This window comes from Leminorella grimontii ATCC 33999 = DSM 5078, from assembly GCF_000439085.1.
Taxonomy (GTDB): Bacteria; Pseudomonadota; Gammaproteobacteria; order Enterobacterales; family Enterobacteriaceae; genus Leminorella; species Leminorella grimontii.
On record NZ_AUUA01000005.1, the window covers coordinates 1 to 115,343 of the forward strand.

Sequence of the window (115,343 nt, forward strand, 5' to 3'; positions counted from 1 at the left end):
TCTTACAAACCTTGGTTTGGGAGACGCGGTCGGATACGTCGGCAGATTCCTAAATGTACAATTTTTTGATACGTCCGGTATGTATACACCAACTGCAGGGACGAAAAGAATTATCGTTGAAGCCATAGGCGGCGGTGGGGCATCAGGTGGAGTTGGTGCAACTACAACAGCTAGAGTCTCAATGTCTGGCTGTGGAACAAATGGAGCTTATGCAAAAGTGTTAATCGACACCCCATCTGCCGCACCTGTCATTATCGGCGCGGGCGGGGCGGGCGTTGTTAATGCAGCCGGAAACAATGGAGGTACTACGTCATTTGGTTCATATTTTTCATGCCCCGGCGGTATAGGTGCTGGTCGGGGACAATCAGATATGGATCCCTCCAACATATATCAGGCAGCAACAAATGCGCGCGAGGCACCTCAACCAGTAATTAGTAGCGGCATAGTGATAAAAACCATGACTCCCTCGCCAACAATGTCCACGACAGTCTCATTAGGATATGGGTCGGCACTATTATCCTATCCCCCGTTTACCCACATGGGGGGAAACTACGGAGCCGGTGGGAATTCTGCATATACAACTCAAAATCAGCCAGCCAAGGCCGGGTTTTCTGGCGGGCCTGGACGGGTTATTGTGTGGGAGTATGCATAATGAAATACGCAATCGTAAATGGACAAGGCATCGTTGAAAACGTTGTTATTGCGGATGATACCAGCGCGTTTGATATCACGGGCTTATATGTTGTAGAAGTCGACGCCGCCGGGCCGGGCTGGATATATCAAGACGGGAAATTTTCGCCACCGCCAGAGCCTGAGTTAACGGGTGCTGAGCTACATGTAGCAGCTGAGGGCGAGAAGCTAGCGCGGCTACAGGCCGCAAACGTGATTATCGCGATGTTGGCCGATGCTGTCGAATTCAGCATGGCCACTCCCGCCGAGCACCAGCGTTACGATGAATGGCGGCGATATCGTGTACTGTTAACTCGCGTCGATACCGCCGCCGTTCCTGTTAACTGGCCGTTATCTCCAGCTGAGTAGGCCATTCAATAATTTAGGCCGTAGACATTACGGCCTAAGTTCGGGAAGGACTAGAAACTTGGATTTAAATTCCAATAGACGCGGGTCGTCATCGTCGATTGTACCTAGATTTTCGTAAATAGTAGGGTCTTGCGGCGAACCGAAAACATTGATTATTTAGGTTTCTGTTTCATCAGAAAATTGAACATAAGTAATCATATATCACCCATTTAACATATTTAAATTGTATATCCGCTAACACCAATTGTGGCGTTTGATACTCCCGGCGTGGACCATGAGAAATCGTAATAAATGGTTTGAGGTTGCGACATCAGAATCTCAAACTGTATGTCCCCCCCCATCGGCCCTGAATTCCCAGCATACGCCTGAAAAAAACCCACACCGTTAGCATCGGCGGCTATCCTGAGCGTCGCACTTCCGCCTCCGTCTCCTGAGTTACAAAACGCATAGCCCGTAACCGAAATCGCATTTTTTGGGGCTTGTGCAGACATACCTACCCACGTGTACCCGCCCGGATTAGCTGTCGTAACGAGCACATGCGATGGTGGCGTCGAAAATCGGCGCCCCCTTTGATATCCATTCCTAAATTGACCTGTGCTAGTAGTTCGCCATACCGACACAAGGGCGCTCGCGGTGTACCCGGCGGGCAAGTTTACCCCGGCGTAAATAGTTGGCGCGATAACTGAGGTTGTATCCGTGGCGAGTAAAGCAGAGTTGCCAGTTGACGGGTTAAAAATCAAATAGAGAGCCACCCAGCCGTTTTTCGGCGCAATTCCGGTATCAATGCCGCCAGCGCCAACCGTTAAAAGATTGAGCGTTTTATTAACGGCAGAAATCCGGTATTGCCGCCCCGCGAGAGGCTCGCCAACGATGACTATGTCGGCTGTCAACGTAGCTATTGCCGAGGCATTGGCGATGCTGATTTGCAAATTGCGAGAATCTCCAGCGCATCCAGTGAATCTGGATTCCATTAAACCAAGGTTTGTAAGAATGCCTTCCCCACCCACATTTGCCACAATAAGCCTCTTCAATCCAAAAACAGGACGCTGAAAATGGCAATCATCGGCTACGTTCGGGTTTCAACTAATGAACAAAACACCGAACTACAGCGAAAGGCGCTTGAGTGCTTAAACTGTGAGCATATTTTCGAAGATAAAATGAGCGGTAAAAAGGCCGACAGGCCTGGGCTAAAAAAGGCGCTGAGGCAGTTGAATTCGGGCGATACTCTTGTCGTGTGGAAGCTTGACAGGCTTGGGCGGTCAATGCGTAATTTGGTGTTGCTGATTGATGAACTGCACCTGCGGGGCGTGCACTTTCGCAGCGTCACGGACAGCATTGATACCTCTTCGTCCATGGGGCGGTTCTTTTTCCACGTGATGGGCGCGCTGGCGGAGATGGAGCGCGAGCTTATCGTTGAGCGAACGAATGCGGGGCTGGCCGCCGCTCGGGAGCAGGGGAGGATTGGAGGACGAAGGCCAAAGCTAACGGCAGAACAGTGGGAGCAAATAGGCCGCTTAATTGAAAAAGGCCACTCTCGCGCAGAGATTTCCCGTATTTATGACATATCCGAAAAAACAATCTATAAATACCATCCGGCAAAAAACTTCCCGCCAATAAAATAAACAAAACCGCCGCCGAAAATAATGTATTTCTTATTTCCGGCGGCGAATCTATTCCACTTCTATAGCTTATTTAATCCCCTCAAACCCCCGGCAGATCAAACGCCAGCACCTCGCTGTCACCGTAGGAAGTCACGCTAAGCGTCTCTTCATCCCACAGAGCGACGCCGTCGCTGGTGGAGGCCTGCACGCCGTTGACTTCAACCTGTCCCTTCACCACCTGAATCCAAACGCGTCGGCCTTTAGTGATGGGATATTCAGCCTTTTCTCCATGACTTAGCCCCCAGCGCCACAGCTCCATATCCTGATAGACTTTCAATGAACCGTCGCGCGCGTCCGGCGACAGCACCAGCTGGCGTGCGTGCTTTTCCGTAAATGATTTCTGCTCGTAGCGCGGTGCGATGTCCTGCTCGTTGGGAATAATCCAGATTTGATAGAAGTGCAGCGGGTCGGCTGCGCTCGGGTTGTACTCCGAGTGGCGAACGCCCGTTCCTGCGCTCATTATCTGGAAGTCACCGGCCGGAACCCGCTCTTTGTTTCCCATGCTGTCCTGATGCTCAATGGCGCCTTCCAGCACGTAAGAGAGGATCTCCATATTTTTGTGAGGGTGGGTCGGGAACCCCTGACCGGGCGTTACCCTGTCCTCGTTAATCACGCGCAAAACGGAGAATCCCATAAAGTTCTCATCGTAATAGTCGGCAAATGAGAAGGTGTGCCAGCTGTCCAACCAGCCGTGATTGGCGTGGCCGCGCACGTCGGCTTTACGTAGATAAATCATAATGAAACCTCCTTAACGTTTGAGTTAAGTGTAGTCCATTGAGTCCGCCAAGAAAGCGGAATTAAGTCACGAAGAGGGTCAAAATAATTGAATAAAGAGTGATGAACCAAGCAAAAACGGCGTTCTTTATCGGAACGCCGTTTTTACTGAAGGTAAAAAAGGGCTACTGTGCGATGGCGTCCAGCAGGTTTACGCCGCTGTGTTTAGACATCGCCTTACGATAGGCGTCCACCTTGGCCGGATAGCGGACGTCCTTAACGATAGACATGCCGCGCAGAGAGGGGAACAGGTGGATATCGTCGACCGACAGTTCGCCGTTGCAGGCTTCAGGCGACTGGATCAGCGCATCAAGCCTTTGCAGATCCTCTTCCAGGCGCGCCTTCAGCACGGGCGTGTTCTCAAGGTGCTGGGCGAAGCTGCCAATAGCGGCCTCTTTCTTTTTCGTGAAGTAGGCGCGGGCGGACGGCGTACAGAATTCGGCAAACTCGGCCTTGGCGTAGCGCGGGATCAGCAGTTGATTAAGATAGGCGGAGACGTCTCTTAGCCAGTCAGCGATAGCGGGATTAGTTTTCCCCGTCAGCACCGGTTTATCGAAGCTTTCGTCAACGTAGTGCACGATGTCCATACTTTCCGGCATGCAGTTGCCGTTGTCCTTTTCCAGAATGGGCGCCATCTTTTGGCCAATCATGCTGATGGGCGTTTCTTCGTCGTCGTTAAGCAGGGTTATCATCTCAAACGGAATGTTCTTTAGGCCGAATATCATGCGCGCCTTCACGCAGTAGGGGCAGTGATCGTAAACATAAAGTTTCATAACGGAGTCCTCAATTTAGGCCAACGGAACGGCCCGTAATTTGTGGCGTTAACCCAGAGCGCGGGTGGATATTACGATTATCTCACCGTTGCTGTCGCGGTGAAAGGCGCTTTCGAGCCATATGCAAGGTTAGTCGATGGAGCTGCACAGTTCGATTAAGATCCCCGATGGAGAGCGCACGTAAGAGACCGTCTGCCCCCAGGGCATGGTTTGTGGCGCCTTGAGCTCAGTTGAGCCATAGAGCAGGGCGGAGGCGTGGGCTTTCACGACGTCGTCGGTCACCAGTGCGATTTCCATACCCAGCGGCTTTTCGCTGTCGCCGCAGTGAACGTAGCCGTCGGGAAAGTGGCTGTCGCCCAGCAGCCTGTCGGCGAAGGCCAGTACGGTTTCTCCGGTATCCAGCTCGCCGTAGGTTCCACTCTCATGCAGGAAGCGAGTGGGCAAATCGAAGGCCTGATTGAAAAAGTGGAGCGTTTTTTCCACGTGGTCAACGTAGACGATCGTGTAGCCGAATTTCACCATGATGATTTATCCCGTGGGTTCGTCACTGTTTAAATTATGAACGAACCCGCAGGAAAGTGCACGTTAGGCTTAACGCAGATGGGCCGGGCGGCCGTGGCTTGGACGGTAACCGTTTGAACGATATCCGGGGCGGTAGCCGTTGTAGTACGGGCGAGAGGTAGCTTTATAGCCGTTGCGATAGCCGTGATTGTTATAACGGTGGTTGTAACGATTGCTGTAGCTATTATTGTAACGACTGTTGTAGTAGCGCTTGTAGTTGTTGTGGCTGGGACCGCGGTAGTGCTTGTTATGGTATGACGAACTGCTATGGCGCTGCTGATGGCCATGGTTGCTATTACCGTGGCGATTATGTGACGCTGCGTTTGCCGAAGCGCAGAATGAAACGGCCAGTATGGCGACGAGCAATATTTTCTTTAGCATTTCCGTATACCCCTTATTAGAGAACTTATCTCTATCATTGCAGCTGAAAAAAAATGTTCAACGCGACCGAAGGCGTTTTACGCTTTTTTTACGCTTGCCTGACGGAAAAGGAGCGAGGCACAAAAGAAAGGCGCCGAAAAGGCGCCCTGAATAGAGAAACTGAAAGGAGATACGGCCTAAATATCCAGACGTTTTGCCTGCCACCTGCGGGATTTCCAGCGCCAGGTATTGGCGATGCCGCGCAGCCATTCGTCGCACATAAAGCCGATCCAAATCCCCATAATGCCCATTCCCATCTTGATGCCCAGAAAGTAGCCGATGGGGATTGAGACGCACCACATGAAAAACAGCGCGGTCTTGACCGGGAACCAGGCGTCGCCGGAGGCGCGCAGGGCGTTGACCATCACGATGTTGAAGGTTCTCCCCGGCTCAAGGAAGACAGACAGGATAAACAGCGGCAGCAGCATGTTGATCATATCCTGATCTTTCGCCAGCAGGCCCATGATGTTCTTGTCAAACAGCCAGAACAGCACGACCACAACGATGGTGGCGATAATGCCGAACCTCAGGCTCTTGAACGTCCGCCGATAGGCGTCTTCAAAGCGCTTGGCGCCGACCAGATGGCCGACGAAGATCTCGTTACCGATGCTGACGGCGATGCCGAACATCATGACGAACAGCGCGATCTGGAAATAGAGCGTTTGGGCGGCCAGTGCGGTTTCCCCCATCAGGCCGATAAATGCGTTAGCCGTCATGTAGTGCAGCATCCACAGCAGGTTCTCACCGGCGGCGGGCAGGCCGATGTAGAGAATTTTCCCCAGCAGGTCTTTGGACCAGTGAAAGAATTGGCGAAACTCCAGGCGAATGCGCAGGCCGTAGTTAAGCAGGCAGGCCAGCAGGATAATGCAGATCACCCGCCCGAACACCGTCGACCACGCGACGCCCACCAGCCCCGCATCGAACACGTAGAGCGCAAAAATGTTGCCGACAATGGTGATGGCGTTGACGATAAGCGTCACGTACATCGCCACCTTGGACTTGCCGTACACCCGCAGGCAGGCGGCCAGAATCAGCGACACCGCTTCCGGGATCAGGCAGATGCCGATAATGTGCAAATAGTTGAAGCCGTCCTTCATCAGGTGCGGCGGCATGTTCATGGCTTCCAGCGCGAAGTTGCCGAAAAAGAACAGCATGGCGGCGCAGAAAAGGCCGATAACGAAGTTGAAGGCGATAGAGACGTGAATGGCCTTTTTGGCCACTTCCGGCTGGCGCGCGCCCAGATACTGCGCGATAACCACGCTGCAGCCCACGCTGATAAAGCTGAAGATAGTGATGCACAGGTCAAACACCAGGTTGCCCGGCCCCATCGCGGCCAGATAGGAGGTGGAAACCTGGCTGACCATGTAGGTATTAATCAGCAGAGTAGAAAAGTGCAGCAGGAGATCGATAAAAATCGGCCAGCTCAGCGAAAACAGCGATCGCTCAGTAACATCGTTATGATGCATTTAAAAACCTTAATGACTTTACTTAAAGGCGTTCAAGGAACCGGTCCAAGAGCCCGTCTGGAGAGGGGAAAAATCCGACGCGTAGTGTATCATCGTTTAACAATTAGTCTCCAACAATAAACGCGCCTTTTATTCGTTTTTCAGCCGCAAACGTATCGCTTTTTAAGCTAACCCCGCTTTAAGTCATTGCTCTTTCCTGAAATTTTATAAAAAACCGCTGGGGGATCGCTTTTTTCCGATGTTATGCTAGGCGACGTAGTTTGTTTTTGTGTCGTCGCCGCGGCTGGCGGCGAAATAAGAGCGGCTTCGGATAGGTATAAAACTATAACGATGAATAGGGAAAGAACGTGGTTAAGAAAATCAGAGCAGCGGTTGTCGGCTATGGCAACATCGGAAAATATGCGATAGAAGCCCTGAATGCGGCTGATGACTTTGAGATTGCGGGCGTAGTGCGTCGCAGTGCTGGCGATAAACCCGCGGAGCTGGCGGCTTATCCGGTGGTAGATTCCATCGATAAGTTGGACAACGTTGACGTCGCCATTCTGTGCTCTCCGACGCGCGCGGTAAAAGAAGTGGCGCTTCAGATTTTGGCTAAGGGAATCAATACCGTCGACAGCTTTGACGTCCATTCGCAGATCGTCGACCTGAAACATTCGCTGGATCCGGTCGCCAAGGCCAACGGCGCGGTATCGGTCGTTGCCGCAGGTTGGGATCCGGGCTCTGACTCTATCATCCGCGCACTGATGCTGGCGATGGCGCCCAAAGGGATCACCTATACCAACTTCGGGCCGGGGATGAGCATGGGGCACTCCGTTGCCGCCAAGTCTATCAAAGGCGTTAAGGACGCGCTGTCCGTGACCGTTCCGCTAGGCACCGGCGTTCATCGCCGCCTGGTCTACGTTGAGCTGGAAAGCGGCGCAGATTTCGACACCGTTGCCCGTACGCTCAAGGCGGACGACTACTTTGCTTCTGACGAAACCCACGTCAAGCAGGTCGACTGCGTAGACAGCCTGAAAGACATGGGCCACGGCGTACACCTGACCCATAAGGGCGTTTCCGGCGCGACGCAAAACCAACTGTTTGAATATTCAATGCGGATCAACAACCCGGCGCTGACCTCTCAGTTTCTGGTATCCGCCGCTCGGGCGACCATGAAGATCCCCGTAGGAGCCTACACGGTGATTGAAGTGGCGCCAATCCACTACCTGCCGGGCGATACCGATAAGCTTATTGAGCGCTTGGTATAACCTGTTGATATAGCACATCGGTAAAACAGGCGCGGCCCCGTTTCCAAACTGGATACGGGGCCGCATTTTTTTGTGGTTAACGCGGTACGCGAAGCCCTCCTTCAACGCCTTTGGGGCTTAGCAGAACCTGCCAAAGCTGAATATCTCTGGCCCTGAAAGCGCCGGCGCAGGCGTTAAGGTAGTAGCTGAACATGCGTTTAAAGCGCTCGTCGTAGCGTGCGGAAAGCTTATCCCAGCTTTGGATAAACCGCTGGTGCCACGCCATCAGTGTCGGATCGTAATCTGCGCCAAAGTTGTGTAAATCCTCAATGACAAAGCGTTTTTCACAGGCGTGCGCCAGATTGGCTACTGACGGCAGGCAGCCGTTGGGGAAAATATAGCGGTTTATCCAGGGATCGACGTTGTCCTTGGTTTCTTTAGAGCCGATAGTGTGCAGTAAAAACAGCCCGTTAGGCTTAAGGTTGCGAGAAGCAACGTCAAAGTAGGTGACATAGTTTTTCGGGCCGACGTGCTCGAACATGCCGACAGAAACGATGCGGTCGTAGCGGTTATTGAGCGAGCGATAGTCTTGAAGCAGGATATCTACGTCCAGCTCGCGGCAGCGCTCCTGCGCCAGCTTCTGCTGTTCTTTGGAGATGGTCACGCCCTGCACGCTGACGCCATAGTTTTTCGCCGCAAAGGCGGCTAACCCGCCCCAGCCGCAGCCGATGTCCAGAAGCGTCATGCCCGGGCGCAGCTGGAGCTTCTCGCAAATCATTTTCAGCTTGTCCTGCTGGGCCTGTTCAAGCGTCGTCGCCGTTTTCCAATAGCCGCAGGAGTACTGCATATAAGGGTCGAGGATTTCATTGAACAGATCGTTGCCGAGATCGTAATGGCGTTCTCCCACCATCCAGGCTCGCCGCTTTGACTGTAGGTTGAACAGGCGTGAACCGGCGATACGCATCAGATCGCCGATGCGCTTGGGTATGCTGTTTTCAAGGCCGGCGCGCAGAACGCGATGAAAAAACATGTCCAGACGCGCGCAGTCCCACCATCCGTCCATGTAGCTTTCTCCCAGCCCCATAGAACCCTGCTGCAAAACGCGTTTAAAGAAGTGGGGGTTATGAACCTGAATGTCGAACGGGCGCGAGCCGTTAATCGTAATGTCTGCTTTTTGCAGTAGTTCCACGGTCATTCGATACCAGGAATTGGCCTGAATGCCGATATCTTCAATATAAGATGAGCTCATAGTTTCTCCGTCACTTTGTCGTAACGCTCGCCGCCTCAGAGGTATTTGAGGTAAAGGGAGGCCGAGCCTGGCCTGGAGCCGCAGCGCGTCACGCGAATGCTGTCAGTTACAAAATAAAGAGAAAAACCCAAAGGAATGTCGGTCGGGTTAGCCAGTCCGTTGGCCAATGGCGGTATGGTCCACTACCGTCAAGAGATGATAAAACGCAGTACGTATTTTTAGTTATCAATTTGTTAAGTATAAAACCAGAAAATAGGATGTTCAAAGTCTAGTCTGGCCTAGAATGCGGGTGTTTTTATTCCATATCATTATTAACGCACGGTGAGCCGTAAAGCCAAGAGAAAGGCGTAAGGTCCTATCATTTTATTGTCGAAGGCGGATAACGCGGTTATGTTACGTCATGTCCGCTTAGCCAAAGAATAAAAACCAGGAGCCTCTGATGACCGTCATTCCCTGCACTCAGCTTATTTACGCTATGTCGGCGGATAACCCGCCGGCGTGCCGCGCAGCGCCCAATACGGACCTGCTGTTTCAAACCTGCGACTGCTTTGAAGACCAGATTACTTCCGTCGACACGCCGTTTGACCGCCTCGACTGGCAGCGCATCAATCCGGCGACCGGGCCGGTTTGGATTGAGGGCGCGGAACCGGGCGACAGCCTGAAAATAGCCATCAAGCGCATTACCATCACGTCTTCGCAGGCGGTGATGGTCACGCTACCGCAGCTCGGCGTGCTGGGCGATGAGCTGACAGAAGCGAAGGTGAATATGGTTGAATTGTCTGATGGCGTAGCTTACCTGCCCGGCGGCGTCTGTGCACCCGTTCGCCCCATGATTGGCGTTATTGGCGTGACGCCGGAAGGCGAAGCCGTCTCCTGCGGTACGCCGGACGATCACGGCGGCAATATGGACAGCAAAATTATCCGCGAGGGTACGACGCTGTGGCTGCCGGTCAACGTGCCGGGCGCTTTGCTGGCGTTGGGCGACCTGCATGCGGGAATGGGGGACGGCGAAGTGTCTGGCTGCGGTCTGGAAGTCGCCGGCGAGGTGCTGCTGTCGGTCGAGGTCGTTAAGGGGAGCCCCTATCCGCTGCCGATGGTGACGGATGACGACAGGGTTTATACTTTGGCTTCCGCCACCATGCTGGACGACGCGTCGACGCGGGCGACGAAAAATATGGCTCGGCTGCTGGTGGAGCGGGCAGGACTTAGCCCAGAGGATGCCATCAGCCTGATGAGCATCACCGGCGATCTGCAGGTGTGTCAGGTGGTTGACCCGAAGAAGACCTGCCGTTTCGCGATGCCGATGGCAGTGCTTAATCAGTTAGGCGTCTGCCTGTGATTTAGGAAAGCTGATGGCGCTTTGTGACGGTAAATATAAGGAGATGTATATGTCCCAGCTTGGGAAGTGGCTCGCGTTTGCCGCATTTGTGATAGTGGGCGGTTTTTCCCTGTCGGTTCAGGCAGGCGATCCCGGCCCTTATCGGCTCGCGTTTGTTGATATTTCTGAGCCTTCCTATCAGGACGGACAGGCGCTTGCGATAGAGCTGCGAAAAATGGACCGGCTTTCGGAAGTGCAGAAAGAGTACTGTTTCTTATGCAACGGAGCGAAAGACAACTACTTTATCGACGTGATTTATCTGTACACGCTGCCGGTCGGGCTGGATATTGACGATCTGCGCGCCGCCGTCGGCGGTGACGATGAGGCAAAACGCCGCATGCAGACGGTCATTAACCGCTTTGTCGACTACGACGGCGCAGGGATTGACGGCCTGCTTATCTATCTGCATCAGGAAGGTAAAGTCAGCGTTTTTACCATGGACAGGAAGATTGGCTCAAAGCTGCTGGAAGAGAGCAAACCGGTTAAAAACCGCCTTCTGCCCTCAAGCCTGGATACGCTGCTGGAAAAGGCGGCAGCGAAGCTGGAGCGGCCCGTTTAGAGAAATTAAGGCATAAAAAAACCCGATTTAATCATCGGGTTTTTACATTCCGGGACTGAGTTGGTCGCTCTGGCCACAGTGAGACTCTCTTTAACTAACGTCTTAATATTATGCCTTCATCAACGTAAACGCAATGCCTGAACTAGATGTCTATTCACAGCGCATTCAGAACGCGCGTATACTCAGTAAGTTAGTTATAAAAAGCGTTTTTCTACTTCTGCCCACCTCACGCGCGGGTTTGAAAGTCCTGGCTGAAGCTACGGGTGGTGCCGGTTTCAGTGCTCTGGCAGGAGTGAGACTCTCTTTAACTAACATTAGAGTAAGCCGTGGTGACAGGCTGTGTAAGAGTAAGCCGCGGCGTTCTCGCTCCCTTTATAGGGAAAACGGATGATTGAAAAAGCGATCGTCGTTCTGGGGGCGTTAATCGCGCTTCTTGAGCTGATCCGCTGCCTTCTCCAGTTAATGGGCTGATAGCGGAAACGTAACTAAGGCCGAAGGCTAACCTCCTTCGGCCTTTAATATGCAGGCAAAACGTCAGACCGGTTTTAATCACCTGTAAAGCGATTATTTTCTATAGCAAAATTTTCTGTGCCAAGCTAGGTATTTTGCTGTTCTAGAAGGGAATTCTCCAACATTACAAGGGGATAATCCTAATTGATGAAGTACCTCTTTTTTAAGCTGAGGGCTTATCATCATATCCCCGTTATCTTTAAAGCTAATCCAGCCATGATCGAATAAATGATCGACGTGTGGTGCAAGCATGAGGCCATTATAAGGGTCTACTTTTTCGATATTATCCGAATGGCGCCAAGGCTTAATATGACTGGCTTTCAGAAAATCGGTATCAGCAATTTTTGTTACTCGACAGTACGGTTCAAGATCGATGACATCTTTTCTAAACTTCCCTTGAGCTATCCTAGCCGTTATAAATCGCTGTTTTTCCGTTTCAGGAATATCCGTATCTGATAGCACGTATTCTTCAAATTGCTCAATATCTTGTTGTTCTAAAGAGATATCGTGGCAGATACCTAATTCTGCAAAGCTAGAAACCTCTGTTAAAGAAAGGAGCAAGATACTTAGATCTTGACTAATCTCAGCAAGATAACAACTTTGCATTCCATTCCCCGTTTGCGGGTGGATAGGGAAATGTTTAGCGCTAAGCAGTGGGGATATTTGTGTAATATAGTCAGACGGCTTGATTTTGTTTTTTACTTCGTGAAATTCAACGTCAACTCTCCAGCCATCAGAATTCCAACTCTCTCCCGTTTTGCCAAACTCTTCAGGCCTACTACTTGAATAAGCTGCTGTTTTTGCTATGCCGTAGGCTCGAAGGGTTGATGAATAGGAAAAGATAATGTCTCCAGGATTAACTCTCAGGAGGTTATCGTAAGTTACGTTAGTAGCACCGTTTTTCTTTCTTTTAGGGGCCCAAATGTAACCTCCTTCCCGCTCTTGTTTGCCCGTTTGTTTATGGTTTACCCAGAAAAAGCGCTTGCCCATAAGGAACTCTCTAACCTAATACCGAATGTTAATAGTTTATCTTACTCATAAGGATAACTTAAGGAAAAATACGGCATTCTCTCTTTAGTTAAGAAAGATAAGGATAGAAGCAGATGGAACAAAAAGTTGTATGCTATTTCCCATTTTCGTATTAGCGAGCAGGATCAGTAGTCATCCGTTAATTTATTGATTTTTAATTATAATTTATGTCGTTATTTTTCTTTGCTTTGTTCAACGCTAAATTCAGCTTCCTAAATATAGCGCCTTCTCACGACTGGGTTTAGAGAAAGAGAAATTATTTTTAGTGATGAAAATGTTCATAGCGCATTGCTAAGTATTTAAATAGATGTATTCATCTAAATGGGGCTATTCGTGGTGTGTTTTTATCAAATGACACAGTTTGACAAAAGCGTTTCAAATGTTTTCGATATAATCATTTGTGTTTGTGAAAGGTGTTGTTATAATAACGCGTCTCATTACGTTTTTTTGTTGTTGAAACAAGGAGTGTTTAAATGATGCTTTCAACAGCGCGACCTATCGGTGAAGGCCGTCATCGGAAATGCTTTGTCCACCCTGATAATCCCACCCAGTGTATAAAGATACTGTTTAATAAAGAGAGCGGTGGTGAAAAAGAGGTCAAGCGAGAGCTTGCGTATTACCGCCGTCTTCAGGCTCGCAACATTGATTGGAGCGGGCTTCCTAAGTATTTTGGCGCCATCGAGACCGACCTTGGCGTGGGGCACGTTTTTGAATTTGTTTGCGATGCCGACGGTTCGCCGTCAAAAGCGCTTTCTCACTACCTTGAAGATGAAACCGACAGATTGAGCAGCTCTCAGCTGGTTGCTTTGCTCAAGGCTTTAAAAGAGTACCTGTTTCGTAACCAGATCGTGACGATGACCATCAAGCCGCAAAACATCCTGCTGCGTAAAGAGGCCACGGGAAAAGGGCGCTTAACGATCGTGGACAATATTGGTGAAGGTACGCTTATTCCTCTGGCAACCCTTAGTCAATTTTTCTATGAAAAGAAAATGGAGCGCGTGTGGAAGCGCTTTATTGAAAAGCTGATTGAGAGTGGGCAGTCGAAGAAATTAGAAATTCTTATACCGGGTCAGAATTCGTTAGATCTTAGCGCCAAGCAGGTCTAGGCGCACCGCCGTAGAGGTGTGCCTAGAATAAAACGATTGGGTAGCCGGTCTGCCCCTATTTTCTTTGCCCCTTCGACAGCATCCACTGCCACTTTTGCTCCTGGTTTAGTTCGGAAGGGGGAACGCGTATGCCTTGTTCCAGGCGTTCGTCCGAGTCGCTTTCGCCCTCAGCATTCACGGCGTTCTTAATGCGGCTTGAAATCAAATCGTCAATGCTGTCTACCTGAATCAGCCGCTGGCATTGACATCCGCGGCCCTCCAACTGATTGGGAACGCTTTTGGTTTTACAGACGATTTCGCTAACTTCGGAAAGAATATAGGAAACGGTGTTTATCGCTTTGCAGGTGGTCAGATTGAAGTGCTCTGCAATTTCCGTTGCGCTCACCCAACGCTTTTGCTGCATGACCCAGCGGGCAACGGAGAGATATAAAGGCTCTTGAACATACTCTCTATACATATTCTCACCTATTTAACCAATACTTTAATTAACTAATACCCTACTTGATTGCGCTACACTATTTATCTATTTCGGATTGACGATAAGGTGCTTTACGCATGCTCTTTTATTTTCAACGCTCGCCGTTGGTCTATCTGAATATACCTAATTGCCAAGATAATAACCATGAATTTTATGTGATTTTTTTATTAATTATACTATTTTCTATTGATGTTAATTTATTGTTTTAATAACGTATAAATAGCGTAATTAAAAATGACATTATCGCGTAGCTGTGTGATTGTTTTTACTATTTACGTACTGAGTAAAAACGCTTGTTATTTTTATAATCATGTCTGGTATAAGTTTTTCTTATACTTTCGTGGCTTTTGTTTTATTAATGAATTCATGATGTTGTCTTGTTTTGTGGTGTGGGTCGCAAATCTGATATGGGCAAGGGGTAAAATAATAAAGTATCTGTCAGGAGGAATGAATGAAACCAGAAAATAAGGTCAATGTTCTTAGTAATATTTCAGAAGAAATGCGTAGCGTACTGCAATTCCAATTAGACAATCCTCAACCTTTACCGGCGGACTCTCATTATGAAACGCTTAGGCTCTGTTATAACCAAGAGCGAAAGTATTGGAATGAGCAAGGGCCGGAAATGATGAAAGTACAGGAGGTTAAGATTGCGACTAAATATGGTGAAATAGGAACAAGAGTTTATTATCCCAAAATGAGCGGTGAGGCAACGCTGTTCTATTTACACGGCGGAGGTTTTATTCTCGGCAATTTAAATACACACGATCGCATTATGCGCCTGCTGGCCCACTATACCGGCTGTGCGGTGATAGGCATAGACTATACGCTATCACCGGAGGCCCGCTTTCCCCAGGCCATTGAAGAAACCGTTGCCGCCTGTCAATTTTTTCACACTCATTCGGCGGATTATAGTCTAAACGCCAGGCGCATCGGCTTTGCCGGCGACTCGGCCGGAGCAATGCTGGCGATGGCAACGACGCTATGGCTGCGCGATCGCGATATCAACTGCGGTGACGTCATGGCTGTTTTGCTCTACTACGGCCTGTTCGGCCTGCGGGATTCGGTAACCCGTCGTCTTTACGGTGGCCCTTGGGATGGGCTGACTCAACAAGACCTTCAGGACTATGAGAATGCCTATCTGGCCGATGAACGGGATCGTGAATCACCTTATTACTGCCTGTTTAACAACGATCTGACCCGCAACGTTCCCCCCTGTTTTATTGCCGGAGCCGAGTTCGATCCGTTGATTGACGACAGTCGCGCCCTATACCAAACCCTGAGTGAACACCGCCAACCTTGCCGCTACCAAACCTATTCGGGAACCCTACACGCCTTTTTGCACTACTCCCGCATGATGAAGACGGCAGACCAAGCGCTTCGCGACGGCGCGGACTATTTTAAGCAGAATCTAAAGTAGCAGGACGACGAACGGGCGCGGCCTGCGCCCGTTTGTCACTCAGCACAGCTTGATTTTACTGGTTTGCTCCAAAGACATGCCGCGCGTTTCCGGCGCGAGGATAATAGATATCACCATGCCAAAGAGCGAGATCCCCGCGCCGACCAGCATCGTGGCGGAAATGCCGTGCTGCTGCATAAACAGCGGCAGTGCATAGGTAGAAATCACGGTGCCTATTCGACTTAAGGACATGGCCGCGCCGACCGCAGAGGCCCGAATCGCGGTAGGAAAAAGTTCATTGGGGTACAGCCACTGCAAAATGCCGGGGCCGCCGGAGAAAAAGGCGTACAGGGCAAAGGCGCCAACGATGAGGAAAATGCCCGGTTCAGGGATAAACCCTAACAGCGCCAGCGCCGCGGTCATCATGGCGAAACTGCCGATAAGCAGCGGCCGGCGGCCGACGCTGTTTAGCCAGTACATGGCGGGCAGGCAGCCAATCATGAAGAAGAAGCTTATCACCACGTTGCCTAAAACGGCCTCTCTGCCCTCGTTGAGCCCTAGCAGCGAGATAATCTGAGGCCCAAAGGTGTAAATAGCGAACATTGGGATCACCTGACAGGTCCAAATCGCGGCGACGAACAGAATTGAGGTAAAGTGGCGGCGCGTAAAAATCTGGCTATAGCGCGTTTCCTGCACCTCCTCTTCATCGAACGTGACGGGCTGGCCGAACAGCTTGATCATCAGTTCCTGGCATTCTTTAATCCGACCTTTGCGGATTAGCCATCGGGGGGATTCCGGCAGGTCAAATCGGCCGAGAAGGATGACGACGCAAGGGATCACGGCGCTGCCGAGCATCCACCGCCAGCCGTTTTCAACGTCATAGAGCATATAGCCCACCAGATCGGCCGCGGTAGCCCCGATGTACCACATGGCGGCGATAAAGCCCATAGTGAAGGCTCGCTGGCTGGTGCTGGAAAACTCGGCGATCATCGAAGTAGCGATAGGGTAGTCGGCGCCGATAACGATGCCGATAAGAAATCGCAAAAGCACCAGCTCCAGCGGAGAAGAGACAAACATGGTGGCGGCAGAAATCACGCCGATGGCAACGATGTCTACCAGAAACATCAGGCGGCGGCCAACCAGGTCGGCAACGTAGCCGAACAGGGAGGTGCCGATAAACAGCCCCACCAGCGTGGCGGCGCCGACCAGGCCAATCCAGTTTGCGTCAAGCTTCAGGGCCGGGGTCAGCTGTTCCAGAGCGATGCCGATGATGACGAGAACGTAGCCATCAAGAAAGGGGCCACCGCTGCCCCAAAGCATTATCTTACGGTGAACCGGCGAAAAGCTGATGTCATCGAATTTTTTATTCTGTTCCATAGGTAGTAGGCCATTTTGCGATGCCTCCCCGTCTATACGGGTAATCGGAGGGCTATTATTGTTGTACTCGTTACCCTTCAAGCCGTAGCGTTAATACATATGTCTCCTGATGAAATAGCGTGGTTAAAAAGGGTAAAAGCGGATGCGCCCCGCCTTTACCGCAGGGCGTTAACCGTAGCGATACTCTACGCCGAAGGTTCCACGCGGGTAGGTCCACTCTTCTAATACCGAGTTACGGCACAGAATGCGGCAGGTACCGCATTCCAGACAGCCGGCGTAGTCGAAGCGGATAGTTCCGTCCTCCAGCTGCTTGTAGAGGCCGGCGGGGCAGGCCAGCGTCAACAGGCGAAACGCAGCCATATCCGGATGCTCGCCGATAATGATGTGCGGATGGCCTTCGTCCACGTGAAACTTGTTGACGCCCAGCTTGACGTCAACGTTGACTGGCTCACTCATAGTGCGGTTGCTCCTTTTATGCCGTCCTTAAGCAGGTTCATATAGCCGACCTCTTTGCAGTGGCGCATGATCTTTTTACGCAGCGGCTGCGGCGGCTGCCCGTCGACGGTAAACAGGTCCGCCATGATGCCAGCCACCATCTGTGGATAGAGCGTAAACATGCGCGGGTTGTCCATCATCGCCGGAACCTTGCGATAGTGGCGCAGGTCTTTCATTACCGACAGGCTTTCTAACTGCTGCAGATAGCCGCCGAGCCCTTGGGCGCTGAAGTCATTTTTCTCTTTTGCTTCCAGTACCGCGCGCGCCGCGGCTTCGCCAGAGGCGATAGCCAGATCCATGCCGCGAATGGTAAACCCGAGGTTCAGGCACATGCCCGCCGCGTCGCCGGCGATAAGCACGCCGTCGCCAACCAGCTTGGGCTGCATGTTGATGCCGGCTTCAGGCACCACGTGCGCTGCGTATTCGATGGTTTTCCCACCTGCAATAAGCGGCCGCACCGCCGGATGTTGCTTAAAATCTTCCAGCATCTGGGGGACTGACTTTTTCGCGTGTTCGATGTGGTGCAGCCCGTACACCAAGCCGAGAGACAGGGTATCGCCGTTGGTATACAGAAAGCCGCCGCCCATCTGACCGTCGGACGGCGAGCCGGCGAACAGCCAGGCCGCGCCTTCGTCGCCTTCCAGACCGAAACGCGCTTCCAGTAATTCGCGGGGCAGCTCGATAAGCTCTTTCACGCCGACGGCGACTGACGCGGCTGAAACCGGCTGCGCCATGCCGATCTGTTCGGCAAGTATGGCGTTAACGCCTTCGGCCAGAATGACGGTATTGGCTTCCAGCACGTCGCCGTCAGCTTCGACGCCGATGACCTTACCGTCGCGTTGAACCAGCCTGTCGACGCGAATACCGGGTACAAACTGCGCGCCGGCCGCTTCCGCCTGTTCCATCAGCCAAGGGTCGAACTTGGCGCGCAGCACGGAGTAGGAATCCTGCGGCGGCACGGCATCCCGGCCGTTGTGGTAGTCGAGGGTAACGGCGCTGTCGTCGGTCAGAAAAGAGATCTTTTCCCGCGTGATGCGGCGCTCAATCGGCGCCTGCTCGGCAAAGCCGGGGATAAGGCGCTCCAGGCTATGGCCGTAGAGCCGACCTCCGGTGACGTTTTTTGCGCCCGCATAGTTGCCGCGTTCAATCACCAAAACGTTGGCGCCTTCGCGCGCCAGCACTAACGCTGCCGCCGCGCCCGCTAGCCCGGCGCCGACGATTATGGTGTCAAATACATCTTCGGACATAGTGTCTCCAGCAAGAAGGGCAGAGCCGCTAGCGGCCCCGCCGTTTCGTTAACGTTTCTATTTCACCGACTTAAGGCTTTGGTCAACGCGGGTACGATCTTCATCAGATCGCCCACGATGCCGTAATCGGCATATTGGAAGATCGGCGCATTTTTATCTTTGTTGATGGCCATAATGGTTTGTGCGCCGTTGGCGCCGACCATATGTTGGATTTGCCCGGAAATGCCGACGGCAAGATACAGCTCCGGCTTGAGCATGATGCCGGAGATGCCGACATAGCGTTCGCGCTCCATCCACTTCTCGTTTTCCGCTACCGGGCGGGAGCAGCCCAGCTCGGCGCCTATGCTGTTACTGAAGGCTTCGGCGATGGCGATGTTCTCTTTGCTGCCGATGCCGCGGCCAATGCTGACAACCAGACGGGCTTTACCCAGATCGACGCTTTCACCCTGCTTGGCGCTGCGCGATACGCAGGTGATGGGGTTTGCCGGTGCGACAAACGTCAACTCGACGGCGCTGCCGCTGAGCGCCGCGTTTTCCTGCGCGGGTGCAAACGTGCCGCTGCCTAAGGTGACGACCGCATAGGCGGTGGTTATCTGCTCCTTACCGAAGGCCAAGCCGCCGTACACCATGTGGGTTGCGACCGGATGGCCGCCTTCGGCAAACAGCTGCGCCGCATCGTTAACCACGCCGGCCTCCAGCCGAGCGCCGAGGCGAGCCGCCAGCGCTTTGCCGCGGCGGGTCGCCGGCAGGATAACCAGCGCCGAGGGGCCGTGTTCCTTAATCGCTCGAACCAGCGTATCCGCGTAGTCTTCGATGATGCGATCGGCAGGGACGGCGCCCAGTTGATAGGCCGCGTTGGCGCCCAGGCGGAAGGCCTGCGCCGACTGCTCTGCGCTTAGCGTGACGACCTGAACGCTTTCGCCCAGCTCGCACGCGCCGCCCATCAGTTCCGGCAGGCGGGCGGCATCGTCGCTAAATACCCAAACGGTTGAAAATTTACTCATGACGACCCCCATTAGCCGATAACTTTGCGCAGATGTTCTGCAAACTCGGCGATTTGCTCTTCGCCGTCCCCTTCGATAATCACGCGGCCGCGCGCTTTCTGCTTCGGAGCCTGTACGCTAAGCAGCGCCGTATAGGACGCAACGCCGCCCAGCTCCAGATCCGCTGGCTTCCAGGCCTGTACGGGTTTTTTCGCCGCGCCGAGAATGGCCTTCATGGAAGGGATCTGAGGATCGTTGATGTCGGTTGATACGGAAATCACCGCCGGCAGCCTGAGCGTCAGGGTTTCAATTTCGTCTTCCAGCGTGCGTTCTACCTGAACCTGTCCGTCGGATACGCTAAGGATGCGGCTGACGCCGTTAATCGCGGCCACGCTCAGCGCCTCGCCGAGCAGCAGGCCGACCTGCTGGGCGTAGAGGTCGGCAGAGCCGTCGCCGCACAGGATGAGATCGAAACCGGTTTTTTTCGCTGCCGCCGCCAGCACGGTTGCCGTCTGATGGGGCAGAAGGTTTTCCAGCCCGGCGTCAGAAACCACAACCAGTTCATCCGGGCCGCGAGACAGCACGTCCTTGCGCCCCTTGGGATTTGCCAGCGCTTCGCCACCCACGCTCATGGCGACAATATGGACATCGTCATTTTGCTGTTTTAAGGCACAGGCTGCTTCAATCGCGTTAAGATCAAACTGGCTGATTTTGGCATCCGCCTTACTGAGGTTCAGAGAGCCATCACCGTTAACGGTAATATCCTGCTCCTCGGGGATGAGCTTATAGCATGCAATAATTTTCATCACTTCTCCGATAGGCAATATAATTTTCAATATTGTGAAATAACTCCCAAATAAGGAGTGAAATACACAATCAGGACAAATTAAAACGACGGCTTTGTTCAAAGTCGTTTATAAAAATCGGTATAGCTGTTCGTAAATAAAACTATTCGACGGGTAATTAAACTAATAACGGTTTTACTTATCAGCTTCCTCTTTCTGGAATCAATTTGACGGCAATAGAAATACCATGATTCCCCCCATCAAAGTAATACCTGGATCACCAATATTGAAAGAGTCGGCCTGCGCCACGGTGTGCTTACTTATAAAGTGGTATTCATGCAATTCATTGATATTAAATTATTTATTTTGTTGATTCGTGAGGTTTATGATGAAAAATGAGAAGGGGACTCTCTCCGACGGGGAGGATAGTTTGATTAAGATCACGGATTATTGCAGTTCTAAAACTCATTATAAGTTCCGTATTAATCGGCCAGGCTGTTTCTACGTTAATGGATATATTTAACGTTAATACACTATTTTTTAACATGTGGTGATTTATTACTTTCGGGTTTTATTTTTTATTAAAGGCATATCGGCGTTAAGTCTTGCTCGCCATATATATGGCGTTGTAAACCGCGTCTATTTAGAAACAATACCCTCAGGTTGTCATTGCGAGGAAGATATTTCCATGAGGCAGAGACGTAAATGAAGAGTGAAATTGAAGCAGGTAAACAGAAGAAAAGCGGGATAGAACCAAAGGTCTTTTTTCCCCCGCTGATTATTGTTGGGATCCTCTGTTGGTTGACCGTGCGCGATCTGGATGCGGCAAATGAAGTGATTAACGCAGTCTTCAGCTACGTGACTAACGTTTGGGGATGGGCGTTTGAGTGGTACATGGTCGTGATGTTCTTCGGCTGGTTTTGGCTTATCTTCGGCCCCTACGCTAAAAAGCGTTTAGGAAATGAAGCGCCTGAATTCAGCACCGCCAGCTGGATTTTCATGATGTTCGCATCCTGTACGTCCGCCGCCGTGCTGTTTTGGGGATCGATTGAGATTTACTACTACGTCTCCAGCCCGCCCTTTGCGATAGCGCCCAACTCGGTCACGGCAAAAGAGTTTGGTTTGGCCTATAGCCTGCTGCACTGGGGGCCGTTGCCGTGGGCGACTTACAGCTTCCTGTCCGTTGCCTTTGCCTACTTCTTCTTTGTGCGCAAGATGGACGTTATCCGTCCCAGCTCTACGTTGACGCCGCTGGTGGGGGAAAAGCACGCCAACGGCCTGTTCGGCACCATCATCGACAACTTTTATCTGGTGGCGCTGATCTTTGCTATGGGCACCAGCCTTGGTCTGGCGACGCCGCTGGTGACGGAGTGCATTCAGTTCCTCTTCGGCGTGCCGCATACCCTACAGCTGGACGCCATCATTATTACCTGCTGGATTGTGCTTAACGCTATCTGCGTGGCCTTCGGCCTGCAAAAGGGCGTAAAGATCGCCAGCGACGTGCGCAGCTATCTGAGCTTCCTGATGTTGGGATGGGTCTGCATCGTCGGCGGCGCCAGCTTCATGGTCAACTATTTCACCGACTCGGTAGGCACGCTGCTGATGTATTTGCCGCGCATGCTGTTTTACACCGACCCCATCGGCAAAGGCGGATTCCCGCAGAGCTGGACCGTATTTTACTGGGCGTGGTGGGTTATTTACGCCATCCAGATGAGCATCTTCCTTGCGCGTATTTCCAAAGGGCGCACCGTGCGCGAACTGTGTCTGGGAATGGTGGCAGGCCTGACCGCCGGGACGTGGCTGCTGTGGACGATCCTCGGCAGCAACACGCTGTTGCTGATGGATAAAAACGTCATCAACATTCCGAACCTTATCGAACAGTACGGCGTAGCGCGCGCCATTATCGAAACCTGGGCCGCGTTGCCGATGCGTACCGCAACGATCTGGGGCTTCTTCATTCTGTGCTTCATTGCCACGGTTACGCTGATTAACGCCTGTTCCTACACCTTGGCGATGTCCACCTGTCGTGCGGTTCGCGATGGCGAAGAGCCGCCGCTGCTGGTACGCATTGGCTGGTCCGTTCTGGTTGGGGTTATCGGCATCGTACTACTGGCGCTGGGAGGGCTTAAGCCCATTCAAACGGCGATTATCGCCGGCGGCTGCCCGCTGTTCTTCGTCAACATTATGGTCACGCTCTCCTTCATCAAGGACGCCAAGAAGAACTGGAAAGACTGAGTGTTTTTACTGTGAATTTGAACATTTAAGAGGTTAAAAGTATGGATTTTAGATTAAGTGATGAGCAGGAGCTGTTCGTTGCCGGCATCCGCGACCTGATGGCGCAGGAAAACTGGGAAGCCTATTTCGCCGAGTGCGATCGCAACAGCGAATATCCGGAGCGCTTTGTTAAGGCGCTGGCGGACATGGGAATCGACAGCCTGCTGCTGCCGGAAGAGCACGGCGGCCTCGACGTCGGCTTCGTCACTGTGGCTGCGGTTTGGGCCGAGCTTGGCCGCCTGGGGGCGCCGACCTACGTGCTGTATCAGCTGCCCGGCGGCTTCAATACCGTGCTGCGCGAGGGAACGCAGGAGCAGATCGACAAGATCATGGCGTTTCAGGGTACCGGCAAGCAGATGTGGAACTCGGCCATCACCGAACCCGGCGCAGGGTCTGACGTCGGCAGCCTGCAGACCAACTACACTCGCAAGAACGGCAAGGTCTACCTCAACGGCAGCAAGTGCTTTATCACCAGCAGCGCCTATACCCCTTACCTGGTGGTGATGGCGCGCGACAGCGCTTCGCCGGACAAGCCGATTTTCTCCGAATGGTTTGTCGACATGAGCAAGCCGGGCATCAAGGTTTCCAAGCTGGAGAAGCTGGGCCTGCGCATGGACAGCTGCTGCGAAGTAGTGTTTGACAACGTCGAGCTGGAAGAAAAGGACATGTTCGGCCGCGAAGGCAACGGCTTTAACCGCGTGAAGGAAGAGTTTGACCACGAGCGTTTTCTGGTGGCTCTGACCAACTACGGCACCGCCTACTGTGCCTATGAAGACGCGGCCCGCTACGCCAACCAGCGCGTGCAGTTCGGCGAAGCTATCGGCCGCTTCCAGCTGATTCAGGAAAAGTTCGCCCATATGGCCATCAAGCTGAACGCCATGAAAAACATGCTGTTCGAAGCGGCCTGGAAGAGCGACAACGGCCTGATGACCTCCGGCGACGCGGCGATGTGTAAGTACTTCTGCGCCAACGCGGCGTTTGAAGTGGTTGACTCCGCGATGCAGGTGCTGGGCGGTATCGGCATTGCCGGCGATCACCGCGTAACCCGCTTCTGGCGCGACCTGCGCGTTGACCGCATCTCCGGCGGTTCCGACGAAATGCAGATCCTGACGCTAGGCCGCGCGGAGCTGAAGAAGTACCGCTAACCGCCGGTTGAGATAGGGCGCCCTGCGGCCGGGGCTGCGGGCGCCTTGACATGTGATTTGAGTAAAGAAGGTGATGCGTATGTCTGCACGGTTATCCATGCCCAAGTTTGGCCCTCTGTCCGGGCTCAGGGTCGTTTTTTCTGGAATTGAAATCGCCGGCCCCTTTGCCGGACAGATGTTTGCCGAATGGGGCGCCGAGGTTATCTGGATTGAGAACGTCGCCTACGGCGATACGATCCGGGTTCAGCCCAACTATCCTCAGCTTTCGCGGCGCAACCTGCACGCGCTGTCGTTAAACATCTTTAAGGACGAAGGGCGGGAAGCCTTTCTAAAGCTGATGGAAACGACGGATATCTTTATCGAAGCCAGCAAGGGGCCGGCCTTTGCCCGCCGCGGCATTACGGACGAGCTGCTTTGGCAGCACAACAAAAAGCTGGTGATTGCTCACCTCTCCGGCTTTGGCCAGTACGGCACGGATGAATACACCAACCTGGCGGCCTATAACACCATCGCGCAGGCGTTCAGCGGCTATCTGATCCAAAACGGCGACAAGGACCAGCCGATGCCGGCGTTCCCCTACACCGCAGACTACTTCTCCGGCATGACGGTGACGACTGCCACGCTCGCCGCGCTGCATAAGGTGCACGAGACGGGCGTGGGCGAAAGCATTGATGTCGCGATGTACGAAGTGATGCTGCGCATGGGGCAGTACTTCATGATGGACTATTTCAACGGCGGCGAAATCTGTCCGCGCATGACCAAGGGTAAGGATCCTTATTACACCGGCTGCGGGCTTTACAAGTGCAAGGATGGCTACATCGTGATGGAGCTGGTGGGAGTAAACCAGATCCGGGAAACGTTCAAAGACATGGGCATTGAGCACCTGTGGGGCACGCCGGAGATTCCTGACGGCACCCAGCTGATTCACCGCATTGAATGCCCGTACGGCCAGCTGGTGGAAGACAAGCTGGACGAATATCTGGCCGGTAAGTCCATCGCCGAGGTGCTGGCGCGCTTTGCCGAACTGAACGTCGCGTCGACCAAGGTGCTGACGATCCCAGAACTGGAAGGCAACCCGCAGTACGTGGCGCGCGAGTCGATAACGACCTGGAAAACCATCGACGGGCGCGATTGCAAAGGGCCGAACGTTATGCCCAAGTTTAAGAACAATCCTGGTCAAATTTGGCGCGGAATGCCGACGCTGGGTATGGATACGGCTGCTATTTTGGCGGACATTGGTTACAGTGACGCACAAATTCAGGCGCTGGCGGAAAAAGGGTTGGCCAAGCTTGGCGGGCAACAATAGCTTGGTGATAAAAGGGCGGCCGCCCGTCGCCCGGCTTGCAGTAAAGCAACGGCGCTATTGGTAAGCGAGTATAGGTACGTATGGGTGCGCAATGGACATAATTGGTGAACAAAACTTACGGCAGATGTGGGACGACCTGGCGGAGCTGCACGGCGACAGGACGGCGCTTATCGTCGAGAGCCTGCACGGGCTGGCGTCTGAATACAGCTATCGCGAGCTGAACGAAGAGATTAACCGCACGGCCAATCTTTTCTATGCGCTCGGCGTGGCTAAGGGCGATCGGGTTGCGCTGCATCTGAATAACTGTGCGGAGTTCATCTTTTGCTGGTTTGGATTGGCTAAAATCGGCGCCGTGATGGCGCCGGTGAACGCCAACCTGCTCAAGGCCGAGAGCGAATACGTGATCCGCATGTGCGGCGCCACCGTCGTGGTAACCGCCGGTGAGTTTTACGGCATTTATGATGAGATCCGGCAGGCCGACGATGCTTCGCTACAAACGGTTCTCCTGATAGATGGGAACGCCGAGTCCCTCAACGCGCTGGATTTTCACGCCCTGAAGCGCGCCCAGCCCACTCACCTTATCCCGCAGGTGGCGCTTTGCGCGGACGATACGGCGGAAATCCTGTTTACCTCTGGCACAACGTCCAGCCCCAAGGGCGTAGTGATCACTCACTATAACCTGAGGTTCGCCGGCTACTATACGGCCTGGCAGTGCGCGCTGCGTCAGGACGACGTTTATATGACGCCGATGCCTGCTTTTCACATCGACTGCCAGTGTACCGCCGCGATGGCGGCATTCTCCGCCGGGGCGACGTTCGTTCTGCTGGAAAAGTTCAGCGCCCGCGCGTTTTGGTCGCAGGTGTGTAAATACCGGGCCACCGTGACCGAATGCATTCCGCTGATGATTAAAACCCTGATGATGCAGCCTAAAATGCCGTGGGAAAGGCAGCACTGTCTGCGAGAGGTGCTGTTTTACCTCAACCTTTCCGAACAGGAAAAGGATGCGTTTATACGGCGCTTCGGCGTCAGGCTGCTGACCTCCTACGGCATGACGGAAACCATCGTCGGCGCCATTGGCGACAGGCCGGGGGACAAACGCCGCTGGCCGTCTATCGGCCGCGTCGGCATGGGGTATGAGGCGCAGATTAGGGATAGCCAGGGCAAGGAGCTGCCGGTAGGCGAAACGGGCGAAATCTGCCTTAAGGGCGTACCGGGCAAGACGCTGTTTAAAGAGTATTACAACATGCCGGAGGCGACCGCCAAAGCGCTGAGCGCGGACGGCTGGCTGCGAACCGGTGACTATGGCTACGTCGACGAAGAGGGCTTTTTCTACTTCGTCGAGCGCAGCTGCAACATGATTAAGCGAAGCGGCGAAAACATTTCCTGCGTAGAGCTGGAAAACGTGATTTCCGCACACCCGAAAATTATGGACGTTGCGGTTATCGGCCTGAAGGACTCCATTCGAGACGAAGCCATTAAGGCTTTCATCGTGCTCAACGAAGGCGAAACGATGACCGAAGAGGAGTTTTTTACCTTCTGCGAGAGCCGCATGGCCAAGTTTAAGGTGCCCTCGTTTCTGGAAATCAGGAAGAGCCTGCCGAGAAGCTGTTCCGGAAAAGTGATCAAAAAAGGCTTGCACTGAGCCGGTTTGCGAAATAGTCGAAGCTGCGATTGCGCCGCACGTTAATAAAGCGTGCTGCATCGGCCTCCTGCATCTCGTTACCCGCTCGGCGCGCCGTTCTATTTGTTCTTTTTATATGGAGTATTAGCATGAGCGAATCATTACGCGTGACCCGCAACGGCGACGTTCTGGAAATCGTTTTAGACCGCCCCAAGGCGAACGCCATCGATGCCAAAACCAGTTTTGAAATGGGCGAAGCCTTTATTGCGTTTCGCGACGATCCTACCCTTCGCGTCGCTATCATCACCGGCGCGGGCGAGCGTTTTTTCTCTGCGGGCTGGGACCTCAAGGCCGCCGCGGAAGGGGAAGCGCCGGACGCTGACTTCGGCCCCGGCGGGTTTGCCGGCCTGACGGAGCTGTTTGACCTGGACAAGCCGGTGATTGCCGCCGTCAACGGCTACGCCTTCGGCGGCGGCTTTGAGCTAGCGCTGGCTGCGGACATGATAGTCTGCTCGCGCAACGCCAGCTTCGCCGTGCCGGAAAGCCAGCTCGGCATCGTGCCCGACAGCGGCGGCATGCTGCGCCTGCCCAAGCTGGTGCCGCCGACGATCGCCAACGAAATGATGATGACCGGCCGCAGAATAGACGCAGAAGAGGCGCTGCGCTGGGGGATCGTTAACCGGGTGGTCGACGGTGAACAGCTGATGGATACCGCCCGCGAACTGGCGCGCCAGCTGTGCAAAAGCGCGCCGCTGGCCATCGCTGCCATTAAGGAGATCTTTCGCGAAACGGGCGAGATGTCGGTGGAAGAGGGCTATCGCCACATCCGCAGCGGCAATCTGAAAAACTATCCGTCGGTGCTGCACTCAGAGGACGCCCTGGAAGGCCCTGCGGCGTTCGCCGAGAAGCGCGAGCCGGTGTGGAAGGGGAAATAAGTCGTCGCGCTTCGGCGAGTGAACCCTGCACGCGATCTTTTCGTCGCGAAGCGGGTTTCTTTGTCAGGCCGATGGGGACAATATTCAACGGCGGGCGATGCCCGCCGCACTTCCGAAGCTGATACGGGCGCCCTCCCGGCCGAGCACGATGGTGATATAAGCAAATCGTACTTTCGGCCGGAATATCCGCTGAAGCCAATTAGGATTACCCGTTAACGAATCAAACTCAGTTCTTCCTATCGCTCCCGCAGCGCCTCTTTCGCCCGATTAAACGGCTTAATCAGGTAGTCCATTACGGTTTTCTCTCCGGTTTTGATGTCCACCGAGGCGATCATGCCCGGCACGATGGAAAAGCGCCGTCCGGCTTTGTTTTGCAGATAGTCCTGATGCGTGCGGATCAGCACCCGGTAATAGAAAATCTCGGGCTTGGCCTTGTCCTGTAGCGTATCCGGCGAAATGGTTTCCACCTCACCGTCAAGCCCGCCGTAGATGGCGTAGTCGTAGGCGGTAATCTTCACCAGCGCCTTTTGGCCGGGGTGGATAAACGCGATGTCGCGCGGTGAAATGCGGGCTTCTATCAGCAGCCGTTCGTCGACCGGCACGATTTCCATCACCTCGCCGTTCGGCGGAATAACCCCGCCGAGCGTCGTCACCTGGATATTTTTTACAATGCCGCGTACCGGCGAACGCAGGGTCAGGCGAGTCACCGAATCTTCCCGGCCCTTAATGACAGAGGAGAGCATATCCACTTCGGCGTTCGCCTTCGCCAGCGCTTCGCGCGCCTGCACGTAATACTGCGAGCGCAGGTCGGTCAGCCTTAGGGCCAGATCGCTTTTCTGGCGGCGAAGGCGCAGCTCCTCAACGTGGCTTGCCGCGCCGGTTTTTACCAGCCGTTCGGTAATCGCCAGCTCCTTATCGACCAGCGAAAGCGCCTCTTTGAGCTCTGCTTCTGAGCTTTCAAGCTGTGCGCGCCGCGAGGTGTACAGCCGGGTCTCCGAGGCGATAAGGTCCGGCCAGGGTTTAAGCGAGTCGGGAAAGGCCAGCGGCAGATCGCTGACTTCGGCATTGAGCCTTACGCTGGAGGCCAGAGAGGCGCGGTAGCGGGCCGCGCTTTCGCCAACGTTGGATTCTGAGCGGGTTGGGTCGAGACGCGCCACCACCTGGCCCGCCGACACCTTATCGCCTTCGTGCACCATGAGCTCCGCCAGAACGCCGCCGTCAAGGGACTGCAGCACCTGCTCCCGAGAGCTGGGAATGACCTTCCCCGTCCCGCTGGAAACTTCGTCAAGCGTGCTGAAGCTGGCCCAAAGCCACGCGATAAGAAGCAGCAGGGCGCTGAGCGTAATGATGCGCCTCGCCTCGACGTAGCCGTTTTCCGGCGCGTCGGCGTTATTTAAGGTGTCGATAATCGCCTCAGGCCGACTGGTGTTCATGTTTCCACTCCCGTTCGTTAGGCGCCTGTGTTGTTCGACCGGCGCTGAGCGCCTGCGCTTTTGGCGCGTCCATCACCAGTTGGCCCTCTTTAAGCACTACGATCCGCTCTACCAGCTCCAGCACCGGCACGCGATGGGTGGCGACGATAAGCGTGCGGTGGCCCAGCCACTGGCCGAGGCGCTGGATGAACTCGCGCTCGGCGTGCTCATCCAAAGAGGCGGTCGGTTCGTCTAACAGCACGATATTCGGATCGCGCAGCAGCATGCGCGCCAGCAGTATGGACTGGCGCTGGCCGCCGGAGAGCCCGGCCCCGCCTTCCATGATGGGGTGATCCAGCCCCTTGGGCAGCTTTTTGACAAACTCCGCCGCGCCGCTGATGTGAAGGGCGCTGAAAATGTCATCATCGTCGGCGTTAGGCGCGCCGAGCGCGATATTTTCCCGCAGCGTGCCGTGAAACATACGGGCGTTTTGCGTCAAAAAGCCGACGTTGCGGCGAACGTCTTCGATGTCGATGTGCGGCAGGCTCAGCTCATCCAGACGCGCTTCCCCGCTGACCAACTCCATGCCGCCCGCCATCGCCTGCAGCAGCGTCGACTTGCCGGCGCCGTTGCGACCCAGCACGGCGATGCGTTCGCCGGGCGCAACCTCCAGCCGGCCGATGCGCAGTGGAATAATGGGATCGTCGGCGCGGTAGCGAAACTGGGCGTTGTCAAACCGGTAGTGCCCGAGCAGAACGTCCTGATGTACGCGCTGCTCTTCGCCTTGGTTCTCAACGGGCAACTGCATGATGTTGTCGAGCCCCTCTTTGGCCGCCTTCACCTGCTGCCAGCGCGCCAGTACGCCGCACAGGGCCGCCATCGGTGCTATCATGCGCGAGGCGAGCATGGAGGCGGCGACCACCGAGCCGGTGGTGATTTCCCCTTCGATCACTAAAGGCGCGCCCATCATGACGACGGCGGCGTAAACCAGGCTTTGAACGGCGATCCCCCAGTTGAGCAGCCCCTGCGTGAGCCTGCGGGTGCGCAGGCCGGATTCGGCAGTGATTTGGATATAGCCGTTCCACTGCTGTAAAAAGCGATTTTCCGCCTGCATCAGCTTGATGTCTTCCAGGCCCTGTACGCTTTCCACCAGAACCGCGTTGCGCAGCGTGCTTTCGTGGGCGGCCTGATTGGCGAGCGTCGCCAGCCTTTTTTGCAGCAGCAGTCCGGGCAGCACCATCAGCAGCGCGGCGACTGGCGCTATCCACGCCAGCTGTGGAGCAATCAGCGCCAGCACCAGCAGGAACAGGAAGAAGAAGGGGAGATCGACCACCGATGAAACGACGGAGGAGGCGATGGTTTCCCGGATCTGCTCCAGCTCGCGCAGCTGCGAGAGAAAGCTGCCGGTGGAGCGCGGAATAGCGCTATTGCGCAGCCGCAGCGCGTGACCAAAAACGCGATCGGAAATGCGGATATCCGCCCGCTTGCCGAGCAGGTCGGTGAGGTGTCCACGCGCAAGGCGCAGCAAAAAGCCGAAAAGGGAGGCGATCAGCACGCCGAACGCCAGTACGTAAAGGGACGGATAGGACTGCGCCGGGATCACGCGGTCGTAAACCTGCATAGAGAACAGGATCCCCGAGAGCGACAGAACGTTAATCAGCAGCGCCGCCAGCATCACGCTGCCGTAGGGCTTAATATCGCCTACGATTAGGCTGCGCAGCCAGTCCGGGCGGTAGCGCGAAACGTACGCGTCGGCCCGGCTGTCCTTCAGCGCCGACAGCGGGCGCAGCGCGGCGACGTAGCGAACTTCAGGCAGCAGCTCGCGCAGCGAGACGCGGTTTGAGCCGCTTCTCTCACCGATAAAACGGACGTCGACCGTATCATCGCCGTCAAACCGCTCAACGATCCCCAGTTCCCCCTTCGCGAGCTGAACGATAATCGGCAGCCGCCAGGCGCTCAGCGTTTCCTGTGATGGCGAGAGCGCCGTAAAGGAGAGCCCGGCCTGACGTGCAAGGTGCGTCAGGGCCGCCGTCCGCACTTTTCCGCTAAGCCAGGGCGCATCGGCCCTCAGCGCGCCTGCTGAGCCGTTAACGCGATAGTGGCCGGCTACGTAGCCGATGGCCTGCGCCCAGTCGGCCAGGGCCTCGCCGGACAGCGTTTCTTCATCATCGAGGCGAGAGGCTCGGCTCATGGGCGGATCTCCACGGACTGAATGTTGCGGTTTTCAAGCTTAAAGGCGTTACGCAGCTTGCCGGTGTAGTAAAGGCACTGAAGCCGAAGCTGATGAAGCTGGCTGCGCGTTTGCTGTAGCGAAAAGCGCGATTGAAACACTTCCTGCTGGGCGTTGAGCACGTCCAGCAGCGGGCGGTTGCCAAGGTTGAGATACTGTTCCTGATAGAGGTCGCGAGTGCGTTCGGTTAAGGCCTGCTGGCGCGTCAGCGTTTGCAGCGTGTTGGTCAAGTTGAGCGACTGGCTGTAGGCGTCTGTCAGCTTCTGGCGCGCATCGAGCCGCGCTCGCTGAACCGCGGCGCGGGCCGCTTCTACCGCGTGGCCCGCGGCGTTGCGGCTGGCGGTGAGTCCTCCTCCTTGATAGATAGGCATTGAGACCTTGACCCAGGCGGAATACTGCGTGCGGTCGAGGGTTTCGCTGTTGACGTAGCGGTCGTTAAGGTAGTGCCTGACTTCCGGCTCCAGCGAGACGGTCGGCGTCATTTGAGCGTTGGCGTTGTCCAGCCGCGCCTGAGCGACGTTGGCCTGCGCCCAGGCCGCCAGCACCGAAGGAACCTGGCGATAGTCGGGCTCGGCGCTGTCGCAGGCGCGGCTAAACGCGTCGGAAAAGCCGTTGTCTACTTCGTTGAGGCTGTCCCAGCCCAGATAGGCCATCAGGGTCGCTCGCGCGCTGTCCAGGCTGGCCTGATATTGGGTTAGCTGGGCGCGGGCGCCCTCTATGCGGGACTCGGTTTGCACCACGTCGGACAGCGTGGCTGCGCCTTCGCTGTGGCGCTGCTGCGTGAGGCGGCCTATGTCGGTTAGCGCCGCCAGCTGCGCCTGCGCCGTTTCTACCATTTGCTGCCAGGTTTGAACCTGCACAATAGCCATTGCGGTGTCGCGAACAACGTCGTCGATAGCCACCAAAAGGTTGGCCTGTTCCTGAGCGACGCCCGCTCGTTCGGCACGTACCTGACTGTCGACTTTGCCGAAGTCGTACAGCATTTGCGAAAGGGAAAGCGACAGCGAAGGGCTAAAGCCGCTGTCGCTATAGCTGTTGGTGTAGCCGCCGTTCACGCCGCCCTCTATCTGCGGATAGTATTTCGCCAGCGCTACATCTACCTGCTCTGACTGCTGATAGAGCCTGCTGACCGCTTCCTGAATGCTTGGATGCCAGGAAACCGCGCGGTTTACCGCCTGTTCAAGCTTTAAGGAGGTGGGCGCCATGGCGGCTTGCGTCAGCGCGGCTCGCCCGTTTAGCGAGGGGAGCTCTTGCTGCTGCATAAGCCGTTCGGCAGAGACGTTTTGCTCCCGTGCGCCGGTGTGAAGGCTAGCCACGCAGAGGCAGCCGGTCAGCCACCGCCCTAAGGGTCGTAATTTTTCCATGATAGTAACTATCTCTAAATATTTAATCTTATTGCCCCGGGCGTCTGCGCGCCCGGGGGTACTGTTTTAATGGGTAATGATGTGGTGCTGTTCTATCAGTTCGTCGAGCGTAGTGTGTACGTTCTCCAGCGTAATAAGCGTGGTCGACTGGTAGGTTTGGCCGCTTGCTCCGTCGCGATCGATGGAAATAACCGTGTCGTTGCCGCTGGTGGTGACGCTCAGGTAGTTGCCCAGCGTAGACGTTTGGCCGTTCCAGCCGACCAGCAGTTCGTGGATATCGATTTTGTCCCCCTGCTGGAGCGAGAAATTGCTCCAGACGTCGCTGCCGTTACCGCCGGTGTTGCTGGCGGCGTTAAGCAGGTGATAGATAGCGGTGTCGGCGTAGGCCGTGCCGGTAATCACGTCGTTATGGCCGGAGCTGACGAACTGCGGCGCCATGTCGACAGTCAGCGTGGCGTTCGCCGTCTGGCCGTTGGAGGAAGTCAGCGTGTAGTTAAAGGTTTCCTTTTCCGTTATCGTTGACAGCGATACGGCTGGGTTCAACGTATAGCTGTAGGCGCCGTCGACTCCGATGGTCAGCGTGCCGTACTGGCCGTGAATGCTGGCGGTCGCGTTGCTGGTGGTGTACGGGTCCAGCGTTGTCGTGACGCCGTTGGCGTCGGTAATGCTCAACGTGGTGCCGACCGACGAGAGCTGGTCCATTGCGCCCGCCGAATCGCTGCCGTCAAAGATATTGCCGCTGACCGCGTGGCCTGCGGTGCTCAGATAGTCCGACAGGTCGACAAGCGTGCCGCTGACGCTCGGCGTCACGGTGATTTGCCCGACGAGGCCGGTTTCGCTGCCGGTAAATTTCAGAGTGTAGGTGCCCGCGTCCAGCTCAAGTCCGCTGAGCGTTACCGTACCGGGTGAACCTCCCAGAAGCATGCTGGCGGAGGTGGTGCCGGAGCGGATAGACGTCGTGCCTTCCAGAATTTCCCAGCTAATGTCGGCAGAGCCTAGGAGCAGCGTTGAGCTGGCTTTGAAGGTCAGTACGATATCTTTTAACGCCGAACCTTCATCGACGACAAAGGTGCCGCTGCCGTTGCCCGTCGTTTTTCCCAGTGAGCTTGACCAACTGGCCGTTCCCACAGAGGTGTCGCTGTAGCCTGAGGTATCCTGAATCGACGTCACCGTCATAGCCGCGCTGACGTCGTCCACCGCATCCAGCCCCCTTGGCGCAGGCGTAACGTTGAGCGAGGCGGTGTCCCTGTCGCCGTTAGGCGCCGTAATGGTGTAGATGAAGCTGTCCGGCGTGCTGATGCTGTCCGCGCCGACGCCGCTTTTCAGGGTGTAGGTATAGTGCCCCTGAGCATTAATAGTCAGCGTGCCGTATTGGCCGACGATGACGGTATCGCCTGAGGCGGCGACGCTGACGCCGTTCACCGCGCTGACGACGGTGTTCGGCGGCGCGATGTCGTTGTCTAACACCTCGCCGGAGGTGCTGGCGCTGACGCTGGTAACGCTATAAACGTGGTCTTCCAGAACCTTCAGAGAGTAGCCCGTCAGAACGCTGAGGCCGGACGTCGTATCCAACAGGAAGAGGTACTTCCCGCCGTCGAGCGTCAGGTCCAGCTCGTCGGACTTGCCGCCAAACAGCGGCGCTTCCAGCCAGTCTTCAACTCTCTTGTACTGATCGTACTTCTGGGTCTCGTCGTTAAACTTGTAGATATAAAGGTCGAATTTGGACGCCAGCGCGATGCCGCCGACCTCCGACTGCAGCGTTAAGCTGCGGGTAGTGCCCTGCTCGACGTTGAACACGATAGGGTTGCTCAGGTCGTCCAGAACGCCGACGTCCAGCGCGTCGCCCAGCCCGAGATTAACCACGGTATAGCCTTTTTGCGACCAGGTGCCGTTGTCTATCGTGGCGACCTCGGTATCAAAGAGGAGGCTGGCGACGTTGTCGACGGCCACGGCCTGACCCGTTACGGCGCCTTCGCCGAGGGAAATCACCAGGCTGGCCGTATCGCTGATGGTACCGTCGGAAAGGGTATAGCTGAAGCTGTCCTTGTGGCCGATCACCGACGCGGAGGTGTTGAACAGCGTGTAGGTGTAGCTGCCGTCCGGGTAGAGCGTGAGCGTGCCGTAAGTCCCTTGAATAACCGCGCCGTCCGCCGTGACGGGAACGACGGTTCCCTGAGCGTTGGTCACCTGCGTCACTAGCGCACCGCCAGACGCCGTATCGCTGCCGGAGACCGGGTCGTCATCGAGAATAACGTTGCCGGAATGGGCCGTATCTCCGTTAACCGTGCCCGCACCGGTTTCAATCACCGACACGTTCAGGCTGGTGTAAGAGCCGGTGGCCAATAGGCTGGTGTTGTAGGACACCACGCGATAGGTTCCCGCCGCCAGCGCATCAAGGTTGAGGCTGATGCCGCTGTCGCCGAAGGTTAGCAGGCTGGCCCAGCGGGGGGCCTGCGTATCGACGACGGTGGTCCAGGAGTCGTTGGCCGAGTTGTGCAGTTGAACGACGAGCTCAAGGCTTGATAGCAAGGACAGCACGATGCCGGTCGCGTCGGCGTCAATCTTGACGTCCGCCGTTGAACCGTTGCCCACCGTAAAGGTGACCTGCGCGGTGTCGTTGCCAAGCACCGAAGCCAGATTTCCTAGCGCGCCGACCAGCAAAAATCCGTAGTCGCCGTACTGCGTGGTGGTGACGGGCGCATCGCTGGTAAGCGCCAGCTCAATGACGTTGTTGTTAGCCGACAGCGGCAGGTCCGGCGCGTCGGCCTGAGTGCGGGGTGAGGGGTTGCCTGCCGCGTCGGTCGCCGTAACGAACAGCTGCTCGCCGTCGGTTTGCTTGCTCTGGAACGTATAGCTATAGCTGCCGCTGTCGTTGGCGGCCGTCGTCACCGTTGTGCCGTTGGCCAAGGTAATGGTCACCGTGCTGCCCGCTTCGGCAATCCCGCTAATCATACTGCCGTCGGCGCTGATGGTTGCGGTGGGGGCGTCTGGCGCAATGGTGTCTACCACGATTGAGCGTGGCTCTGAGAAGCCGCCCGTTCCGCTGGCGTTGGTGGAGGTTGCCGTAAAGACGTGCTGGCCTTCGGTCAACGGAACGGTTGGCGTAAAGTTCCAGACGCCGTCGTCGTCCGCCGTCGTTGTGCCGATTTCCGCCCCTTTGTCATAAACCGTGACGGTTGCGCCCGCCTGCGCCTTACCGCTAAGTAACGGCAGGGTTTCATTGGTACTCTGTCCGTTCTCCAGCGGGCCGGTTATCGGGCTGACGTTGTCCGTCACTGTTTCAATGGTCGGTACGTCCGGCAGCCCGGTGGTTGAGGCGCTAAAGCCGGCGGCTTCGCCGACGTTGCCCGCCTTATCCTGAGCGAAAGCCAGCAGGCTTTCACCGTTGGTTTGCGCTGGGGTAATCGTCGCGGTAAAGCTGCCGGTGCCGTCGGCCGTTGCTGAACCCAGTACGGTGCCGTCAGCGTCGGTAATGGTTACGGTGCTGCCGGGTTCTGCGCTGCCGGTAACGCGCGTGCCGCTGGGCGAAACGGACAGTCCGGTCGGCGCATCTGGCGCGGTGGTGTCGATAGTTATAGCGACGAAAGGCGAGGCTCCGCCGACGTTGCCCGCCGCGTCGGTAGCGACGGCGGTCAGCTCGTGGTCGCCTTCACCCAGCGGTTCGTCAGGGGTAAAGTGCCAGTCGCCGTTGTCATCGGCGGTGGTGCTGCCGATCGGGTTGTCTTCACCGTCAAAGATCGTAACGATGGCTCCCGCTTCGGCGCGGCCGTTAAGGGTTGGCGCAGGATCGTTAGTGGCTACGCCTGCGACGATCGGCCCGGTTGTTGGGCTAAGGTTGTCAACAATAGAGGTAATGATCGGCGCCGCTGGCGCGACGGTATCTACCGTGAGCTCGAAGGTCGTCGACGCCGGGCTTTCGTTACCCGCCGCGTCGGTGGCGACGGCGGTCAGTTCGTGCTCACCTTCGCCCAGCGGTTCGTCGGGCGTGAAGTGCCAGTCGCCGCTGTCATCGGCGGTGGTGCTGCCGAGCGGGTTGTCTTCACCGTCGTAAATCGTGACGACAGAACCGGCCTCGGCCTTGCCGTTAATCGTCGGCGTGGTGTCGCTGGTGGTGGCGCCGCCGACCGCGTCGGTGATAGTCGGGGCGTCCGGGGCAAGGGTGTCTACCGTCAGATCGAAGGCGGTAGACGTCGGACTGTTATTGCCCGCGGCGTCGGTGGCGATGGCGGTCAGCTCGTGTTCACCTTCGCCCAGCGGTTCGTCCGGGGTGAAGTGCCAGTCGCCGTTGTCATCGGCGGTGGTGCTGCCGATCGGGTTATCTTCGCCGTCGAAGATGGTGACCACCGCGCCCGCTTCGGCCTTGCCGTTAATCGTCGGCGTGGTGTCGCTGGTGGTGGCGCCGCCGACCGCGTCGGTGATGGTTGGGGCGTCCGGGGCGAGGGTGTCTACCGTCAGATCGAAGGCGGTAGACGTCGGACTGTTATTGCCCGCGGCGTCGGTGGCGATGGCGGTCAGCGTATGGTCGCCTTCGTCCAGCGGTTCATCCGGGGTGAAGTGCCAGTCGCCGTTGTCATCGGCGGTGGTGCTGCCAATCGGGTTGTCTTCACCGTCGTAAATCGTAACCACTGCGCCCGCTTCGGCCTTAAAGCCAGGTCAAACCAAGGTTTGTAAGAGCCTCAGCCACGTTTGTTAAGTCCGCTAAATTGGACTTTTTCATCAGCGCCTTTCCGGCCAAATCATAAGCTGATTTAACTGCCTTAGACGTTGCCGCAATACCTTCATCACTGCTGTTTACGGCGCTGCTTAATTTGGTTAGTCCAGAAGTTATCAGTGAGGCTGCGGGCGGAGTAACGTAGCGTTTTAACGTTTCGCCCTTGAGGGATTTATCTAAAATCCCCTGGCGAACCAGCATGAGATCGCTGCCGTTTAATTCACTCGCAGAATCGAGTTCTGAAAGCGTTAGTTTTTGTTCATCGAGCAGGGCAAGAAGAGCCTGCTCTTGTTCGAGAGTTAAGGCCATATTAGTTCCTTATATTATCGGATACCTATACTGAACATTTGAAAAATTGGAATACCTATAAAATAGAAAATTATTAATCAATAACTGACAAAAAATATTTATATCGACAGTTTTAAGCTAATTTCACTATATAATTAAATACGATATTTTTAACAGTAGTCTCTATATTCCCTGTCGTGTTTATAGTTATTGAGTGACCGTGACTACCAATCGCTATAGTGTGAGCATGGGAACCAATCGCCACCGTGTGAGTATGAGCACCAGCGCTATTTGTTGTTCTTGGTTCACTATATGTGTTCGCCCCACCTGTATATGGCCCAGCAGTATCCGACCCATTTCTTCCTTGAAGAGTATGAGTATGGTTACCCGATATATTCGTAGTTTTCGTTCCGTAATCAAACCACGACGTCGTCTTCGTCCCCAAATCCGTATTTGAAACGGTCGCCGTATGCGTGTGGGTCTTATTCCCATCCATCTCATACGAAAGCACATCCCGCCCGGCCTCCGGCTTACCTTTAATCGTCCAGCCTCGCATATCGGGCAAAACGCCGGACGGATAGGCCTTTGCCAGTTGAGGATAGAGCGCTTTATCAAACGCCTGTCCCACCATCGCCGCATAGCCTTCAGGGATAGTGTCGGACGGCCAAGGTATGGGGGCACCAACTGGGTAATCCAATGCACTTTTTGCCAGATCGTAAGCCTCTTTCACCGCCTTCGGCGTCGCCGCCATTGTTTCATCGTGACTATTAACATTGCTGTTTAGTTTTACAATACCAGACGTCGTCAATGACGCATCAGGCGGCATAACGTAGCGCTTTAACACATCGCCGGTTATCGATTTATCAATAATACCCTGACGCGTTAACATCAAATCGTCAGCGCCCAGCCCGGTGGCGGCGGGCAGCTCCGATAGGGTGGTTTTTTTCTCGCTGAGCAGCGCCAACAGCGCCAGCTCCTGTTCAAGGGTTAAGGCCATAGTATTTCCTTTGCGGTTTCCTGTAGAAAATCGCCGCTCAATGCCCAACGGCAGGTAGCCGCCGTCGGGCAATCGGAGATTGTTTGTTGTTCAAAAAGACTTTTAAGAAAGAAGAAATAAACTAGTCGGCAGGAAGTGCGGGCCAAGTGACACCGGGCGCAGCCTGAACGCCGACACGAGACAGCTTAACGCGGTAGGCCCGCCAGGCCTTCAGCATATCCTCATCGCCCTGTTCAGCCAGCCCCAGCTCAATTGCGTCGTTTAGCGTTTCAATCGCCGCGTTGGCTTTCTGTTCCAAATCGCGCTTTTGCCGAGCGGCGGCTTCAACCTCGGCCTGATGCTTTGCCGCTTCATCGGTTACCCAGTTATCGCCATTCCAACAATCAAAAGGCGTCGCTGGATGAAGTGTCGTTACGTCAGCGGGCAACGGCCCTAACATCGTGATCTCAATAGGTTTCTGAGTTTGGGTTGAATAGGCTTCTACACCACGATGATCCTCTACATATTCCCAATTATCATTGATTCGACAAACGGCAAAGCCGGGTTTCGCCGAAAGCGGGACATCAATACAGCTATAAGCAGGAATGCCCACACCAACAGAAACCCATTCATCCGACTCAAAAAGAAACTCTCCTGAATATGGGGCAACGTGATACAGATGAACAATTCCAGTTAATTTAGCAAAGCCTAAGTCATTAAACTGAACGTCCGCCATTATGCAGCCCTCACAATGTATAGGAACGCAACGTTGCGAGGACGGGTTTCGGCAGCCGCAGAGCCTTTCGTTAGCTGAATATCTGTACCAAAAGACCTAAAGTCCCCAATAGTTCCTACGCTATATGTCGACGACATTGAACCACCATCTCCAGCTCCGGCTGCTGGATATTGGATTACCCCATAATCGCCAGTCGTCATATTTTTTGTAAGCAAAGAAGCGGCGGCTCCAGTTCGCATTGTCAATCCATGTGCATGATTTTCCAATGCATCAGATTGCAAACTTAACACCTCCCGCCCCACATCCACCCCTCTCCCATCATCCCACCCGCGAATAAACTCCCCTCTCAAATCCGGCAGCACGCCCGACGGATACCCCTGCGCCAGCTCGGGATAAAGCTCTTTGTCAAACGCCGCGCCGTTGCACTTCAGGTAGCCTTCCGGCGCTTCTTCCATCGGGCAGGGGATCGGCATCCAGGCGGGGATCACGCGACTGGCCAGCGCTTCGCTCTTTTCCTTTAGCTCGTTGGCGTGGCGGTAAAGGTCGCGCATCAGCCAGTTCAGATACTGGGCCGGCAGCGGCATGCCGGGGGCGTCGCGGGTTTCCGGCGTGAAGCCGTTGCGCATAATCGCTTCCGGCAGCGGGACGACGTTAATCTGCCCGTCGGGGAAGACGATGTGCTTTTCTGCAAACGTAGTCATTGAAATACTCCAGGTAAACGGTATCCGTTATCGAACACCTCATAAGTTGTACTGACGGCCAATATGCCCTTGGCAGCGCGGATTTTGGCCCGATTGGCCAACAGCGGCGTTTTTGCCGGCACCATGCCGCTCAGGCGGGCGGAGCCGATGGGGTTGCTGCCGCTCACACTCAGGCCTTCGTTATTCACCTGCAGCTCGGCGTCGCCCTGCTCGTTCGACACGCTCAGGCCGGACGGATTCGACAGCCGCCCGGTGCGTAAAGGCTCGGTGCGACCGTAGCTGACGATAAGCGGTACGTTTTCAATCGCCGCCGGCGCGATGTCCTGCAGGATAGCCTGGCTGCCCTGCGGCACCGTCTTGCCGTTGGAAAACAGCAGCGCGCAGGCCGGGTAGCTTTCCAGATACTGAACCTCCGTCGCCTTGGTCAAAAAGCGAACGCCTTCAATCAGGTCCTGCGGCCTGGCGCGGGAGCTGTTGCTGAGGATGCGCGACTTGATGGCGGTGCGATACTCTTCGTCGCCGCGGCTTTGGCGAGCCACGCCGACGATATAGCCGCAGCCGTCGAGCTGAGCGCCTTCGGCGGTGTCGACCCAGCGCCGGTGCTTGATCGCATCCAAATCGTCGGATATCGCTTCCAGCGGCGCGACCATCGACTCCACCAGCCCTTTCACCTTCTCTTTGTCGTGAAACTGCCCGACCAGGCGCGACAGCGCGGTTTGTCTAAAAGGAATGGTCATAGGCCGATAACCTCCAGCCGGGCGTCGTCAAACACCGCCGTACTGCGCTTATCGATGGCGATGTTATCGCTGCCGTAGTCAGGCGATGCGTCCGGCGACTCGGTCACGGCGGCTTCAATGGTGATTTGTGAAAGCCCGGTGGTGTTGGCGTAAATCGGCCCCAGCATGCGCTGGAGGATGATGTCCTCACCGATACTCAGGGTTTCGCCATAGCTCATCACCGACCGCTTGATAGTGCTGATAACGTCCTGCGGCAGCGCCTCTTCGTCATACAGGCCGGTAACGCGCACGCGGATCCAGGCGTACTTTTGCGCTGCGCGCGAGAAGCAAATCCGCTGGCCGTCGCCGTTTTCATCCTTAACCAGCATGGAATTGGCGCCGTAGGTTTCGATACCGGCCGGCTTGTGCTTCCACAGCGCGTCGGCGACGCTTTGATCGCTGCCGCCCACCACCAGCGCTTCAAAGGCGTGCGGCGGAATGCCGTCTTCCGAGGTTTGGTTGGTTCGGTTCTCAAAGATCCGCACTTCGCTAACGCCGGACACGTCCTGAATCAACCGCGCGCGGATGGCCTTCACGGTCGCGGAACCCAGCGACTGGCGGGACTGCTCAAAGCGGGTGCGCAGCTCGGTGTCGCTCTCCCGTTCGCGCCCGGTAACGCCTTCAATCAGGTTACACACTTCGTCCCAGCCGCTGCGCGGCGTGACGATCTCCCGCAGAGCCCCCTGCGGCAGCACCTTACGCCCTTCGTTCATCGCCACAAAGCGGGCGGGAGAACCAATGCGGCTAAACTGCATCCGCTCGCCGACCGAAAGGGCGAACGGCGTAACGCCGTCGGCGGCAAAGACCCTGAGGCTCTTATCCTTAACCTCGTAGCGAATCGCTTCAGGATTGAGCTGTTCGCCAAGCCCTGAGGCTATCTCTTCCAGCGTCGCGTTTAGGCCGCTCACGTAGCTGATAAGCGTACCGTTCACGTTAAGCACGTAGTCCGCGCCGTTTTGCACCGCCACGTCAATCAGCGTATCAATGGCGTTTGCCCGGCTGATAACGGCGTCCAGCACGCTCTGATAGCGCTGAACGCCGTCAGAGGCCTGTGCGCCGCTTTTCAATAGCGTCGATTCGCGACCATACACGGCGGCGATCGTCCAGGTCGCCGTCGCGGCAAATCGGGTAATGCCGACGTAAGACACGGCGCCGTCCAGAGATACGCCTTCGGCGCTGAACGGATACATGGCGTGGTAGGTGTCCTGCGCCTGCTCGTAAATGTTGGCCAGCGCCTCGGCCCAGATGCCCTCCAACTGGCCGATAACCGAATCTGGCTGCGTGTTGATGGGGCCGAAGCGGTTAATCAGCAGGCGGTCATACTCTTTTTTTAGTTCGGCCAGCCTCTTAACGGCATAGCCCTCTTTTGTTAAAGCCATTTTTAGTTACCTTTGTAGCTGACCAAACCATAAGGCGTTTTGACGGCAAACTGCACTGTCAGTAAGCGCGTCTGCCGGTCAAAGTCATAGTTGAATTGAGCAATCTCCCGTACGCCGTCCACCTCAAGAATACTGTTTTTGAGGGCGGCCAGCGCGCCGTTGAGAGTTATCTGCTTGCCTAAGATCTGTTGAAGATACGGCGTGCCGAAAGCGGTATTTAAAAACCACTCTCCGCGCCACAGCTTCAGCTTTATCTGTAGCTGCTGATGCACCCGTTCGGCGCCGTCTACCCAGGTCAGATCGTTACGACGCAGGTCGAGATCGCCTGAGGCGTCAAGCTTTAGATCGATCATTGCGCGGGTCCCGTCGATGGCCCATCGTGTTCACGGTGGGTGTGTTGAATAAGAGAAATGCCGCTGCCCTGAACGTCGCCGGTGGCTTTGACCGTACCGTTGATGGTGGCGCCGCCGCGCCCGGACATGCCGGACTGATAGCTAAGCTGCCCAACGGTTGTCAAAAGCCCCTTGTTCATCGTCTCCGGCGTGGTGATTTCGACGCCGGCCGGCGCGTTGATCAAAAGCTTCCCGTCCTCGGTCAGAGCCACGTAGGCATCATTGAAGTAAAGCTGCATCTGGTCGTTTTCCGCACCGCGTTCAGTCGCCGCGCCGAATCCGCCGACGATGCAGTAGGCGTCGTTAAGAGAGAAGCGCCGCTCGTCGTCGCTGCCGTCCACCGCCTGCTGGCAGAACACCAGCAGACACTTGTCCCCTGGGCGTACCGGCCCCTTCACGCCCGCTTTGTCGCCGGCGAAGCGGGGCCACATGACGGGGACGTTGGGGATGACGGGGTAAGCGACCTGACTGCCGTCGTTAAACCGCTTTTGCGGAATGGGCTTTACGCTGGCGATGCCCGCGCTGTAGCTCTCAATAATACCGTCAACGGCCGTATTGATTTGGCTATTCTCGGTCTGAATCAGCGACTGGAGCGCCTGGAGTAAATTACTGTTTTCAGCCATGTGTTCTCCTTAGTCTACCGCTTTGAGCTGGCATTCCGTCAGCCACTCGCCCTGGTGGCTATCGCCGCTGTGCGTGACGGTTTCGGCGCGAAAAAACATTCTCGGCCGTTCAGTGGCGTCGGCATCGACCATCGGGTCCAGCGACAGGACGTGGCTTTCAAGCCCCACGTAGCAGCCCGGATAAAGGCGAGGCTGCAAAAGGCACTTCACGTTGTAGCCGTCTATTTGAAAATGCTCGCCTTCCTTTCGGCTCTCCGACAGCACCATGCCGGACGGCGGCGAGCTTTCCCCCTGAGACTGCTTGCGCGTGGAGTCCACCACCCGCTCGGGCACGCCGATCAGGCCGTTATCGGGCGTCAAAACGACAATCTCATCGCCGGAAGGATTGCTCTTATCCAGAATTTGAATTTCGTTATTTTGAATTGACCAGGTCAGCCCCAGATAAAGGCAAACCTCGTTCATTGCCGTTTCGGCCTTTCCGCAAAATGAATATCCTCGCAAATAGGCTTTATCAGTAATGCTTTTGGGCAGCGGCTTGACGGGAATAGAGAATGACGCCATTACGTCGTCAAGCACGCTCAGCGCTGAAGTTCCCGGCGAATAGCTAAGAGAAATTTTGGTGTCTCTTAACGCCAAAATGCCGTCGCGTACGGACAGTTCGGTAATAATGTCGTTGCCTTCACTAACGGTCCAAGCGCTGACCACCGAACCAGTAAAAATCGTCACCGCTCCGATATCGTGCTCATAGCCCGCTTTGAAGATGACGTTATTATTGACCCGCTCAACGACGCTGCGGGTCTGTTTATTCATGTTATAGATTTTTAAGGTCAGCTTATTAGCCGCCTTGTCATTATCTTTTTCAATTGAAAAAGAAAAGCGTAAGTCGCGAATAATAACGGCCTCACCGCTAGGCTCGCCCACGATTAATTCAGCGACACGGTTAAATAACATATCGCTATTCCTTAATAAGAAAAATTCAGGCGTTGTAGTTATTTATAGTTACGATAGAGCAGTAGATGATCGTTTCCTAAAGAATCAAAATCAGGGCGTTCTTTTCCACTGTTGTTATCATAAAAAATAAAGTCTCCGGCGGGAGACTTGAGGTTATATCTTGCGATAAGCGGTATATTTTTAACTAACTTAACGCCGCTGATAATAAGCTCTCTATTCCGTTGGTAAATATTCATTGACCAATAGCCGTGAAGCTCATTCCAAATAACTCGCAGTGAAAAAGTTTCACCGTCCAGCGTCACGTCCAGCCGTTGATCCGCCTGACCCGCAATGAGAGGGATTTTGATGTATTGCGCCATAGAGCACTCCGTTTATTTGTCCCAGTCCTGCCGGCCAGTATCCACGGTTTGACAGCCATCTGGTCCGCAGGTGCCAAACTGATAGGTGCTGTCGGCATCGGCCTCAATGTCCTGGCTAACCGGTTCTGTCGGCACCTTTCCCCGATTCGCTTCTGACGACGACTGGCGAGAAGAACTTTCCGACTCCGCGTTTTCCGAACTGATCCCTGCGTCTTCCGAGCTCACCAGCATGGTGGACACGCAGCGTACGTGCGTAAACGTCGCGTTAAACTCAATGCTCTCCCCCGACTCCGGTGAACGAGGAATGCTCAGGCTGGTCAGCACCATATCGGAATAAATTTTATACTGGGTATAAACCGTCATTGGGCGCTTGTCTTCCATCAGCGCATAGAGCTTATCGAACGCCTGCTGAACCGGAGACTCCAGGCTTAAGCCATCCGCCATTCGGTCAAGCAGCGTTCCAAGCTTGCCCCTGACGGAGGCGTTGCTAATAATGCCGTTTATCTGCAACGTATCCGGCTCGCGCTGAACGTGATCGCTTACGGGTTCGCCCTTTTCCACTGGGTTACTGGTAGTCTGCGCCGTCCAGCTATGGGTTTCGCTGGTGATCACTTCAAACTCCATATTAAAGAAATCACCGTCCAGCGTGACGACGCTGTTTTTGTTATTTAAGTACTTCGCCAAAACGCCCCATATGTTGCTCATCAGGTCATCCCCCCATTAACATCGCGAACCAGTTTCCGATTGCCTTCCTCGGCACCTTTAACAACGGCCTCTTTAAGCGAGTTAGCAAGCTCTTGAGGCGAGCTGGCGGTAACCTGCAGATTGATTTGCTGATTGCTGGTAATCGATGGCTGATTGCTGGTCGTCACTGCAACGGTCTGTGCCGCGGACAGATTGGGCAAACCCAGATTGCCGTCGGCAACCATTTGTTGCAGCCCCGGTTCGGGTTTCGCCAAGCGCCTGGAGACATTACGAACACCGTCGCCAGCGCTTTTTCCCGCTGGTTCTTCCGCCTTTTCCTCGTCGTCGCCAAATCCAAGCCAGCCCATAATTTTCGAACCGGCCGCCATAAACGGGTCAACAATATAGTCAAAGGCTCCCTTAGCCATTTCAGCAAAACCGTCGACAACGGTCATCAGGCCAGAAAACAGCTGTTCAAAACCGGCTTTGATCTTTTCACCATCCATTTCGAAAAGACCGCTGAATATCTCGCCGATCCCCTGCCCCATTTCACCGATACCGGAGAAGACGGCTTTAATGCCTTCCCACACCTGCATCAGCGAAGCCAGATAGTTTTCCCAAGGGCCAATCAGGCTGCCGATATAGGAGTCTTCGCCGCTGATCCAGCGATAGGCGTCGTACAGTGCAATGACCAGTCCAATAAGAAGCGTGAGCGGCCAGCTCATACCGGCAAGAGCCGGTATCAGTCTCATAAGACCCGCTCTGGCAATCGTCATCACGGGACCAAATTTTCCCATAAGAGACAACAACGTAGACAGTACCGGCCACGCCTTTCCGAGCCAGGAGATAACGCTGATAATAGAGAGAAGCGTTTTACCGGCAAATACCGCGCCGATAATGCTGCCGATGGCCATCAGGGCATTGTCTACGCCGCCGCATTTGACGATCAGCCAGTCGATAGACCTCTCAACCAGGTCAAACCCTTTGATAAACAGATTGGAGATTTTGGTAATCAGGCCACTTTTATTCTCCAGCGCAAAAAGCAGCTCGTCCCAGCGGTTACCAACTTTGGTTACCGCGTCGTCCCACTTCATCGGCAGGCTATCAACGCCTTTTTGCAGACTGGGCGCCGCTTTTTTCAGCCCTTGTTCAAGCTGAACGCCGGTTATCTTCCCCTGCTTCGCCATGGCCAAAAGCTGCTTGCTCGACATTCCTATACCATGGGCTAAATCACCCAAGGTTTTCTCACTGAGCTTTGAAAGAAAGCCGCCCATCGCTTCGGCATCGATCTTCCCTTTTTTGAAGGATGAAGACAGTGCGCTCAGCGCCGATGCCTGTTCTTCTGAACTTCCCGTCCCCAGCCTGAGCGCGTTGGACATCGCGTTTAACGTATCGGTTACCGCTTTAGGTGATTTGAGCAGGGACTTGCTGTTTTTCGCCAGCGCCACATAGGCGTCGCCATAAGCCTTCATTGGCATACGCGCCTTATTGGCTTCCTGAGTTAAAAAATAAATGCCGTCAGCCGAGTCGCAAAAGACCTGAGGAAGTCCCTTAATCCTCTGTTGCAGCGTCTGCAGCTCGCCTGCACTTTTTGCCATCGCCGTTAAAGACAGCTTGCCGCCGAACCAGCCGTTGAGCGTCGAAAACCCTTTCTGCACCTTACCGGAAGCAGCTGAGATCTTCTCCGCCCACGACTGAGTCTTCTTTTCTGACTCCTGAAGCTTGGCGTTGATTTTTCCAACGCGCACGCTAATCACGTTAACGGCTTTTGATGAAATTAGACGATTCTCAATGTTGACCTGAGAAATCTTCTGATTTACTACCGTTATTTGCTTAACGATTTTCTCCAGCGTTACCGACAGCGAGTTATAGATGGCGATATGATTTGACGATATTGTCGCCTGAGCACTCATTTACGGCTCTCCTGTTGCGCCTGGAGCTGCATGTCTTCACGCATATCCAACAGCGCATTGATTTTTAACAAATCTTCTACGCAAACCGCGCCGGACTTAACGGCCTCCAGCGTGACCAGATTGGCCATGATAGGCCGCCATATCCACAGCTCTTCCTAAAGAGAAGGACACAGTTCACCGCAGCCGTCGCTCTCGGCTACTGCTGTTCGACCTCGGTATCGAGGGCGCCAAAGCGGCTGCCCAGCTGCTCGATAAAAGGGGCAAAGTTAAGCTTTAACACCTCCCATACCAGCAGATAAAAGTCGAGCAGGTTATCGACGGTAAAGCAGAGGTTCATATCGGTCGGCGAGGCGATCTTGCGCTTGTTCTCCACTGAGTAAGTCCCTGCTGCCGCTAAAATGGGAAACAGCACATCTTCATGGGTTTTCTCATCCAATCCGGAGAAAAGCTCAAGAATAGAAGCGCTTTGAACGCCGCTCTCCCGTCCGATAAGCGCAAGCCCTGGAGCAACGATAGATTTAAGCTTCAGCAGTAGACGCCCGGCGTCAAACGCATTCATTTTCCCCGCGGTAAATTCGCGATTGCCGATAATAAAGGTCTCAACGTGCATCTGTTTTCTCCATAGAAAAGGGGGCATATGCCCCCGGTAACGAAATTTAAACGATAAAAAAGCGCCGTTTGGCGCCGGTCAGTCATCCGCCGCTTAAGCTATTCAGTTTCCGCCGACGAACAGCTTCAGGTCAGCGCATTCAAACGTCCAGGTGCGATCGCCAATAGAATCGCCGAACGCCAGCTCGGGAACCGCCTTCAGCCACGCCTGGCCGGCAGAGCACAGCGTTGTGCCGTTGCCGTCAGTGACGCTGATAGGAAGAACCGGAGAGCCGTCTTCGTTAAAGTTATCGACATAGAAAAGCTTGGAAAGCTCGTCGTTTACGCCGCTGGTTTGCAGTAGCTTGATCTCGATAGTCCCGCTTTTGTTCGCGCTGCGAACGCGCGCGACGCCGCCGTCGATGCCTACTTTGGTGGTGTAAAGTTCAGCGGTACGCTTCACCGAAATAGCATCCCCATCGCTGAAGCCGGAAATCAGTACCGGTCCAACGGTCACAAACACCTGATCGCCTTTGTAAGTGCCAGTTAATTCTGCTGCCATCGTTTATTGCTCCTGTTAGCGATTAATTACTGTAGTTCGTACGACAGATTGCCGTCGATGTTGGTTAAATGAATAGCGCCGGCCAGGCGAGCGGAGAACGACAGGTTCAACACGCGGGCAGCCTTGTCCTGGAACGGAACTTCGACGCTCCGAGGATAGGTCACAACAAAGCCTTTAACGCTGTTGCCGTCGGCGTCGATTTCGTCCGGCGCGATGCCGCCGACGCGCTGGCCTTCCGTCAGGCAGCCTGTCAGGTTGTTGACGATAAGCGCAATGCCGCCGTCGGTATAAGGCACCTTGTTGCGGTTGATCATCAGCGTGCTCAGGCTGGTCTGGATGGTGTCGGCCAACCAGTCGCGGAAGCGGATAACGTCAACCCATTCGCCACTGACCACTTTGCCCGGCGTCGTCAGGTAGATTTGCGGCGCAAAGCGCTCAAAGGTGTTGCCACCCTTCTTCACAATGGTCTGCTGTTCGGTCGCACTCCAGTCGGAGGCCTGAACGCCGGAAAGCTGCTTAAGCGCCCAGGTTTCGCCGCCCGGCGCGATGGTAAAGCAGCGCCCCATCCAGGCCATTTCCAGATACTGTTCGGCGGCGTGCTTATCGACAATCACCGCCGTGCGCAGGAAGCGTTTGGCCATCAGGCGAGACAGAATGTCTGCCGAATTGGACGCGTCGGTAATTTGCGCATCGGCGCTGGAGGTAAAGAAGATCTTGGTTTGCGTCTCGGCCCACTCTGCCGCCGCCATTTGTAAATCGGCATCGCGCTTGGTCAGCGCAAAGCCGTACCAGTTGGCGTCTTCAGACTGGATAGCGCTAAGCTGTACGCCCAGAGAAGCGGCATCGACCGCGCCTTCAGCGCTAACGTCCAGACGGCCTACTTTACACATCTGCGGACGAGGCGTTTGGCTAAACACCGCCTGCAGCGCCTTCAATACCTCAGCCGGCAGATTGTCCTCGACCGCCGCGTTGTAATCCTGATACACGCGAACGCGCTCGGAGAAAGCCGTCAGCGGCGCCACAATCATCGGAACGCCAAACACGCCGCGCGCAACGCTGGTCGTACTCAGAGCAATATTTACGTTCACAATTTGATTCAGAGAACCCATTGTTTTACCTCGTTATGTTAAAAGTAATATCGCCGCCGTCGGTGGCGGCATGAACACGCTCAATGACGCTCACGGCGTCCTTGATTGTCACGGAGTAGTGGATGAAAAAGCTCAAGTAGGTTTCTGAATTCGGCGTCCACTGGGCGTCTTCCTTCATTTCCGTCTTAAGCTGCGGGCTCCCCTCTACCCCAATTTGCGCCAGCTGAAAACGCTCTGACACAGAAACTCTTCTGAACCCGTCAATAACCGGCATCAGCGCCTCAACCGGGTCGCAGCCCGTGCAGTGAATGGCAATCTCTGCGCGCCGCTGGCCGCGAATAAGCAGGTTGCCTTCGTCATCGACGGACTTTGCCACCTCATCGCCCATGCCTAACGCAGTAAGAGAAACGACGCTCAGCTCCGCGTACGCAGACGACGGAGGAGCTTCCCCTTTTGCGATCAGGCTGACGCTCAGCAAAGGCTGTAACAACGCCTTTAACCGCTGTTCAATGGTTGTTGCCATGGAAACCTCAGAAATGAACAGAGTGAGAAAAAGAAAAAGCCCCGCAAACGCGGGGCCCAAGTGCAGTACGCCAACGAAGGCTAAACGTCGGACACGTTAGGCTTATCCCCTTTTTATCCATCGTCGCCCAGACAGACTGGAAGCACCCGCGCAAGCGCCGACGCATTCTTTAGTCCTTCGCCCCATAGGGAAAAGCGCGTACCAAAAAATCCTAATCCTGTCTTCCTACGCCTAAAAAGCAAAAGGCCCACATCAAAGATGCGGGCCTTGCTTAACAACGTTTAAGATACAGTTTTATGACTTTATAGTGGTTACTATACCTGATAATCAGATTGAATCAACCCTTTTTAGTTGTTTTTTTCACAACCAAAACAATAGTCAGGGTTATGCAAGCTAAAGTAGCCTGAATATTACCGCAGGCGTTCAATATTCCGAATGCCCAGAAGCCGCTCGTTACACTGCTCAATCACCGCCAGCAGCTCGGCAACGTACCCTGGATAATCACCGTAGTTCTTCACGCGGTACTCCGGGGCCAGGCAGGGTTGCAACAGGCTATCTGGCATCGGCAGCGGCATTGACGGCAGAGACTCTTTCACACAGCCGCAGAGTAACAGCATCAGGAACGCGCTGACCGGCACACGGAACGGTGCGCTGAGCTTCGTCCAGCTCGGTACGAAGTCGCCCCGCCTCGCGGTCGCTTTCATTTTTTTTCTTCGCCACATCGTCCAGCACCTCCTGAATTTGCGCATATTGGCGCCTTAACCCTTCCACGCTGGCTCTTTCAACTTTCAGTTCGCTTTCGGCCAGTTCCAGCTTTGCGCCAAGCGATTTCATCTGGCCGAAGGCCCACCAAACGACAATGCCCAGAAGAACAATCACGACGCCGGGCGCGGCATGCCTAATCAGCGCATTCATGATTCAAACATCCTCTTTTCTAACCGCCGCCGCCGCTCTAGCCCAGCAAGGCGCTTGCCGTTGGCATAAACCCAACGGAAAAACTCCTCTGCGGCGCCGGCGTAATCCCGAGCGTTAAGCTTACGCAGCAGCGTGGAAGTGCTCAGCGCACGCGTCCCGCAGTTAAAGGCAAAAGAGACCAGCGCATCAAACTGCCCCTGCGTCAGAGGGACGCGAACCAGAATGCGGACGTCTTGCTCAACGCGCACCAAATCCGCCTTTAGGTAGCGTTCAGCCTGCGCCGAGGAAATTTCATCGTTGGGCCTCACGCCCGAAGTGTGGCCGTAGCCGATGGTCCACACGCCGGCCGGGCACAGGTAGGCCTTCAGGCGGCAGGACTCAAAAGACTTGATAAGATCGACGCCCTGCTGACTAATCATCATGTCGCACTTCCCCCAAACGCTTTAGGAAGCGCTTTTCCAGCAGCTTAATAAACTCTGCGCCGGACCACCCGGCCAGCCCCGCCGCACCGCCGGCAAACTCGGCCGCCCAGTGGTAATAGCTGGCCGCCAGCAGCACCATGGCGCCGGTAAACACGGCCACGATGGCCTGAAGAAAAAGAATCGACCAGCGAAACTCCTCTCCGTTCAGGATCCTATAGGCATAGCTCGCCACGGCGCCCAGCAGCGTCATAACCAGAACCAGAACGTGGCTTATCACGTTATAACTTTGTAATTCTTTCATTGGCATGGAGTTCCCCCGTATAAAAAGCACAAAAAAGGGCCTCCAAAGGAGGCCCTGAATGAACGCATAGTCATTGAATCAAGCCTGAACTCAGGCGCTCGACATGGACAGGCGCGATAGCGCCATAACAAAAAAGCCCACGGATAAGTGGGCTTTTAAACTCGGTGTCTGGATATATAAAGGTGACTTTATAGTGCTTACTATACCTGATAATCAGATTGAGTCAACTATTTTAAGTTGTTTTTACAACTTTTATTTTTTACTTTCTATCATACAAATGCCGCCCAGTGCGGCGGCATTTGATAAAAATCGTGATGATAAATTGCTGTGAAAAATCACTTTCCTATACGGAAAGAACCTCCCCCGTCTGAACGAAAATCTGCCCGGCGATAAACGCCTCGGCAATGCGTAGGATCCCCGCAACGTAGCTCTGCGCTTTTCCAAGCTGCTTGGCCAGCTTGGTTTGACTAATGCGATAAACATAGTGTGCAATCACCAGCTTATAAGCCAAACTGTCGAAATGGCGCAGCCCGGCGACGGCGGAATCCACCACCATCCCCTGCTTGTCATCGGAACGAAAAAGCGTCGAAGACTCTCCCGGTAAAGACGCCTGAAAGGTGACGTTAACCTTCGCATATTCCGTACCTACGCCGCAGCGAGCCCAGTTGCCCCACATCTCTAATGTCGTTTTAATACTGTCCATTATCCCCCCGAAAATAACAACAATAAGTTGTACAACTATAGTAATCGATCATTATCGGTTGATCAACACAAATTAGTTGTTATAGTAGAGTTCTATTTCGCTGTATTTTCCCAAACCGATTACATCAAAGAGAATGCCTATGCAAACGTTAGCAGAACGCGTCGCCTGGAGGCGCGAACAGTTAGGCTTAAGTCAAAAAACGCTGGCGGAAAAAATCCGGGTGAGCCAGCAGTCGATTAATAAAATAGAGTCTGGGCAAACCAAGGCGCCGCGTAATCTGGATAAGCTGGCCGAGGCGCTGAGCGTACCGCCCCAGTGGCTGATGTTCGGCGACGAACACGTCAAGGTCAAATCCGCTGAAGTGTATGACTCGGAAATTAAGGCCAGCAGCCTGAAGGTCGAAGAGTGGGAATCCATGAACCACGACAGGGACGAGTTTGTAGAAGTCTCGATGCTTAACGTCGAGGCCGCCTGCGGCGATGGCGCAATGGCGGAGAACGAGCATGAAATTTATGCGCTGCCGTTTCGCCGCTACACCCTGCGCAGGATGGGCGTCAACGCGCGCAACGCGCGCGTAGTCAGAGTTATTGGCAACAGCATGGCGCCGATGCTGAGAAGCGGCGACGTGGTTGGTATCGACACGGCTAATAATTCGCCTATCATCGATGGCGACCTCTATGCTATCCGTGACGGCAACCTGATCCGCGTGAAGCAGCTAATTCCTCGTCCGGACGGCGGTATTATTATTAAAAGCTTTAATAATACCGATTATCCTGACGAACATTTGAGTCGGGAAGAATTTGAACAAAGAATTCACATCATAGGGCGAGTATTCTGGTCCTCTACACTTTGGTAACACCCTGTTTACACCCACCCTACGCGCCGCGATCCCATGCGGCGCCGCCTTTCCCTCGGAAACGCCGCACCACGTTTAATCTTTTCAGAATATTTCTCGCTGTATATCAATAAAGTCGCAAAAAAACGTTGCAAACACGTTGTAATGATGCATTAAATTAATCAACACACATTAATCATCTTAAAAAATTAAAACAGATAATATTTACTAGTAAGTAATAATACAGCTATAATACAACGATACAAAAAAGGAGAAGAGCGCACATGGGAAGTTCATTTACACCAACGGAAGACATTTTAAACCTATATTTATCTATACAGGACGATTTTCCTTACGAGGAGATTCACCTGACCCGCCTCAGTATGCATACCTATGCAAAACTGCTTGAATACCGGAATAAAAACTTCAAAACCTTGGGTATCAATGAAACCCTCTTTATGGCGTTAATTATTCTGAATACTCAGGAAGACAAGTCGATACAACCATCGGAACTCAGCCTGGCGCTAGGCTCATCAAGAACGAACGCAACGCGCATTGCCGACGATCTTGAGAAGAAAGGTTGGATCGTGCGTAAAGAGAGCGATCGAGATCGCCGCTGTCTGCATCTGTTCCTGACTCAGGCGGGACAAGACTTCCTAAACAGCCTTCTTCCACAGCAAAACGCCAATCTGTTAAAGATTTGGTCGGCGTTTTCCAAAGAAGAACGCGAGCAGCTGGACCTCTTGAACCGCAAGCTGCTAACGCGTTTAGAGACTCTTGACCCTGCATAACGGTTGTTTTTAACCTTCATACCGGGCTGTGCCTCTTAACGGCTTTCACTTAGCAAACCGTTAAGAAGCGCAGCCTTAGCGTTTTTATCATTTAGCTAAATATGCGTTTATTACGCACAACGATAAATAACTGCATCATTTTCCTGCCCTATCGTTTGATTTGCTTATAAACTATAGCGTTCACGAACACGTTGTATAGCCCGTTTTTGGCTTTCTCCAACCGCTCTATCAAAGGTGATATCGAATGTCCGCGGATACTTCAGCCCCGCAGCCCAATAAGAAAAAACGCTCACGTAAGCTGGCCATGTGGATTGCAGCCACGCTGTTTATCGTCGCCGGCGCGGGTTATTCCATTTACTGGTTCGTCGCTCTTCGCCATCACCAAACGACGGATGACGCTTACGTAGCGGGCAACCAGGTGCAGGTGATGTCGCAAATTTCAGGCAACGTCACGGCTATCTACGCAGACAATACCGATAAAGTTAAAAAAGGCGACGTGCTGGTCATGTTAGACCAAACGGACGCCCGGCAGGCCTTCGAGCGGGCGCAAACGGCGCTGGCCAACAGCGTTCGCCAGACGCACCAGCTGATAATCAATAACCGTCAGCTTAAGGCCAATATCGAGCTTAAAACCACAGCCCTCAATCAGGCGCTGGCAGACTTAAACCGCAGAGAAACGCTGGGCAAAACCGGCGCTATCGGTAAAGAAGAGCTGCAGCACGCCAGAGACGCCGCGGCCAGCGCCCGCGCCGAGCTGGAAGTGGCGATGCAACAGTATCATTCAAACAACGCGCTGGTATTGGGCACGCCGCTGGAGCAGCATCCTTCCGTTCTTCACGCCTCGTCGCAGCTGCGTGACGCCTGGCTGACGTTGCAAAGAACTAAAATCGTTGCCCCGGTAGACGGCTACGTCTCTCGTCGGAGCGTACAGGTCGGCGCACAAATCACGACCAACACGCCGCTCATGGTCATTGTTCCCGCCGAGCGGGTTTGGGTTGACGCCAACTTCAAAGAAACCCAATTGGCCAACATGCGCATTGGCCAACCGGTTAAGGTTATCAGCGACTTTTACGGCGAAGACGTGGTTTATAAAGGCACCGTCGTCGGTTTGGACATGGGAACAGGAAGCGCGTTCTCGCTCCTGCCCGCACAAAACGCCACCGGCAACTGGATCAAGGTCGTTCAACGTCTTCCGGTCAGAATCGCACTGGATCCGGAGCAGGTAGCACAGCACCCGCTGCGCATTGGGCTGTCGATGGACGTCACCGTTGACACGGCGAATCAGGAAGGAGACGTTCTGGCGAAGACGCCGAGGAACGAAGTGGTCTACCAAACTGACGCGCTGACCCACTCGCTGGCCCCTGTCGATAAGCTTATCGCGGAGATTGTGCGCACTAACGCCGGGCAGCCTGAGACCAAATGAAAACGCCCGCAGCGCCGCTAGAGGGCGCCAAACTCGGCTGGATCACGCTGGCGCTTGCGCTGGCGACCTTTATGCAGATTTTGGACTCAACCATTGCCAACGTCGCTATTCCCACAATTTCCGGCGATCTTGGCTCTTCCCTGTCGCAGGGAACCTGGGTCATTACGTCTTTCGGCGTCGCCAACGCGATTTCTATCCCGCTCACCGGCTGGTTGGCCAAACGTCTGGGCGAAGTCCGCCTGTTTATGGCCGCCACCATTCTGTTCGTCGTTGCGTCATGGCTGTGCGGCATGTCGCACAGTCTGGAAATGCTGATCGCGTCTCGGGTGCTGCAAGGTCTGGTGGCGGGCCCCATCATGCCGCTGTCGCAGAGCCTGCTGTTAAATAACTACCCTCCTCTTAAGCGCAGCATGGCGCTGGCGCTGTGGTCGATGACCGTGACCGTCGCCCCCATCTTTGGCCCAATACTCGGCGGCTGGATCAGCGACAACTACCACTGGGGATGGATTTTCTACATCAACGTGCCGGTGGGCGTCGCGGTTGTCGCTATCACCTGGCTCATCCTTAAGGACAGAGAAACCGCTACTGAAATCAAGCCGATTGATACCGTAGGGCTCGTGCTGCTGGTGGTCGGCATCGGCTGTTTCCAGATGCTGCTCGACCGGGGAAAAGAGCTGGACTGGTTTGAATCGACGGAGATTATCACGCTCTCCATCATTGCGGTTGTCGCCATTACCTTCCTCATCATATGGGAGCTGACGGACGACCATCCGATTGTCGATCTTTCTCTGTTCAAATCGCGCAACTTCACCATTGGCTGCCTGTGCACCAGCCTGGCGTTTATGCTGTATATCGGCTCGATCGTTTTGCAGCCTCAGCTTTTGCAGGTAGTCTTTGGCTATACCGCCACCTGGGCCGGGCTTGCCGCGGCGCCAATCGGGCTGATACCGCTGATGCTGGCGCCGGTCATCGGCAAATACGGCCCCAAAATCGACCTCCGTCGTCTGGTAACGTTCAGCTTTATCGTTTACGCCGCCTGCTTCTATTGGCGCGCCTATACCTTTGAGCCCCAAATGGGGTTTGGCGCCGTCGCCTGGCCGCAGTTCGTTCAGGGCTTCGCCGTCGCCTGCTTCTTTATGCCGCTGACGACCATCACCCTTTCCGACGTGGAGCCGTCAAAAATCGCCGCCGCTTCCAGCCTGTCGAACTTTCTAAGAACGCTGGCGGGATCGGTCGGTACGTCGATCACCACAACCGGATGGACCCAGCGCGAGTCGCTCCACCACACGCACCTAACGGAAGCGATTACGCCCTATAATCCGATAGCGCAGCAGACCTACGACTCGTTGGAAAAGCTGGGAATGAGTTCAACTCAGGCTTCCGCCTACCTCAACAACCAGATAACCAATCAGGGCCTGATTATGTCCGCTAACGAGATTTTCTGGCTCAGCGGTGGGATATTTCTCGTTCTGCTGCTGTTCGTCTGGTTCGCCAAGCCGCCGTTCATCATCGGCGGAGGTAGCGCTCGCCCCAGCGGCGGCGAACATTAGCGGAATAACCCACAAAAAACCCCGCCGTTCGGCGGGGTTCGTTTAATCAAACGGTCACGCTTTCACAGCCTACCCAATCGGTAAGCCATTGCGACGTTTCTAGCGGTCATTTTCACGTTGTCCGCCGCCTGCTTGAGGGCATCGTCCAACGAAGTGATTTTGTACAGCACGCTAAAGACGGCATCCAGCCCGTGCTGATAAACCACCTCAACGTCGCTGCTCAGGCTTCCGGCGATAGCAATCACCGGTTTGCCGTAGCGCTTAGACACGCGCGCCACGCCAATTGGCACCTTGCCGTTAACCGTTTGGCTATCGATGCAGCCCTCGCCGGTAATGACCAGATCCGCATCTTTAACCGCGTCGGCAAGGCCAACCGCCTCAGTGACGATCTCTATGCCGGGTCGAAGTTCCGCCCCCAAAAACGCCAGCAGCGCAGCCCCCATGCCGCCCGCCGCGCCGGAACCCGGCACGTCGTTGACGTCCTGCCCCAGGTCGCGTTTAATCGCCTGCGCATAGTGCAGCAGGTTCGCGTCCAGCGTGGCTATCATCTCCTGCGTTGCGCCCTTCTGCGGGCCAAAGATGGCGGATGCGCCCTGCGGCCCGGTCAATGGATTGGTCACGTCGCAGGCCACCTCAAAGCGGCAGGATTTAATGCGCTTGTCCATACCGCTGACGTCTATCCTGTCCAGCCTGGCGAGCTCTGCGCCGCCGAAGCCTATCTCTTTACCCTCTTTATCGAGCAGCTTTGCGCCCAGCGCCTGCACCATGCCGGCGCCGCCGTCATTGGTTGCGCTGCCACCGATGCCGATAATGCAGTGAGTCACGCCGCGATCCAGCGCCTTGGCTATCAGCTCTCCGGTACCGTAAGAGGTTGTCACCATTGGATTACGTCGGCTAACCGGCACCCTTTCCAGACCGCTGGCTGCCGCCATCTCAATAATGGCGTAACGCTCATCGCCGGACAGGCCGAGGAAAGCTTCTCCCTGTTCGCCTAATGGATCGGTCACGTCTACAGTAAGAATCGTTCCTGACGTAGCGGCTACCATCGCGTCAACGGTACCCTCTCCCCCGTCAGCAACGGGCAGCTTAACGTACTGCGCATCGGGGAAAATCTCACGGAACCCGGCCTCAATCTGCCGCGCAACGTCCAGCGCGCTCAGGCTCTCTTTGTAGGAATCCGGTGCGATGACTATTTTCATAACCTGTCCATATAAAAGATAACTAAATGACCAGAGTAATACGTTCCGTTAGCGCCGCGGACGCGCTTGCCCGCGGCACGGCGTCATTACCGGGCGACTTCCACTTTCGCCAGCTTCTCGTAGTAGCGAGCCAGAGCGCTGTGATCGCACGTCCCCATATCGTCCGCTTTCAGCGCCTGCATCATTTCCATCACGGCGGCGGTCAACGGCAGCTGAGCGCCTACGCCGTGGGAAGTATCCAGCGCGTTAGCCAGATCCTTAATGTGCAGATCGATGCGAAAGCCCGGCTTAAAGTTGCGATCGAGCACCATTGGCGCCTTCGCATCCAGTACCGTACTGCCCGCCAGGCCGCCGCGAATGGCCTGATAAACCAGCTCAGGATTCACGCCCGCCTTGGTCGCCAACACCAGCGCTTCGGACATCGCGGCAATGTTTAACGCCACGATGACCTGATTAGCCAGCTTGGTCACGTTGCCCGCGCCGACATCACCAGTATGAACCACAGATCCGGCCATTGCCTTCATGATGTCGTAATGCTTATCGAAAATCGCCTTATCGCCGCCGACCATCACCGACAGCGAGCCGTCAATCGCCTTCGGCTCGCCGCCGCTGACCGGCGCATCCAGCATCTCGACGCCTTTTTTGGCAAGTTCGGCGTAGATCTCACGGCTGGCCAGCGGCGCGATGGAACTCATATCAATAACCACCAGCCCCTTCTTCGCGCCTTCGATAACGCCATTCTCTCCCAAAACGACGTCCTTAACGTGCGGCGAGTTGGGCAGCATAGTGATAACCACGTCGCTCGCTTGTGCAACCGCCTTCGGCGACGAGGCTGAAACCGCACCGGCAGCAACGACTTCCGCCACGGCGTCCGCATTGCGATCCATAACCACCAGCGAGTAGCCCGCTTTCAGCAGGTTCTTACTCATTGGCTTACCCATAATCCCTAATCCAATAAAACCGATTTTCATTGTTCGTTCCTCATAGTCCATAAACTCCGCGCGGCCATTCGCGCGAACTGCTGAAAACGCGGCGGCGCCTCACATGAGGCAGCAAGCCTTACTTGTACTTTACTGCCGATACTTATCGCTAAGCGCCTGCGTCGCGCCGCGGAAAACGCCGAGATCGCTGCCGACGGCGACGAACGTCGCGCCCCATTCGAGATAGCGGCGGGCGTCCGCTTCAACCGGGGCCAGAATGCCGCAGGCCTTGCCGTGCTTTTTAGCGCAGTCAAACACCTGACGGATCGCCTTTTGCACGTCGGGATGCCCGGCCTGGCCTAAGTATCCCAGCGCGGCCGACAGGTCGCTTGGGCCGACGAACAGCGCGTCTACGCCGTCAACGGCGGCGATAGCGTTAAGGCTGTCCAGCCCTTTCTGGCTCTCGATCTGCACAATGACGCTGATGTTGTCGTTAATTTTGCTGAAATAGCCCGCTTCGGTACCGAACTGGTTGCTGCGGTGAGAAACGGACACGCCGCGGATGCCGTGCGGCGGATAGCGGGTAGACGCCACGGCGCGCTTTGCTTCCTCTTCGGTCTCAACGAACGGGATCAGGAAGTTATAGAAACCAATATCCAACAGGCGTTTGATCGTTACCGGATCGTTAGACTGCGGGCGCACGATGGGGGTGCTGTCTGAATCCTTCAGCGCCATCAGCTGAGGGATAAAAGTGCCTACGTCGTTGGGCGCGTGCTCACCGTCAAGCAGCAGCCAGTCAAAGCCCGCATAGCCCAGCACTTCGGTAGTGATAGGGTTCGCCAGCGCGGACCAGCAGCCGATAAGCCGCTTGCCGCCCAACAGGTCGCGGCGAAACTGGTTTGGAATGTAACTTTTAGCCATGATGAAACCTTCTCTCGTATTTACAGCGCTCGGGCCGCTAACGCGGCCCCTCAAGGGATTAACGCACCAGGCACGGGCGCTTGTTGTCAAACGTCCAGTTGGGGATCAGATACTGCATTCCCATGGCGTCGTTGCGTGCGCCCAACCCCATGTTTTTATACAGCTCGTGGGCCTTAAGCACCTGGTCCATATCAATCTCGATGCCCAGTCCCGGCTTCTTCGGCACCTGCACCATTCCGCCTTCAATCTTGAGCGGCTCTTTGGTAATGCGCTGGTTGCCCTCTTGCCAGATCCAGTGGGTGTCGATAGCGGTGATTTTGCCCGGCGCGGCGGCGGCGACCTGAGTAAACATCGCCAGCGACACGTCGAAATGGTTGTTGGAGTGAGAGCCCCAGGTCAGCCCCCACTCGTGGCACATCTGCGCCACGCGAACCGAGCCCTGCATCGTCCAGAAGTGCGGATCGGCCAGCGGAATGTCGACGGAGTGTAGCTGAATGGTGTGCCCCATTTGACGCCAGTCGGTGGCTATCATGTTAGTGGCGGTCAGAAGGCCGGTGGCGCGACGGAACTCCGCCATAATTTCACGGCCGGAATACCCCTGTTCCGCTCCGCACGGATCTTCCGCATAGGCCAGAGAACCGCGCAGATACTTGCCAATCTGGATGGCTTCATCCAGCGACCAGGCACCGTTCGGATCCAGCGTGATGCGCGCCTGCGGGAAGCGCTTGGCCAGCGCCACAATGGATTCTGCTTCTTCTTCACCGGCCAGCACGCCGCCCTTCAGTTTAAAGTCGTTGAAGCCGTATTTTTCATAGGCCGCTTCCGCCAGCCGTACGACGGTTTCCGGCGTCAGCGCCTCTTCGTGGCGCAGGCGATACCAGTCGCACCTGTCGTCAGGCTGGCTTTGATAAGGCATATCCGTCTTTTTGCGATCGCCAATGTAGAACAAGTAGCCGAGCATCTCGACTTCGTCGCGCTGCTGCCCGTCGCCCAACAGGGAGGCAACCGTTACGCCAAGATGCTTACCCAGCAGGTCCAGCATGGCCGCTTCAATGGCGGTAACCACGTGGATGGTGGTGCGCAGGTCGAAGGTCTGAAGCCCGCGGCCGCCGGAGTCGCGATCGGCAAACCGATCGCGCACCGCGTTCATCACGTTCTTATATTCGCCCAGCGTTTTTCCGATGATAAGCGTCTTGGCGTCTTCAAGCGTTTGTCGGATCTTCTCGCCGCCGGGGACTTCACCTACGCCGGTATTGCCCGCGTTATCCTTCATAATCACGATGTTGCGCGTAAAGTAAGGCGCGTGGGCGCCGCTCAGGTTCAACAGCATGCTGTCGTGACCGGCAACGGGAATTACCAGCATCTCAACAACGCTTGGCGTCGAATTCGGGGTCATCATTTTATTCACCTTAATTATCAATGCGTAAATCAGTTCATCGTGCGCCGCAGACGACGCATACGAAGCGGTTAGCGAACCATCGCCGGGCGCTTTTTATCGAACGTCCAGCCGGGGATCAGGTACTGCATGGCCTGTGCGTCGTTTCGCGCACCGGACGGCATCTTCTTATGCAGCTCATGCGCCTTTTCCACCTGCGCCATGTCCAGCTCGATGCCCAGCCCAGGCCTATCGCTCAGGGCTATTTTGCCGTTGACGATTTGCAGCGGTTCCTTCGTCAGGCGCTGGCCTTCCTGCCAGATCCAGTGGGTATCCAATGCGGTCGGATTACCCGGCGCGGAGGCGCCGACGTGGGTAAACATCGCAAGCGACACGTCAAAGTGGTTGTTGGAGTGGCAACCCCAGGTCAGCCCCCATTCGTTGCACAGCTGTGCCACACGGGAAGCGCCGGTCAGCGTCCAGAAGTGCGGATCGGCCAGCGGGATATCCACCGCCTGCAGCATGATGGCGTGGCACATCTCGCGCCAGTTGGTGGCCACCATATTGGTCGCGGTCGGCAGCCCGGTAGCCCGACGGAATTCCGCCATAACTTCGCGGCCCGAATAGCCGTTTTCCGCGCCGCAGGGGTCCTCTGCGTAAGTCAGCACGTGGTTCATGCCTTTGCACAGCCGGATAGCCTCATCCAGCGACCAGGCGCCGTTCGGATCCAGCGTGATGCGGGCATCCGGGAAGGCGTTAGCCAACGCGGTGACGGTTTCTATCTCCCGTTCCCCCGGCAGCACGCCGCCCTTCATTTTAAAATCCTTAAAGCCGTAGCGATCTTTGGCCGCCGCCGCCAGTTCAACCACCGACGCGGTGTCCATCGCCTCCTGATGGCGCAGTCGGTACCACTCGTGTTTGCCGGTTTCCGGCGCCTGGTAAGGGAGGTCTGTCCTCTGGCTATCGCCGATATAGAACAGATAGCCCAGCACCGTTACTTCATCCCGCTGCTTACCGGGGCCGAGCAGTTCGGCGACCGGCACGCCCAGGTGCTGCCCCATCAGGTCCAACAGGGCGGACTCCAGCGCCGCGACGGCGTTGACCCGCAGTTCAAACGTCCAGGCCCCTTTACCGAAGGTGTCATAATCCGCGTTCAGGTTGCCTTGGTGCATCCTGTCCACCAGACGGTTGAGAATGGCGACCGGCTGCCCTTCTATATGAAGGATAGCCTCCTGCAGCGTGCGCAGGATCGTCTCTCCGCCCGGCGCTTCGCCAACGCCGGTATGTCCGGCGCTGTCCTTAAGGATGACGATGTTTCGCGTAAAATAAGCGCCATGTGCGCCGCCGACGTTCATCAGCATGCTGTCATGCCCGGCAACCGGAACGACCTGCATGGAAACAATTTTTGGCGTGTCTTGAGTGTGCATAGCGGCCTCCTTTCCGATTACAGCTTAAGTTCGATACGTTGAATTTTGCCGACCACGAACAGATAGCTGAAAATAGCGATAGCCGCGTGAACGCCCACGTATATCAGCGCGCCGTTAAACGAGCCGGTGGAGTAGACGATATAGCCGATGGCAATAGGCGTAACGATGCCGGAAATGTTGCCGCACATGTTGAACAGCCCGCCGCTCAGGCCGCTTATTTCTTTTGGCGCCGTATCGGCCATGACGGCCCAGCCCAGCGCGCCGATGCCTTTACCGAAGAAGGCCAAGGCCATAAAGCCGACGACCAGCATTTCAGATTCGATATAGTTACAGAACACCATCGAAATAGAGAGCAGCATGCCCAGAACGATGGGCGTTTTTCTCGCCAGCGTCACAGAGCCGGTGCGCTTCATCAGGTAATCGGAAATCACGCCGCCCAAAATGCCGCCGGCAAAGCCGCACAGCGCAGGGACGGAAGCCACAAAGCCCGCCTTCAGAATTGACATGCCGCGAGCCTGAACCAGATAAACCGGGAACCAGGTAATAAAAAAGTAGGTCAGCGCGTTGATACAGTATTGGCCGATATAGATACCGACCAGCATCCGTGAACTCAGCAGCTGCTTGACGTAGCTTAGCTTCGGGCCGGAACTGGCGTCTTTTTTGCCGCCCGCCTGATCCATATTGGTCAGCGCGCCGCCGCGTTCGATATGGTCTATCTCGCCCTGGTTGATGCTCGGATGGTCTTTCGGGTTATGAATAACTTTTACCCAGATAAAGCTGACGATGATGCCCAAGCCGCCCATAAAGTAGAATACGAACTGCCAGCCCAGCTCGTGGGTCAGCCAGCCCATGATGGGGGCAAAAATGACGGTGGCGAAATACTGCGCCGAGTTAAAGATAGCGACAGCCGTGCCGCGCTCCTGCGCGGGGAACCACGCGGCGACGATGCGGCTGTTGCCGGGAAAAGAGGGCGACTCAGCCAGGCCAACCAGAAAGCGCAGCGTAAACAGCAAAACCAGCGCCCACATGCCGCTTAGAAAGCCGATGGCACCCTGCAGCAGCGTGAAGGTTGACCAGGTAAAGATACTCCAGAAATAAACTCGCTTGGAGCCGAAGCGGTCTAAAAGCCAGCCGCCCGGCAGCTGGCCTAATACGTAGGCCCATGAGAAAGCTGAAAAAACGTAACCCATACCGACGGCGTCAAGTCCCAGCGAGGAGGACATCGGCGCTCCGGCAATTGACAGCGTCGCGCGGTCGCCGTAGTTAATTGCGGTCACCGCAAACAGCATGACAACAATCCAGAAACGCACGCGGGTGGGTTTTACCCCACTCACGCTGGCGCTTGTCGCTGAATTAATAGACTCCATGTTATTCTCCTATAGATAAAGTTATTTACCCTATCCAATCGTTTTAATTCTGTTAGTTAACAACCCCATTGGATGAAAATAATTTCTGGTGGTAATACTATTCCGCTCAGATTTATTTCCCCGCCAAGAAATAAGAAAATAGAAAAATAAGAATTCACGGTTCCGCTGAGGGAATACTACTGGCTATGCATAAAACGGGTCATTGGGCATATGCCCAATGATTTATGTAACTTGGGCCATTTTTTAGCCTAAAAACGACCTAAAAACTGTAAATATTAAGTAAAATCATTGAATTGAAGCACCATTAAAACCTGATAAAAAAATAGGGAATTAGTGCGGAAAGGTGAAACTCATCACATACTGTTTGATTTATTAAACACGCTACGAATACGTCATAAAAATAGCTATTGTTATTTTTAATTTTTGGCAGTAGATATATTGTCAGGACATAATTGAAAAATAGAAAAGAATTCACGCGCCGCTACGGGCATGGCTTTTAATGATAGCCCGATCACATTTATTTAATGGAATGAAGGTATCTACAATGAATAAAGAGAATAGCCTCTCGACGCCGCTTTATATTAAAGTCGACGAGCGGGACAATGTAGCGATCGTCGTCAATGATAACGGACTTCCCGCCGGCACTCGCTTTAGCTGTGGGCTTGAGCTGGTGGAGCACGTTCCCCAAGGGCACAAGGCGGCGCTGGTTAACATCGCCGAAGGCGAGGCCATCGTTCGCTACGGCGAAATCATCGGCTACGCCGTTAAGGATATTCCCCAAGGCGGCTGGATAGAAGAGTCGCTGGTCACGCTGCCCGAAGCGCCGGCGCTGGAAACGCTGCCTCTGGCGACCCACGTTCCCGCCCCCCGTCCCCCTCTGGAAGGCTATACCTTCGAGGGCTATCGCAATGCGGACGGCAGCGTCGGCACCAAAAACCTGCTGGGCATCACCACCAGCGTTCAGTGCGTGGCCGGCGTGGTTGACTACGTGGTCAAACTTATCGAGCGCGACCTGCTGCCCAAGTACCCCAACGTTGACGGCGTCGTAGGCCTGAATCACCTTTACGGCTGCGGCGTCGCCATCAACGCCCCCGCCGCCGTCGTGCCGATCCGCACTATTCATAACCTGGCGCTGAACCCCAACTTCGGCGGCGAAGTGATGGTAATAGGCCTCGGCTGCGAAAAGCTTCAGCCGGAGAGGCTGCTGGAAGGCACGCCGGATACGCAAAAAATCATTCTCAAAGACAGCCCGATCGTTCGCCTACAGGATGAGCAGCACGTCGGCTTTGGCGCCATGATTAAAGAGATTATGCGGGTGGCAGAAATTCACCTTCAAAGGCTGAATGCCAGAACGCGGGAAACCTGTCCGGCGTCCGAGCTGGTGGTCGGCATGCAGTGCGGCGGCAGCGACGCGTTCTCCGGCGTCACGGCCAACCCGGCAGTAGGATTCGCTTCCGACCTGCTGGTGCGCGCCGGCGCAACGGTCATGTTCTCTGAAGTGACCGAAGTGCGTGACGCCGTACATCTGCTGACGCCTCGCACCGTCGACGAGCAGGTCGGCAAGCGCCTGCTGGAAGAGATGGCCTGGTACGACAACTATCTTGACAGCGGTAAAACCGACCGTAGCGCCAACCCGTCGCCGGGTAATAAAAAGGGCGGACTGGCCAACGTGGTGGAAAAGGCGCTGGGCTCGATCGCCAAGTCGGGCAAGAGCGCCATTGTGGAAGTGCTGTCGCCGGGCCAGCGCCCGACCAGGCGCGGGCTTATCTACGCCGCCACTCCCGCCAGCGACTTCGTCTGCGGCACGCAGCAGCTGGCCTCAGGCATTACGCTGCAGGTATTTACCTCCGGGCGCGGCACGCCTTACGGCCTGGCCGCCGTGCCGGTGATCAAGATGTCGACCCGCAGCGCGCTGGCGAAGCGCTGGTTTGATCTGGTGGACATCGACGCGGGCACCATCGCCACCGGCGAAGCAACGATCGAAGACGTAGGCTGGGAGCTGTTCCACCTGCTGCTGGACGTCGCCAGCGGCCGCAAAAAACCGTGGTCCGATCGATGGGGGCTGCACAACGCGCTGGCAGTGTTTAACCCGGCGCCGGTGACCTGATGGTTTAATCAAAGAGAGAAAGCGGCCCGCAACGGGCCGTTTTTAAACAGACAGGATCAGGAAAATTTATCTCGCAGAAAAACCGGCCACCCACTTATCCAGAAAACCAAAAAGCGCCTCGTTCATCTCCCGATAGTCGTTACGGCGCAGTTCCTCCGGCGTCTGAACAAATTTGAACTCGTCGGCGCGGCTTAGGTCGCCGGTCGAATTGGCGATCAGCAGTTCCACTACTTCCGGCGTGAGCTCTAGGTGGCACTGAAAGCCGTAGACGTTATCACCATATTCGACGATCTGCCGCGGACATCCTTCGCTGTAGGCAATCACTTTGGCTTCAGGCGTCAGGCCGGGCATGTCGTTGTGCCAGTGGCCGACGTCTATCGTTTTGCCAAAGTGGGTAAACCTGTCGTTGCTCAATCCGTATTCGGTTAGCGCAATGGGATATTTGCCAATCTCCTTCTCCGGGCTGTGCCCAAAGCGCGCCCCCATCGCTTCGCCGACCAGCTGAGCGCCCAAACAAACGCCCAGCACCCGCTTACCGGCGGCGATAGACTTGGATATCAGCGCCTTTTCCGCCTCAGCGTCAAAGTAAGAGCATTCCGCCATCGTGGTGCTCGGCGACTGGGGGCCGCCCATTACGATCAGCATGTCGATATCCGCAACCGACTCCGGCAAGCGCTCTCCTTCATAGATTCGAGAGCGGCTGACGGAATGACCGCGCATTTTAGCCCAGTCCTCATAGGCGCCGGGCGCCTCAAAGGATTCGTGAATAATGAAATGAATTCGCACTGTTTGTTGCCTCCTGATGATTGGCTCGTTAATTCCCTTTTAGACAATACTTTTGCCCATCAGACTTGAAGGGAAATATGCTAAATAACCTTTGATAAAATAGCGCACGCCACTGTCACTCATCATAAACATAAATATACCCATAAGGGTTATATAAAAAGGCGTCCTCTTCATAGAATTTACATTCAATAAGTCTGGAATTACGTTTAGCTAGCTCAGAGGCCTTTATTTCCTGAGTAATATCCTCAAAATTACCGTTGGTTTTAAAAACGATATTGGCGATGCTGTCTATATTTTTTGACGCATCTTCAGCGGACTCCTGCGTAGCGTCATAACTATAAAGCACGTCCGGCAGCCCGAAAAGATGAAGGCCGCAGCTGTGAAGGCCGTATTCGGTGCCAATCGGCCTTCTAACAAACGCGTAATACAGGCACGACCGAGAAGGCGCATTGGCGCAAGATTCGCTTAAGGCCACCCAACGCGACCGGCCGTGGGCGATGCCCTGGCTTTCGGCTTTAAGCGCCGTAACGCCGAATTCATTAAACAGGCGTTTAATAAAAATCAGCGACTTCGTCATCATAGGTTCTAAATCTTCGCGCCGTTTTACTCTGGGCGCTAAAAAATAGGCGACGCCGCCGTGGCTTTCAATGGCCCGCAGGTCTTCTTCGGTAAATGAATAGTGGACCAGATCCGCAGAGACCTCAAAGGAATTGGGCATTCGGTCGTCATGCTCTAATCCAGAAAAGGTTTCATCAAACTCAAATCCCGCTTGCCCTATTGCCTTTTTTAATACAGAAAATTCAGCGGATGACCAGTTTCCCAGCGCACAAAATACCGATCTGGGCATGATGTTGGAAAACGTTTTTACCATAGAGCTCCCTCTTCAATTATATTCTTCCCATAAACGATGGAGGCCACAGGCCACATTGATATATATTCAAAAATATCAATTAGCACCGTATTAAAGCGGAATAGGAAGGGAGAATAAAGAGGAAATAATAAGGTTTTTTAACGGTATAAAGAAAAAAGAACCCACGAGAAAGCCGCTGGCTTCATATTCTTGGTAAAACGCTATTCTTCATCCAGCTGTAGCGCAATATACAGCTGCATATGATCGTCAAACTTTTTCAAATTAAGCCCTGTAATCTCGGAAATACGATTAAGGCGATAATCAAGCGTGTTTCGATGAATATAGAGCGACTTTACCGTAGCGCCAGGGTGCATGTTGTGTTTAAACCACGCCAGCAGGGTGCGTCGCAGCAGGCCGTTGTTGTCCATCGCCTTGAGCTTGATTAGCGGGCGATTCAGTTCATTCACCTGCCAGCCACCGCGCAGGCTGTCGAGCAGCACCGGCAGCATCAGGTCCTGATAGTAGTAGCAGCGCAGCTCAGGCATCCGCTTTTTGCCGACTGACATCGCGGCTTTGGCCGTACTGTAGGAGCGAGCGACGCTTCCCGGCCCGGAAAAATGGTTGCCAAGCGCCACGCTGACCTTAAGGCGGGTATTCTCAGAGACGCGCTGCAGCAGGGCGTCTACTCGCCTGCGGTGTTCGTCAGCATCCCAGCGCCCGTGAGAGTTTAAAGCCGGTTGCAGCACCACCATCTCATTAAGCGACACAATCGCGATAAGGTTGTCCCGATCGGGTGCCGTAAGCAGAGCCTGCATCTGCTGTAGTTCAGTCATCGACACCTCGACGCCAAGGTGACCGCTTTCCAGCTCGATAAGCGTCACGATCCTCGGCTGCGCCAGGTCGATTCCCAGCCGTTGAGCCCAGTCAGTCAACGCCGCTGGCAGCTCATCGCTGCGAATAAGGTTCAGCACCAGCGCTTCCCGCATTCGGCTGTCCTGCGCCAGCATGTTAAGCAGCCGGGCCTGTTCCAACATCATCTCCGCCGCCATGCTGACCAACTGCCCGTGCTGACGCAGTAGGTCGGGATCGCCGGTCAGACCGATAACGCCAACTATGTCGCCCTCAACCCGAAGCGGAAGATTAATGCCAGGCCTGACGCCCTGAAGGCTGGCGGCGACCGCGTCGTTGATTTCTACAATACGCCCCTGCGACAGCGCCAACAGCGCTCCCTCGTGCAGCTCACCGATGCGATTGGCGTCACCGCTGCCGATGATGTTCCCCTTGGCATCCATTACGTTGATATTGCTATCAATAATCTGCATCGTCCGGCTGACGATGTCCTGGGCGAGCTTGGCATCAAGGTGATAAAAAGACATGGCGGTATCCTTACAACGCGCTTAACCCGCCCAGACTAATCGGAGTGAATGATCTGCGCATTGTGCAATTGCACAAGATTGCGCTCTATTTATTCAAAGTGAGGGAATAGTCACAAATATCAATGCGTAGGAAAAAAAAACGAAGGCGGGCGCCGCATTCACGCCCGCTTAAAGGCAGTTAATCCGCAGCCATTAGCCGCCGATATTCGTCATAGGCGTATAAATCAGTCATGCCGCTGATGTAGTCCTGAATCAGCCGGGCGCGAAAATAAAACTCCCGAATTTCCCGCTGTGCTTCAGGTAAATGCCCTAATTGCGCCACGGCCTCTTTGTAGGCCATGCAATGCTTGGTGGAAAGCTTATGGTAGAGGCGGGTTTCTATCAGGTAGCCGCGGTGGCGATTCTCTTTCACCAGTTGGTTGAAGTCGGCCAACGGCATATCCAGAAGCGGACTATAGATATCCAACAGGCCGCTGATAACCCGATACCCCTGAAGCTCAAGCTGTTCAACCTCATCCTGGCTAAACACATAGGTCAGCGCGACGTCTTTATAGACGCTGAGCAGCTTAAAGGCCTCGTCTCCTCCCTCCAGCAGCGCCTGATTAAAGCTGCCTTCGAAAATTGCCGGCAGGTGGTTGATAAACCTCTCGGCGGCCCTCGGCACCAGTTGCCCGATGGTAAAGACCCGAAGATACATAAAGAACTGATCTTCCCTGTGGCGATGGCCGCTGCCCTGCTCGACCTTGCGCAGCGCGCCTCCGATGGTTTTATCAAACAGGTCGCCTTCCGCCACATCTCCCCAGGACTTCTTCAAAAGCTCGTAAAGCCGATCGACGGTCAAAATATTCTTTTCCACCGCATCTTCCAGATCGGCGATGCAGTAAGAAATATCGTCAGCCGCCTCCATAATGTAGGTCAGCGGATAGCGGTTGAACCCTTCCATGCCCAGCTGGTAGCGCAGCTCGGATACAAAGTTCTCCTCGGCCATATAGTAGCCAGGCTTTTTCATCAGATAGCCGTACTGCGGCGGCGCCTCGCCGGACCAGTAGGCCGGCCGGGTATATTTTAAAATGCAGGCGACCTGGGAGTAAGTGAGGTTGAGCTTCAGCAACGTATGGACTAGCCGGATGGCCTGCGCGTTGCCCTCAAAGTTACTGAGGTCCTGACACACCCGCAGCCGCAGCTGATTGAGCTCCGGCTGTTCATCCTCCAGGCGCAGACAGGGATAAACGCACAGCTTGCCTGCGCCGTCGCGCAGGTGCTTACGAAACCAGTTGTTGATCGCCGCTTCGCCGAAGTGCCCGAAGGGAGGGTTCCCTACATCGTGCATCAGGCAGGCCATTTCCACGATGCTTTCAAAGGCGTCAAACAGGTTTTCCAGCCCCAGCTCCTGCGTTCTTCCCGCCTTTTTGAGCCGATTGAGGATCTCTTTGACGATGTGGCGCCCAACCTGCTGGACCTCCATTGAGTGCGTCAATCGGCTGCGTACGGCGGCGTTGCGCTCCAGAGGAAAAACCTGCGTTTTCTGCTGAAGCCGACGGATTGCCGCGGAGTTGATGATGCGTCCGCGATCGCTTTCAAACTGGCGAGTAATGCCGTACTCGCCCTCTGGGGCGGATGAGGAACTAAAAGGACGTTGAACCCTGATTCGTTTAGAAAAATCGATCCCGGACATGGCTTTTCCTAGTCTGCGCTAACGCCGTTGCTTTACTTTCAGCGCCTTTGGCAATAGCGCCAAAAATAGCGACGTTATCTCGATGAAAAGTAAAACGCTTTTATATCATTGCTGAAAAAGTGCTCCGCAAACCATCATACATTATCCGCAACAGGATAAAAGGAACATCTCGGTCGAAAAACTCTGCATGAGGGGGAGCTTAATTTCTTCTATTAGCATGTTAGACTACCGGCCACGTTTATACACAGAAGATGACGGACAGATACCATGAAAGTAGGCATTATTGGCGCAATGGAGCAGGAAGTAACCCTGCTGCGTTCACAGATTGAAAACATGACCACCCTACGGCGCGCCGGATGCGAAATCTATACCGGGCGCCTGAACGGCGTCGAGGTTGCGCTGCTGAAGTCCGGCATCGGCAAAGTCGCTGCGGCCATGGGCACCGCGCTGCTGCTGGAACTCTGCCGTCCGGATGCCATCATCAATACCGGCTCCGCCGGCGGCCTGTCGCCGTCGCTGAAGGTGGGCGATATCGTCGTTTCCGATGAGGTTCGCTACCACGACGCCGACGTTACGGCGTTTGGCTACGAGCCGGGCCAAATGGCCGGCTGCCCCGCCGCCTTTACCGCCGACGTCGCGCTTATCGGCCTTGCCGAACGCTGCATTCGCCGCTGTGAGCTGAACGCCGTTAAGGGACTGGTGTGCAGCGGAGACGCCTTCATTAACGGCGCCGAACCTCTGGCCCGCATTCGCAGCGTATTCCCTCAGGCGATCGCCGTTGAAATGGAAGCCGCTGCTATCGGACACGTCTGTCACCAGTTCGGTACGCCGTTCGTCGTCGTGCGCGCTATTTCTGACGTCGCCGATCGGGAATCTCACCAGAGCTTCGACGAGTTTCTTGAGCTGGCCGCCAAGCAGTCGTCACTGATGGTGACCACCATGCTAACCGAGCTGGCTGAACAAGCTCCGTGATCGGGCCAAAACCATCGCGTGTGCAACTGGCCGGGTGGATCTCGGTTATCGTTTTTAGCCTCGTCGGCACGGTAGCCTTTGCCGCCGCCGAGCGCGTCATCAGCTTTGCGCCGCACGCGACCGAGCTTGCCTACGCGGCAGGCCTTGGCGACAGCCTGATCGCCGCCAGCGACTATTCTGACTATCCTCCCGAAGCAAACCGCCTTGAGCGTGTTGCTTCCTGGCAGGGCATCAACCTCGAACGGGTTTTAGCCCTCAAGCCGGATTTGATTCTGGCTTGGCGCGGCGGCAATCCGCAAAAGGTGCTGGACCAGCTTAGCGGGTTCGGTATTCCTATCGTCTATACCGACGCCGATACCATTGACGGTATCGCCGCAAACCTTTCCCAACTGGCGCCCTACAGCCCGCACCCGGAAGAGGCGCAGCAGGCGGCGCAGAAGCTGCTGGAACAAAAAACCGCGTTGGAAAAACGCTATAAAAAGGCGGACGCGCCGCCGATAAACGTCTTTCTTCAGTTCAGCAATCAGCCGCTGTTTACCGCATCGGGAAAAACGCTGCAAAGCGAGGTGGTTTCCCTGTGCGGAGGAAAAAACGTCTTTGCCGACAGCCCGGCGCCCTGGCCGCAGGTAAGCCGCGAGCAGGTTTTGGCGCGTCGGCCGGAGGCTATCCTGATTGCCGGCGACGGCTCGCAGGAAGAGAACGTCAGGGCGTTTTGGCGCGGCCAGCTCGAGGTCCCCATTATTAGCGTCCCTGAAGACTGGTTTAACCGCAGCGGCCCAAGGATTATGCTGGCCGCGGAGGCGGTATGCCAAAAGCTTTCGCAAATTTCATCTGGTTCATAGGATTGGAGCACTGATAAATGCTGGTTTACTGGCTGGACATACTTGGAACATCGGTCTTTGCCATTTCGGGCGTTCTTTTAGCGGGAAAGCTGCGGATGGATCCCTTCGGCGTGCTAGTGCTGGGCGTCGTGACCGCCGTCGGCGGTGGGACGATTCGCGATATGGCGCTGGCTAACGGCCCGGCGTTTTGGGTTAAGGATCCCACCGACCTGGTAGTGGCGCTGGTCACCTGCGTCGCTACCATCGTACTCGTACGCCATCCCCGCACGCTTCCCAAGTGGATCCTGCCGGTGCTGGACGCCATCGGGCTCGCGGTTTTCGTCGGCATCGGCGTCAATAAGGCATTCGCAGCAGGAACCGGCCCGCTGGTGGCAACCTGCATGGGCGTGCTGACCGGCGTCGGCGGCGGCATCATTCGCGACGTGCTGGCGCGGGAAGTCCCGATGATACTTAGAACCGAGGTCTACGCCACGGCCTGCATCATAGGCGGCTCAATCCATGCAACAGGCTACTACTTTTTCCGCCTCGATCTGGATGACGCAGCCTACATCGGCATGATTATTACTCTGGCGATCCGCCTGGCGGCGATTCGTTGGAGCCTCAAGCTGCCGACGTTTAGCTTGGAAAAATAGCAAAAAGCACGGCGATGCCGTGCTTTCTCAGTAAAAGTCTAAAAACCGTATCAGATGCTAAACGACGACCCGCATCCGCAGGTGCTCTTGGCATTCGGGTTTTGAATGATAAAACGGGAGCCTTCCAGCCCTTCGGTATAGTCAACCGCGCCGCCGACCAAATATTGCAGGCTCATCGGATCGACCACCAGAGAAACGCCCTGCTTCTCGATAACCATATCTCCGTCGTTTACCTTTTCATCAAAGGTAAAGCCGTACTGGAAGCCGCTGCATCCGCCGCCGGTGATATAAACACGCAGCTTAAGTTCGGGATTGCTTTCGTCTGCAATCAGCGCTTTTACCTTATTGGCTGCCGCATCGGTAAACTCCAAGGGCAGTGCTGTTGAATCGCTCATCAATTATCTCCGGCTTATCTATTCATTTTAGTCTGCGCTGGTCATTTTAGCCTGCGCTGGCCCGCTGCGTTGGCGAACCGGTAATGGCTACGATTATCCAATAGTTGACTAAAACGTTCAAGTATTCTGCGCATTCGTTTACCGTTCGCGCCGACCTTGGGGGCAGCCCTGCGGGCCGTTTGACACCGTAAACTACGCCTCATTTTGTTATTTTACAACAGGCGAAAGCACGATGAGAGAACCGGCATCCGCTTTTAACGCGGAATCTATTTAACCTGGCACAAACATTAACAATCCGACGCTGTTATTTAACGACAGTTCTTTTAGAATGGACGGCGTTTCCCGATTTTCCAGATAATTAAGGCAGGAGCCCGCCATTATGAGCAAGTCAGAAAATTTATACGCACAGGCACAGAAAGTGATCCCTGGCGGAGTAAACTCTCCGGTACGCGCCTTTACCGGCGTCGGCGGCGTGCCGCTGTTCATTGAACGCGCCGACGGCGCCTATCTTTATGATGCCGATGGCAAAGCCTACATTGACTACGTGGGATCGTGGGGGCCAATGATTCTGGGCCATAACAATGACGTCATCCGCGATGCGGTTATTGAAGCCGTTACGCAAGGGCTGAGCTTCGGCGCCCCGACGGAAATGGAAGTTGAAATGGCTACGCTGGTGACCGAGCTGGTACCCTCCATGGACATGGTCCGAATGGTCAACTCCGGCACCGAAGCCACCATGAGCGCCATCCGCCTGGCCCGAGGCTTTACCGGTCGCGACAAAATCATCAAGTTTGAAGGCTGCTACCACGGCCACGCCGACTGCCTGCTGGTCAAAGCCGGCTCCGGCGCGCTGACGCTGGGCCAGCCCAACTCGCCGGGCGTCCCCGCCGACTTCGCCAAGCATACGCTAACCTGTACCTATAACGATCTGAGTTCCGTTCGTGAGGCGTTCGAACAACACCCTGAAGAAATCGCCTGTATCATCGTTGAACCGGTCGCTGGCAACATGAACTGCATCCCGCCCCAGCCGGACTTCCTGCCCGGCCTGCGCAAGCTGTGCGACCAGTACGGCGCGCTGCTTATCATTGACGAAGTCATGACAGGCTTTCGCGTAGCGCTGGGCGGCGCCCAGGCCCACTATAACGTAAAGCCGGACTTGACCTGCTTAGGCAAAATCATCGGCGGAGGCATGCCGGTCGGCGCGTTCGGCGGCCGCCGCGACGTGATGGCCGCGCTGGCGCCAACCGGTCCTGTCTATCAGGCGGGAACCCTGTCCGGCAACCCGATAGCCATGGCCGCAGGCTACGCCTGCCTGAGCCAGTTGACCGACGTGGGCATTTACCCACAGCTGGCGGAAAGCACTCAAATGCTGGCAGACGGGCTGCTTGAAGCCGCCAAGCGCCAGGGCATTCCGCTGGTGGTGAACCACGTGGGCGGCATGTTCGGCCTGTTCTTTACCGATGCCGACACCGTGACCTGCTATCAGGACGTAGTGAAGTGCGACGTCGAACGCTTCAAGAAGTTCTTCCACCTGATGCTGGAAGAAGGCGTCTATCTGGCGCCGTCCGCCTTTGAGGCCGGCTTTATGTCGCTGGCGCACTCAAAAGAAGACCTCCAGAAAACCATCAGCGCCGCCGAGCGCTGCTTTGCGAAGCTGGCGTAAGCGCGGACCATACTCTCCATAAGAGAAAGGCCGCGTTGTTTGACGCGGCCTTTTGCTTCTATCCCTGATACTCAACAAACTCATGCCTCCCATTAAGGCAATATCTCACCCCAGCCCGAATGCCGTTCTCCCCCTCGTAGGCGATCGCAAACCGCGTTCTTTCACCGTCAAAGTAGGACAGCGCGGCGCAGGCGCCCGGCCCCAAAATAACGTAGTCGACGCTGCCGGTTGAAACAACCTGAGCGGCGTCTCCCATCGCCACAAGCCGTGCGCCATCGCCGACGTTGGCAATAGCGCTTTGCGCGCCAAAGCTTGATACGTGGCACAGGTCCCCGGCATTAGCCACCTTGGCGCGCTCGCCGGCGCTGCCAATACGCCCGCGCATGCCGGCATTAGCGGCACGTACGCCGTCCCCGGTGCTGCTAACCTTAGCGGAGTTGCCGGCGCAGGCGATCCTGGCCCTGTCGCCCGAACTGCCGATGCGCACGTCGTGCCCGACGCAGCCTATGCGCGACGCGTAGCCCGCGCTGGCTATCTGCGATGCATAGCCGGAACTGCTCAGCCAGCCGTATTCGCCCGTGCTGCCGATGTGAGCGTTAACTCCGCTACAGGAAATGCGCGCGCTGCCGCCGCAGCTGCCAATGCGAGCGTCATCCCCGGAACAGCCTATTTGCGAAGCGTTATCCACGTCCATCCAGCGGTAGCCGTCGATTTGCGATGCGACTTTCTGGCTATAGGCGTATGGGCTCACGGCTGGGGAAGGTCTGACAAAATCGAGTCCAGCGTCCTGCGTCTGATTAAGGCCGCAGGCGAGCAAATCGGTCGCCTGCGTTTCCTGACGGACGAAGCCTTCCTTTTCCAGCCACAGAGAATAGGCGTATTCAACCAGGCTGGTGGCCCAGTTGACTCTACCGCTTTGAATAAGCAGGCTGTGAACGTCGGCGTAGCGCCCGCCGGAGGGAAAATGGCGTATGAACCAACGATAGATATCGGGGCTGACGCGCCAGCCCCGAAGATCGTGACGAGTAATTAACATCGTTAGTGACGATGGTAACCGTCAACCATGCACTTGAACGTCTCGGTCGGCGTACGCCCGGTCGTGCACAGGTAGAGGTGACCAAAGATGAAGAACACGCTCAGCACCGCCAGCACGAAGTGCGCCTGCAGTATCCAGTAGTGAGCGCCCGCAGCATTGAAAGACATTGCCTGTGGATACAGAGACAAAAGTCCGGTAATCAGCAGCAGCGGCACTAGCGCATACATCACGCCCAGATAGGCTATTTGCTGCAGCGGGTTGAACTTAGAATGAACGGTTGCCGGGAACGGGTGCTCTTCTCCTTTCATGATGCCAAACAGATAAAAGCGAACCTGCTTCGTCGCACGCCCCATCCACCCCTGCGGCCTGATAACGTAGTGATGCCCGTTGCCGCCTACGGCGTTAATCAGCACAAAGCCCAGCCAGCAGGCAATAAGCAGAAAACCGCAGATCTTGTGCACGCCTACCAGGCTTTTTACCGCCTCGGACGCCACCAGGCCAAAGTGGTTAATCAGGCCGCTGCCCAGCAGCAGAATGAATAACAAGGCGTTGGACCAGTGCCAAAGGCGGACCGCTTTAGAATAGAGATAGACCTTCTCATGGCTTTCTCCATGCTTCTTCCCGCTTTGGCGAGCGCGCAGCATCGCATGCAGCGCCAGCACCAGCAGCATGGCCACCAGCGCCAGACCGGCGATGGTGAGCCATACCGGCCAATACTGCGGCGTAAACAGCGGCACGTACTGATGAAGCTGGGACTGGAACTGTTCAGCATTCAGCGCGGCGTTCATACGCTATCCCCCTTTTTTATCAGGTGTTGACCGAAAAGGCGGTACAGATGGGGCTTGCCTACGCCTTTTAGCTGGTACTGATAGAACTTATTGTTCGCAAGCCAGGCCTGTACCTCTGGGCTATCCTCTTTGCCGAAGATCAGCGCGTTCTGCGGACAGACGTTCACGCATATCGGCGCAAAGCCCTTGGCAAGACGAGATTCGACGCAGAAGTCGCACTTATCGGCTACCTTGGTTTTAGGATTCAGATAGCGAACCTGATAAGGGCAGGCACCGATACAGTAGCTACAGCCGATACAGCTCGACTTGTTCACTCTGACGATGCCGTTCTCGTCGCGGTAGGATGCGCCGGTCGGGCAAACGTTAATGCAGGGCGCGTCCTCACAGTGCTGGCAGGAGTGACGGAAAAAGTGGTACTGGGTTTCGTTCTCGTTGTCGGAAACGGGAATATGGGCGATTGACAGGCGGCTGCCGCTGTCGGGAACGTGGTTCACCTTGCGGCAGGCCCTTGCGCACAGATTACAGCCGTTGCAGCGGGTCTCATCGTGGATCATCGCATAGCGTACAGGCTGGGTTTTGCCCGATGCCGCCAACACGCTTCGACCGGGGCCGGTAAAGAAGATAACCGTTCCCATGCCGATGACAAATTTACGCCGAGTGTAGGTCATCTGCTCATCCCCCGGTTCTGTTGACGGCAATAGCCCGGCTTTCGCCATAACGCTAAATATACCTTGCTCATTTGTATTGCTCCGCCATTGCCTATTTCGAATCAATGAAATAGTTAAAGTGGTTGCTTAATTGGGTCATGGCCTGTCGGTATTCTTTTTGGCCGCCACGACCCGATGCTGCCTTAAACGTTTACGGATTCTGAAACTGTTCGACTTCAAGCCATTCGCACAGCCCGTAGGCCTTGCCGAAACTCATGAAACGCTCGCTGAACAGGTAGTCCACATCGTTTGATGAAGACACCGGCCGAATGTCGGCATAGTCCGGATGCGAATCTATTGCGGCCAGCGCGGCCTCAATCTCTTCAGGCGAAAAGCGGTACGGCTCCTGCGTCAACATGGCGACCTTGTAAGGGCGCGGATAGGTTTCACACTCAAACCTCACCGCGTGCGCGATGGTCTTGCAGATATCCTTCTCCATCACCAAAACGCACATGTTGGCGTAGTTTGTCGACATGCCCTGGGTCGAGTAGTAATAGCGCTCCTGCTCTCCCGGGCAAACGACGATATCGCCGCACTCTTCAGATTCAAACACCGTCTGCATCACGTCATCCAATGCCTTCTCGGAAATCGAATACGGCGGCAGAAGAAACGTGCCGTGCGTCACCAGCGTGCCGGCCATCGAACGCTGACGGATAAAGTCAGCCACGATATCGACCGGAGAAATCTGGGTCGCCTCAAGCTCTGCCTGGGCTTCTTCGATTTCTCGCTGTAGCGACTCGCCCTGCAGCGAAGACCGGCTAAACAACCGACGCTTACCGGCATCGACCGCTTCGTCAGCCTCGGCATCGGCCCCTGGCGCCGTGTCCGGATTCAGAATCTCTTCGTTTAACGCGCTCATCGGTACCCTCACCGAACTTAAGAAGGCAGCAGGTTCATAGAGGCCAGGTCGGCCGCTACGTCCTCAAGACCCAGACGGTGAAGCGTCTCTTTCGTCGGGCAGCCCAGCTCAGGATCCCAACCCATCTCGGTGTAGAACATGGTGAACGACTTATGCATGTCGTCGCGATCCATTTTGTCCGTCCCTTCCGTGAAGGCCGGGATCTTCGGATCTTTGTCAAACACCCATGAGCAGATGAGGTCGTGCTCGTTACGCATATCCATGGTCTGCATCAGCTTCACCGTATAGGCGCGGTGCAGAGTGAAAATACGTTCGGCGGCCAAATCCAGAGAGGCCTGCGTTGCGTCGTCGCCGGTTACCGCTTTGAAGAATTTCGCTTCAAGTTCCAGATCGCCGCGATAGTTGCGGCTCTTGAGCGGAGATACCGTCATCGGCCACACCCAGTTACACAGCGTAACGGCGTTATGCAGGCAAACCTTAAGCAGCGTCCACTTGGCGTATTTGATTTTTGCCGGATTAATCGGCGTATAGTTTTTCGTTTCGTCGTAAGCGTCTGCGGAGCCGAACAGCTCGGCGGCCACTTCCCTTTGCAGCTTCAAAGGCAGACCGGAACCAATAAAGTTGATATGGGTATGGGTCATGCAGTCGCGGTTAAACATGCAGTTGGTAATAGCCCCCACCTGTGCCGACGCTTCGTTGGCGTGGTGAACCGGGTAGCCGTACGGCGACCACAGCTTGTTTTTGGCGTAGGCCCAGTACTCTTCGCCCAAATTCCAGCGTTCGGCAATCGCGTAAGAACCGTCCGACAGGTGGCTCAGCTCGCCTACGCGATGCGCCAGGCGGTAGTACAGGTCTTTCACGAAGTTGATGTCGCCCGCTTCCAGCTGATCCCAGCGGATTTCCGCATACTCTTCCGCCGGCAGCACGCGCTTGAACACGCCCTTGCTGTAGCAGTAGGTGAAGTCTCTATGCAGCTGACCGTAGTTACACCATAGGCCGTAGTCATCAAACAGGTTTAGCCCAACCAGGTTGCCGATAACGCGCCCGTCGTCCTTCTCCTCAAAGTCTTTTGGCCCTTTGGGGAAAATCGTCGTATGGACAAAGTTAGCCACGCAGGTGTTACCGCCGGTGGTCGGCACGCCAAAGTCTTTGACTCTGGGGATGTTCATTTGCGTCATGCAGCGGATAGGGCAGGAATGGCAGCCGCTCATTTTTACCGTGTACTTCTCGGCGACCGGCCCCAGGTCGAAGACCGACTTATAGGTTCTGAAACCAACGGTGTTTTGGTTGCCCGGAGGGATTTCCCCCGTTTCAATCGGGCCGCCCTCGGCCGCGCCCCAGAACAGGCCTTTACGCGCCGTCCAGCGGGAACCCGGCGCCGAGTATTCAGCCCACGCCTGCGGCGTGCTCGGCACAACGTGGTTGTTGTTAGCGCCGATAAGCTCGGTCATCATGTAATCGTTCAGGCGCTTCATTTCATGACGATCGGCAATGCCGACGCCCTTGGTGCCTTCGATGGCGATCGCCTTCAGCTTCTTAGAGCCCATAACCGCGCCGGTGCCCGCACCGCCGCTGTGGCAGCGACTGTTTAACATACCGGAAAGCGGCACCAGGTTTTCCCCGGCCTGGCCGATAGTCGCTACGCAGGTTTCCGCGCTGGTCATGCCGCAAATTTCTTCCGTCGTGGCGCGCGTGCCTTTGCCCCACAGGAAGTCAGCTTTCTCAATGCTGACCTTATCGTCTTTAATGTTAATCCAAACTGGCGTCTCGGACTTGCCTTCAATGATGATGACGTCGTAGCCCGCAAACTTCATCTGTGCGGCGAAAAAGCCGCCCATGTGCGCATCCACCACCAGGTTGCCCTTGGTAAAGGTCGACAGGCTGGTGATGTTAACGCGAGAGCTACAGGGCGCGCCCGAGCCGGTTAACGGCCCGACGGCGAAAACCAGCTTGTTGGCTTCGTCAAAGGGTTTGGTGCCAGGCGGCACTTCGTCATACATGATGCGGTAGCCAAAGCCCATACCGCCGATAAACTGCTTATATTTGCTGGAATCTTCGAGAGAAATCTTTCCCGTCGAAAGGTTAATTCTTAATATATTACCCGTCCAACCGTTAGCCATGATCTTTTCCTTAACACGCTGAAATCAAAAGGAACCGCTGCCAAGACATAGGTCGCTTAGACCGTAATGTCTTTCCACTCGATGATTTTTAATGCGCCCGTCGGGCAGGCGTTTGCGCACTCGCCGCACAGAACGCATTTAGACGACTTATGCGTCTGGGTGTTGACGGTCGCCATCATCCATGGACAGGCCGTAGTACAGGCGCTACATCCAATACAGCGCTTATGATCGACGGTAATGCATCCCTCTTTTTCGCTATAGGAGATAGCCCCGATGGGGCACACCTTCATGCACTGAGGGTCTTTACATTGCCTACACGTGTCCGGCGTATAGTTCAGATCGCCGAAAAGCCCTCCGCCAGACCCAACCCGACCGTCGCCAAAGAAGTAGTTGCGGTGGATTTTGATTCTGGAGAAGAACGTTCCGACGGCCCCATCGTTATAGTTGGTGCAGGAAATCTCGCAGCGGTGGCAGCCGGTACACCGGGCTCTTTGCGTAACTAACACCCCTTTAGGCGTCGTTATTAAGCCAACGGTACCGCTGTCAACGTCTTCCTGTGTACAACCAAAGAGTGATAGTAAAGAAGGGGCAATGGCCAATCCCGTAAGGCCTTTACCTGATATACGCAGAAACTCGAGTCGTGTTAAACCACTATCTAAAAATGGACGTTCGACGTTATTAGACATTTATTTCACATCCTCTTCCGTACTCGCTGAAATAACAACACGTTCGATATTATTTTTATAATTTCTTCACATTTACCAACAAAGAGGTATACGCGCGATAATAGTCGTCTTATTTCTCGAAATAATCTGTGATCGTTATCAACTAAAACTGAAAACCCGCACTAAATGAATGGTTATTGATATTCATTATCATTAATATAGAACCATTAATCATGAATAAATGCCTTTTAATAACAAACAAGACATTATCAATAAATATCAATTAAATAGTTAACCAATTGTTATCTTTTTTTATTGTTATAAAAAGGAAAAAGGAGAGGTTTTCTTAATATTGATAGGCTTAAATTTATACCTTTTTATAAAAATAAAAGCATCTTTCTTACATTAATAACAAATAGTCATCATTCACGGTCTATTAATAAAATGACTGTATTCTATGGACAAGAATCTTAAAGACGACAGAAACACTCATTGTGACCAATTATAAATAAAATGAGGGGAGAAAACATAAAAAGAGAAACGAGGCGTCTGCCATAATTAACGCCGTCGAGAAAACGGCAGAAGGGAGAAACGAAGAGAACCGTGGCGCTTTTAAAAAGCGCGGGCAATCAAAATGCGGCATCAGGCTAACCGCTGAGGCCTATTTCCCTGCCAAAAACGCCCGATAGTCCGCCAATACGCGAAGAAAGTCCTCAACGCCGCAGCAAGACATGCTCTCTTCGTCGTAGTAAAACATGCCCTCTTCCAGCTCATCGCTTTCAAGCTCAAGCTGATTGGCGCGAACGATAACCTCTTCGGCATCGAGCCAAAGAGTATATTCGTGGCCTACCCTTTGCCACTGCCGCTCGCTGCCGCGAACGCCTTTAACCGCAGCCTCTACCTCGTCAAGCAGCGCCACGTTGCCTTTAGCCTCTTCATTCAACCAGTGGCCAATCGCCTCATGATCCATAGAAAAACGGGCAACGACCTGGCCTGTAATATCTAACGTAAATTCATAGTCCATCGTATGCTCCCGCCGTATGTTAACGTTATTCCATAATCATCATACCCGTGAAGCCCCTCGCCGCACCACCGAGATGCACATATATTCACATAAAAAAACCGCGCCGAAGCGCGGTTTTTATCTATCAACGGCTTAACAGGTCGTTATACAGCGGCCTGAAAAATGACGCCGTCAGCCTTCTTGGTGTACTCGCTGAGCCGATCGAAGTTGAGGTAGCGGTAGGTATCCTGCGCGCTCTTGTCTACTTCGGCCATATAGCCCAAATATTCCTCAGCCGTCGGCAGACGCCCCAGCAGCGCGGCAACCGCAGCCAGCTCGGCTGACGCCAGATAAACGTTAGCGCCGGTGCCCAGACGGTTCGGGAAGTTACGGGTTGAGGTGGACACAACGGTCGCCCCTTCGTTCACTCGAGCCTGGTTGCCCATGCACAGAGAACAGCCCGGCATTTCGATACGCGCGCCGTTTTGGCCGAATACGCTGTAATAGCCTTCTTCGCTCAGCTGAGAGGCATCCATCTTGGTCGGCGGGGCCAGCCATAGGCGGGTCGGCAGTTTGCCCTTCACGTTTTGCAGCAGCTTGCCCGCCGCGCGGAAGTGGCCGATGTTGGTCATACATGAACCGATGAACACTTCGTCGATCTTGTCGCCGGTCACATCAGACAGCAGGCGAGCGTCATCCGGATCGTTAGGCGCGCACAGAATAGGCTCCTTGATCTGGTTCAGATCGATATCGATGACGGCTGCATATTCTGCATCCGCATCGGCTTCGATAAGCGTCGGGTTCGCCAGCCACTCTTCCATCGCCTTCACGCGGCGCTCAATCGTACGAGCGTCGCCATAGCCTTCGGCAATCATCCACTTAAGCATAACGATGTTAGAACGCAGATACTCTTCAACCGGCTCTTTGTTCAGCTTGATAGTACACGCCGCCGCAGAACGCTCTGCCGAGGCGTCGGCCAGCTCAAACGCCTGCTCGGCCTTCAGCTCTGGCAGACCTTCGATTTCCAGAATGCGGCCAGAGAAGATGTTCTTCTTGCCCTGCTTCTCAACGGTCAACAGCCCTTGCTTAATCGCAAAGTAAGGGATGGCGTGAACCAAATCGCGCAGGGTAATGCCCGGCTGCATTTTGCCGCTAAAGCGCACCAGCACGGATTCTGGCATATCAAGAGGCATCACGCCGGTCGCCGCGGCAAACGCCACGAGGCCAGAGCCCGCAGGGAAAGAGATGCCGATCGGGAAACGGGTATGGGAGTCCGCACCGGTACCGACCGTATCAGGCAGAAGCATGCGGTTCAGCCATGAGTGAATGATACCGTCGCCCGGACGCAGAGAAACGCCGCCGCGGTTCATAATAAAGTCAGGCAGAGAGTGGTGCAGCTGCACGTCAACCGGCTTCGGATAAGGCGCGGTGTGGCAGAATGACTGCATAACCAGATCGGCAGAGAAGCCAAGGCAGGCCAAGTCTTTCAGCTCGTCGCGAGTCATGCCGCCTGTGGTATCCTGAGAACCCACCGAGGCCATTTTCGGCTCGCAGTACTCGCCGGGACGAACGCCCTTCACGCCGCAGGCTTTGCCTACGATCTTCTGCGCCAGCGTGTAGCCTTTGCTTGACGCATCGGCAGACTTCGCCTTGATAAACACGTCGCTCGGCGCCAGGCCCAGAGATTCACGAGCCTTGCTCGTCAGGCCACGGCCGACGATTAACGGAATGCGGCCGCCGGCGCGCACTTCATCCATCAGAACGTCAGTCTTAAGCTTAAAGGTCGCCAGCAGCTCATTGGTGGCGTGATTGCGCACTTCGCCTTTAGCCGGGTAAATATCGATAACGTCGCCGGTATTGAGCTTAGACACGTCAATGTCTTCAATCGGCAGCGCGCCCGCGTCTTCCATGGTGTTAAAGAAGATTGGCGCGATTTTGCCGCCCAGCACGACGCCGCCGCTGCGCTTGTTCGGCACATATGGAATATCGTCGCCCATAAACCACAGCACGGAGTTGGTTGCGGACTTACGGGATGAACCGGTACCCACAACGTCGCCCACGTATACCAGCGGGAAGCCCTTCTCTTTCAGCGACTCCAGCTTTTTCACCGGGCCGACTTTGCCAGGCTGATCCGGCTCGATGCCGTCGCGGGCGATTTTCAGCATCGCCATCGCGTGCAGAGGAATATCCGGGCGGGACCAGGCGTCCGGCGCAGGAGAGAGGTCATCGGTATTGGTTTCACCGCTGACCTTAAATACGGTCATGGTCAGTTTTTCCGCCAGCGCTGGGCGGGAAAGGAACCACTCTGCGTCAGCCCAGGACTTCATCACCTGCTGCGCATAGACGTTGCCGGCCTTTGCTTTGGCTTCGACATCATAGAAGCTGTCAAACATCAGCAGCGTATGTGAAAGCCCCTTCACGGCGATGGGCGCCAGCGCGGCGTTATCCAGCGCGTCAATCAAAGGTTGGATGTTGTAGCCGCCCTGCATGGTGCCCAGCAGCTCAACGGCTTTTTCTGGTGAAACCAGCGGCGAAACGGCTTCGCCTTTAGCGATGGCGGCCAAAAAGCCGGCCTTAACGTAAGCGGCTTCGTCAACGCCCGGCGGCACGCGATTGGCCAACAGGTCGAGAAGCACTTCTTCTTCTCCGGCCGGCGGGTTCTTCAGCAATTCAACCAAGCCTGCGACTTGCGCCGCATTCAGCGGCTTTGGTACAACGCCTTCTGCAAGACGCTCAGCGACATGTTTACGATATTCCTCTAGCACGACGACTTCCCCCACTAACTTGTTATATTGAGCAGCGAATTTTATGGTGTTAATGTGCATAAAATTGTTAATCTGCGGTATATTCAAACTGAGAGTAAATTGCATCAGAGCGCTGGTTTCGCCTAGTGACAAACGAAAATTCTGTTACTTTAATCACACTAAGTCTATATGCACTTTATAGCCTTTATGATGCAAACCAGACGGCAGAAGGGCTCCCACCGCAGGATTTCACAAGTATAGCTATTTATCACATTTTTATTACAATTTTGCAAAGAAAATAGATTTCGTTTTTCTATTTATTTTCAGATATATTACGCTGTATCGCTTAATCAAAAGCGATGACCAAAAGGATTGGTTGATCCAGCGTTTTTTCATTCGCGAAAGGAATCGGGATGATGCGTAAACCGCGTTTCAGGCTTTATCACTTAATACTTCTGATTGCCGTACTGAGCATTATGGTGCTGCTTGTCGCTCGCTTTGCTTCCCCCCACATGCACGCGGATATCTACCACCCGCAGAATGTCGACGCGCCGGAAGAACTATGGGATCCGCTCTATTCCTCAATGAAGTTCGGCCTCCAGTATCTTCTCATCGCGCTGATTGCCGTTGGCACCATGGTGTCCGCCCTCCTGTTCTTTGTCTTTCGCGACGACGGTTCCTCCTCTATTTCTTCATAGCCTATTAATAAAAACGCCCCCGGCACGGGCCGGAGGCGCTTGAAAACGGTCGGTAGCCGTTTTACTTCACGACGGGTTCTGCGCGGCTAAAGCGCTTGCCGTCATGGCTTTGGCTACGAACGGTAACGTCACCGCTCACCGAAGGCTTTGCCGCATCGTCATAGCGCTTCCAGCTCTTGCCGCCGTCAGTGGAGTATTGGATATTGAGCCCAGGGAAAGCAACGTTGGCGGCCAGTTTGCCGTTCACGACTTTCGCTCCCGGCACCGGCAGGCGGTACCCTACGCCCGCTTTGTCCAGTTTCTCAAGCTCCCGCTGCCCCAGCAGGTTGGCGAACAGGATCCAGTCTTTGTTTAGCGCTTTGCTATCGACAAAGTGGGTTTCGCCGCCCTTAAACTCTTTCCCGGCCTGATAGTCCAGCTCCCAGGAAGCGCGGTGCCACGCGCGTTCCGCCAGCGGTAGAATGCGCGGATAGAGCATGTACTCCATCTGGGCATCGGTGCGAACCACTTCGCTCCACAGCTGGGCGGAAATACCGTAAGCCCCAGGCCAAGCCTTATCGCTTTTCGCAGAGAACGCGTTGCCGTCTCTGTCGACGGAGGTTTCCGCATTTTGCGGCAGGTTGTTAGGCGCAAAACCGAAGATCTTGCGTTCGTCGCTAAAGCGCGTGCCCCAGTAGTAGCCGCTCTCCTGCGGGTTCACCTCATAAGGGAAGTCGACGTACACATAGTCCGGGTTAGAGATAGTCACCTCATAGCCCTTGTTGGCCCAGTCATTAGCCGAATCGAAGCCGCCCCAGTACAGCGTATCCCAGAAGTTGACGCCAACGCGCTTGGTAGCAAAGGACTTGGCGCTTTCGGCATCCTTCAGCCCGTCCTGCCAGGCCTGCATCTTCTCGATGCCGTGCGCATCGACGATTTTACTGACTTCCAGCGCAAAGTGGCTGGGCAGGTGTTCGAAGTCCTGCACTTTGCCTTCTTTGATCATCGTCTGGCATGCCTGAGACTTGGACCAAGGCTTATCTTCATTACTCTGATCGATAGTGCCCTTGAAGGCCTCTTTCTTCTCGGCGTTGATGTCCTGATAGCCGGCGCCCAAGCGGATATTTTTCGCTTCGTCGCCGCCAAAGTGCCAAGTCGTCAGCGGCAGGCCGGCTTCTTTATGCATAGCCGCAACTTCAGTGATGACTTTGTCAACGAAGCGCTTGGAAGAATCCAGGCAGGGGTTCAGATAGCTTTTACGATCGTAAAACTGTACCGACGTGGTGTTTGAAGTATCGGTCGGGTCCAGAAGGCGGTATTCATTCGCCTCTTTTTCTTTACCCTCTTTGTGCAGGCGGTCATAGCGCGCTTCCATAGAAATGATGGCCGCGCGGGCGTGCGCCGGCATGTCGATTTCAGGGATCACGTCGATTTGACGCGCCTTCGCATACTTCAGGATCTCGATATAGTCCGCGCGGCTGAAGTGGCCGCTGCCCATGTTGTTGCTGTCAGGGCCGGAGCCAAGCTGCGGCAGCAGGCAGGTCTTTTCCGTCAGGTCATGACAGCGCTTGCTGCCAATCTCCGTCAGCTCGGGCAGGCCTGGAATTTCAATTCGCCAACCTTCGTCGTCGCTCAGGTGGAAGTGAAACTTGTTCAGCTTGTAGGTCGACATCTGGTCAAGCAGGCGCAGCACCGCTTCTTTAGAGTGGAAGTTGCGCCCAACGTCCAGAAACACGCCGCGATAGGCAAAGCGCGGGGCGTCTTTCGCTTCCAGAGTCGCGATTTTTTTACTGCCGCTGGCCGGCAATAAAGAGAGGATAGACTGCAGGCCGTAGAAAACGCCGCTGTCGTCATAAGCGGTAATTTCAGCGCCCTTCTCGCCAATCTTAAGCATATAGGCGCCGGAAACCGCCATGTCCTTGCTGAACTTATCGGCAGAGACAACCGCCTTAATCGGGTAGCCCGCCACGTTCGACTTCACGCCCAGCGCGCTAAAGTGCTTAAGCACCGTAGAGACAGCGGCGTCATCTAACGAACTGGCCGTCAGTGCAATGCCTTTACTCAGGTCTGCGTCCTGCTGGTGGACGACGACTTCCATCGGCGTAGGCACAATCTGGCCGCGCAGCGCGTCTGCCGGAAGCTTAGCCACGTCCGCATTTTTGTCAAAGCGGTTGGCGGTGTTCATCAACACGTTGTGGTCGTCTTTGGTTCTCTTCCAAAGGGAGCCGTAATCGTTGCCCGCCAGCGGACCGCTGAACTTGCTTAAGTCTTCGGTATTGGTGCTGGCGATAACTTTAGGCTTGGCGCCTTCGGAGGTCGCGTACCAGCGCGGTATCGCATCGGTTTTGAAGATCTGCCAATATTCGGCAATAACCGGAATTTCAACGGCTTTGCCCGCCGAGAAGCCGGTGAATTTTTCAGTTGGCTCAATTTTATGCAAGTCGCCGGTCACAAAGGAAATCTTGAACTGGTCGTTATCAGTACGCAGGATCTGGCGAATGCTGTGGAAATAGATCGCCCAGTCTTTATCCTTAACATCAGTAGGGCTTTCCAGCGTAAAGGTCAATTTGGTACAGGACGCCCAGTCCGCGCCGAGAGCGCTGCAGTCAACGCCGTGATCCGCCGCCAGGTTGTCGACTATCTGATAGTTCACCTTTAGCTGGCTTAGCTGGTCAACGGTTTTCTGAGACGCGTGGGCGCCGCCGGCAAAAGCGCAGGCAGCAAAAAGCGTCGTAAAGGCGCTCAGCGTGAACTTATTCATACTCTGGTTGCTCATATTCTGGTTGCTCCATTTCAGACTGATTAATTGTTTGCGCGGATCTCTTGCCAAACCTTGTCGCAATCCGCCTTACGCGCCTGGCTGTCGCCCGTTTTCGTCGCCGTCAGGCAGTTCTGATAGTCCAACACCCGCACGCTCTCTTTCTCGGCAAACTCACGGTGGGAATTATCTTTTCTCAATACGTCCAGCACGGACTGACAGGCCTCCAGCTTTTCCGGAGATCCCTGAGCCGTCGAAATGCAGGCGTTATAGGCGTCACGCAGGGTAACGTCTTCCTGCGCCTGATTGTCCTGCTGTGCGCAGGCCGTCAGGCCCAGCGCCAGCAGTGCGATAACCAACGTTTTCTTCATCATCATCAATACCCCTATTGCGCCCGGCCGCAGGAAAGAGGCCGGGCGCCGTATGATTAAAAGACCGTGAACGGAGCGATTACGATGAACTTAACGTCACGCTCGTCCTGGAAAATGTTGCCGTAGCCGCCGCCCCAGCTGGCGTTATCGGAGTGGTTGTCGTACTGAGTGAAGTGCAGCTTAAACAGCGTGCCTTTAGCGCGGCCTTCCTGTACGGTGTACATCGCATCAAGGCTGTAGGCGCTCTCTTTCAGGCGCTGGCTCTGATCGTAGGCATCGTTAGTGCTGGGCTTCGCGTCCCAGGCGTAAACGCCCGATGCGCCCACCGCCCATCCCGGCAGATCCCAGTTGCTTAAGTCATACATCACGCCGGCAAACACGGCCTTTTCGCCGTTGGCGTTAAAGTCGGAGCGGTTATCCCACCAAATGTCCAAACGACCGTTGGACGACGCGTAGGTCGGCGTCATGCGCTGCAGGAAGAACCCCTGATTGCCCTCGGCTTTAACCCAAGTCCCTTCCAGGCGCAGGTCGAACTGGCCGACCTTATAGCCAAACGTTAATGCCTGTAGCCAGGCCAAGCCGTCGTAAATATCGTTAGTGCCGCCGCCGCCCACTTTGTCCTTCGCGCCATAGAACTGATAGCTGGTGGACAGCGGATTGCCAGCCAGATCAAATTTGTATGAGCTCTTGCCGAAATACTGGTCGACATACCCTTCGGCCTGGCCGAAGGCGGCCTCAAGCACCAGATCGTTTTTGAAGTCGTACTTCGCGCCGATAGAGTGCAGATAGTCGACTTTGGTTTTCTTATCGTTCTGGTAGAAATGGTCGGTTTCAATGTGCCACGGCGCTTTGTATTCGTTAGCCCACATGTAGGAGAAGCTCAGCGCGCCGGAGGCGCCGAAGTCCAGATTAGCGCCGGCTTCCGCCCCTTGATAGGTGCCGGGCATAAAGCTCCAGTGCGGCGCCAGCAGCGTTTGGCCGGAAGGCTGGATGTAGCCGCCGCGCGCCCAAACGGGGCCGTATTTGAATTTCGCCGCCGCCTTGTACAGGCTCACGCCGCTCTTGTCGCCGGAGTAGTCTTCGTCATAGGTCTTATTTTTTGATGAAAACGCAATTTCGTTGGGGTGGCCGCTGTCGTGGTCTTCCGCCATTTCAATCGCGCCAAAGGCCCCTACGTCAAGCCCGAACATATCGGCGGCGTAGCCAGATGAGAAGTCCAGGCTGACGTTCCAGGTTGAGTGCGAAAGGTTGGTTTCATAGTCACCGGTAGTCACGTCTTTGCGGTCGCGCTCGCGCTGCCAGTAGTAAATCCCACCCGTCATCTTGGAATCATCAACAAATCCTTCCGCCGACGCCTCAGGAACAATGACTCCGCCAGAAGCCAGAGCAACAAGACACGTCAGACATTTAACCTTAAAGCCTTTTCTCACCTTCATTTTTGCCACTCCAATAGTACATCGTTAAATTCACCCGCTGAACGCTGGGTTTCGCGGGCCTTTTATTTCGTTCTAGTGGTTTTAAGCATATTTTCGCGTCGCGAATTATCAATACATTATTTAAAGAAATGTAAAAATTATGATGTATAGCACAAAATAATAAAAAACCACCCAGAGAACCAAAATGAAAGTAATTATTTGATTTAAATGAATTAATGTGAATAACTTGAATTATGGCTACTACAGGAAAAATAAAATGTTAATTATCTTATTAAACAAAGACTAAATAATCATAAAAATAAAGAGACATAATTCTCAATAAGAATTATCTAAATCAAATTAAAAGAGAGTAAAACGGAGAAAAGTTAATATAAAAATGGAAAAACCGCGGTAATAGTAGAGGAAAAGTGGACTCAATCTCGCGATTGGCAAACAATAAATTCGCGCAATAAAAAAACCGCCGAAGCGGTTTTTTTAGCATCCTTAGACAGTAAGAATTACTTCTTCTTCGCCTTCGGGTTAGGCAGGTCTGTGATGGTGCCTTCGTAGACTTCCGCCGCTAAACCAACGGATTCGTGCAGCGTCGGGTGAGCGTGGATGCTAAGCGCGATGTCTTCCGCGTCGCAGCCCATCTCAATCGCCAGACCGATTTCGCCGAGCAACTCGCCGCCGTTAGCGCCGACAATCGCGCCGCCGATGATGCGGTGAGACTCTTTATCGAAAATCAGCTTGGTCATGCCGTCCGCGCAGTCAGAGGCAATCGCACGGCCGGAAGCCGCCCACGGGAAGGTGGAGACTTCGTAGTTGATACCCTGCTCCTTCGCCTCTTTCTCCGTCAGGCCGACCCACGCCACTTCAGGCTCGGTATAAGCGATAGACGGGATCACTTTCGGGTCGAAGTAGTGCTTCTTACCGGCGATGACTTCAGCGGCTACGTGGCCTTCATGGACGCCCTTGTGCGCCAGCATCGGCTGACCGACGATGTCGCCAATCGCATAAATGTGCGGCACGTTGGTGCGCATTTGCTTATCTACGCGAATAAAGCCGCGCTCGTCGACCTCAACGCCGGCCTGACCCGCGTCCAGCAGCTTACCGTTCGGCGTACGGCCGATAGCCACCAGAACCGCATCATAGCGCTGAGGTTCTGCAGGCGCCTTTTTGCCTTCCATCGAAACGTAAATACCGTCAGCCTTGGCTTCTACCGCCGTGACTTTCGTTTCCAACATCAGGTTGAACTGCTTGCTGATACGCTTGGTGAAGACCTTAACGATGTCTTTGTCCGCTGCCGGGATCACCTGATCGAACATTTCAACCACGTCGATCTGAGAACCCAACGCGTGATAAACGGTGCCCATTTCCAGACCGATGATGCCACCGCCCATAACCAGCAGGCGCTCCGGCACGGCCTTGAGCTCTAACGCGTCGGTTGAGTCCCAAACCCGCGGATCTTCATGAGGAATAAACGGCAGTTGGATCGGGCGAGATCCCGCCGCGATGATGGCATTATCGAAGTTAATATTGGTAATGCCGCCTTCGCCTTCAACGGCGATGGTGTTAGGGCCGACAAACTTACCGTGGCCGTTAACCACTTTAACCTTACGCATTTTGGCCATACCGGCCAGCCCGCCCGTCAACTGGCTAACAACCTTCTCTTTCCAAAGGCGAACTTTGCCAATGTCAGTCTTAGGCTCGCCGAAAACGATGCCGTGTTCGGCCAACGCTTTGGCTTCTTCAATCACTTTCGCGACGTGCAGCAGCGCTTTTGAAGGGATACAGCCGACGTTCAAACAAACGCCGCCCAGCGTAGAGTAGCGCTCTACGATAACGGTCTCCAGCCCCAGATCCGCGCAGCGGAAAGCGGCAGAATAGCCCGCGGGGCCAGCGCCAAGTACCACAACCTGAGTTTTGATATCAGTACTCATCTATGTACCTCTTAATTATTTTCCCGACCCACCGGCGTAGGGTTTGCATCGTTACCGTGCGTTTTGCCGGAAGCCCACCCAACCGTTTCAGTTTACATAAACATAACAATTGTGCAAACGCCGCAGGGAGATATTCGTGTCGCGTCAAAAAATCAGGGCCGACACAGGTCGGCCCCGAGGATTACATCACCAGACGGCGAATGTCAGACATCGCGTTGTTGATGAAGCTGATGAAGCGAGCGCCGTCCGCCCCGTCGATCACGCGGTGATCGTAAGAGAGCGACAGAGGCAGCATCAGGCGAGGCGCGAACTCTTTGCCGTTCCAGACCGGCTTCATTGACGACTTGGAGACGCCAAGGATAGCGACTTCCGGCGCGTTGACGATCGGCGTAAACGCCGTACCGCCGATGCCGCCGAGGCTGGAAATGGTAAAGCATCCGCCCTGCATATCGCCAGCGGTCAGCTTGCCGGCGCGAGCCTTCTTGGAAATCTCTGCCAGTTCGCGAGACAGCTCAATAATGCCCTTCTTGTTCACATCGCGGAATACCGGAACCACCAGACCATTAGGCGTATCAACCGCCACGCCGATGTTGATGTACTTCTTCATCGTCAGCTTCTGACCGTCTTCAGACAGGGAGCTGTTGAACTTAGGCATCTCTTCCAGCGCTTTCGCAACTGCCTTCATGATGAAGACCAGCGGCGTGATTTTCACGTCCAGCTTTTTCTTCTCAGCTTCGGCGTTTTGCTGCTTACGGAAGGCTTCAACGTCGGTAATGTCCGTTTCGTCAAACTGCGTGACGTGCGGGATCATGACCCAGTTGCGGTGCAGGTTGGCGCCGGAGATCTTCTGAATGCGGCCCAGTTCGACCTCTTCCACTTCGCCAAACTTGCTGAAGTCCACCTTCGGCCATGGCAACAGGCCGGGCAGAGAGCCGCCGGTTGCTGCCTGAGCGCCCGATTCAGCGCGCTTAACGGCGTCTTTCACATAGGCCTGAACGTCTTCTTTCAGGATACGGCCCTTACGGCCTGTACCTTTTACCTTCGCCAGGTTAACGCCAAACTCGCGGGCCAGACGGCGGATAACCGGCGTAGCGTGCACGTAGGCATCGTTCTCGACAAAGTCGCCGCCGGCAGAGGCAGCCGGTGCAGCGGCAGGCTTAGCGGCCTGAACCGGCGCAGCGGGGGCTGGGCTGGCGGCAGGCGCCGGTGCGCTGGCAGCAGGTGCGCCGCCGGCCACTTCAAAGGTCATAATCAGCGTACCGGTAGACACCTTACTGCCCACCTGCACTTTGATTTCTTTAACCACGCCGGCAAACGGCGCAGGCACTTCCATAGAGGCCTTGTCGCCCTCTACCGTGATAAGAGACTGTTCCGCTTCGATCTTATCGCCAACCTTCACCAGCACTTCGGTAACTTCAACCTCATCGCCGCCGATGTCAGGTACCTGAACGTCTTTCACAGAAGACGCCGCAGGAGCCGCAGGTGCAGCAGCGGCTGGCGCACTGGAGGCTACGGGCGCGCCGCCGGCCACTTCAAAGGTCATAATCAGCGTACCGGTAGACACCTTACTGCCCACCTGCACTTTGATTTCTTTAACCACGCCGGCAAACGGCGCGGGCACTTCCATAGAGGCCTTATCGCCTTCTACGGTAATCAGCGACTGTTCGGCTTCGACCTTATCGCCCACTTTAACCAGCACTTCAGTGACTTCAACTTCGTCGCCGCCGATATCCGGCACCTGAACATCCTTCACTGCGGAAGCGGCTGGCGCGGCAGCGGCAGGAGCCTCAGCGGGAGCAGAAGCCGCAGGGGCCTCTGCGCCAGCGGCGTCGAAAATCATAATCAGAGAACCGGTAGCCACTTTACTGCCTACCTGCACTTTGATTTCTTTAACCACGCCGGCCTGCGGGGAAGGGACTTCCATAGAAGCCTTATCGCCTTCTACGGTAATCAGCGACTGTTCGGCCTCGACCTTATCGCCAACTTTGACCAGAAGTTCGGTGACTTCCACCTCATCCGCGCCAATGTCCGGCACTTTAATTTCAATCGTCATTTGTTCTACCTCTTATACGGGACGCTTATGCCAGACGCGGGTTAACTTTATCAGCGTCGATACCGAACTTGGCAATCGCTTCGGCTACGGCATCCGCCTTCACTTCGCCACGCTTGGCCAGTTCACCCAGCGCCGCAACGACGACGTAGGAGGCGTCCACTTCGAAGTGGTGACGCAGGTTTTCGCGGCTGTCAGAACGGCCAAAGCCGTCGGTGCCCAGTACGCGGAATTCGCTGGCGGGGATAAAGTTACGGATCTGCTCAGCAAACAGCTTCATGTAGTCGGTAGAAGCCACCGCCGGCGCGTCGTTCATCACTTGAGCAACGTAAGGCACGCGCGGAGTTTCCAGCGGATGCAGCATGTTCCAACGTTCGCAGTCCTGACCGTCGCGGGCCAGTTCGGTGAAGGAGGTCACGCTGTAAACGTCAGACGTCACGCCGTAATCTTTCGCCAGAATCTGTGCTGCTTCGCGAACGTGCGGCAGGATTGAGCCAGAACCCATCAGCTGTACGCGACCGCGGCCGCCTTCGGCGTTTACCGTCTCCAGCTTGTAGATACCCTTACGGATACCCTCTTCTACGCCTTCCGGCATGGCCGGCATGTGGTAGTTTTCGTTCAGCGTGGTGATGTAGTAGTAAACGTTCTCCTGGTTGCCGTACATGCGCTGCAGGCCGTCGTGCATAATCACGGCGACTTCATACGCGTAGGTCGGGTCGTAGGAGATACAGTTCGGGATCGTCAGCGACTGAATGTGGCTGTGGCCGTCTTCATGTTGCAAACCTTCGCCGTTCAGCGTCGTACGGCCGGAGGTGCCGCCGATAAGGAAGCCGCGCGCCTGCTGGTCGCCCGCCGCCCAGCACAGATCGCCGATGCGTTGGAAGCCGAACATGGAGTAGTAGATGTAGAACGGGATCATCGGGAAGTCGTTGGTGCTGTATGACGTCGCAGCGGCCAACCAGGACGCGCCTGCGCCCAGCTCGTTGATGCCTTCTTGAAGGATTTGTCCCTTCTCGTCTTCTTTATAGTAGGCAACCTGCTCGCGGTCCTGCGGTATGTACTGCTGACCTTTCGGGCTGTAGATGCCGATCTGACGGAACAGGCCTTCCATACCGAACGTACGGGCTTCGTCCGCCAGAATCGGCACCAAACGAGGTCCGATAGAGGCGTCTTTCAGCATCACGTTCAGCGCGCGAACGAAGGCGATGGTGGTAGAAATTTCTTTGTTCTGCTCTTCCAGCAGCGCGCTGAACTCGCTCAACGGCGGAATGGTCAACGGCTGGGTGAAGTTCGGCAGGCGAGTAGGCACGTAGCCCTGCAGCGCGCTGCGGCGTTCGTGCAGATACTTGTACTCTTCGGAATCTTTATCCAGAGAAATGAACGGCAGTTTTTCAATGTCCGCATCGGCAACCGGTACGTTGAAGCGATCGCGGAACAGGCGTACGCCGTCCATGTTCATCTTCTTGACCTGGTGAGCGATATTTTTGCCTTCGGCGGTGTCGCCCATGCCGTAACCCTTGATGGTGTGAGCCAGGATCACGGTCGGCTTGCCTTGGGTTTCCTGCGCTTTCTTCAGCGCAGCGTAGACTTTTCTCGGATCGTGGCCGCCGCGGTTCAGCGCCCAAATTTCGTCGTCGGTCATATCTTTAACCAGCGCAGCCGTTTCCGGGAAGCGGCCAAAGAAGTGCTCACGCACGTAAGCGCCGTTTTTGGACTTAAAGGTCTGATAGTCGCCGTCGACGGTTTCGTTCATCAATTGAATCAGCTTGCCGGTGGTGTCTTTCTTCAGCAGCTCATCCCAGCGGTTGCCCCACATAACCTTGATAACGTCCCAGCCGGCGCCTTTGAAAATGCCTTCCAGTTCGTTAACGATCTTGCCGTTACCGGTGACCGGGCCGTCCAGACGCTGCAGGTTACAGTTGATGATGAACACCAGATTGTCCAGCTTTTCGCGGGTCGCCACGGTGATGGCGCCTTTGGATTCCGGCTCGTCCATCTCGCCGTCGCCGAGGAACGCGTAAACGGTTTGTGCAGAGGTGTCCTTCAGGCCGCGGTTATGCAGATACTTAAGGAAGCGCGCCTGATAGATGGCCGCCATCGGGCCAAGGCCCATAGAGACGGTCGGGAACTGCCAGAATTCCGGCATCAGCTTCGGATGCGGATAGGAAGAAAGACCGTTGCCGTGAACTTCCTGACGGAAGTTGTTCATTTGGTCTTCGGTTAAGCGGCCTTCAACGAAGGCGCGAGCATAGATCCCCGGAGAGATGTGGCCCTGGAAGTAAACCAGGTCGCCGCCGTCTTTCGCATTGCGCGCGCGGAAGAAGTGGTTGAAGCACACTTCGTAAATCGTCGCGGAGGACTGGAAAGAAGCCATGTGCCCACCGAGCTCCAGATCCTTTTTAGACGCGCGCAGCACGGTCATAACGGCGTTCCAACGGATAATAGAACGAATGCGGCGTTCCAGATCGAGGTTGCCCGGATAGGCCGGCTCTTCCGACGTAGGAATAGTGTTAATGTAGTCAGTAACGAGTGACGAACCTGTAGGCAGGTTGACGCCCGCCTGACGCGCAGAGGACAAAACCTTATCGATCAGGTATTGAGCGCGCTCAACGCCTTCTTCACGGATGACCGATTCGATCGCCTGCAACCAATCGCGGGTTTCAATCGGATCCACGTCTTGATTTACAATTTCCGACATGGTGGTTTCCTTATTCTATCTTTACGTTGTTGGTCAAAGCCTGTCTTAATAACGTCTTTGGCATTTCGCCGGCAAACGCCATTAAGACAGGCTCGGTGGTTAAGTGCTAATCCTTACGCTGTAAAAGCCGCAGCGATCGCTCGCGACGGCTGTGCTCTCTGTCGAGCTCTAACAGCACTTCCTCAATAAAGGCCAAATGTCGATGCGACGCCGCCCTCGCCTTTTCCGGCTCGCGGGCTACGATGGCTTCGAAGATATCAGCCCTGTGGTTACTTACTCTTTCCAGCATCTCGCGACGGGAGTAGAGCAAATCAAAATTCTGACGGACGTTTTGTTCAAGCATGGGAGCCATGCAGCGCAGCAGGTGCAAAAGAACGACGTTGTGACTGGCTTCGGTGACGGCGGTCTGATAGTGCATCACCGCGTCAGCTTCCTGCTGCCGGTCTCCAGAGGCCTGTGCGACTTCGATCTGTTGGTGATATTGGCGAATGCGCAGAAAATCCTCATCAGTCCCCCGCAGCGCCGCGTAGTAAGCAGCAATGCCTTCCAGCGCGTGACGCGTTTCCAACAGGTCGAACTGGGATTCGGGGTGATCGGCCAACAGCTCGCTGAGCGGGTCGGTGAGGCTCTGCCAAAGGTTGGTCTGAACGAACGTTCCTCCGCCCTGACGGCGGTAAAGCAGGCCCTTGCCTTCCAGGCGTTGAATCGCCTCTCTGAGCGAAGGCCGGGATACGTCGAACTGTTTGGCAAGCTCGCGTTCAGGAAGCAGTTTTTCTCCGGGGCGCAGGGTCCCTTCAAGGATCAGCGTTTCAAGCTGCCGTTCAATGGCGTCAGATAGCTTGGGTTGACGAACCTTGTTATAGACCATAGTGCGTTAAAATGCCTCGGAGTAAATTGGTATTACCAATATCAAAAGCGCGCGGCTAAAGTAACAAAATATTCACCTTTTGTCTATACGGCCTTTGATCAAAGTCATGAAATAACGCCTATCGCTCTGATATATGGCAAATATCGTTAGCTTTCATACTACTAACGAGGTAATGGCGATTCGACCTGGCATAGATAAATTTAACATTTTTTAAACGAATAAAAAGTAGAACTGAAGCGGGTCAGCAGACCAATTGATGAATAAGAATTCAAAATAATCGGATTTTATTTCACGCCAGTGAAGGCAGGATAAACTAAGGAAAGGCTGATGGCGTTCCAAAAATGACGATAAAAATCTGTGAAAATGCCTAACACGCGGCCCCTCTTCCCCTCAAAACGACCTCCCGCCAGCGACGGATACGACCTGCTGTTTAAAGCATAGCCGCCACCGTTCAATCGGGCCAACGGTTATAGACATTCAATACGGATAAAAGGACGTCACCTGATACCGCAAAGAAGACGAAAAAGAAATCAGCGCATTGAAAAATAAATAATTTTACAAAAACCGTACGGTATTAATGACACAAAACAGAGAGGCAGCGCAGATTAGAAACAGAAAAAGAATGCAAACGTCGACATTTACCACTATTCTTGCCGCTCTGGTAGGGTTCAGCCAAAAATGTTTTATCTGTAGCCGTACAGATTTCATTACATGCAGAACTGTATTACTAAAAAACGGCAACATTCGGCCAGAAGCCATACATCGTAAACGTTGCGACATCGCAGGTGAGGAAAAAATAATAATGAGTGACCAGCTCAAACGCGGCCTTAAAAACCGCCATATTCAGCTTATTGCTCTGGGCGGCGCGGTGGGAACCGGCCTGTTTCTCGGCAGCGCTCAAACTATCAGCATGGCGGGCCCCTCCGTCATACTCGGCTACGCTATCGGCGGCATTATTGCCTTTCTCATCATGCGCCAACTGGGCGAGATGATCACCGAAGAGCCCGTCGCAGGCACCTTCAGCCACTTCTCCTATAAATACTGGGGACCGTTCGCCGGCTTTCTTTCCGGCTGGAACTACTGGATGCTGTTTGTGTTGGTCAGCATGGCCGAGTTGACCGCCGTTGGGGAATATATCCAATTTTGGTGGCCGGAAATCCCAACCTGGGCTTCCGCCGCTTTTTTCTTTGTGCTGATTAATCTGGTCAATCTGGCTAACGTCAAGATATACGGCGAAATGGAGTTCTGGTTCGCCATTATTAAAGTCGCTGCCATTATCGGCATGATTATCTTCGGTTCCTATCTGTTAATCAGCGGCAATGGGGGTCCAGACGCCGGGCTCCATAACCTATGGTCTCAAGGTGGGTTCATGCCCTTTGGATTTAAAGGGCTTATTATGGCAACCGCTATCATAATGTTCTCTTTTGGAGGCTTAGAGCTTATCGGTATTACCGCAGCTGAAGCCGATAATCCGGAAAAGACCATCCCTAAAGCTATCAATCAGGTGCTATACCGTATCCTTATTTTCTATATTGGCTCATTGGTGGTTCTGCTTTCTCTTTATCCGTGGACCAAGGTAGTTCAAGGTGAAAGCCCATTCGTTATGATTTTTCATTCTCGAGACAATATGGAAGCCGTGACTATGGTGCTATACGTCGTTGTACTGACGGCGGCGCTATCGGTCTACAATAGCTGCGTATACAGCAATAGCCGAATGCTTTACGGGCTGGCATTGCAAAAGAATGCACCGCGCATGCTGGCCAAAACCAGTAAGAATGGCGTACCGGTCAACTCCATTCTATTTTCCAGCTCTGTGGCGGCAATCGGTATCGTCATTAACTACCTCATACCGGAAGAGGCGCTCGGCATCCTGATGTCGCTAGTAGTATCCAGCATCGTAATCAACTGGGTCATGATAAGCCTGTCGCACCTGAAGTTCCGCGCGGCTAAGGACAAAGAGGGCGTGACGCCGAAGTTTAAAGCCATTTGGTCGCCCTTTAGCAACTACCTTTGCCTGCTGTTCCTGACCGGCGTGCTGGTGATTATGTACATGACGCCGGGGATCAGAATCTCCGTACTGCTTATCCCAGTTTGGCTGTTGATACTGGCAATTGGCTATGCGGTAACTCGCAAAACCGTTCGCTAGCGTTTCTTTTAATTATCCCGTTGGATTGTCCCGCAGATCGACCTGCGGGACGTCTGTCTGCAATATTCCCGCTATTTCCCTATCAGACTACGGTAACGGTCCCAATAAAAATGCGGCCCTGGATCGGTCTTTCGCCCCGGCGCGATGTCGCTGTGCCCCCGAATCCTCTCAGGCGTAATGGGATAATTCGCCACTAGCAGCTCCGTCACCCGAGCGAGCTGGCGGTATTGCTCGTCGGTAAAGTCCGCCGTGTCGGTACCTTCCAGCTCGATACCAATAGAAAAGTCATTGCAGCGTTCCCGTCCTTCAAAGATGGAAACGCCCGCGTGCCAAGCCCTCTTATCAAAAGGCACGTATTGGACGACTTCGCCGTCGCGCCGAATCAGGCAGTGGGCCGAAACCCGCAGGTGATGGATTTCGGCAAAGTAAGGATGTTCATTCGGATCTAGCGTGCCGGTAAACAGCCTGTCTATATACGGGCCGCCAAATTCCCCCGGGGGCAGACTAATATTGTGCACCACCAGCAGCGAGGGGATTTCGCCTTCCGGCCTCTCGTCAAAATGGGGCGACGGCACGCGCGTTGCCTCGTCAATCCAACCGTCCGTCAACTTCATACTTCCCGATATCCCCTTCTTTATAAAATCTGCGTTCGATTATAAGGCCCGCCGCTGCGACTGCGTAGCCGTTTCCTTCATTTATGGAAATAATGCGCGCCCTCTTCCAGCTTTCCGTGCAACGCTGAACCCTCGAGAGAAACACTTCACGCCTTATTCCATAACGCCCAATCCGCTCTTTTTCATCTGATTCTTTCAACGCATCGTTATCTTCGCCATAGGGCTAAACCACTTACAGGAGCGACGTTATGAATACACAGGCCGGATTTACTCTGTTTGAACTGATGATAGCCATCGCCATCATCGCCATTTTGACCGCTGTCGGTATCCCTGCCTATCAGGGCTACATCCAGAAGGCGGCATTGACCGATATGCTACAGGCCATGGTGCCCTATAAAACCGCGGTTGAACTCTGTGCGTTGGAAAAAGGCGAACTTAGCGCTTGCCAACAGGGAAGCGCCGGGATCCCCGCAGGCAAAACCACCCGCTATGTATCACAAATCAGCGTCACCGCCGGTGCGATCGCGCTGGTGGGCCAAAATGCGCTGCAGGGGCTTACCGTTACGCTGACGCCCACGCTGGACGAAGCCTCTGGCGACCTCCAGTGGCAAAAAGCGTGCAGCAGCAACCGGCAAAACGATGGGCGAATAGACGCCTGCAACGACGTATTTCGCTTCGGCAATGAGGCGAATCCATGACAGACGCCAAGCCTCCTAAGCCTGCAGCCTGCGACGTCAGTGCGGAAGTCGCCGCAGAATGCCTTCGTCATCGGCTCGTCCCCGTCAGCATCGACGACAGGCAGCTGACGGTTGCCGCCGTGGAAGGAGAATGCGTCGATGGCGCTATCCAGACGCTGTCCTTTATCAGCAGGCGCGACATCCACGTTCTATTTTGGCCACAGTCTCAAATGGAGAGCTATCACCAGCGCCTTGCCGACTTTCAGTCGTCTGCGGCTGAAGTACAAAAAAGGCGAGAAGAGCGGCAGGAAAACGACTGGGAGCGTCACTCTGACGAACGTAGCGATGATGAGGTGGTACGGTTCCTCAATCAGCTAATCAGTCAGGCAATGAGGCGCAGGGCTTCCGACATTCATTTTGAGCCCTACGCCAACCGCTATCGCGTACGCTTAAGAATCGACGGCGCGCTGCAGGAGGCAGCTGAACCGCCGATAGACATCGCGGCTCAAATCACCGCCCGGCTTAAGATCATGGCGAAGCTGAACATTGCCGAGCGCCGGCTTCCGCAAGACGGGCAGATGGTTATCCATGGCGATCGGGAGACGCGCTCCCTTCGGGTGTCTACCCTTCCCGTCGCCGACGGAGAGAAAGTAGTGCTCAGGGTGATGCCGGCGAACGCCTGCACGCACTCTATCGATTCGATCGGCATGTCCGACGACGAGCAGCGCCGCTATCGCGAAGCGCTGGACTTGCCCCAGGGAATGATTTTGGTTACCGGCCCTACCGGAAGCGGAAAAACCGTCACGCTCTACAGCGGCCTGGGCTACCTTAACGATGCCTCCCGCAACCTTTGCAGCGTAGAAGATCCCGTTGAAATACCGATCGCCGGCATTAATCAAACGCAGGTAAACGGTAAAATAGGCCTTACGTTTAACGCAGCCCTGCGCGCCTTTTTAAGGCAGGATCCTGACGTTCTCATGGTTGGAGAAATCCGCGATCGAGAAACCGCAGGCACCGCGATTGAAGCAGCGCAGACCGGGCACTTGGTCTTGGCCACGCTGCATACCAACAGCGCGGCAGAAACGCTGGTGCGTCTTGGCCAAATGGGTATAGAGCCCTATCTGCTAGCCTCCAGCCTGAAGCTGATTATCGCCCAGCGCCTGATTCGCTGCCTTTGCCCGCACTGCCGGCGTCCTCAGACGCAGGAAGCCACGGCAGGAAACGGCCCATCGACCTACGACGCCGTTGGCTGCGAGCGCTGCGTCGGCGGCTATTACGGCAGAACCGGCGTTTATGAAATGCTCGTTCTGACCGACGCTCTTCAGCGCGGCGTAGCCGAAGGGCTCAATGCGAAGGCGCTGCATCAACTGGCCCTCGCTCAGGGCATGATATCGCTGAAACAGGCCGGGCTTCGTCTGGTGAACGGAGGCGTCACAACCCTCAACGAGCTTTACCGCACCCTCGGCGGCGACGGTTGGAACGACCAATGAGAAACGAGCGACTTTTTCTATGGCGAAACCCTGAGGGTAAAAAGGGAGAGCTTGTCGCCCACTCGCGCGACCACGCCCGCTATCTGTTAATGAGCCAAGGAGTCAGAGCAGCCAAAGTCACGCGGGAAATTAAGCTGAGGAAAAGCCGCTGGAGGTCGAATGAACTCGCCCCTGTCGTTCGCCAGATGGCGACGCTGCTTCAGGCGGGCCTACCGTTAGTCAACAGCCTTGAGCTGATAGCCGCGGAGCACCCTAATCCCGTCTGGCGCTATGTGCTCAGAGCAACGAAAGATCGGGTCGTGCAGGGTTCGCCGCTGTCAGAGGCCATGGGGGAACACCCTAATGCCTTTCCTGCGCTGTTTATTGAACTCATCGCCACGGGAGAGATAACCGGGCGGCTGGAGCAATGCTGCCAGCTGCTCGCCAACCGGCTGGAAAAACAGCAGATGCTAAACTACAAGGTGCGTAAAGCGCTGCGTTATCCGCTGTTTATTTTAAGCGCGGCGCTTTTGGTAACTCTGCTGATGCTGGCCTTCGTGCTTCCCGCGTTCAAAGAGATCTACGACACGTTTGACGCTCCGCTTCCGACGTTTACGCTGGCGATACTATTGATTTCAGACGCCGTTCAACGCTACGGCGCCGGTATCCTGTTGTTCACAGGCTCGCTGGCCGCCTACTATTTCAAACGGCTTCACCATAAGGAAAAGTGGCGACGGAGGGAGCAGCGGCTGTGGCTCAGGCTCCCCCTTGTAGGAAAGCTCGTTGAAGCCAATATTTTAGCCCTGCTTTTCCGCTCGCTGGCAATCACGCAGCAGGCTGGGCTTTCGCTCATGCGCGGCATTCAGTCCTCCGCCAACGCCTGCGGCGATTTACAGTATGCAGACGCCATGCTGCAAGTGCTCAATCAGGTTGAGCGAGGTTCGTCGCTGTTTAACGCCTTCAGGCAGTTACCCCTGTTTCCCAGCCTGACGATACAGCTTATTCGCGCGGGTGAAGAGTCGGGAACGCTGGACCTGATGTTGGAGCGCCTTGCCGCCGTTTATGAAAGCGAAGCCGAGAATATGGCGGAAGGCCTCGCTTCCCGTATCGAGCCCGTGCTTATGGGCGTACTGGGCATTCTGGTCGGAGGCATGACGATCGCCATCTATCTCCCTATATTTCAGCTGGGAAACGTGATGGGTTAATAAAAGCACACTTTTGTCGCCACGGAAGAAAACCACTCGCCAAGGGCAATGTTTTCACGTTTACTATGAGCGATATATCCATTTCACCGCGAGGAAACATGCGCTTCAGGCAATTCTTACCGCTTATCGGGGCGCTGTTTGCGCTCTATATCATCTGGGGATCGACCTATCTGGTTATTCGAATCGGCGTTGAAAGCTGGCCTCCCTTTATGATGGCGGGCGTTCGCTTTCTGTCGGCAGGAACGCTGTTGATGATTTTCCTGCTGCTTCGCGGGCACAGGCTTCCTCCCCTTCGCCCGATGCTCAACGCGGCGCTTATTGGCGTCCTGCTGCTGGCGGTGGGTAACGGTTTCGTCACAGTCGCTGAGCATCAGGACGTACCTTCAGGCATCGCCGCCGTTATGGTGGCTACCGTCCCGCTGTTTACTCTGTGCTTTAGCCGCTTTTTCGGCATTAAAACGCGCTGGCTGGAGTGGGTAGGCATTGCCATTGGCCTGGTAGGAATTATTCTGCTTAACAGCGGAGGAAGCCTGAGCGGGAACCCGTGGGGCGCAGTGCTTATCCTCGTCGGTTCCATAAGCTGGGCCTTCGGTTCGGTTTACGGCTCTCGCATTGAGCTGCCGGTGGGCATGATGGCCGGAGCAATAGAGATGCTGGCCGCAGGCATTCTGCTGATGGCCGCTTCGCTTTTAACCGGTGAAAGGCTAACGGAAGCTCCCTCGCTGTCCGGCTTTATGGCGGTGGGCTATCTGGCGCTGTTTGGCTCTATCATCGCCATTAACGCCTACATGTACCTTATCCGCAACGTCCCTCCGGCTATCGCCACCAGCTACGCCTATGTCAATCCGGTTGTCGCCGTATTGCTGGGCACCAGCCTCGGAGGAGAAAGCCTTTCTTCAACGGAGTGGATTGCGCTGGGGATCATCATCCTGGCCGTCGTGCTGGTAACGCTAGGCAAATATCTCTTTCCTGCGAAAACGTCGTCTTATTAAGCACGGCAAAGAGGCGGAATTCTCCGCCTCTTTAAGAACCTCGTTTCGTATTATTAAAAACCTGCAGTCGCTCACATTAATAAAACCCCTGACTAATTAGGGGTTAAACCGCACTTATTGAGTTATATATATTCACTTTTCTGCTATTTGTGGCTATATGCGAAGTCGCTCTCTTTTTATTCTTCTTTTTTTGCCAAATTGTAGATTCAATGGATTTAGGCTGCTTTACCTCATATACCCTAAGTAATTCGAGCTGCGTGGCAAAACGCACAGGCAGCTTGAAGCAAGGCGGGTATAAACGCAATCAAACAAAACGCATTTGCAGCACCGCTTTCACGGCGCTAAAGGCCGTTGTGAATAAATAACGTTAGCGGATTCGTTTACCGTAAGGCCGTCTAAAATAAAGGGTATGTTCGTTTACTGCTGTTTTACCGTCCCCCAATACGTCAGAGGAAAGTAACATGCTAAAACGCTTACTGATCGCCAGCTCCGTTGCCACACTGCTCACCGCCGCCGCTTCCGCACAGGCTCTCACCGTCGGCTTTTCACAAATTGGTTCTGAATCCGGATGGCGGGCGGCCGAAACGTCCGTCGCCAAAGAGCAGGCCAAAAAGCGGGGCATTACGCTAAAAATTGCCGATGCTCAGCAAAAACAGGAAAACCAAATCAAGGCCGTCCGCTCTTTTATCGCTCAGGGCGTTGACGCTATCTTCATCGCGCCGGTCGTGCAAACAGGTTGGGAACCCGTATTGGAAGAAGCCAAGGACGCAAAAATTCCGGTCTTCCTGCTGGACCGTAACATAACGGTGAAAGACGACTCGCTCTATATGTCGGTCGTGACGGCGGATAACGTTCTCGAAGGTAGAGTCGCCGGCAACTGGCTGGTGAAGGAAGTCGCAGGTAAACCCTGCAACGTGGTCGAGCTACAGGGCACCGTCGGCGCCAGCGTCGCGCTGGACCGTAAAAAGGGCTTTGCAGAAGCCATCGCCGCCGCACCCAACGTTAAAATAATCCGCACCCAGTCCGGCGACTTTACCCGCAGCAAAGGGAAAGAAGTCATGGAGAGCTTCATTAAGGCCGAAAACCGCGGCAAAAACATCTGCGCCGTCTTCGCCCATAACGACGATATGGCCATCGGCGCCATTCAGGCGATAAAAGAAGCAGGACTGAAGCCCGGCAGCGAAATTAAAATCGTCTCCATTGACGCCGTTCCCGACATCTTTAAAGCCATGCAGGCGGGCGAAGCCAACCTAACGGTCGAACTGACGCCTAACATGGCCGGCCCGGCGTTTGACGCTTTGGAAGCCTATAAAAAAGACGGCACCATCCCGCCAAAAGTCATCCTGACGGAGTCCAAGTCCTTCGGACCGGACAGCGCTAAGGAACAAATCGAGCTGAAAAAAGGCATGGGATACTAATCCCTAAGCCGCTAAACCGCGCCGCCGAACCGGCTTCGGCGGCGCAAGCCCAGCGCCACGCACCGTTACAATAGGGGAACCTATGACAGAACAGCGGCCAGCAGACGATACGGTTTTAGACATCAGGGGCATCAGCAAGTATTTTCCCGGCGTTCGCGCTTTGCATAACGTGTCGCTAAGCCTGCGGCGGGGAGAAATTATGGCCCTGCTGGGAGAAAACGGCGCAGGCAAATCTACGTTGATAAAAGCGCTAACCGGCGTTTACCCGAAAGATGAAGGGGTTATCCTGCTGGAAGGCAAAGAGGTCAACCCCACCAGCACCGCCCACGCGCAGTCCATCGGTATCGGTACGGTATATCAGGAAGTTAATCTGCTGCCCAACATGTCGGTCGCCGATAATCTGTTCATCGGCCGTGAGCCTAAGCGCTTCGGCATGGTCAACCGTAAAGAGATGATTCAACGCTCCGAACGGATCATGACGGAATACGGCTTCGAGCTGGACGTCACCCAGCCGCTGGGCCACTACTCGGTCGCTATGCAGCAGATTGTCGCCATTGCTCGCGCGGTAGATCTGTCGGCCAAGGTGCTTATTCTCGATGAGCCCACCGCAAGCCTTGACACTAACGAAGTCGAGCTGCTGTTCACCATTATGCGCGCGCTGCGCGACAAGGGCGTCAGCCTGATTTTTATCACCCACTTTCTCGACCAAGTATATGCCGTCACCGACCGCATTACCGTTTTGCGCAACGGCGAGCTGGTGGGCACTCGCGTCACCGCAGAACTCCCCCAAATTGAGCTGGTAAAGATGATGTTGGGCCGAGAGCTGGATGACAACGCGCTTAAGCGCGCCGGAAAAACCCTAAGAAGCGACAGTCCTACCGTTCGCTTTGAACAATACGGGAAAAAAGGCGCGATACCCCCTTTCGATCTCCAGGTCAGGCCGGGCGAAGTCGTGGGGCTGGCAGGGCTTTTGGGCTCGGGACGGACGGAAACGGTGGAAGTGATTTTCGGCATCCGCTCGGCCGACATCGGGCGAGCCTGGGTAAAAGAAAAAGAGGTAAAAATTACCTCGGCCAGGCGGGCGGCTTCCCTCGGCTTCGGCTTTTGCCCCGAAGATCGCAAGACGGACGGCATCATCGGCGCCGCGTCGGTCAGAGAAAACATCATTCTGGCGCTACAGGCCAGGCGCGGCTGGCTACACCCGATCTCTCGCCGAGAACAGGAGGAGATTACGGAGCGCTTCATTCGCCAGCTGGGGATTAAAACGCCGAACGCAGAGCAGCCCATCCAGTTTCTCTCGGGCGGCAATCAGCAGAAGGTTTTGCTGTCCCGTTGGCTGGTGACGCGCCCGCAGTTTCTCATTCTGGATGAGCCAACGCGCGGTATCGACGTCGGCGCTCACGCAGAAATTATCCGTTTGATTGAAACCCTGTGCGCCGACGGGCTGGCCCTGCTGGTCATCTCATCCGAACTGGAAGAGCTGATTGGCTATGCCGACCGCGTCATCATCTTACGCGACGGCAGGCAAATTGCGGAAATCCCGGCACAGAACCTGTCAGTGCCGGCCATTATGAACGCGATAGCGGCTTAAGGAGGATACCCGGTGACTTTCTTCTCCCACTCCGCCAAAAGCGAAGGTTCGGCGCTGCGGCTACCGAAAGGCAGCGCACAGCTCGCCGCTCTGATAGCCATACTTATCGTCAACGCCTTCGTTGCAAACGACTTTTTTTCTATTCATCTTCAGGACGGCCGACTGTTCGGCAGCCCTATCGACATCCTTAACCGCTGTGCGCCGGTTGCCATTCTGGCGCTGGGCATGACGCTCGTCATCGCAACGGGAGGCATCGACCTCTCCGTCGGCGCCGTCATGGCGATTGCGGGCGCTACCGCCGCCAGCCTGACGTCGGCGGGCTTTCCGCTCTACGTCGTTTTACTTGCCGCGCTGGGTTCAGGAATTCTGTGCGGGCTATGGAACGGCTTTCTGGTCGCCGTTTTTAAAATTCAGCCGATTGTCGCCACGCTGATGCTGATGGTGGCCGGGCGAGGCGTCGCCCAGCTGATTACCGAGGGGCAAATCGTTACCTTTACCGATCCGGCCCTTGCCTGGATAGGCAGCGGCAGCTTTCTCTATCTGCCTACGCCGGTATCCATCGTCATCGCCGTATTCATTCTGCTCTGGCTGCTGACGCGTAAAACGGCGCTGGGGCTGTTTATCGAGTCCGTCGGCATCAACCTGCGGGCGGCGAAAAATGCGGGCGTCAGCGCAGGCCTGGTGGTGATGTCTACCTACGTCATCAGCGGCATCTGCGCGGCGGTGGCGGGCGTCATTGTGGCTGCCGACATCCGGGGAGCGGACGCCAATAACGCAGGCCTATGGCTTGAGATGGACGCCATTCTTGCGGTCGTTATCGGCGGCGCGTCGCTGATGGGAGGGCGCTTTAATCTGATGCTCTCCCTTATCGGGGCGCTTATCATTCAGGGAATGAACACCGGTATCCTGCTGTCCGGCTATCAGCCGCAGTGGAACCTGGTGGTTAAGGCGCTGGTGGTGCTTTTAGTACTGGTTTTACAGTCTCCCGCCTTTGTGCGGCTGTTTAAAAGGAGAAGCGGTCATGTTTAAGCGCCATCTTCCTCTGATGATTACCATTGCCGTATTTATTCTCGGCTACCTGTTCTGCTTTGCCCGCTTTCCCGGATTCGCCTCCACGCGCGTAATTTGCAACATTCTGACGGACAACGCGTTTTTATGCATCGTCGCCGTCGGCATGACGTTTGTTATCCTTTCCGGCGGTATCGACCTCTCCGTCGGTTCAGTGATTGCCTTCACCGGCGTTTTTTTGGCAAAGGCCATTGGCGAGTGGGGCATTGAGCCGTTTACCGCCTTTGCAATAGTGATGGTGATGGGCTGCTGCTTTGGCGGCCTGATGGGCTGGCTTATCGACACGCTAAAGATCCCCGCCTTTATCATCACGCTGGCGGGCATGTTCTTTCTACGGGGCGTTAGCTTTCTGGTGTCGGAGCAGTCGATCCCTATCGATCATCCGCTATATGGTACGCTGTCCAGCATCGCGTGGAAGATCCCCGGCGGGGGCCGCTTTAGCCTGCTGGCGCTGATTATGCTGCTGGTGGTGCTGTTCGGCATGTTCCTCGCCCACAGAACGCGCTTTGGCAACAACGTTTACGCTATCGGCGGCAACGCCACCTCAGCTGAGCTGATGGGTATCTCCACCCGAAGGACAACGATCGGCATTTACATGCTGTCGACCGGTATGGCGACGCTGGCGGGTATCGTGTTCTCGTTTTACACCTCGGCGGGCTACGCGCTGGCGGGCATCGGCGTCGAGCTGGACGCCATCGCTGCCGTAGTCATCGGCGGAACGCTGCTCAGCGGCGGCGTAGGTACCGTCTTCGGCACCCTGTTCGGCGTGCTGATTCAGGGACTTATCCAGACCTATATCAACTTCGACGGCACCCTAAGCTCCTGGTGGACCAAAATCGTTATCGGCATTCTGCTGTTCGGCTTTATCGGGCTACAGCGGCTGCTGACCGTGTTCTGGGCCAACAGGCAGATCGCTACCGCCAGAAGGATTGGCGGCAAAGCGCAGCCGCTGGGTTCAACCTGACGGGGAACTGGGGGGATAAAAAAGTGCGCCCATCGGCGCACTTTCTCTTTTATAACACGTTATCCCGTCAGGATTAAAACTGATTAAACACGCGGTTTTCCTGCTCGGCGACGCGAATAAACGTAGTGCGCTTGGTCAGCTCTTTCAATCGAGACGCGCCGACATAGGTACAGGCCGAACGCAGCCCGCCCAGAATGTCGCGCACGGTGTTATCCACCGGGCCTCGGAAAGGCAGCTTAACGGTTTTACCCTCCGCCGCGCGATAGCCGGCAACGCCGCCCACGTGGCGATTCATCGCCGACTCGGAGCTCATGCCGTAAAACTGCATGTAAGAGCTGCCGTTCTCTTCAATAACCTTACCTTCGCACTCCTGATGTGCGGCCAGCATGCCGCCGAGCATCACGAAATCTGCGCCACCGCCGAACGCTTTCGCCACGTCGCCCGGCGTCGTGCAGCCGCCGTCGCTGACGATTTGACCGCCCAGACCGTGCGCCGCATCGGCGCATTCAATCACTGCGGACAGCTGCGGGTAGCCGACGCCGGTTTTCACCCGCGTGGTGCATACGGAACCGGGGCCAATGCCCACCTTAACGATGTCAGCGCCGGAAAGAATCAGCTCTTCCACCATCTCGCCGGTCACCACGTTGCCCGCACAGATAACCTTATCCATATAGGCTTCGCGCGCCTTATTCAAAAAGCGGACAAAGTGCTCAGAATAGCCGTTAGCGACGTCAATGCAGATAAACTTCAGCGCAGGAGACAGCGCAAGGATCTGGTTAAGCTTGGCGAAATCGGCGTCAGAGGTACCGGTAGAAACCATCACGTGGCGCAGGACCGACTCGGACGAACGCGCGACGAACTCGCGCCACTGCTCAACGGAATAGTGCTTGTGGACGGCGGTCAGCAGGTCGAATGAAGCCAGCGCTTCAGCCATGCTGAACGTGCCTACCGTATCCATATTGGCTGCAATAATCGGTACGCCGGACCATTCATGACCAGAGTGTTTGAAAGTGTAGGTGCGCTCAAGCTCTACCTCTGAGCGACTTTGTAACGTAGAACGCTTAGGACGGATCAAAACGTCTTTGAAGCCCAGCTTCAAATCTTCTTCAATGCGCATGGTGATAGGTTTCCTGGTTTTTGGCGACGTATCGCAAATTAACTACAAGCTGTGTGTTGGCCATTCCCAGTGACGTTATCATACACATGAATAATAACTGAGCAAGTCTGATACTTTCTCAAAATTTCAGATATACTCCCATAAATTTACCTGCGAAAGGCGGGTTTAAGGTTCGTTATGGATAACGCCTTCACGCTGCTTGCCTTTGGCCTTATCGGCCTGTTTATCGGCAATGTCATTGCGCGTTTAAGCCACGTTCTTCCCTCTGCAGTTTTCGACGGCCAAGGCCTTTTCCGCTGCGTTCTGACTTCTGTTCAATCTCTGTTCTCTTCAGATGCCTGCTGCTTCGCCGCTCGCCAATTTCCCCTTAGCGTTTCGCTATTCAGGCAACTTTTTCGCCGAGGGCGATGCCCTCACTGCCGTCGACAGGCTCCGGCCGACGCGGCGTTTATTGAACTAGGGTGCGCTTTTATTTTCATGTGCCTGACAAGCGAGAGCAACAGTGCCGCCTCCCTTGCGACAACGCTGGCCCTAACGGCGACGCTTATTCTGCTAACACTGATTGACGCCAAATACTACCTGCTGCCTGACGCCCTTACGCTGCCGCTGTTGGCTAGCGGCCTTATTGCAGCCTACGCCGGCGCGTCCTCTCTTTCGCTCGATGAGGCCATCGCCGGCGCGATTTTCGGCTACGCGCTGCTTTGGATACCCGCCCGCCTCTTCCTGTACTTTCACCGCGTTCATGGACTGGGGCAAGGAGATATCAAGCTGATGGCCGCCGTCGGCGCGTGGCTTGGCGCAGGAATGGCGCCCGTCGTGCTGCTTGTCGCCAGCCTTCTGGGCGTGCTGTTTTTCACCTTACGGTATGCGATGACGGGCGCGGTCAAAAGGCACATTCCCTTTGGCCCTTTTATTACGTTCAGCATGTGGCTTGCACTTCTCAAAGATCCCTTTATCATCGACTTATCTATAGGTATACAGGCTTGGTTATGACTTACATCGTCGCGCTTACGGGAGGCATTGGCAGCGGGAAATCAACCGTCTCAGACGCGTTCGCCCGTTTAGGGGTTCCCGTCGTCGACGCTGACGTAATCGCGCGTCAGGTCGTTGAGCCGGGAACCGAAGCGCTGGAGCGCATCAGGGCTCACTTTGGCCCCTCGGCGTTTCTTACCGATGGCAGCCTCAACCGCAAGCGTCTTCGCGAAGTGATTTTTGCTCAACCGGAAGAAAAATCCTGGTTAAATGCCCTGCTCCATCCTCTTATTCAGAAAGAAACCCGACGTCAATTGGCCGCCGTTACGGCACCTTATGCGCTTTGGGTTGTCCCACTATTAATTGAGAACGACCTGTGCGACAGGGCTAACCGCGTTCTGGTGGTCGACGTGAGCGAAAACGTTCAGCTACAGAGGCTCCTCGCACGCGACGGCGGAGGCAGGCAGCAGGCCGAACAGATTTTAGCGTCCCAGGCGTCTCGAACGCAGCGTCTGGCCTGCGCCGATGACGTCATTCTCAACGATGACTCGCCCGAAGCGCTGCAGCCCCAGGTAGAGCGGCTGCATCGACGCTACTTAACTTTGGCAAATGATTTCAACAGGCAGGATCCGTCTATATGAGCGATTTATCTCAAAATATCCTTTTTGAACATCCGCTGAACGAAAAAGTCCGCACCTGGTTGCGCATTGAGTTCCTGCTACAGCAGCTACAGAACAACCGCTCATTGACCAATTTATCCAATACGTTAGGCTTTTTTCGCACCATCAGCGAGCTGCTGGACATCATGGATCGCGGCGACGTGCGTACGGAGCTGGTAAAAGAGCTGGAGCGCCAACAGCAAAAGTTAATGCAGTGGATCGACGTACCTGGCGTAGATACCGACAGGCTAAACGCCCTGCGCCACAACCTGAAAGAGCTATCCAACGTGCTGCTGGCCGCCCCTAGACTGGGGCAGTCGCTAAAAGAAGATCGCCTTATCAGCATGGTGCGCCAGCGGTTAAGCATTCCCGGCGGCTGCTGCAGTTTCGACATGCCGATTCTTCACATGTGGCTGCACACCCCTAAGTCCGAACGGGACAAGCAGGTAGTGAGTTGGATTGAAACTATGGATCCGCTCAACAACGCGCTAAACGCCTGTTTGGATCTTATCCGTCAGTCCGGCCATTTCCAAAAGCAGACCAGCCTGAACGGCTTCTATCAGGACAACGCCGAGGATTGCGACATTCTGCGCATTCGCGTCGATTCGTCCCACCAGCTCTATCCTCAGGTGTCCGGCCATAAAACCCGCTTCGCTATCCGCTTTATGCCGTTTGACAGCGAGCTTGGCGAAACGCCTGAACGCTTTTCTTTTGATATCGCCTGCTGTTAGGCTATCTAAAATTGTTTGTTAAGGAGAAACGCGCAACGATGAACGACGCGCCGATAAAAGTAAACTGCCCCACCTGTGACAAAATCGTCGTATGGAGTGAACTGAGTCCCTATCGCCCGTTTTGCAGCAAGCGCTGCCAGCTTATTGACTTAGGCGAATGGGCGGATGAAGAAAAGCGGATCCCCAGCAGCGGAGAACGTTCCGATAGCGAAAACTGGGGAGAAGAAGAAAAATAATCATATCAGGCGGCGCAGTACCGCCGCCTGATGTCCTCAATCACTGGCCGATTGGCCTCTGGAAACTCGTCAGCGATCAGCTCAGATGCAGGGAGCCACCGGGATTCCTGCCCTTCACAGCTTTCAGGCTGACCTTTCCAACGGTCTACGATAAAAAAGTGCAGCGTCAGACTGCGATCGGGATAGTCATATTCCAGCGTCTTCAGCGGCTCTGCGCGTAAGACCTCAATTCCCACCTCTTCCCAAAGCTCTCGGCTCAGCGCCCGTTCCGGAGTCTCTTCATTAACGGTTTCAACCTTGCCACCGGGAAACTCCCAAAGCCCGGCAAGATGGCTGCCCTTCTGCCTGCGGGTAATAAAAATCTGTCCCTCTTCGTTAACGATGATGCCAACGGCGATGTCAATGCGCTTTTTCTCCACGGGGCCTCCTCATTATGAATGGCTACATGCATAAAGAGCGCTCAAAGGCGCTCTTTATCTTAACGGTTACGGCTCGCTCTGTCTTTAGTTCAAACGTCCGTGGCACTGCTTATACTTCTTGCCGGAGCCGCACGGACAAGGGTCGTTTCGGCCGATTTTACGCTCTTCGCGCACCATCGGGCGGTTGCCCTCTGGTTCTTGCGCCAGCGCATTGTCATCCTGATGGCTAAACTGCTGCTGGCGCGCCAGGCGCTCAGCCTCTTCGCGGCGCTGCTGCTCGACGGCCTCTACCTCTTCCGGCATGCGAACCTGCACTTTGCTCAGAACGCTTATCACTTCATACTTCAGCGCTTCCAGCATGTTGGCGAACATGGAGAAAGATTCGCGCTTGTACTCCTGCTTCGGATCCTTCTGCGCATAGCCTCTTAGGTGAATGCCCTGACGCAGATAGTCCATCGCCGCCAAGTGCTCTTTCCACATGGAGTCCAGCGTTTGCAGCATGACGCCTTTTTCAAAGTTGCGCATCATTTCATCGCCGACTATCTCTTCCTTCTCCTTATAGCGATTCACCGCCTCTTCAATGATGCGCTCGCGCAGAGGCTCTTCGTGAAGATCGTGCTCTTTATCCAGCCATTCTGAGATAGGCAGATCGAGATCGAAATCGTTCTTCAGTCGAGTCTCCAGACCGGGAACGTCCCACATTTCCTCCAGCGACTGCGGCGGAATGTAGTTGTCGATCACCAGGTTAAAGACGTCGCCGCGAATGCTTTCAATCGTCTCGCTGATGTCGCCCACGTCCAGCAGCTCGTTACGCTGTGCATAGATAGCTCGACGCTGGTCGTTGGCGACGTCGTCAAACTCCAGCAGC

The 115,343-nt window shown here is 55.0% G+C and carries 105 protein-coding genes and 4 pseudogenes (1 of these 109 running past the window's edge); 38 read left to right on the forward strand and 71 right to left on the reverse strand.

Annotated elements, in window-relative coordinates:
• A pseudogene (locus G544_RS22405) lies at positions 1–652 on the forward strand (hypothetical protein); the annotation flags it as partial.
• Positions 652–1,038 carry a tail fiber assembly protein gene (locus G544_RS20360; protein ID WP_051155694.1) on the forward strand — a complete coding sequence of 129 codons (387 nt, stop codon included), beginning with the start codon at positions 652–654 and terminating at the stop codon, positions 1,036–1,038. The pseudogene G544_RS22405 and the gene G544_RS20360, both read left to right, overlap by 1 nt.
• Before the next feature lie 218 nt (positions 1,039–1,256).
• On the opposite strand, the gene G544_RS20365 is transcribed toward G544_RS20360, so the two are convergent.
• Positions 1,257–1,967 (reverse strand): phage tail protein, encoded by a 711-nt coding sequence (locus G544_RS20365; protein ID WP_187125593.1) that lies wholly within the window; start codon positions 1,965–1,967, stop codon positions 1,257–1,259.
• Between the two features lie 123 nt (positions 1,968–2,090).
• Between G544_RS20365 and G544_RS0110625 the strand changes: the two genes are divergently transcribed.
• A complete protein-coding gene (locus G544_RS0110625; protein ID WP_036023854.1) occupies positions 2,091–2,660 on the forward strand; it encodes a recombinase family protein in 570 nt (189 codons plus the stop codon).
• Positions 2,661–2,739: 79 nt separating this feature from the next.
• Here G544_RS0110625 and G544_RS0110630 read toward each other — a convergent pair whose 3' ends face one another.
• The 5 genes from G544_RS0110630 to G544_RS0110650 all read right to left on the reverse strand — a co-directional run bounded on the left by G544_RS0110630 (position 2,740) and on the right by G544_RS0110650 (position 6,693).
• Complete coding sequence (locus tag G544_RS0110630; protein WP_027274582.1) at positions 2,740–3,435, reverse strand: pirin family protein; 696 nt, start codon at positions 3,433–3,435, stop codon at positions 2,740–2,742.
• A 163-nt stretch (positions 3,436–3,598) separates the two neighbouring features.
• The gene (grxB, locus tag G544_RS0110635; protein WP_027274583.1) at positions 3,599–4,246 is read right to left on the reverse strand and encodes a glutaredoxin 2; all 648 of its coding nucleotides are present in this window, start codon (positions 4,244–4,246) and stop codon (positions 3,599–3,601) included.
• Positions 4,247–4,375: 129 nt separating this feature from the next.
• A complete protein-coding gene (locus G544_RS0110640; protein ID WP_211218904.1) occupies positions 4,376–4,768 on the reverse strand; it encodes a VOC family protein in 393 nt (130 codons plus the stop codon).
• Positions 4,769–4,837: 69 nt separating this feature from the next.
• Positions 4,838–5,188 (reverse strand): hypothetical protein, encoded by a 351-nt coding sequence (locus G544_RS0110645; protein ID WP_027274585.1) that lies wholly within the window; start codon positions 5,186–5,188, stop codon positions 4,838–4,840.
• A 176-nt stretch (positions 5,189–5,364) separates the two neighbouring features.
• Entirely contained in the window at positions 5,365–6,693 is a 1,329-nt protein-coding gene (locus G544_RS0110650; protein WP_027274586.1) for an MATE family efflux transporter, read from the reverse strand.
• A gap of 347 nt (positions 6,694–7,040) precedes the next feature.
• Between G544_RS0110650 and G544_RS0110655 the strand changes: the two genes are divergently transcribed.
• Positions 7,041–7,940, forward strand: a complete 900-nt coding sequence (locus G544_RS0110655; protein ID WP_027274587.1) for a diaminopimelate dehydrogenase — start codon at positions 7,041–7,043, stop codon at positions 7,938–7,940.
• Between the two features lie 76 nt (positions 7,941–8,016).
• Here the strand turns inward: G544_RS0110655 and cfa are convergent, their stop codons facing one another.
• Positions 8,017–9,168, reverse strand: a complete 1,152-nt coding sequence (cfa, locus tag G544_RS0110660) for a cyclopropane fatty acyl phospholipid synthase (protein ID WP_027274588.1) — start codon at positions 9,166–9,168, stop codon at positions 8,017–8,019.
• 439 nt (positions 9,169–9,607) lie between these two features.
• Between cfa and G544_RS0110665 the strand changes: the two genes are divergently transcribed.
• The 3 genes from G544_RS0110665 to dinQ all read left to right on the forward strand — a co-directional run bounded on the left by G544_RS0110665 (position 9,608) and on the right by dinQ (position 11,576).
• On the forward strand, positions 9,608–10,507 hold the full coding sequence (locus G544_RS0110665) for an acetamidase/formamidase family protein (RefSeq protein ID WP_027274589.1): 900 nt from the start codon (positions 9,608–9,610) through the stop codon (positions 10,505–10,507).
• Between the two features lie 49 nt (positions 10,508–10,556).
• Positions 10,557–11,105 carry a hypothetical protein gene (locus G544_RS0110670; RefSeq protein ID WP_027274590.1) on the forward strand — a complete coding sequence of 183 codons (549 nt, stop codon included), beginning with the start codon at positions 10,557–10,559 and terminating at the stop codon, positions 11,103–11,105.
• A 387-nt stretch (positions 11,106–11,492) separates the two neighbouring features.
• Complete coding sequence (gene dinQ / locus G544_RS21985; RefSeq protein ID WP_081650777.1) at positions 11,493–11,576, forward strand: damage-inducible type I toxin DinQ; 84 nt, start codon at positions 11,493–11,495, stop codon at positions 11,574–11,576.
• A 93-nt stretch (positions 11,577–11,669) separates the two neighbouring features.
• Here the strand turns inward: dinQ and G544_RS0110680 are convergent, their stop codons facing one another.
• Complete coding sequence (locus G544_RS0110680; RefSeq protein WP_027274591.1) at positions 11,670–12,605, reverse strand: HNH endonuclease; 936 nt, start codon at positions 12,603–12,605, stop codon at positions 11,670–11,672.
• A 512-nt stretch (positions 12,606–13,117) separates the two neighbouring features.
• Here G544_RS0110680 and yrbL point away from each other — a divergent pair.
• Positions 13,118–13,750 (forward strand): PhoP regulatory network protein YrbL, encoded by a 633-nt coding sequence (gene yrbL / locus G544_RS0110685; RefSeq protein ID WP_027274592.1) that lies wholly within the window; start codon positions 13,118–13,120, stop codon positions 13,748–13,750.
• Positions 13,751–13,805: 55 nt separating this feature from the next.
• Here yrbL and caiF read toward each other — a convergent pair whose 3' ends face one another.
• The gene (caiF, locus tag G544_RS0110690) at positions 13,806–14,207 is read right to left on the reverse strand and encodes a carnitine metabolism transcriptional regulator CaiF (protein ID WP_027274593.1); all 402 of its coding nucleotides are present in this window, start codon (positions 14,205–14,207) and stop codon (positions 13,806–13,808) included.
• 472 nt (positions 14,208–14,679) lie between these two features.
• On the opposite strand from caiF, the gene aes reads away from it, so the two are divergent.
• Positions 14,680–15,645 carry an acetyl esterase gene (aes, locus tag G544_RS0110695; protein ID WP_027274594.1) on the forward strand — a complete coding sequence of 322 codons (966 nt, stop codon included), beginning with the start codon at positions 14,680–14,682 and terminating at the stop codon, positions 15,643–15,645.
• Positions 15,646–15,684: 39 nt separating this feature from the next.
• Here aes and G544_RS0110700 read toward each other — a convergent pair whose 3' ends face one another.
• The 5 genes from G544_RS0110700 to G544_RS0110720 form a co-directional block, all read right to left on the reverse strand.
• On the reverse strand, positions 15,685–17,001 hold the full coding sequence (locus G544_RS0110700; RefSeq protein ID WP_027274595.1) for an MFS transporter: 1,317 nt from the start codon (positions 16,999–17,001) through the stop codon (positions 15,685–15,687).
• Between the two features lie 168 nt (positions 17,002–17,169).
• Entirely contained in the window at positions 17,170–17,457 is a 288-nt protein-coding gene (locus tag G544_RS0110705) for a ferredoxin family protein (protein ID WP_027274596.1), read from the reverse strand.
• On the reverse strand, positions 17,454–18,743 hold the full coding sequence (gene fixC / locus G544_RS0110710; protein ID WP_027274597.1) for an FAD-dependent oxidoreductase FixC: 1,290 nt from the start codon (positions 18,741–18,743) through the stop codon (positions 17,454–17,456). Before fixC ends, G544_RS0110705 begins: the two co-directional genes overlap by 4 nt.
• Before the next feature lie 62 nt (positions 18,744–18,805).
• Positions 18,806–19,747: an FAD-binding protein gene (locus tag G544_RS0110715; protein ID WP_027274598.1), complete on the reverse strand. Its 942-nt coding sequence runs from the start codon at positions 19,745–19,747 to the stop codon at positions 18,806–18,808.
• Positions 19,748–19,758: 11 nt separating this feature from the next.
• On the reverse strand, positions 19,759–20,532 hold the full coding sequence (locus G544_RS0110720) for an electron transfer flavoprotein (RefSeq protein ID WP_027274599.1): 774 nt from the start codon (positions 20,530–20,532) through the stop codon (positions 19,759–19,761).
• A 684-nt stretch (positions 20,533–21,216) separates the two neighbouring features.
• Here G544_RS0110720 and caiT point away from each other — a divergent pair.
• From caiT to caiD, 5 genes are all read left to right on the forward strand, one after another.
• The gene (gene caiT / locus G544_RS0110725) at positions 21,217–22,746 is read left to right on the forward strand and encodes an L-carnitine/gamma-butyrobetaine antiporter (RefSeq protein ID WP_027274600.1); all 1,530 of its coding nucleotides are present in this window, start codon (positions 21,217–21,219) and stop codon (positions 22,744–22,746) included.
• A 41-nt stretch (positions 22,747–22,787) separates the two neighbouring features.
• Positions 22,788–23,930, forward strand: a complete 1,143-nt coding sequence (gene caiA / locus G544_RS0110730) for a crotonobetainyl-CoA dehydrogenase (protein WP_027274601.1) — start codon at positions 22,788–22,790, stop codon at positions 23,928–23,930.
• A 79-nt stretch (positions 23,931–24,009) separates the two neighbouring features.
• Positions 24,010–25,236: an L-carnitine CoA-transferase gene (gene caiB / locus G544_RS0110735; protein ID WP_036023858.1), complete on the forward strand. Its 1,227-nt coding sequence runs from the start codon at positions 24,010–24,012 to the stop codon at positions 25,234–25,236.
• 91 nt (positions 25,237–25,327) lie between these two features.
• Entirely contained in the window at positions 25,328–26,878 is a 1,551-nt protein-coding gene (gene caiC, locus G544_RS0110740; RefSeq protein WP_027274603.1) for a crotonobetaine/carnitine-CoA ligase, read from the forward strand.
• Positions 26,879–27,006: 128 nt separating this feature from the next.
• On the forward strand, positions 27,007–27,792 hold the full coding sequence (gene caiD / locus G544_RS0110745) for a crotonobetainyl-CoA hydratase (RefSeq protein ID WP_027274604.1): 786 nt from the start codon (positions 27,007–27,009) through the stop codon (positions 27,790–27,792).
• A 236-nt stretch (positions 27,793–28,028) separates the two neighbouring features.
• On the opposite strand, the gene G544_RS0110750 is transcribed toward caiD, so the two are convergent.
• The 26 genes and pseudogenes from G544_RS0110750 to G544_RS0110870 all read right to left on the reverse strand — a co-directional run bounded on the left by G544_RS0110750 (position 28,029) and on the right by G544_RS0110870 (position 51,686).
• Positions 28,029–29,225, reverse strand: coding sequence for an HlyD family type I secretion periplasmic adaptor subunit (locus G544_RS0110750; protein ID WP_027274605.1), 1,197 nt, complete (start codon positions 29,223–29,225; stop codon positions 28,029–28,031).
• Positions 29,206–31,395: a type I secretion system permease/ATPase gene (locus G544_RS0110755; protein WP_027274606.1), complete on the reverse strand. Its 2,190-nt coding sequence runs from the start codon at positions 31,393–31,395 to the stop codon at positions 29,206–29,208. The genes G544_RS0110750 and G544_RS0110755 overlap by 20 nt, the downstream gene beginning before the upstream one ends.
• Positions 31,392–32,798 carry a TolC family outer membrane protein gene (locus G544_RS0110760; RefSeq protein WP_027274607.1) on the reverse strand — a complete coding sequence of 469 codons (1,407 nt, stop codon included), beginning with the start codon at positions 32,796–32,798 and terminating at the stop codon, positions 31,392–31,394. The genes G544_RS0110755 and G544_RS0110760 overlap by 4 nt, the downstream gene beginning before the upstream one ends.
• Positions 32,799–32,864: 66 nt before the next feature.
• Positions 32,865–36,680 (reverse strand): annotated as a pseudogene (locus G544_RS20370) (BapA/Bap/LapF family large adhesin); the annotation flags it as partial.
• Positions 36,681–36,686: 6 nt separating this feature from the next.
• A pseudogene (locus G544_RS22715) lies at positions 36,687–37,430 on the reverse strand (Ig-like domain-containing protein); the annotation flags it as partial.
• Positions 37,431–37,440: 10 nt separating this feature from the next.
• Complete coding sequence (locus tag G544_RS22720; protein ID WP_027274608.1) at positions 37,441–37,818, reverse strand: phage tail protein; 378 nt, start codon at positions 37,816–37,818, stop codon at positions 37,441–37,443.
• 112 nt (positions 37,819–37,930) lie between these two features.
• Positions 37,931–38,617, reverse strand: a pseudogene (locus tag G544_RS22505) (phage tail protein); the annotation flags it as partial.
• A 298-nt stretch (positions 38,618–38,915) separates the two neighbouring features.
• The gene (locus G544_RS0110780) at positions 38,916–39,509 is read right to left on the reverse strand and encodes a tail fiber assembly protein (RefSeq protein ID WP_027274610.1); all 594 of its coding nucleotides are present in this window, start codon (positions 39,507–39,509) and stop codon (positions 38,916–38,918) included.
• Positions 39,509–40,210 (reverse strand): phage tail protein, encoded by a 702-nt coding sequence (locus G544_RS0110785; protein ID WP_051155697.1) that lies wholly within the window; start codon positions 40,208–40,210, stop codon positions 39,509–39,511. Before G544_RS0110785 ends, G544_RS0110780 begins: the two co-directional genes overlap by 1 nt.
• Positions 40,207–40,947: a baseplate wedge 1 family protein gene (locus G544_RS0110790; RefSeq protein ID WP_027274612.1), complete on the reverse strand. Its 741-nt coding sequence runs from the start codon at positions 40,945–40,947 to the stop codon at positions 40,207–40,209. Before G544_RS0110790 ends, G544_RS0110785 begins: the two co-directional genes overlap by 4 nt.
• The gene (locus G544_RS0110795; RefSeq protein ID WP_027274613.1) at positions 40,944–42,365 is read right to left on the reverse strand and encodes a hypothetical protein; all 1,422 of its coding nucleotides are present in this window, start codon (positions 42,363–42,365) and stop codon (positions 40,944–40,946) included. The genes G544_RS0110790 and G544_RS0110795 overlap by 4 nt, the downstream gene beginning before the upstream one ends.
• 2 nt (positions 42,366–42,367) lie before the next feature.
• The gene (locus G544_RS0110800) at positions 42,368–42,718 is read right to left on the reverse strand and encodes a contractile injection system sheath initiator (protein ID WP_027274614.1); all 351 of its coding nucleotides are present in this window, start codon (positions 42,716–42,718) and stop codon (positions 42,368–42,370) included.
• A complete protein-coding gene (locus G544_RS0110805) occupies positions 42,715–43,380 on the reverse strand; it encodes a Gp138 family membrane-puncturing spike protein (protein ID WP_027274615.1) in 666 nt (221 codons plus the stop codon). Before G544_RS0110805 ends, G544_RS0110800 begins: the two co-directional genes overlap by 4 nt.
• Before the next feature lie 9 nt (positions 43,381–43,389).
• Positions 43,390–44,331 (reverse strand): phage protein, encoded by a 942-nt coding sequence (locus tag G544_RS0110810; protein ID WP_027274616.1) that lies wholly within the window; start codon positions 44,329–44,331, stop codon positions 43,390–43,392.
• Between the two features lie 38 nt (positions 44,332–44,369).
• On the reverse strand, positions 44,370–44,690 hold the full coding sequence (locus G544_RS0110815; protein WP_051155698.1) for a phage baseplate plug family protein: 321 nt from the start codon (positions 44,688–44,690) through the stop codon (positions 44,370–44,372).
• Between the two features lie 12 nt (positions 44,691–44,702).
• Positions 44,703–45,395 carry a phage baseplate protein gene (locus tag G544_RS21330; RefSeq protein ID WP_051155699.1) on the reverse strand — a complete coding sequence of 231 codons (693 nt, stop codon included), beginning with the start codon at positions 45,393–45,395 and terminating at the stop codon, positions 44,703–44,705.
• Positions 45,395–47,287, reverse strand: a complete 1,893-nt coding sequence (locus G544_RS0110825; RefSeq protein WP_027274618.1) for a tape measure protein — start codon at positions 47,285–47,287, stop codon at positions 45,395–45,397. The genes G544_RS21330 and G544_RS0110825 overlap by 1 nt, the downstream gene beginning before the upstream one ends.
• A complete protein-coding gene (locus G544_RS22610; RefSeq protein WP_255309157.1) occupies positions 47,284–47,415 on the reverse strand; it encodes a hypothetical protein in 132 nt (43 codons plus the stop codon). The genes G544_RS0110825 and G544_RS22610 overlap by 4 nt, the downstream gene beginning before the upstream one ends.
• Before the next feature lie 68 nt (positions 47,416–47,483).
• Positions 47,484–47,897: a phage tail assembly chaperone gene (locus G544_RS20380; protein ID WP_051155700.1), complete on the reverse strand. Its 414-nt coding sequence runs from the start codon at positions 47,895–47,897 to the stop codon at positions 47,484–47,486.
• 102 nt (positions 47,898–47,999) lie between these two features.
• Complete coding sequence (locus G544_RS0110840; RefSeq protein ID WP_027274619.1) at positions 48,000–48,437, reverse strand: phage structural protein; 438 nt, start codon at positions 48,435–48,437, stop codon at positions 48,000–48,002.
• A 26-nt stretch (positions 48,438–48,463) separates the two neighbouring features.
• Positions 48,464–49,546: a DUF3383 family protein gene (locus G544_RS0110845; RefSeq protein WP_027274620.1), complete on the reverse strand. Its 1,083-nt coding sequence runs from the start codon at positions 49,544–49,546 to the stop codon at positions 48,464–48,466.
• Positions 49,547–49,550: 4 nt separating this feature from the next.
• Entirely contained in the window at positions 49,551–50,048 is a 498-nt protein-coding gene (locus G544_RS0110850; protein WP_147654614.1) for a phage neck terminator protein, read from the reverse strand.
• Positions 50,049–50,458: 410 nt separating this feature from the next.
• Positions 50,459–50,623, reverse strand: a complete 165-nt coding sequence (lysC, locus tag G544_RS22365; RefSeq protein WP_166791994.1) for an Rz1-like lysis system protein LysC — start codon at positions 50,621–50,623, stop codon at positions 50,459–50,461.
• The gene (locus tag G544_RS0110860; RefSeq protein ID WP_027274622.1) at positions 50,601–50,963 is read right to left on the reverse strand and encodes a hypothetical protein; all 363 of its coding nucleotides are present in this window, start codon (positions 50,961–50,963) and stop codon (positions 50,601–50,603) included. The genes lysC and G544_RS0110860 overlap by 23 nt, the downstream gene beginning before the upstream one ends.
• Positions 50,960–51,385 carry a lysozyme gene (locus G544_RS0110865; RefSeq protein WP_027274623.1) on the reverse strand — a complete coding sequence of 142 codons (426 nt, stop codon included), beginning with the start codon at positions 51,383–51,385 and terminating at the stop codon, positions 50,960–50,962. The genes G544_RS0110860 and G544_RS0110865 overlap by 4 nt, the downstream gene beginning before the upstream one ends.
• Entirely contained in the window at positions 51,375–51,686 is a 312-nt protein-coding gene (locus G544_RS0110870) for a phage holin family protein (RefSeq protein ID WP_309297255.1), read from the reverse strand. The genes G544_RS0110865 and G544_RS0110870 overlap by 11 nt, the downstream gene beginning before the upstream one ends.
• 103 nt (positions 51,687–51,789) lie before the next feature.
• On the opposite strand from G544_RS0110870, the gene G544_RS0110875 reads away from it, so the two are divergent.
• Positions 51,790–52,017 carry a hypothetical protein gene (locus G544_RS0110875; RefSeq protein ID WP_027274625.1) on the forward strand — a complete coding sequence of 76 codons (228 nt, stop codon included), beginning with the start codon at positions 51,790–51,792 and terminating at the stop codon, positions 52,015–52,017.
• A gap of 12 nt (positions 52,018–52,029) precedes the next feature.
• On the opposite strand, the gene G544_RS0110880 is transcribed toward G544_RS0110875, so the two are convergent.
• Positions 52,030–52,389 carry an antiterminator Q family protein gene (locus G544_RS0110880; RefSeq protein ID WP_081650780.1) on the reverse strand — a complete coding sequence of 120 codons (360 nt, stop codon included), beginning with the start codon at positions 52,387–52,389 and terminating at the stop codon, positions 52,030–52,032.
• A 139-nt stretch (positions 52,390–52,528) separates the two neighbouring features.
• On the opposite strand from G544_RS0110880, the gene G544_RS0110885 reads away from it, so the two are divergent.
• The 4 genes from G544_RS0110885 (at position 52,529) to emrB (ending at position 56,988) form a co-directional block, all read left to right on the forward strand.
• On the forward strand, positions 52,529–53,245 hold the full coding sequence (locus tag G544_RS0110885) for an XRE family transcriptional regulator (RefSeq protein ID WP_027274627.1): 717 nt from the start codon (positions 52,529–52,531) through the stop codon (positions 53,243–53,245).
• A gap of 263 nt (positions 53,246–53,508) precedes the next feature.
• On the forward strand, positions 53,509–54,015 hold the full coding sequence (gene mprA, locus G544_RS0110890; RefSeq protein WP_027274628.1) for a transcriptional repressor MprA: 507 nt from the start codon (positions 53,509–53,511) through the stop codon (positions 54,013–54,015).
• Positions 54,016–54,259: 244 nt separating this feature from the next.
• Positions 54,260–55,438, forward strand: coding sequence for a multidrug efflux MFS transporter periplasmic adaptor subunit EmrA (emrA, locus tag G544_RS0110895; protein ID WP_027274629.1), 1,179 nt, complete (start codon positions 54,260–54,262; stop codon positions 55,436–55,438).
• Entirely contained in the window at positions 55,435–56,988 is a 1,554-nt protein-coding gene (gene emrB / locus G544_RS0110900) for a multidrug efflux MFS transporter permease subunit EmrB (protein WP_027274630.1), read from the forward strand. Before emrA ends, emrB begins: the two co-directional genes overlap by 4 nt.
• 62 nt (positions 56,989–57,050) lie before the next feature.
• Here emrB and G544_RS0110905 read toward each other — a convergent pair whose 3' ends face one another.
• From G544_RS0110905 to G544_RS0110930, 6 genes are all read right to left on the reverse strand, one after another.
• On the reverse strand, positions 57,051–58,187 hold the full coding sequence (locus G544_RS0110905; protein WP_027274631.1) for a glycerate kinase: 1,137 nt from the start codon (positions 58,185–58,187) through the stop codon (positions 57,051–57,053).
• Positions 58,188–58,273: 86 nt separating this feature from the next.
• Positions 58,274–59,179 (reverse strand): 2-hydroxy-3-oxopropionate reductase, encoded by a 906-nt coding sequence (gene garR, locus G544_RS0110910; RefSeq protein ID WP_027274632.1) that lies wholly within the window; start codon positions 59,177–59,179, stop codon positions 58,274–58,276.
• A gap of 78 nt (positions 59,180–59,257) precedes the next feature.
• Complete coding sequence (gene garL, locus G544_RS0110915; protein ID WP_027274633.1) at positions 59,258–60,028, reverse strand: 2-dehydro-3-deoxyglucarate aldolase; 771 nt, start codon at positions 60,026–60,028, stop codon at positions 59,258–59,260.
• A gap of 58 nt (positions 60,029–60,086) precedes the next feature.
• Positions 60,087–61,427, reverse strand: coding sequence for a glucarate dehydratase (gene gudD / locus G544_RS0110920; protein ID WP_027274634.1), 1,341 nt, complete (start codon positions 61,425–61,427; stop codon positions 60,087–60,089).
• A 68-nt stretch (positions 61,428–61,495) separates the two neighbouring features.
• On the reverse strand, positions 61,496–62,830 hold the full coding sequence (locus tag G544_RS0110925) for an enolase C-terminal domain-like protein (RefSeq protein ID WP_027274635.1): 1,335 nt from the start codon (positions 62,828–62,830) through the stop codon (positions 61,496–61,498).
• A gap of 17 nt (positions 62,831–62,847) precedes the next feature.
• Positions 62,848–64,197 carry an MFS transporter gene (locus tag G544_RS0110930; RefSeq protein ID WP_036023863.1) on the reverse strand — a complete coding sequence of 450 codons (1,350 nt, stop codon included), beginning with the start codon at positions 64,195–64,197 and terminating at the stop codon, positions 62,848–62,850.
• A 544-nt stretch (positions 64,198–64,741) separates the two neighbouring features.
• Here G544_RS0110930 and garD point away from each other — a divergent pair.
• A complete protein-coding gene (garD, locus tag G544_RS0110935) occupies positions 64,742–66,304 on the forward strand; it encodes a galactarate dehydratase (protein WP_147654615.1) in 1,563 nt (520 codons plus the stop codon).
• Positions 66,305–66,370: 66 nt separating this feature from the next.
• Here the strand turns inward: garD and G544_RS0110940 are convergent, their stop codons facing one another.
• The 4 genes from G544_RS0110940 to dgt form a co-directional block, all read right to left on the reverse strand.
• Positions 66,371–67,090, reverse strand: coding sequence for a type 1 glutamine amidotransferase (locus tag G544_RS0110940; RefSeq protein WP_027274638.1), 720 nt, complete (start codon positions 67,088–67,090; stop codon positions 66,371–66,373).
• A 115-nt stretch (positions 67,091–67,205) separates the two neighbouring features.
• Complete coding sequence (locus G544_RS0110945; protein WP_027274639.1) at positions 67,206–67,961, reverse strand: hypothetical protein; 756 nt, start codon at positions 67,959–67,961, stop codon at positions 67,206–67,208.
• Positions 67,962–68,161: 200 nt separating this feature from the next.
• On the reverse strand, positions 68,162–69,316 hold the full coding sequence (locus tag G544_RS0110950; protein ID WP_027274640.1) for a CdaR family transcriptional regulator: 1,155 nt from the start codon (positions 69,314–69,316) through the stop codon (positions 68,162–68,164).
• 178 nt (positions 69,317–69,494) lie between these two features.
• Positions 69,495–70,991: a dGTPase gene (gene dgt, locus G544_RS0110955; RefSeq protein WP_027274641.1), complete on the reverse strand. Its 1,497-nt coding sequence runs from the start codon at positions 70,989–70,991 to the stop codon at positions 69,495–69,497.
• 267 nt (positions 70,992–71,258) lie between these two features.
• Between dgt and mtnN the strand changes: the two genes are divergently transcribed.
• From mtnN to G544_RS0110970, 3 genes are read left to right on the forward strand one after another with little or no spacing between them, the layout of a single operon-like run.
• Positions 71,259–71,963, forward strand: coding sequence for a 5'-methylthioadenosine/S-adenosylhomocysteine nucleosidase (gene mtnN / locus G544_RS0110960; protein WP_027274642.1), 705 nt, complete (start codon positions 71,259–71,261; stop codon positions 71,961–71,963).
• A gap of 26 nt (positions 71,964–71,989) precedes the next feature.
• A complete protein-coding gene (gene btuF / locus G544_RS0110965; protein ID WP_245614594.1) occupies positions 71,990–72,805 on the forward strand; it encodes a vitamin B12 ABC transporter substrate-binding protein BtuF in 816 nt (271 codons plus the stop codon).
• Positions 72,806–72,822: 17 nt separating this feature from the next.
• Positions 72,823–73,437, forward strand: coding sequence for a TRIC cation channel family protein (locus G544_RS0110970; protein WP_027274644.1), 615 nt, complete (start codon positions 72,823–72,825; stop codon positions 73,435–73,437).
• Positions 73,438–73,487: 50 nt separating this feature from the next.
• Here G544_RS0110970 and erpA read toward each other — a convergent pair whose 3' ends face one another.
• A complete protein-coding gene (gene erpA / locus G544_RS0110975) occupies positions 73,488–73,832 on the reverse strand; it encodes an iron-sulfur cluster insertion protein ErpA (RefSeq protein ID WP_027274645.1) in 345 nt (114 codons plus the stop codon).
• Positions 73,833–74,211: 379 nt separating this feature from the next.
• Here erpA and hemL point away from each other — a divergent pair, with 379 nt between their 5' ends.
• Positions 74,212–75,495, forward strand: a complete 1,284-nt coding sequence (gene hemL / locus G544_RS0110980) for a glutamate-1-semialdehyde 2,1-aminomutase (RefSeq protein WP_027274646.1) — start codon at positions 74,212–74,214, stop codon at positions 75,493–75,495.
• A 58-nt stretch (positions 75,496–75,553) separates the two neighbouring features.
• On the opposite strand, the gene G544_RS0110985 is transcribed toward hemL, so the two are convergent.
• The 8 genes from G544_RS0110985 to acnB form a co-directional block, all read right to left on the reverse strand.
• Positions 75,554–76,531 (reverse strand): YdhT family protein, encoded by a 978-nt coding sequence (locus tag G544_RS0110985; RefSeq protein WP_027274647.1) that lies wholly within the window; start codon positions 76,529–76,531, stop codon positions 75,554–75,556.
• Positions 76,532–76,533: 2 nt separating this feature from the next.
• Positions 76,534–77,319 (reverse strand): thiosulfate reductase cytochrome B subunit, encoded by a 786-nt coding sequence (gene phsC, locus G544_RS0110990; protein WP_027274648.1) that lies wholly within the window; start codon positions 77,317–77,319, stop codon positions 76,534–76,536.
• Positions 77,316–77,987: a 4Fe-4S dicluster domain-containing protein gene (locus tag G544_RS0110995; protein ID WP_051155709.1), complete on the reverse strand. Its 672-nt coding sequence runs from the start codon at positions 77,985–77,987 to the stop codon at positions 77,316–77,318. The genes phsC and G544_RS0110995 overlap by 4 nt, the downstream gene beginning before the upstream one ends.
• A gap of 190 nt (positions 77,988–78,177) precedes the next feature.
• Positions 78,178–78,885 (reverse strand): YdhW family putative oxidoreductase system protein, encoded by a 708-nt coding sequence (locus tag G544_RS0111000; RefSeq protein WP_027274650.1) that lies wholly within the window; start codon positions 78,883–78,885, stop codon positions 78,178–78,180.
• Positions 78,886–78,902: 17 nt separating this feature from the next.
• Positions 78,903–81,005, reverse strand: a complete 2,103-nt coding sequence (locus G544_RS0111005) for an aldehyde ferredoxin oxidoreductase (RefSeq protein ID WP_027274651.1) — start codon at positions 81,003–81,005, stop codon at positions 78,903–78,905.
• A 56-nt stretch (positions 81,006–81,061) separates the two neighbouring features.
• A complete protein-coding gene (locus G544_RS0111010) occupies positions 81,062–81,691 on the reverse strand; it encodes a ferredoxin-like protein (protein ID WP_027274652.1) in 630 nt (209 codons plus the stop codon).
• Between the two features lie 640 nt (positions 81,692–82,331).
• The gene (gene yacL, locus G544_RS0111015) at positions 82,332–82,694 is read right to left on the reverse strand and encodes a protein YacL (protein ID WP_027274653.1); all 363 of its coding nucleotides are present in this window, start codon (positions 82,692–82,694) and stop codon (positions 82,332–82,334) included.
• Positions 82,695–82,837: 143 nt separating this feature from the next.
• The gene (gene acnB / locus G544_RS0111020; RefSeq protein WP_027274654.1) at positions 82,838–85,438 is read right to left on the reverse strand and encodes a bifunctional aconitate hydratase 2/2-methylisocitrate dehydratase; all 2,601 of its coding nucleotides are present in this window, start codon (positions 85,436–85,438) and stop codon (positions 82,838–82,840) included.
• A gap of 392 nt (positions 85,439–85,830) precedes the next feature.
• Here acnB and G544_RS0111025 point away from each other — a divergent pair, with 392 nt between their 5' ends.
• Positions 85,831–86,115 (forward strand): hypothetical protein, encoded by a 285-nt coding sequence (locus G544_RS0111025; protein WP_027274655.1) that lies wholly within the window; start codon positions 85,831–85,833, stop codon positions 86,113–86,115.
• A 61-nt stretch (positions 86,116–86,176) separates the two neighbouring features.
• Here the strand turns inward: G544_RS0111025 and G544_RS0111030 are convergent, their stop codons facing one another.
• From G544_RS0111030 to pdhR, 7 genes are all read right to left on the reverse strand, one after another.
• Positions 86,177–88,855, reverse strand: coding sequence for a beta-N-acetylhexosaminidase (locus G544_RS0111030; RefSeq protein WP_027274656.1), 2,679 nt, complete (start codon positions 88,853–88,855; stop codon positions 86,177–86,179).
• A gap of 41 nt (positions 88,856–88,896) precedes the next feature.
• Positions 88,897–89,223 carry a ChiQ/YbfN family lipoprotein gene (gene chiQ / locus G544_RS0111035; RefSeq protein ID WP_027274657.1) on the reverse strand — a complete coding sequence of 109 codons (327 nt, stop codon included), beginning with the start codon at positions 89,221–89,223 and terminating at the stop codon, positions 88,897–88,899.
• Positions 89,224–89,279: 56 nt separating this feature from the next.
• Positions 89,280–90,659: a chitoporin ChiP gene (chiP, locus tag G544_RS0111040; RefSeq protein WP_051155701.1), complete on the reverse strand. Its 1,380-nt coding sequence runs from the start codon at positions 90,657–90,659 to the stop codon at positions 89,280–89,282.
• A gap of 497 nt (positions 90,660–91,156) precedes the next feature.
• A complete protein-coding gene (gene lpdA / locus G544_RS0111045) occupies positions 91,157–92,581 on the reverse strand; it encodes a dihydrolipoyl dehydrogenase (RefSeq protein ID WP_027274659.1) in 1,425 nt (474 codons plus the stop codon).
• Between the two features lie 181 nt (positions 92,582–92,762).
• A complete protein-coding gene (gene aceF / locus G544_RS0111050) occupies positions 92,763–94,634 on the reverse strand; it encodes a pyruvate dehydrogenase complex dihydrolipoyllysine-residue acetyltransferase (protein WP_027274660.1) in 1,872 nt (623 codons plus the stop codon).
• A 25-nt stretch (positions 94,635–94,659) separates the two neighbouring features.
• On the reverse strand, positions 94,660–97,329 hold the full coding sequence (aceE, locus tag G544_RS0111055) for a pyruvate dehydrogenase (acetyl-transferring), homodimeric type (protein ID WP_027274661.1): 2,670 nt from the start codon (positions 97,327–97,329) through the stop codon (positions 94,660–94,662).
• A 106-nt stretch (positions 97,330–97,435) separates the two neighbouring features.
• Complete coding sequence (pdhR, locus tag G544_RS0111060; RefSeq protein ID WP_027274662.1) at positions 97,436–98,197, reverse strand: pyruvate dehydrogenase complex transcriptional repressor PdhR; 762 nt, start codon at positions 98,195–98,197, stop codon at positions 97,436–97,438.
• An 802-nt stretch (positions 98,198–98,999) separates the two neighbouring features.
• Between pdhR and G544_RS0111065 the strand changes: the two genes are divergently transcribed.
• A complete protein-coding gene (locus G544_RS0111065) occupies positions 99,000–100,343 on the forward strand; it encodes an amino acid permease (RefSeq protein ID WP_036023868.1) in 1,344 nt (447 codons plus the stop codon).
• 71 nt (positions 100,344–100,414) lie between these two features.
• Here G544_RS0111065 and ampD read toward each other — a convergent pair whose 3' ends face one another.
• Positions 100,415–100,957 carry a 1,6-anhydro-N-acetylmuramyl-L-alanine amidase AmpD gene (ampD, locus tag G544_RS0111070; protein ID WP_027274664.1) on the reverse strand — a complete coding sequence of 181 codons (543 nt, stop codon included), beginning with the start codon at positions 100,955–100,957 and terminating at the stop codon, positions 100,415–100,417.
• Between the two features lie 248 nt (positions 100,958–101,205).
• Here ampD and ppdD point away from each other — a divergent pair, with 248 nt between their 5' ends.
• The 8 genes from ppdD to yjfF all read left to right on the forward strand — a co-directional run bounded on the left by ppdD (position 101,206) and on the right by yjfF (position 110,341).
• Positions 101,206–101,655 carry a prepilin peptidase-dependent pilin gene (gene ppdD / locus G544_RS0111075; protein WP_027274665.1) on the forward strand — a complete coding sequence of 150 codons (450 nt, stop codon included), beginning with the start codon at positions 101,206–101,208 and terminating at the stop codon, positions 101,653–101,655.
• The gene (locus G544_RS0111080; RefSeq protein ID WP_027274666.1) at positions 101,652–103,124 is read left to right on the forward strand and encodes a GspE/PulE family protein; all 1,473 of its coding nucleotides are present in this window, start codon (positions 101,652–101,654) and stop codon (positions 103,122–103,124) included. Before ppdD ends, G544_RS0111080 begins: the two co-directional genes overlap by 4 nt.
• The gene (hofC, locus tag G544_RS0111085; RefSeq protein ID WP_027274667.1) at positions 103,121–104,308 is read left to right on the forward strand and encodes a protein transport protein HofC; all 1,188 of its coding nucleotides are present in this window, start codon (positions 103,121–103,123) and stop codon (positions 104,306–104,308) included. Before G544_RS0111080 ends, hofC begins: the two co-directional genes overlap by 4 nt.
• 98 nt (positions 104,309–104,406) lie before the next feature.
• Positions 104,407–105,300: a drug/metabolite exporter YedA gene (gene yedA / locus G544_RS0111090; protein WP_027274668.1), complete on the forward strand. Its 894-nt coding sequence runs from the start codon at positions 104,407–104,409 to the stop codon at positions 105,298–105,300.
• Positions 105,301–105,761: 461 nt separating this feature from the next.
• Positions 105,762–106,718: a galactofuranose ABC transporter, galactofuranose-binding protein YtfQ gene (ytfQ, locus tag G544_RS0111095; protein WP_027274669.1), complete on the forward strand. Its 957-nt coding sequence runs from the start codon at positions 105,762–105,764 to the stop codon at positions 106,716–106,718.
• Between the two features lie 82 nt (positions 106,719–106,800).
• A complete protein-coding gene (ytfR, locus tag G544_RS0111100) occupies positions 106,801–108,309 on the forward strand; it encodes a galactofuranose ABC transporter, ATP-binding protein YtfR (protein WP_027274670.1) in 1,509 nt (502 codons plus the stop codon).
• 12 nt (positions 108,310–108,321) lie between these two features.
• Complete coding sequence (gene ytfT / locus G544_RS0111105; RefSeq protein ID WP_027274671.1) at positions 108,322–109,338, forward strand: galactofuranose ABC transporter, ATP-binding protein YtfT; 1,017 nt, start codon at positions 108,322–108,324, stop codon at positions 109,336–109,338.
• Entirely contained in the window at positions 109,331–110,341 is a 1,011-nt protein-coding gene (yjfF, locus tag G544_RS0111110; RefSeq protein ID WP_027274672.1) for a galactofuranose ABC transporter, permease protein YjfF, read from the forward strand. The genes ytfT and yjfF overlap by 8 nt, the downstream gene beginning before the upstream one ends.
• A gap of 73 nt (positions 110,342–110,414) precedes the next feature.
• On the opposite strand, the gene G544_RS0111115 is transcribed toward yjfF, so the two are convergent.
• Positions 110,415–111,458 (reverse strand): GMP reductase, encoded by a 1,044-nt coding sequence (locus G544_RS0111115; protein WP_027274673.1) that lies wholly within the window; start codon positions 111,456–111,458, stop codon positions 110,415–110,417.
• Positions 111,459–111,635: 177 nt separating this feature from the next.
• Here G544_RS0111115 and G544_RS21335 point away from each other — a divergent pair, with 177 nt between their 5' ends.
• The 4 genes from G544_RS21335 to yacG are packed head-to-tail and all read left to right on the forward strand — an operon-like array spanning position 111,636 to position 114,056.
• A complete protein-coding gene (locus G544_RS21335; protein WP_051155702.1) occupies positions 111,636–112,451 on the forward strand; it encodes a prepilin peptidase in 816 nt (271 codons plus the stop codon).
• A complete protein-coding gene (gene coaE / locus G544_RS0111125) occupies positions 112,448–113,071 on the forward strand; it encodes a dephospho-CoA kinase (protein ID WP_027274674.1) in 624 nt (207 codons plus the stop codon). Before G544_RS21335 ends, coaE begins: the two co-directional genes overlap by 4 nt.
• Positions 113,068–113,820 (forward strand): cell division protein ZapD, encoded by a 753-nt coding sequence (gene zapD, locus G544_RS0111130; protein ID WP_027274675.1) that lies wholly within the window; start codon positions 113,068–113,070, stop codon positions 113,818–113,820. Before coaE ends, zapD begins: the two co-directional genes overlap by 4 nt.
• 38 nt (positions 113,821–113,858) lie before the next feature.
• Positions 113,859–114,056, forward strand: a complete 198-nt coding sequence (gene yacG / locus G544_RS0111135) for a DNA gyrase inhibitor YacG (RefSeq protein ID WP_027274676.1) — start codon at positions 113,859–113,861, stop codon at positions 114,054–114,056.
• 5 nt (positions 114,057–114,061) lie between these two features.
• Here yacG and mutT read toward each other — a convergent pair whose 3' ends face one another.
• The gene (gene mutT / locus G544_RS0111140) at positions 114,062–114,475 is read right to left on the reverse strand and encodes an 8-oxo-dGTP diphosphatase MutT (protein ID WP_027274677.1); all 414 of its coding nucleotides are present in this window, start codon (positions 114,473–114,475) and stop codon (positions 114,062–114,064) included.
• An 84-nt stretch (positions 114,476–114,559) separates the two neighbouring features.
• A protein-coding gene (gene secA / locus G544_RS0111145) for a preprotein translocase subunit SecA (RefSeq protein WP_027274678.1) crosses the window boundary here: on the reverse strand, positions 114,560–115,343 show its end. It continues 1,931 nt past the right edge of the window; the window shows 784 of its 2,715 coding nt (coding positions 1,932–2,715); the start codon falls outside the window, past its right edge; the stop codon is at positions 114,560–114,562.

Bases quoted from the DNA above. Each gene is read 5' to 3' on its own strand.
- G544_RS0110665 (WP_027274589.1), top strand. From the start codon at position 9,608: ATGACCGTCATTCCCTGCACTCAGCTTATTTACGCTATGTCGGCGGAT.
- cfa (WP_027274588.1), bottom strand. From the start codon at position 9,168: ATGAGCTCATCTTATATTGAAGATATCGGCATTCAGGCCAATTCCTGG.
- hemL (WP_027274646.1), top strand. From the start codon at position 74,212: ATGAGCAAGTCAGAAAATTTATACGCACAGGCACAGAAAGTGATCCCT.
- G544_RS0111065 (WP_036023868.1), top strand. From the start codon at position 99,000: ATGAGTGACCAGCTCAAACGCGGCCTTAAAAACCGCCATATTCAGCTT.
- ytfQ (WP_027274669.1), top strand. From the start codon at position 105,762: ATGCTAAAACGCTTACTGATCGCCAGCTCCGTTGCCACACTGCTCACC.
- yrbL (WP_027274592.1), top strand. From the start codon at position 13,118: ATGATGCTTTCAACAGCGCGACCTATCGGTGAAGGCCGTCATCGGAAA.
- G544_RS0110785 (WP_051155697.1), bottom strand. From the start codon at position 40,210: ATGACTACGTTTGCAGAAAAGCACATCGTCTTCCCCGACGGGCAGATT.
- G544_RS0110970 (WP_027274644.1), top strand. From the start codon at position 72,823: ATGCTGGTTTACTGGCTGGACATACTTGGAACATCGGTCTTTGCCATT.
- yedA (WP_027274668.1), top strand. From the start codon at position 104,407: ATGCGCTTCAGGCAATTCTTACCGCTTATCGGGGCGCTGTTTGCGCTC.
- ytfR (WP_027274670.1), top strand. From the start codon at position 106,801: ATGACAGAACAGCGGCCAGCAGACGATACGGTTTTAGACATCAGGGGC.
- G544_RS0110670 (WP_027274590.1), top strand. From the start codon at position 10,557: ATGTCCCAGCTTGGGAAGTGGCTCGCGTTTGCCGCATTTGTGATAGTG.
- G544_RS0111080 (WP_027274666.1), top strand. From the start codon at position 101,652: ATGACAGACGCCAAGCCTCCTAAGCCTGCAGCCTGCGACGTCAGTGCG.
- coaE (WP_027274674.1), top strand. From the start codon at position 112,448: ATGACTTACATCGTCGCGCTTACGGGAGGCATTGGCAGCGGGAAATCA.
- garD (WP_147654615.1), top strand. From the start codon at position 64,742: ATGAATAAAGAGAATAGCCTCTCGACGCCGCTTTATATTAAAGTCGAC.
- G544_RS0110640 (WP_211218904.1), bottom strand. From the start codon at position 4,768: ATGGTGAAATTCGGCTACACGATCGTCTACGTTGACCACGTGGAAAAA.
- G544_RS0110750 (WP_027274605.1), bottom strand. From the start codon at position 29,225: ATGAACACCAGTCGGCCTGAGGCGATTATCGACACCTTAAATAACGCC.
- G544_RS0110630 (WP_027274582.1), bottom strand. From the start codon at position 3,435: ATGATTTATCTACGTAAAGCCGACGTGCGCGGCCACGCCAATCACGGC.
- G544_RS0110930 (WP_036023863.1), bottom strand. From the start codon at position 64,197: ATGGAGTCTATTAATTCAGCGACAAGCGCCAGCGTGAGTGGGGTAAAA.
- G544_RS0110865 (WP_027274623.1), bottom strand. From the start codon at position 51,385: ATGATGATTAGTCAGCAGGGCGTCGATCTTATCAAGTCTTTTGAGTCC.
- caiC (WP_027274603.1), top strand. From the start codon at position 25,328: ATGGACATAATTGGTGAACAAAACTTACGGCAGATGTGGGACGACCTG.
- G544_RS0111000 (WP_027274650.1), bottom strand. From the start codon at position 78,885: ATGAGCGCGTTAAACGAAGAGATTCTGAATCCGGACACGGCGCCAGGG.
- caiF (WP_027274593.1), bottom strand. From the start codon at position 14,207: ATGTATAGAGAGTATGTTCAAGAGCCTTTATATCTCTCCGTTGCCCGC.
- G544_RS0111010 (WP_027274652.1), bottom strand. From the start codon at position 81,691: ATGTCTAATAACGTCGAACGTCCATTTTTAGATAGTGGTTTAACACGA.
- G544_RS0110945 (WP_027274639.1), bottom strand. From the start codon at position 67,961: ATGGTAAAAACGTTTTCCAACATCATGCCCAGATCGGTATTTTGTGCG.
- yacG (WP_027274676.1), top strand. From the start codon at position 113,859: ATGAACGACGCGCCGATAAAAGTAAACTGCCCCACCTGTGACAAAATC.
- G544_RS0110805 (WP_027274615.1), bottom strand. From the start codon at position 43,380: ATGGCTGAAAACAGTAATTTACTCCAGGCGCTCCAGTCGCTGATTCAG.
- G544_RS0110885 (WP_027274627.1), top strand. From the start codon at position 52,529: ATGCAAACGTTAGCAGAACGCGTCGCCTGGAGGCGCGAACAGTTAGGC.
- fixC (WP_027274597.1), bottom strand. From the start codon at position 18,743: ATGTCCGAAGATGTATTTGACACCATAATCGTCGGCGCCGGGCTAGCG.
- garR (WP_027274632.1), bottom strand. From the start codon at position 59,179: ATGGACTATGAGGAACGAACAATGAAAATCGGTTTTATTGGATTAGGG.
- G544_RS0110825 (WP_027274618.1), bottom strand. From the start codon at position 47,287: ATGAGTGCTCAGGCGACAATATCGTCAAATCATATCGCCATCTATAAC.
- G544_RS22610 (WP_255309157.1), bottom strand. From the start codon at position 47,415: ATGGCCAATCTGGTCACGCTGGAGGCCGTTAAGTCCGGCGCGGTTTGC.
- G544_RS0110995 (WP_051155709.1), bottom strand. From the start codon at position 77,987: ATGACCTACACTCGGCGTAAATTTGTCATCGGCATGGGAACGGTTATC.
- G544_RS0110840 (WP_027274619.1), bottom strand. From the start codon at position 48,437: ATGGCAGCAGAATTAACTGGCACTTACAAAGGCGATCAGGTGTTTGTG.
- G544_RS21335 (WP_051155702.1), top strand. From the start codon at position 111,636: ATGGATAACGCCTTCACGCTGCTTGCCTTTGGCCTTATCGGCCTGTTT.
- grxB (WP_027274583.1), bottom strand. From the start codon at position 4,246: ATGAAACTTTATGTTTACGATCACTGCCCCTACTGCGTGAAGGCGCGC.
- erpA (WP_027274645.1), bottom strand. From the start codon at position 73,832: ATGAGCGATTCAACAGCACTGCCCTTGGAGTTTACCGATGCGGCAGCC.
- chiQ (WP_027274657.1), bottom strand. From the start codon at position 89,223: ATGAAGAAAACGTTGGTTATCGCACTGCTGGCGCTGGGCCTGACGGCC.
- G544_RS20380 (WP_051155700.1), bottom strand. From the start codon at position 47,897: ATGCACGTTGAGACCTTTATTATCGGCAATCGCGAATTTACCGCGGGG.
- G544_RS0110815 (WP_051155698.1), bottom strand. From the start codon at position 44,690: ATGGCGCAATACATCAAAATCCCTCTCATTGCGGGTCAGGCGGATCAA.
- zapD (WP_027274675.1), top strand. From the start codon at position 113,068: ATGAGCGATTTATCTCAAAATATCCTTTTTGAACATCCGCTGAACGAA.
- chiP (WP_051155701.1), bottom strand. From the start codon at position 90,659: ATGAAGGTGAGAAAAGGCTTTAAGGTTAAATGTCTGACGTGTCTTGTT.
- aceF (WP_027274660.1), bottom strand. From the start codon at position 94,634: ATGACGATTGAAATTAAAGTGCCGGACATTGGCGCGGATGAGGTGGAA.
- G544_RS0110905 (WP_027274631.1), bottom strand. From the start codon at position 58,187: ATGAAAATAGTCATCGCACCGGATTCCTACAAAGAGAGCCTGAGCGCG.
- G544_RS0110680 (WP_027274591.1), bottom strand. From the start codon at position 12,605: ATGGGCAAGCGCTTTTTCTGGGTAAACCATAAACAAACGGGCAAACAA.
- mtnN (WP_027274642.1), top strand. From the start codon at position 71,259: ATGAAAGTAGGCATTATTGGCGCAATGGAGCAGGAAGTAACCCTGCTG.
- G544_RS0110760 (WP_027274607.1), bottom strand. From the start codon at position 32,798: ATGGAAAAATTACGACCCTTAGGGCGGTGGCTGACCGGCTGCCTCTGC.
- G544_RS0110650 (WP_027274586.1), bottom strand. From the start codon at position 6,693: ATGCATCATAACGATGTTACTGAGCGATCGCTGTTTTCGCTGAGCTGG.
- emrB (WP_027274630.1), top strand. From the start codon at position 55,435: ATGAAAACGCCCGCAGCGCCGCTAGAGGGCGCCAAACTCGGCTGGATC.
- G544_RS22720 (WP_027274608.1), bottom strand. From the start codon at position 37,818: ATGGCCTTAACTCTCGAACAAGAGCAGGCTCTTCTTGCCCTGCTCGAT.
- ampD (WP_027274664.1), bottom strand. From the start codon at position 100,957: ATGAAGTTGACGGACGGTTGGATTGACGAGGCAACGCGCGTGCCGTCG.
- aes (WP_027274594.1), top strand. From the start codon at position 14,680: ATGAAACCAGAAAATAAGGTCAATGTTCTTAGTAATATTTCAGAAGAA.
- G544_RS0110715 (WP_027274598.1), bottom strand. From the start codon at position 19,747: ATGAGTAAATTTTCAACCGTTTGGGTATTTAGCGACGATGCCGCCCGC.
- lysC (WP_166791994.1), bottom strand. From the start codon at position 50,623: ATGCCGCTGCCGATGCCAGATAGCCTGTTGCAACCCTGCCTGGCCCCG.
- G544_RS0111030 (WP_027274656.1), bottom strand. From the start codon at position 88,855: ATGAATAAGTTCACGCTGAGCGCCTTTACGACGCTTTTTGCTGCCTGC.
- G544_RS0110755 (WP_027274606.1), bottom strand. From the start codon at position 31,395: ATGAGCCGAGCCTCTCGCCTCGATGATGAAGAAACGCTGTCCGGCGAG.
- lpdA (WP_027274659.1), bottom strand. From the start codon at position 92,581: ATGAGTACTGATATCAAAACTCAGGTTGTGGTACTTGGCGCTGGCCCC.
- gudD (WP_027274634.1), bottom strand. From the start codon at position 61,427: ATGATGACCCCGAATTCGACGCCAAGCGTTGTTGAGATGCTGGTAATT.
- G544_RS21330 (WP_051155699.1), bottom strand. From the start codon at position 45,395: ATGAGCAACATATGGGGCGTTTTGGCGAAGTACTTAAATAACAAAAAC.
- G544_RS0110720 (WP_027274599.1), bottom strand. From the start codon at position 20,532: ATGAAAATTATTGCATGCTATAAGCTCATCCCCGAGGAGCAGGATATT.
- garL (WP_027274633.1), bottom strand. From the start codon at position 60,028: ATGGCTAAAAGTTACATTCCAAACCAGTTTCGCCGCGACCTGTTGGGC.
- G544_RS0110700 (WP_027274595.1), bottom strand. From the start codon at position 17,001: ATGGAACAGAATAAAAAATTCGATGACATCAGCTTTTCGCCGGTTCAC.
- yjfF (WP_027274672.1), top strand. From the start codon at position 109,331: ATGTTTAAGCGCCATCTTCCTCTGATGATTACCATTGCCGTATTTATT.
- G544_RS0110875 (WP_027274625.1), top strand. From the start codon at position 51,790: ATGGACAGGCGCGATAGCGCCATAACAAAAAAGCCCACGGATAAGTGG.
- aceE (WP_027274661.1), bottom strand. From the start codon at position 97,329: ATGTCGGAAATTGTAAATCAAGACGTGGATCCGATTGAAACCCGCGAT.
- mprA (WP_027274628.1), top strand. From the start codon at position 53,509: ATGGGAAGTTCATTTACACCAACGGAAGACATTTTAAACCTATATTTA.
- caiT (WP_027274600.1), top strand. From the start codon at position 21,217: ATGAAGAGTGAAATTGAAGCAGGTAAACAGAAGAAAAGCGGGATAGAA.
- yacL (WP_027274653.1), bottom strand. From the start codon at position 82,694: ATGGACTATGAATTTACGTTAGATATTACAGGCCAGGTCGTTGCCCGT.
- G544_RS0110860 (WP_027274622.1), bottom strand. From the start codon at position 50,963: ATGAATGCGCTGATTAGGCATGCCGCGCCCGGCGTCGTGATTGTTCTT.
- hofC (WP_027274667.1), top strand. From the start codon at position 103,121: ATGAGAAACGAGCGACTTTTTCTATGGCGAAACCCTGAGGGTAAAAAG.
- G544_RS0110985 (WP_027274647.1), bottom strand. From the start codon at position 76,531: ATGTTAATTACTCGTCACGATCTTCGGGGCTGGCGCGTCAGCCCCGAT.
- G544_RS0111005 (WP_027274651.1), bottom strand. From the start codon at position 81,005: ATGGCTAACGGTTGGACGGGTAATATATTAAGAATTAACCTTTCGACG.
- dinQ (WP_081650777.1), top strand. From the start codon at position 11,493: ATGATTGAAAAAGCGATCGTCGTTCTGGGGGCGTTAATCGCGCTTCTT.
- G544_RS0110780 (WP_027274610.1), bottom strand. From the start codon at position 39,509: ATGGCGGACGTTCAGTTTAATGACTTAGGCTTTGCTAAATTAACTGGA.
- caiD (WP_027274604.1), top strand. From the start codon at position 27,007: ATGAGCGAATCATTACGCGTGACCCGCAACGGCGACGTTCTGGAAATC.
- G544_RS20360 (WP_051155694.1), top strand. From the start codon at position 652: ATGAAATACGCAATCGTAAATGGACAAGGCATCGTTGAAAACGTTGTT.
- G544_RS0110705 (WP_027274596.1), bottom strand. From the start codon at position 17,457: ATGAGTGAGCCAGTCAACGTTGACGTCAAGCTGGGCGTCAACAAGTTT.
- G544_RS0110625 (WP_036023854.1), top strand. From the start codon at position 2,091: ATGGCAATCATCGGCTACGTTCGGGTTTCAACTAATGAACAAAACACC.
- G544_RS0110810 (WP_027274616.1), bottom strand. From the start codon at position 44,331: ATGTTATTTAACCGTGTCGCTGAATTAATCGTGGGCGAGCCTAGCGGT.
- G544_RS0110870 (WP_309297255.1), bottom strand. From the start codon at position 51,686: ATGAAAGAATTACAAAGTTATAACGTGATAAGCCACGTTCTGGTTCTG.
- G544_RS0110790 (WP_027274612.1), bottom strand. From the start codon at position 40,947: ATGACCATTCCTTTTAGACAAACCGCGCTGTCGCGCCTGGTCGGGCAG.
- G544_RS0110850 (WP_147654614.1), bottom strand. From the start codon at position 50,048: ATGGCAACAACCATTGAACAGCGGTTAAAGGCGTTGTTACAGCCTTTG.
- ppdD (WP_027274665.1), top strand. From the start codon at position 101,206: ATGAATACACAGGCCGGATTTACTCTGTTTGAACTGATGATAGCCATC.
- dgt (WP_027274641.1), bottom strand. From the start codon at position 70,991: ATGTCCGGGATCGATTTTTCTAAACGAATCAGGGTTCAACGTCCTTTT.
- G544_RS0110880 (WP_081650780.1), bottom strand. From the start codon at position 52,389: ATGGACAGTATTAAAACGACATTAGAGATGTGGGGCAACTGGGCTCGC.
- phsC (WP_027274648.1), bottom strand. From the start codon at position 77,319: ATGAACGCCGCGCTGAATGCTGAACAGTTCCAGTCCCAGCTTCATCAG.
- caiB (WP_036023858.1), top strand. From the start codon at position 24,010: ATGTCTGCACGGTTATCCATGCCCAAGTTTGGCCCTCTGTCCGGGCTC.
- G544_RS0110645 (WP_027274585.1), bottom strand. From the start codon at position 5,188: ATGCTAAAGAAAATATTGCTCGTCGCCATACTGGCCGTTTCATTCTGC.
- G544_RS0110925 (WP_027274635.1), bottom strand. From the start codon at position 62,830: ATGCACACTCAAGACACGCCAAAAATTGTTTCCATGCAGGTCGTTCCG.
- G544_RS0111025 (WP_027274655.1), top strand. From the start codon at position 85,831: ATGATGCGTAAACCGCGTTTCAGGCTTTATCACTTAATACTTCTGATT.
- G544_RS0111115 (WP_027274673.1), bottom strand. From the start codon at position 111,458: ATGCGCATTGAAGAAGATTTGAAGCTGGGCTTCAAAGACGTTTTGATC.
- emrA (WP_027274629.1), top strand. From the start codon at position 54,260: ATGTCCGCGGATACTTCAGCCCCGCAGCCCAATAAGAAAAAACGCTCA.
- G544_RS0110950 (WP_027274640.1), bottom strand. From the start codon at position 69,316: ATGTCTTTTTATCACCTTGATGCCAAGCTCGCCCAGGACATCGTCAGC.
- G544_RS0110795 (WP_027274613.1), bottom strand. From the start codon at position 42,365: ATGGCTTTAACAAAAGAGGGCTATGCCGTTAAGAGGCTGGCCGAACTA.
- G544_RS0110845 (WP_027274620.1), bottom strand. From the start codon at position 49,546: ATGGGTTCTCTGAATCAAATTGTGAACGTAAATATTGCTCTGAGTACG.
- G544_RS0110800 (WP_027274614.1), bottom strand. From the start codon at position 42,718: ATGATCGATCTAAAGCTTGACGCCTCAGGCGATCTCGACCTGCGTCGT.
- pdhR (WP_027274662.1), bottom strand. From the start codon at position 98,197: ATGGTCTATAACAAGGTTCGTCAACCCAAGCTATCTGACGCCATTGAA.
- caiA (WP_027274601.1), top strand. From the start codon at position 22,788: ATGGATTTTAGATTAAGTGATGAGCAGGAGCTGTTCGTTGCCGGCATC.